Genomic DNA, 114,374 nt, shown 5'->3' with positions numbered 1-114,374 from the left:
AGGCCGCCCGTCTCCTTTCCGCGCTCCCGGTCGGCCGGGGCGAGGCCGTCCCGCGCCAGGGTGGTGTTGGTGGCGATCACCCCCGCCGCGCCCCGGGCCAGGCAGACCTCCAGCAGCTCGGCGATCGCCGGCTCGGCGAGGTCCGGGGCGATCTTCACCAGCACCGGCTTCTCCCCCACCAGCGCGGCGAGGAGGGCGTCCAGGTGCGCCCGGTCCTGCAACGCGCGCAGGCCGGGGGTGTTCGGCGAGGAGACGTTGACCGCGAAGTAGTCGCCGTGCCCGCGCAGCGCCCGGTAGGAGGCGAGGTAGTCCGCCACCGCCTCGTCCAGTGGGGCCACCTTGGACTTGCCCAGCGAGATGCCCAGCGGCACCCCGAGCGGGCGGGGCAGCGCCGCCAGCCGCGCCGCGAGGGCCTCGGCGCCGGCGTTGTTGAAGCCCATCCGGTTGACCACGGCCTCGCTGTCGGGCAGCCGGAACAGCCGGGGCCGCGGGTTGCCCGGCTGCGGGTGCGCGGTGACGGTGCCGACCTCGACGAAGCCGAAGCCCAGCGCCGGCCAGGCCGCCAGCGCCGCGCCGTCCTTGTCCATCCCGGCCGCGAGCCCCACCGGGTTGGGGAACTCGACGCCGAAGACCGTGCGCGGCGCCCGGACGGCGTACCGGGAGCGCAGGGCGGCCAGCGCCGCCGGCCGGCGGGAGAGCCCCGCCAGGCGGCGCAGCGTCCACTCGTGCGCCGCCTCCGCGTCCCCCGCCCCGATCCGGAACAGCCGCGGCCGGACCACCTTCTCGAAGATCACCGCGCGCTCCCCCGGGTCGCCGCCGGGTCACCGGCGCCCGCCGCGCGGGTGGCCGGTCCGGTGACGCCGGGGGTCACTCGGCGGCCCGCAGGGCGGCGTGCAGCTCCTGGAGCGGGCGCACCTGCATGTCACCGCGGATGCGTGCCTCGATGCCCATCACCGCCGCCGCCGCGCCCGGCACCGTGGTGATGCACGGGATGTCCGCCGTGACGGCGGCGCTGCGGATCTCGTAGCCGTCCGAGCGGGCGCTGGCGCCCGAGCCCTGCGGGGTGTTGACGACCAGGGCGACGTCGCCGCCGAGGATCAGCGACACCGCGTCCTCGCCCGCGCCGGACTCGTAGTGCTTGCGGATCTGCTCGCAGGCGATGCCGTGCCGGCGCAGCACCTCGGCGGTGCCGGTGGTGGCGACGATCTCGAAGCCGAGGTCGGCCAGGCGCTTGATCGGGAAGATCATGCCGCGCTTGTCGCGGTTGGCGACCGAGACGAAGATCTTCCCGGCGGTCGGCAGGGAACCGTACGCGGCCGACTGCGACTTGGCGAAGGCGTGCCCGAAGGCGGTGTCGATGCCCATCACCTCGCCGGTGGACTTCATCTCCGGCCCGAGCAGCGAGTCCACGCCCTTGCCCGTCGGGGTGCGGAACCGCTTGAACGGCAGCACCGCCTCCTTGACCGCGATGGGGGCGCCGGCCGGCAGCGAGCCGCCGTCCCCGGTGGCCGGGAGCAGCCCCTCGGCGCGCAGCTCGGCGATGGTGGCGCCGAGCGCGATCCGGGCCGCCGCCTTCGCCAGCGGCACCGCCGTGGCCTTGGAGACGAACGGGACCGTCCGGGACGCGCGGGGGTTCGCCTCCAGCACGTAGAGCACGTCGTCCTTCAGCGCGTACTGCACGTTGAGCAGGCCGCGCACGCCGATGCCGCGGGCGATCGCCTCGGTGTAGCGGCGGACCTGGGCCACGTGCGAGCCGGCCAGGGTGATCGGCGGCAGCGAGCAGGACGAGTCGCCGGAGTGGATGCCGGCCTCCTCGATGTGCTCCATGACCCCGCCGAGGTAGACCTCGCCGTCGGCGTCGCAGAGCGCGTCCACGTCGATCTCGATGGCGTCGTCGAGGAACCGGTCCACCAGCACCGGGTGGTCCGGGGAGATGTCGGTGGCCCGGCCGATGTAGTCGCGCAGCGTCGCGTCGTCGTAGACGATCTCCATGCCGCGCCCGCCCAGCACGTACGACGGGCGGACCAGCACCGGGTAGCCGATCTCGTCGGCGATCGCCTTGGCCTCGTCGTACGAGGTGGCCATGCCGTGCGCCGGGGCGCGCAGCCCGGCCCGGGCCAGCACCGCCCCGAACGCGCCCCGCTCCTCGGCCAGGTGGATCGACTCCGGGGAGGTGCCGACGACGGGCACGCCCGCGTCCTTGAGCCGCTGCGCCAGGCCCAGCGGTGTCTGCCCGCCGAGCTGCACGATCACCCCGACCACGCCCGGCCCGCCGGCCGCCTTGCCGGAGGTGTCCTCGGCGTGCCAGACCTCCAGCACGTCCTCGAAGGTGAGCGGCTCGAAGTAGAGCCGGTCGGCCGTGTCGTAGTCGGTGGAGACCGTCTCCGGGTTGCAGTTGACCATCACGGTCTCGTAGCCGGTGCCCGCCGCGCCGCCCGTGGGCGCGCCGCGCAGCGCCTGGACCGCGTGCACGCAGGAGTAGTCGAACTCGATGCCCTGCCCGATCCGGTTCGGCCCGGAGCCGAGGATCAGCACCTTCGGCCGGTCCGACCCGACGACCTCCGTCTCGGAGTCGTAGGAGGAGTAGTGGTACGGCGTGGTCGCCTCGAACTCGGCGGCGCAGGTGTCCACGGTCTTGTAGACCGGGCGGATGTCCAGGCGGTGCCGCAGCGTGCGGACGCCGTCCTCGGCGGCCAGCTCCGGACGCAGCGCGGCCAGCTGCCGGTCGGACAGGCCGGCCCGCTTGGCCCGGCGCAGCAGGTCGCCGTCGAGCACCGGGGCGTCCACGATCTCCGCGCGCAGCTCGACCAGGGCGGCGATCTGGTCCAGGAACCACGGGTCGATCCCGCCGGACGCGGCGGTCACCTCGGCGATCGAGGCGCCGAGGCGCAGCGCCCGCTCGACGGTGTAGAGCCGGCCGTCGTGCGGCATCCGCAGCGCGGCGAGGGTGTTCTCCTTCGTCGCGCCGGCCGGGTCGGGCAGCGTCCAGAAGCCGCCCGCCTTGGTCTCCAGCGAGCGCATCGCCTTGTTCAGCGCCTCGGTGAAGTTGCGACCCAGGCTCATCGCCTCGCCGACGGACTTCATCGTGGTGGTCAGCTCCGGGTCCGCGCCGGGGAACTTCTCGAACGCGAACCGCGGGATCTTCACCACGACGTAGTCCAGGGTCGGCTCGAACGCCGCCGGGGTCTTCAGGGTGATGTCGTTGGGGATCTCGTCCAGGGTGTAGCCGATGGCCAGCTTCGCGGCGATCTTCGCGATCGGGAAGCCGGTGGCCTTGGAGGCCAGCGCCGACGACCGGGACACCCGGGGGTTCATCTCGATCACGACGATCCGGCCGTCGGCCGGGTTGACCGCGAACTGGATGTTGCAGCCGCCGGTGTCCACGCCGACCTCGCGCAGCACCGCGATGCCCAGGTCGCGCAGCCGCTGGTACTCCCGGTCGGTGAGCGTCATGGCCGGGGCGACGGTGACGCTGTCGCCGGTGTGCACGCCCATCGGGTCGAGGTTCTCGATGGAGCAGACCACCACCACGTTGTCGTGCCGGTCGCGCATGAGTTCGAGCTCGTACTCCTTCCAGCCGAGCACGCTCTCCTCGATGAGCACCTCGTGCACCGGGCTGGCGGCCAGCCCGTCGCCGGCGATGCGGGCCAGGTCCTCCGGGGTGTGCGCCATGCCGGAGCCGAGGCCGCCCATCGTGAACGACGGCCGGATCACCACCGGCAGGCCCAGTTCGGCGACCGTCGCCTCGACCTCCTCCATCGAGTGGCAGACCCGGGAGCGGGGCACCAGGCCCGACGGGTCGGCCAGGCCCAGGCGTACGCCGGCCTTGGCGACGATGTCCTTGAACAGCTGCCGGTCCTCGCCCCGGTTGATCGCCTCGATGTTGGCGCCGATCAGCTCCACGCCGTACTTCTCCAGCACGCCCGCCTCGTGCAGGGCGACGGCGGTGTTCAGCGCCGTCTGCCCGCCCAGGGTGGGCAGGATCGCGTCGGGGCGCTCCTTGGCGATGACCAGCTCGACGAACTCCGGGGTGATCGGCTCGACGTAGGTGGCGTCGGCGAACTCCGGGTCCGTCATGATCGTCGCCGGGTTCGAGTTGACCAGGCTGACCCGGATCCCCTCGCTGCGCAGCACCCGGCAGGCCTGGGTGCCGGAGTAGTCGAACTCGCAGGCCTGCCCGATCACGATCGGCCCGGAGCCGATCACCAGGACGTGCTTGAGATCGGTCCGCTTAGGCATTCTCGCGCCCCTCGCTGTGGTTGCGACCCTCGATGAGCTCCGCGAAGCGGTCGAAGAGGTAGTCCGCGTCGTGCGGACCGGCCGCCGCCTCCGGGTGGTACTGGACGGTGAAGGCGGGCACGTCCTTGGCCCGCAGCCCCTCGACCACGTTGTCATTGAGGCAGACGTGCGACACCTGGACGCCGCCGAACTCGGTGTCGATCACCTGGTCGGGTACGACCGCGCCGGGCTCCGCGCCCGGGAACCGCACGGCGAAGCCGTGGTTGTGGCTGGTCACCTCCACCTTGCCGGTGGCCCGGTCGAGCACCGGCTGGTTGATGCCGCGGTGGCCGTAGCCCAGCTTGTAGGTGCCGAAGCCGAGCGCCCGGCCGAGGATCTGGCTGCCGAAGCAGATGCCGAACAGCGGCACCTTGCGGCGCAGCACCTCGCGGGCCAGCGCCACCGGCGCGTCGGCGGTGGCCGGGTCGCCCGGGCCGGGCGAGAGGAAGACCGCGTCCGCGCCGGTGGCGAGCAGGTCGTCGATGGTGGACGTGGCGGGCAGCACGTGGGTGGTCACGCCGCGGGCGGCCAGCCGGCGCGGCACGTTGCGCTTGATGCCCAGGTCCAGCGCGGCCACCGTGAAGCGGTGCTCGCCCTCGGCCGCCACCACGTACGGCTCGGCGGTGGTCACCTCGGCGGAGAGGTCCGCGCCGACCATCTCCGGGGACTGCCGCACCCGCGCCAGCAGCGCCCGGGGGTCCATCTCGACGCTGGAGATGCCGACCCGCATCGCGCCGCGCTCGCGCAGGTGCCGGGTCAGCGCCCGGGTGTCCACGGCGCTGATGCCGACCACGCCCTCGGCGGCCAGCCGGTCCTCCAGCCCGCCGGTGGCCCGCCAGTTCGAGCCGATCCGGGCCGGGTCGCGCACCACGTAGCCGGCCACCCAGATCCGGGACGACTCGTCGTCCTCGCCGTTGACGCCGGTGTTGCCGATGTGCGGGGCGGTCTGCACCACCACCTGCCGGTGGTAGGAGGGGTCGGTCAGGGTCTCCTGGTAGCCGGTCATGCCGGTGTTGAAGACCGCCTCGCCGAAGGTCTCCCCGACGCTGCCGTACGCCTCGCCGTGGAACGTCCGCCCGTCCTCCAGGACGAGGATCGCGCTTCTGCGCTTGGTCACGCTGCGTCTCCTTCGATCCGGACTGCGGGGCTCCGCTCCGCTGCACTCCTCGCTCGGATCAGGGCTTCCCCTTCGATCCGGACTGCGGGGCTCCGCTCCGCTGCACTCCTCGCTCGGATCACTTGACTGCCTTTCCGTCCAGGACCGTCGGCTCGCCGCGCAGGAAGGTCGCCACGATGCGACCCGGCAGCGCCATGCGGGCGTACGGGGTGTTGCGACTGCGACTGGCCAGCTCCGCCGGCTCGATGGTGCGGCGGGCGGCCGGGTCGACCAGGGTCAGGTTGGCGGGCACGCCGGGCGCCGGGTCGAGGCCGTGCCCCTCCAGGCCCGCGATCCGGGCCGGGGCGCGCGACATCCGCTCGGCGATCAGGTCCCACTCGGGGCCGAGCACGTCGAGGGCGATGGAGAGCGCCGTCTCCAGGCCGAGCATGCCCGGCCGGGCGTACGCCCACTCGCACTCCTTGTCCTCCACGGCGTGCGGGGCATGGTCGGTGGCGACGATGTCGATCACGCCCTCGACCAGCGCGGCCCGCAGCGCGGCGATGTCGGTCGCGGTGCGCAGCGGCGGGTTCACCTTGTAGACCGGGTCGTAGGTCTCCGCCCGCTCGTCGGTGAGCAGCAGGTGGTGCGGGGTCACCTCGGCGGTGACCCGGACGCCCCGGGCCTTGGCCTGGCGCAGCACCTCGACGCTGCCGGCGGTGGAGACGTGGCAGACGTGCAGCCGGCTGCCGACGTGCTCGGCCAGCAGCACGTCCCGGGCGATGATCGCCTCCTCGGCGACCGCCGGCCAGCCGGTCAGGCCGAGCCGGGTGGAGACCTCGCCCTCGTGCATCTGCGCGCCCTCGGTCAGCCGGGGCTCCTCGGCGTGCTGGGCGATGATCCCGTCGAACGCCTTCACGTACTCCAGGGCCCGGCGCATCAGCTTCGGGTCGGCGACGCAGTGCCCGTCGTCGGAGAAGATCCGCACCCGGGCCGCCGAGTCGGCCATCGCGCCCAGCTCGGCGAGGTGCTGGCCGGCCAGGCCGACGGTGACCGCGCCGATCGGCTGCACGTCGACCAGCCCGGCCTCCCGACCGAGCCGCCAGACCTGCTCGACCACGCCGGCGGTGTCGGCGACCGGTGAGGTGTTGGCCATCGCGCAGACGGCGGTGTAGCCGCCGAGCGCCGCCGCGCGGGACCCGGACTCGACGGTCTCGGCGTCCTCCCGGCCGGGCTCGCGCAGGTGGGTGTGCAGGTCGACCAGGCCGGGCAGCGCGACCAGCCCGGTGCCGTCGATCACGGTGGCGTCCGGCGCGTCCAGCCCGGCGCCGACGGCCGCGACGACGCCGTCGCGGAGCAGCAGGTCGGTCGGCGCGGCGCCGACGACGCTCACGTTGGAGATCAGGTACGAGGTCACCGGTTGTTCCCTCCGAGCAGCAGGTAGAGGACGGCCATCCGCACGGAGACCCCGTTGGCGACCTGTTCGACGATGGTGGAGCGGGGCGAGTCGGCGACCTCGGGCGTGATCTCCATGCCCCGGTTCATGGGGCCGGGGTGCATGACGATCGCGTGCTCGGGCAGCCGGCGCATGCGCGGGCCGTCCAGGCCGTAGCGGCGGGCGTACTCGCGGGCGGAGGGGAAGTAGGAGTCGTTCATCCGCTCGCGCTGCACCCGCAGCATCATCACCACGTCCGACTGCGGCAGCACCGCGTCGAGGTCGTAGGAGACGTCGGTGCCGGGCGCCAGCGCCTGCGCGATGTGGACGGGGATCAGCGTGGGCGGCCCGACCAGGGTCACCTTGGCGCCGAGGGTGGACAGCAGCAGCACGTTGGAGCGGGCGACCCGGCTGTGCAGCACGTCCCCGACCACCGCGACCGACAGGCCGGCCAGCCGTCCCAGCCGCGAGCGCATCGTGTACGCGTCGAGCAGCGCCTGGGTCGGATGCTCGTGGGTGCCGTCGCCGGCGTTGACCACCGAGCCGTCGACCCAGTCGGCGAGCCGGTGCGGGGCGCCGGAGGCGGGGTGCCGGACGACCACCGCGTCGGCCCCCATCGCCTGGAGGGTCAGCGCGGTGTCCTTCAGGCTCTCGCCCTTGGCCACGCTGGAGCCCTTGGCCGAAAAGTTGATCACGTCCGCGCTGAGCCGCTTCGCCGCCGCCTCGAACGAGATGCGGGTCCGGGTGGAGTCCTCGTAGAAGAGGTTGACCACGGTGCGCCCGCGCAGCGCGGGGAGCTTCTTGACCTCCCGGCCGGCGACGGTGGCCATCTCGGCGGCCGTGTCCAGGATCTGGGTGGCGGTGGCGGCGTCCAGGTCGGCGCCGGAGAGCAGGTGCCGGATCACTGTGCCTGCCTTTCGTTCGCGACTGCGGGGCTCCGCCGCGCTGCACTCCTCGCGCTCACCGGGGGGTCTCCCCGTACAGCTTGACCTCGTCGGCGCCGTCGGTCTCCGCGAGGGTGACCTTCACGCTCTCCGCGAGGGAGGTCGGGATGTTCTTGCCGACGTAGTCGGCGCGGATCGGCAGCTCGCGGTGCCCGCGGTCGACCAGGACGGCGAGTTGGACCGACGCCGGTCGCCCGACGTCGTTGAGCGCGTCGAGCGCGGCCCGCACCGTGCGGCCGGAGAAGAGCACGTCGTCGACGAGGATGACCCGCTTGCCGTCGATGCCGCCGGGCGGCACCTGGGTCGGCCCGACCGCGCGGGTGGCGTGCCGGCGCAGGTCGTCGCGGTAGAGGGTGATGTCCAGCACGCCGACCGGGACGGTCACGTCCTCGAAGGTGCTGATCCGGGCGGCGAGCCGCCTCGCGAGCGGGGCGCCCCGGGTGGGGATGCCGAGCAGGACGGTGTTCGCGGCGCCCTGGGTCTTCTCCAGGATCTGGTGGGCGATGCGGTCGACCACGCGCTGGACGTCGGCGCTGGCGAGGATCACCTTCACCGAGGGTTGCCGCGTGGGCGGCGACTGGGCAGCCGGTGGGTAGGCCACGGCGGACCTCCTTCCCCGCCTCACGGGACGGGTCGTTAAAGGACGTCGGATGCCGGCGCCGGACCGCGAGCGGCCCGGACCGGGGCTTCACGCCACGTTACCAGTGGTCACCGCGCGAACCGCCGCCGGCCACTGACCCCCTGGTCAGCCCGGCGAAACCGGACAACTTGCCCGACGGTCCCCAACGGTAAGGTCACGACCACTTGACCACGTGTCGCAATCCCCGTACCGTCACGCTCCGTAGCGATCGCTGGGAGAACCCCGAGCAGCACTGGGAGTGTCCGAATGCCCTCTGAATACGCCAAGTCTCTGGGCGCCCGTCTGCGCTCCATCCGCCAGCAGCAGGGCCTGTCCCTGCAGGGCGTGGAGGAGAAGTCGAACGGGCGGTGGAAGGCGGTGGTGGTCGGTTCGTACGAGCGCGGCGACCGCGCCGTCACCGTGTCGCGCCTGGCCGAGCTGGCCGACTTCTACCGCGTTCCCGTCTCGGAGCTGCTGCCCGACGGCAGCGGGGTGCGCCACGAGCCCACCAGCAAGATCGTCCTGGACCTGGAGCGCCTGTACGACGAGGCCTCGGAGGACCTGGCCTACGTCGCCCGCTACGCCCGGGCGATCCAGCAGCAGCGCGGCGACTACAACGGGCGCGTGCTCTCCATCCGCGCCGACGACCTGCGCGCGCTCGCCATCGTCTACGACGCCTCGCCGTCCGGCCTGATCGAGCGGCTCACCGAGCACGGTGTGCTGGTCGCCGACCCGCGGGCGTTCTTCGCCTCCTGACCCCCGACCACGAGAAGGGCCCGTGCCGTCCGGCACGGGCCCTTCTTGTCGTTCCTGTCACACGCTCAGCCGCCGGTGACCCGCGCCACCGTCAGCGGGTGGCGTACTCGGCGATGCGGCCGAGGATGCCGTTGAGGAAGCGCGGCGAGTCGTCGGTCGACATCTGCCGGGCCAGCTCGACGGCCTCGCTGATCGCCACCGCGTCGTCGATCTCGTCGACGTAGAGCAGCTCGTAGACCGCGATGCGGGCCAGGTTGCGGTCGACCGCGGGCATCCGGTCGAGCGTCCAGCCCTCGGCGTAGCTCGCGATCACCTCGTCGATCCGGTCGAGATGGGCCGCCACCCCCTCGACCAGGCTCACCGCGTATCCCAGGTGCTCGGGCCGGGGCTTCTCGATCCGCTCGATGTAGCCGGCGAGCACCTCGACCGGCGGGCGGTCCCGCAGGTCGGCCTCGAAGAGCACGTCCAGCGCCCGCTTGCGCGCCTTGCGGCGCGCCGGCATCTGCTGCTTGGGACCCTCGGCCATCAGGCGCGGCCGAGGTAACGGCCGTCGCGGGTGTCGACCTTGATCTTCTCGCCGGTGGTGATGAAGAGCGGGACCTGCACGGTCGCGCCGGTCTCGACGGTGGCCGGCTTGTTGCCGCCGGTCGACCGGTCGCCCTGCAGGCCGGGCTCGGTGTAGGTGACCTCCAGCACGACGCTGGTCGGCAGCTCGATGTAGAGCGGAACGCCCTCGTGGGTGGCCACGGTCGCCTCGGCCTCGGGCAGCAGGTAGTTCGCCGCCTCACCGACGGTGCCGCCGGGGACGGTGATCTGGTCGAACGTCTCCAGATCCATGAAGACGTAGTCCTCGCCGTCGGCGTAGAGGTACTGCATCGTGCGCTTGTCGACGGTCGCGGTCTCGACCTTGGTGCCCGCGTTGAAGGTCTTGTCGACCACCTTGCCGGACAGCACGTTCTTCAGCGTGGTACGCACGAACGCACCACCCTTACCGGGCTTGACGTGCTGGAACTCGACGACGGCCCAGAGCTCTCCGTCGAGGTTGAGTACCAGGCCGTTCTTCAGGTCGTTGGTGGTGGCCATTTCCTGCCTTGATCATCAAGTGGCGGACAGACCTGGCAAGTCTACTAGTTGTGCGGAGCGCCGCTGCCCGCCGCTGCCCCCGCCACCGCCGCCCGCCGTTTCCCACCCGCGCCGAGGCGCCCGGCACGCCCGTCACTCTGCGCACCCGCCGGTTCGAGCGTCGGTGGTCGGGGAGAGGCGGGAGGGCGGGACGCCCGGAGCCGTCAGCCGCTTCGGGCGGCCAGGTGGTGCAGGGCCAGGCGGTAGCCGTCGACACCGAGCCCGCAGATCACGCCGGTCGCCACGGCGGAGACCACCGAGTGGTGCCGGAACTCCTCCCGGGCGTGGATGTTGGAGATGTGCACCTCGACGAGCGGCCCGCGCAGCATCGCGCAGGCGTCCCGGACCGCGTACGAGTAGTGCGACCAGGCGGCGGGGTTGAGCACCACGGCGGCGCCCTCGTCGGCGGCGGCGTGCAGCCAGGCCAACAGCTCGTGCTCGGCGTCGGTCTGCCGGACCGTCACGTCCAGGCCGAGCTGCCGCCCGGTCGTTTCGCAGAGCGCGACCAGGTCCGCGTAGCTGGTCGCCCCGTAGACGTCCGGCTGCCGGGTGCCCAGCCGGCCGAGGTTCGGGCCGTTCAGCACGTGGACCCTCATGCCGCCACCTCGCGGTAGGCCGCCTCCAGCAGCGCGTCCTCCGGGCCCTCCAGGATCGCCGGGCGGGCCAGCCCGTCCAGCACCACGAAGCGCAGCCGGCTGCCCCGGGCCTTCTTGTCCACCCGCATGGTGGCCAGCAGCTGCGGCCAGGCGTCGGCCGGATAGCTGGTGGGCAGGCCCAGCGCCGCCAGCACCGTGCGGTGCCGCTCGGCCGTGGCGGCGTCCAGCCGGCCGGCGAGCCGGGCCAGCTCACCCGCGTAGACCATGCCGACGGCCACCGCGTGCCCGTGCCGCCAGCGGTAGCCCTCCACCTTCTCGATGGCGTGGGCGAGGGTGTGGCCGTAGTTGAGCACCTCGCGCACGCCGGACTCGCGCAGGTCGCCGGAGACCACGTCCGCCTTGACCCGGATCGCCCGCTCGATCAGCTCCCGGGTCACCGCGCCGGTCGGGTCGGTGGCCGCCGCCGGGTCCCGCTCCACCAGGTCGAGGATCGCCGGGTCGGCGATGAACCCGCACTTGACCACCTCGGCCAGGCCGGCGGCGAGGTCGGCCGGGGGCAGGCTGTCCAGGGTCGCCAGGTCGGCGAGGACCCCGACCGGCGGGTGGAACGCGCCCACCAGGTTCTTGCCGGCCGCGGTGTTGATCCCGGTCTTGCCGCCCACCGCGGCGTCGACCATGCCCAGCAGGGAGGTCGCCACCGGCACCCACCGCACGCCGCGCAGCCAGGAGGCCGCCACGAAGCCGGCCAGGTCGGTGACCGCGCCGCCACCGACCCCGACCACCGCGTCGGTACGGGTGAAGCCGGCCTCACCCAGCCGGTCCCAGCAGGCCGCGGCGACGTCGATGTGCTTGCCCGCCTCCGCGTCCGGCACCTCGATCGGCAACGGGGCGGCGCCGGCCGCCCGCAGCCGATCGCCGGTCGCGTCGGCCAGCCCCTTGAGCGGGGGTGTGTGCAGCACCGCCACCCGGGTCGCGTCCGGCAACAGCTCGGGCAGCGCGTCGAGCAGGTCGCGTCCCACCAGCACGTCGTACGGGCGCTCGCCGCCGACCGGGATCCGGGTCACCTCGTCCATCGCCGGCAGCCTAGTCCAGCCACCCGGTCCCTGACCGGGACTGTCCACGTGGTGGCCACCCGTCGCGCGTGGCCGGGCGGTCGCACCGGCGGCGTCGGGTCACCCGGGCGTCCGCCCGGCCCAGCCGGCCAGCCGACGGGCGTGCTCCGCCACCGCGGCGCGCAGCGCGTCCGGGCTGAGCACCGTGAACGGCCAGCCCAGCCCGGCGAGGAGCTGGGCCATGCCGTCCAGGTTCTCCGCGCGGGCGCGCAACAGCACCCCGCCGGAGCTTTCGGTCAGCCCGGCCACGCTCGGCGGGACCCGGCGTCGGGCGCTGGCCAGGTCGGTCTCCAGCAGCACCTCGACGTCGTGGGCGTACGGCACGCCGGCCAGCGAGCGGGTCACCTGGGCCACCGGGTCGAACCCGTCGGGCACGGCGAAGGTCTCCTCCCCCGTCTCGACCCCGCCGATCCGGTCCAGCCGGAACGTGCGTACCTCCCCGCGCAGGTGGTCGTGCCCGGTGACGTACCACCGGCCGGCGTGGAACACCAGCCCGTACGGGTCGAGCTGCCGCCGGGTGGCCGCGCCGGACCACGACTTGTAGTCGAGCCGGACCCGGCGCCGGTGCCGTGCGGCCGCCCCGAGCGTGAGCAGCGTCCCGGACGCCGGGCGGGCCTCGGCCGCCGAGCGGCGCAGCGTGAAGCCGAGGTGCTCCTGCACGGCGGCGAGCCGGTCGCCCAGCGCGGGCGGGAGCACCCGGCGGATCTTGGCCAGCGCGGTGGCGGTCGCCGGCTCCTCGGTGCCCAGCCCGAGCCGCTCGGCCGCGACCAGCCCGAGCAGCACGGCCACCGCCTCGTCGTCGGTGAGCATCAACGGCGGCAGCTTGTAGCCGGGGCGCAGCCGGTAGCCGCCGTGGCGGCCCCGCTCGGCGGCTACGGGGATGCCCAGGTCGGCCAGGGTCGCGGCGTAGCGGCGCACGGTGCGCTCGTCGACCCCCAGGCGCCGGGCCAGTTCCGCCCCGGTCAGCCGGTGGTGGCCCTGGAGCAGTTCGAGCATCCCGAGCACCCGGGCGGCGGGATGTGACACGGGCCACTCCTGAATACCGGGCGGAAAGCGTCCGGATTTCATCGTACGGTATCCCCGGAAGACGACAGAGGGAGATCGAAAATGGCGACGTTCGTGCTGGTTCCCGGGTTCTGGCTGGGTGGTTGGGCGTGGCGGGAGGTGACCGCGGCACTGCGCGAGCAGGGCCACGAGGTCTACCCGGTGACGCTGACCGGGGTGGCCGAGCGCGCCCACCTGGCCGGCCCGGAGGTGGGCCTGGAGACGCACACCACCGACATCGTCCGGCTGATCGAGGTGGAGGACCTGACCGACGTGGTGCTGGTGGGGCACTCCGGGGGGGGCCTGCCGGTGACCCAGGCAGCGGACCGCGTCCCGGACCGGATCGCCCGGGTGGTCTACGTGGAGAGCGGGCCGATGCCGGACGGGATGTCGCAGTTCGACAGCAACCCGCCGGAGGAGCAGGAGCGGCTGCGCGCCCAGATCGGCGACGGGCACCTGCTGCCCCCGCCCGCCTGGGACCCGGCCGAGGACCCGGAGAACCTGGCCGGCCTGGATGCCGCCGCGCTCGCGCTGCTGCGGCGGCGCGCCACGCCCCACCCGCTGCGCGCCGCCACCGACCCGGTGCGCCGCACCGGCGGTCGCGCGGTGCCGACCGCGCTGGTGGCCAGCACCTTCCCCCTCGAGGTGGTGGAGGGCATGATCGCGCAGGGACACCCGTTCTTCGCCGGGCTCGCCGGCGGCCAGTTGCACGCGCTGCCCACCGGGCACTGGCCGATGCTCAGCGAGCCGAAGGGCCTGGCCGACGTCCTCGACCGCATCGCGGGCAGCTGACCGGCGCGGTCGGCCAGCCGCTCGGGGCGGCGCACGAGCTGACCGGCGACGCCGCTGCCCGCCCGGCGGGCAGCGGCGCGGTCTGCCGCGCGGCCCGCGCGGCGACGTCGGAACCGGCCCGCGCTCAGCGCTTCAGCAGCGCGGCGACCTCGGCGGCGATCTCCTCCGGGGCCCGTCCGTCGGTGAGCACCGTCGCGGTGGCCACCTCGGCGTAGAGCGGGCGGCGCTGGTCCAGCAGGTGCTTCAGGGTGGCCCGTGGGTTGATCGCCAGCAGCGGCCGGCCCGCGCCCAGCCCGACCCGCTTCACGGCGTCCGGCAGTTCCACGGACAGGTGCACCACGGGATGTCCGACCAGAGCGGCGCGGTTCTCCTCGGCGAGGACCGCGCCGCCGCCGAGGGCGAGCACCCCCTCACAGGAGGCCAGCCCCGCCGCCACCGCGGCCCGTTCGAGGGTACGGAAGTGCGCCTCGCCCTCGTCGATGAAGATCTCCGGGATCGGCTTGCCGGCCAGCCGTGCGATGTCCACGTCGGTGTCGCGGAACTCCACCCCGAGCAGCCCCGCGAGCGTCTGCCCGACCGTGGTCTTGCCGGAGCCCGGCGCCCCGACCAGTACGCAGACCGGCGCCATCAGCGGCACCGCCCGCCGCCCGCGCGACCGGCCGACCGGCCGGCGCTCACCGGATCACCAGCGCGTCGAGGTAGCCGGCCAGGTTGCGGCGGATCTCGGCGACCGAGTCGCCGCCGAACTTCTCGGTGGCCGCCTCCGCCAGCACCAGCGCGACCATGGCCTCGGCGACGACCGCCGCGGCGGGCACCGCGCAGACGTCGGAGCGCTGGTTGATCGCGGTGGCCGGCTCGCCGGTGGTCACGTCCACCGTCGCGAGGGCCCGGTTCAGCGACGAGATCGGCTTCATCGCGGCCTTCACCCGCAGCGGCTCGCCGGTGGTGATGCCGCCCTCCAGCCCGCCGGCCCGGTCGGTGACCCGGCGCACGCCGGTGGCGGTGGGCATGATCTCGTCGTGCGCCTCGGAGCCCCGCGAGCGCGCCTGCTGCCAGCCGTCCCCGATCTCGACGCCTTTGATCGCCTGGATCGACATCAGCGCGGTGGCGAGCCGGGCGTCGAGCTTGCGGTCCCACTGCACGTGGCTGCCCAGGCCCGGCGGCACCCCGTACGCCAGCACCTCGACCACGCCGCCCAGGGTGTCGGCGGCCTTCTTCGCGGCGTCGACCTCGGCGACCATCCGGGCGCTGGCCTCGGGGTCGAGGCAGCGCAGCGGGTCGGCGTCGATGCGGGCGGCGTCGGCGGGCGTCGGGCGCAGCCCGGGCTTGACGGCCACCGGGCCCAGCTCGACCACGTGGGAGACGATCTCGATGCCCAGCGCCTGCCGGACGAGCGCCTTGGCGACCGTGCCAACGGCGACGCGGGCGGCGGTTTCGCGGGCGCTGGCCCGCTCCAGGATCGGCCGGGCGTCGGTGTGGCCGTACTTCTGCATGCCGGCCAGGTCGGCGTGGCCCGGCCGGGGCCGGGTGAGCGGCGCGTTGCGGGCCTGCCCGGCCAGTTCGTCGGGGTCGACCGGGTCGGCGGCCATCACGGTGCGCCACTTCGGCCACTCGGAGTTGCCGACCCGGATCGCGACCGGGCTGCCGAGGGTCACCCCGTGCCGGAGCCCGCCGATGATCTCGACCTCGTCCTGCTCGAACGCCATCCGGGCGCCCCGGCCGTAGCCGAGCCGGCGACGGGCCAGCTCGGCCGCGATCTCCCCGGTGGTCACCTCGACGCCGGCGGGCACGCCCTCCAGCATCGCGACGAGGGCGGGACCGTGCGATTCCCCTGCAGTCAACCAGCGCAACACAGCGGTCAGTCTGTCACGCCCGGTGGCCGCCGCCGTGCGGTGCCCGCCGCGTCCCGCCCTGCGGACGCCGCCGTCCGCCGACCGGCCGGCACGCCGGACCCGGCAAGGCGCGCCGGGGCTGGACCCTGCCGTTCGTGTCGTCGCACGGCACCTCGTTCGCGGCGGCACGCCGGACCCGGCACGCTCAGATGCCCCGGCCGCGCCTGTGCAGGGTGCGCAGCACCGCGTCGGCGCGGACCACCCGCCCGGCCACCGCGAGGGCGAGGTAGGCCCTCGGCTCGCGCGGGTTGCGCCGGATGGTGTGCCGCGCCCAGCGCATCGCGCCCCGCCGGTCGCCGGAGGCGGCCCGGGCGAAGGCGATCTGCCCGGTGACCCGGGCCTCGCCGGCCGGCTGGGTGCCGAACTCGGGGTAGCGCTCCAGCAGCCACTGCAGCGCCTCGGAGATGGTGTCCCAGCGCTGCGCGAAGTAGGACCGCTTGTGCCAGCGCACCAGCACGTACGGGGTGCGCAGGTTGACCAGCGGCGCGCTGCGGGCGGCCCGGAGCAGGAACTCGTAGTCCTCCGCGTAGCTGCCGGGGATCTCCTCGTCGACCAGCCCGAACCCGTCGCGCAGCGCGGCGGCGCGGATCAGGAACGTCGATGGGTGCAGCTCGGTCATCCGGTCGCGCAGCAGGTCGGCCAGGGTGACCGAGTCCTTCGGCAGCACCCGGTCGACGGTGTGCCCGTCGTAGCTCACCCGGATGCCGCAGCAGACGAACTCCGCGTCGGGCGCGGCGGCGATCGCCTCGACCTGGGCGCGCAGCTTGCCGGGCAGCCACTCGTCGTCGTCGTCGCAGAACGCGACCAGCTCTCCGGTGGCCGCCAGGATGCCCGAGTTGCGGGCCCCGGCCAGGCCGGGGGTGCGGGTGTTGCGGATGACCCGCACCGGCCGGTCCGGGCGGGACAGCTCGGCCAGCGAGTCGTCCGGCTCGGACCGGTCGTGGACGACCACCACCTCGACCGGGCCGGGGTGCTCCTGGTCGAGGACGGCCCGCACGGCGGCCCGGAGCAGCTCCGGACGGTCCCGGGTCGGCACCACCACGCTGACGCTCGGGTGCTCGCTCATCGCCGCTCTCCGTTCCGGCCCGACCGCGCCCACGGCCGCCACCTCGTCCGCTGCCGCCGCCCGGTCGACGCGGCCACCAGTTCCTCCACGATCCGTCCCACCTGCTCCACCGCGACCCGGCGCGCGTCGGAGGCCCGCTGGTCGGCCGCGACGGCGAACCGGGACGGGTCGGCCAGCCCCGCGTCGAGCGCCGCGAACAGCTCCTCCCGGGTCTCGGCCAGCGCCACCATGCCCGCCGCGCCCAGCCGGCGGGCGAAGAGCTGCTGGTGGTCGTCGACGTGCTCGCCCCGGGCCGGGTCGCGGGGCACCACGATCGGCAGGCGACCGTGCCGGCGGGCCTCCAGGATGGTGGCCGGCCCCCCGTGGCAGACCACCAGGTCGGCCTCGGCCATCGCGGCCTGGAGCTGGTCGTGGCCGAGGAACGCCACCGCCCCGGGCACGCCGGGCGCCGGGGTGTGCCCGTGCTGGAGGGTCAGGCCGACCTCGTCGGCGACGCCGGAATGCCACTCCCCCAGCCAGCCGATCAGCCGGCCGAACGGGTGCTTGTCGGTGCCGACGGCGACCAGCAGGCGGGCCCGGTCGGCCTCGCCGGGGTCGCGGGGCCGGGGCACCCGGTTGGCCGGCGACGGCCGGGGACGGCCGGGAACGACCGGGTGCGCGGGGGCGGTTCCGGTGCTCTCGGCGGTCACAGCAGGGTCCCCACGACGGTGGCCTCCGGGTACTGGCGGCGCTGTTCCTCCCACTGCACGAGCATCGCGGACAGGAACGGGCGGCAGAGTCGGGCGGTCAGGGTCGGGGTGTCGATGCGGTCGTACACCTCGATGTAGACGGTGGGGATGCGCCGCAGCCGGGCCAGCACCACGAACGGCACGGCGACCCCCGCGCCGGTGGTCACCACCGCGGCGACCCGCCGCGACCGCAGCACCCGCCAGGCGAGGACGGCGTTGCGCAGCAGGTTCGGCACGTTGCGGGTGGTCGGGTGGTGCGCCGGGACCAGGTCCTCGCCGGCGAGCAGCGACACCGCCTCGGGCGTGTCGAAGGTGACCCAGCAGCGGCGCCAGCGTTCGTACCACGGCCGCAGGGCGAGCAGTTGGGCCAGGTGGCCGCCGCTGGACCCCACCAGGAGCAGGACTCCGGGATCGCCCGCGTCCTCGGTTGTCGTTTCCACGCGACTCCCCACAAGTGCGCTTGGGTCTTCGGTCGGCGCCACCCGACAGCAGATCACAGGTCCGGCGGGCGTCGATATAGGACGACCGGGCCGAGAGCCGACCTCCGCGGGTGGCGGAACGGGTGCGCCGCGCCGCCGTCGGCCATCGACGGTCGCCACGACCAGGAGTTTCGCGTCACCGTCCGCAACGGACGGTGGGGCTCGATCACGCCGGATCGGGTGGATCAGCCGCTATGTCGTTTCTCGACGACGTCCAACAGGGCGGGATGCAGCGCGGCGTTCCAGCCCGCGCCGGCCGCGGCGAGCCGCCACGTGCGCAGCCACATCTCCAGCAGGTAGCCGTCGGCCACCAGCCGCCGCGCCGCCGGATCGAGCCCCAGCCCGGCGCCGTGCCGGCCGAGGTGGGCGTCGACGGCCCGGGCCGCCGCGGCGGCCGGCTCGCCCCGCAGCACCAGGGCGCGCTGGAACGCGTCGTGCGCCAGGTCGAAGCCGAGCGGCACGTCCGGCCCGCTGTGCTCCCAGTCCCAGGCGACCAGCCGACCGGCGTGCACGCCGAGGTTCCACGGCACCCAGTCGCCGTGCCAGTGCCCGAACTCGACGGTCGTGTCGCCGTGGCGGCGGGCCAGCGTGGCCACGGCGGAGACGGCCCGGGCCCCGTCGGGCGTGGCGGCGGCGGCCCGCTCGGCCTCGGCGGAGAGCCGGGCCAGGAAGGCCGAACCGGCCAGCGGTCGCGGCGGCGCCGACGCGCGGCCCCGGCGGGCCACCGCGAGCAGCGCCGCCAGTCGCGGCGGGTCGTCGGCGGGCACTCCCCGCACGGCCGGCGGCAGCGGCTCGACCAGGGCGATCACCTGCCCGGCGGCGGTCACCTCGGCCAGCAGCCGGGGCGCCGCCGGGTGGTCGGGGGTGTCGATGACCCCGGGCAGGTCGCGCAGGGCCGCCGCCTCGGTGCTCACCAGGGCTCGGGTGGCGTCGTTCCAGCCGATCTTGGCGTAGCCGAGGGGCCGGCCGGCCGGGTCGAACAGTTGCAGGGTGGGCTTGTGGTTCGGGTCCGGCGGGCGGACCCCGCAGGCCGCGTACACCGACGGTCCGCCAAGCGCGCCGGCCAGCCGCCGCGCCAGCAGCACCTCGTCGGCGGCGAGCCCGTCGGGCAGCGACACGGTGAGCCGCGGGAACGGGACCAGGTCGACGGCGCCGAGCCGGGCGAGCGCGCCGAGCCCGGCCCGCACCGCCCGGACCCTGGGCGGGCGCAGCGCGTTGTACGCCAGCAGCGAGGCGGCCGTGGCCCGGGGCGCGCCGAGCGGCAGCAGGAACCGGGCCCGGGCGACCGACGGGACGACCGCGTAGCGGGCGACGGCGCGGTGGCCGGGCGGCGGGGGGCCGCCCACGGTGAGGGCGATGCGCTCGTCGCCGAACACCGCCCGGGTGACCCAGCCCAGCCCGTCCGCACGCGACCGGGGATCGGCCGGCGCGGCGACCCGCGCCGTCACGCGGCCCGGTCCGGCCAGTCGAGGTCCAGCCCCAGCCGCTGCCGCAACGCGTCGTTGTACGGGCGGTAGTACTCGGTCAGCTCGGCGCGCACGGCCGGCTCCAGCGGCGCCGAGCGGCGGTCGTTGTAGACCCTGAAGTCGGGCAGGTCGTGCGGGGGCAGACCGAGGAAGTCCAGCGTCCGACGGTAGGTGGACCGGGCGTCGCGGTAGAGGTCCTCGCTGGGCAGGAAGAGGATCTGCTCCCGGTCGAACCGCGCCAGCCACGGCTCCAGGTGCTCCAGGTAGCGGCCCCGGGCGCGGTAGGTGTACCAGTCGTAGGGCTCGCTGAAGTACTCCGGCTCCGCGACCAGCCGTTCCCGCTCCCCGGCCGTGCGCTCCTCCTCGGCGGCGAGCGCGGCGGCGAAGTCGAGCGGCTCGATGCCGTGCGTGCGCCGCTCCTTCCAGTGCGAGTACGCCCGCTCCACCGGGTCGCGCAGCAGCACGATCAGCCGCACCGACGGCATGAGCGCGGCGACCCGCTGCGCGGCGAGGGGGTGGAACATGTACAGCGGCGCCGCCTCGCCGGCCCGGACCGGCCCGCCGTGCCGCCGCTGGAGCGCCTCGCGCTGCCGCTGGGTCGGGAAGTGCGACCGGTACCAGGCCTCGCCGCGCCGCCAGTGCTCCTCGAAGTAGTGCGCGGACTTGGTGTTCCACGCCGGGAAGAGCCGGGGCACCAGCGGGTGCTGGATGAGGTAGTTCCACAGCGACGTCGTGCCGCCCCGCTTGGTGCCGATGATGAGGAAGTCCGGCAGGGGCCGCCGGTCGCTGGTGCGCACCCCGTAGTCGACGAGGGACTCCTTCACCCGGTTCGTCACCTGGGTCGGGACGAGCTGCTTCACCCGGTCACGGATGGACGGCACGACGGCCTCACCTGCCCTTCGACTCGGCCGGGGCGGGCCCGGCGGCGGCCGGGGCCACCTCCCGCCGCCCACGGATCTGCACCATGGTCACCCGGATGCCGTGCCGCACCCGGGGCAACGTCAACAAGCCGACGCAGCCGGCGGTCAGCACGCCCACCGCCACCACCAGCCCGCCGATCCCCCGCCCGCCGGCCAGCACCCCGACCGCCGCCGCGACCCCGACCCCGATGACGGTGGCCGCCCCGGCCCGCAGCATCGTCGCGTCGACCAGCGGCTGGCCGACCACGACGCGGGCGCAGCCGGCCGCGGCGAGGTTCTCGGTGGCGATGCCGAACGCCCACGCCAGGGCCGCCCCGGTCGCGCCGTGTTGCGGGATCAGCCACAGGCCGAGGGAGACGGTGACCAGCAGCCCGGCCAGCGTGGCGGCCAGGTGCAGGCCGCTGCGGCCACCCATGAGCAGCAGGCTCTGCACGTTGCCGACCCCGGTGTTGACCAGCATGGCCAGCGCGAGCACGGTCATCGCGGTGGCGCCGGCGGTGAACTCCGGCCCGAAGAGCTGGAGGAAGGCCGGGCCGAAGACGGCGAGCAGCAGGTAGACCGGCCAGGACAGCACCAGCCCCCAGGTGGTCAGCTGCCGGTGCACGGCGGCCGCCGCACCCCGTTCGCCCCGCCCGAGCAGCCGCGACAGCTGCGGCGACACCGCCACCCGCAGCCCCTGCATGGCCAGTTGGCCGGCGAGGACGTAGCGGCCGACGGCGCCGAAGACGCCCGCGTCGGCCGGCCCGGCCAGCACCGAGGTGAGCAGCACGCCCACCCACATGTTGCCGGCGTCGATCGCCGCGGAGGCGGCCCGGGGCAGGGCGAAGCGCCAGAAGGCCGACCAGTCGGCCCGTTCCGGCCGCAGCGCCGCGCCCCGGCCGACGCCGAGCGGGCCCACGACCAGCGTCAGGCAGGCGAGCAGGGCGAGCGCCGCCGGGACCAGCCAGCCGGTCATGCCGGCGAGCAGACCCCCGCCGGCGAGCACGGCGGCGCCGACCAGCGCCGGCCGCGCCACCGGCAGCAGGAGGAACTGCACCCCGACGTACGCCCGGATGGGTCGTACGCAGCGCAGCGCCGCGAGCAGCAGCGTCATCGCCACCACCACCGGCACCGCGGCGAAGCTGGCCGTCAGCAGGGCCGCGCCGCCGGCGCCGGAGTCGTCGAGCAGGCGCGGGGCGAGCGCGTCCGCGGCGAGCACCCCGGCCACGGCGACGACGACCGCGGCCAGCAGCGGCGGCAGCAGGGCCACCGGCAGCACCCGGGCGGCGTCGCCCCCGGCTCCGCGGCGGCGGCGGGGCAGCGCCCACATCAGACCGGTCTCGGCGCCGAGGGTGCAGACCGCGGTGGCGACGGTGACCACCCCGACCGCGGCGAAGAAAGCGCCGGAGCCGACCGTGCCGTAGCCGCGGGTGATGACGACCGCGAGCAGGAACCCGAAGAGGCCGCTGGTGGCCGCGCCGATCAGTCCGGCGACCCCGCTGCGGGCGCTGCGCCGGGTCTCGGCCGCGCCGTCGACCGGTCCGTCGCCGTCCCCGGCCGGGTCGGCGACGCCGGTCGGGGGGCGGGTGGCGGCGGTCACGCCGGCGCCGCTTCCGGGACGACCGGGCGGGGGCGGCGGAAGCGGACCGCCGCCTCCCGTTCGGTGAGCGCCATCGCGAAGGCGACCGCGAAGAAGGCGACCGCGAGGTTCTGGTTCGCCATGCCGTAGAAGGGGATCTGCACCAGGCAGACCACCGGCACCACCGACAGCCACTGCCCGGCGGCCGAGGTGGCCCGGGCGCAGATCAGCGCGGCGGCGACGAACCAGGCGAGGAAGCACAGCAGGGCGGGGACGCCGTGGCTGAACAGCACCATCCACAGCTGCCCCTGGGTGCCGATGGGTGCCTGGGCCGTGACCGTGTCCACGTTGACGGGCGCGCCGTAGCCGAGCCAGGGCGACTCCTTCACCCGGCGGATCACCTCGACGTAGAGGGAGAGCCGGTCGGTGTTCGTGTCGCTGGCCTCGACGCGGTTGCCGATCAGCTCGGCGATCGGGATGAACAGGGTGGCGATTCCGCCGATGACCACCACGCCGACGATCGACGCGGCCACCCGGACGTTGCCGCGCAGGGCGGCCCGGACGCCGAGCACCGCGAGCCCGGCGCCGATGCTGAGGAACATCGCCCGGTTCAGCGTGAGGAAGGCCGGGACCAGCGACAGCGGCAGCGACGCCAGCAGCGCCCAGCGCAGCGCGCCGCGCCGGCGCAGCATGGTGAAGGCCACCACGCAGGGCAGGGTCATCGCGTACGCGCTGCCGTAGTTGTTCGTGTACGCGAACGGCGCGGCCGGCCGGTAGATCGGGTTGAGCGACCGCTCGCTGTACTCGGCGGTGCTCAGGTGGACCATGTCGTGGATGAACGGGGTGCGGGCCACCCCGCCCGGGAGCAGCACCTCCACCGGGGTGGTCAGCGCGAACCGGGGCGCCAGGACGCCCAGCCAGCCCAGCGCGACCAGCGCGAACCAGAACGCGCAGAGCGGCACGAGGACCACGACCAGATCGGCGCGTTCGCGGGCGACCGCGTAGACGTAGACGCCGACCACGAGCGCGGTGACGTAGAAGGCGAGCCGCAGGGCGAAGGTCAGCACCGAGGCCGGCGACTGGAGTTGGGTGGCGCTGACCACCACGACGGCCAGGAACAGCAGCCAGATCCCGGCGGCCGGGGGCAGCGGCACCCGCCCCCGGATGACCAGCAGCGCGAACAGCAGCGCGCCGAGCAACGGCCAGCCGAGGTAGAACGCCCCGGTCAGCCACCACACGGGCACCAGGCCGAACATCGCGGCCAGCGGCCAGAGCGGCAGCCGGGGCGGTGTCGGCGGCCGTGGCAGCGGGGCGGCGGTGTTCGGGCGCCCGGCGGGCTCACTCGTGGCCGGCGCGCGCGTGACCGGCACCGCTCAGCCCCGGCCGCTGCGGGTCAGCACGAAGCCGAGCGGGTTGACCCCGGCGGCGCGCAGCCGCTCCACGAGCCGGCGCAGGTCGTTCTGCCGGGTGCGGTCGCGCTCGACCACCACGACGGCGGTGCCCTGCCGGGCGACGGCGACGCCGCGCTCGTCGGACTCGGCCGGCGGGGCGTTGAACAGCACGAGGCTGTGGTCCGCGCCCTGCCGCCAGGTGCCGAAGCGGACGCTGCCCACGCCCACCTTCACCGGGTCCGCGCCCGTCACCCGGCCCTTGTCGCCGGTCGCCACGTTGGAGACCCGGGGCAGGGTGAGTGTGGCGTCCGGGTCGGTGGACGGGCGCGCGCCGGGCGGGTGCGGCGACGGTCGGCGGGCCGCCGGCTGCGGCGGGCCGCCGACGGCCTCGTCCGCCGAGCCGGCCGGGCGGGGCTTCGGGACGGCCGGGCGGGACGGGTCGGCCGCGGCCGGCAGCCGCTCCCGGTCGGCGAGCACCGTGGCCCGCAGCCGCTCGGCGCGGCCGCTGTCGTCGGCGACGAAGACCTCCCGGCCGACGGCCGCCAGGGCGACGGCCAGCCCGGCGGTGATGGCCGTCGGGTCCTCCTCGCGGGCGGTCAGCAGCGACACCCGGGCGGGTTGGCGCACCCGCTCGGCGATGGCCATCGCGACGTACCGGATGTCGGCGTCGACGGCCTCCTTGCGGCCGCGCCACCCGCGGCTGCGGACCGTGCCGAGCAGCGGCAGGCCGGTGGCGTCGCGGCCGTCGTCGACCGACCGGATCCGCCGGTCGACGGACTCCCAGGCGTACGCCAGCACCACGCCGAGCAGCGCCCCGCCGAGCAGGCCGGCGAGCAGGTAGAGCGGGCCGTTGCCGGCGGAGGAGGCCAGGGCCCGCTCGGCGGTCTGGGTGACCCAGCCGGGGTTGACGTCCACCGCGGCGATCTCGGTGCGCGCGGCGTTGAGCTGGGTGAGTTGGTTGTTGATGCCGGCGAGCTCGGTCACCGCGGCGTCGACGGCGCCCTCCCGGGCGTTGTTGACGCGCTTCTGCAGGGCGGCCTGCTGCGCGGCGACCTTGCTGATGCTCTCGTCGTACGAGCGCAGCATCTCCTCCCGCTGCTTCTCGTACATCGCCCGGCGCACGTCCAGGTAGGCCCGGGCGGCCAGGTTGACGCCCTCGACCGCCTGCTCGGCGGTGGGCGCCTGGTAGACGAAGCGCAGGATCTGCCCGCCGGTGGGCACCTCCACCTCCAGGGCGTCGCGCACCTCGCGCGGATCCAGCCCGCCCGCCTGTGCCAGCCGCTGCACCACCTCGGTGCCGGTGGCGATGCCGCTCTCCACGTTCATGTTCACGGCCCGGTCGGCGTTGGCCCCGCTGGGCGTGAACGCGTCGGTGACCACGGGGCGCACCGCCACGACGGCGCTGGCGGTCACCGCGGCGGGAACGAGGAACACGTAGCCGAGGGCGGCGAGCAGGCCGACGGCGGCGACGGCCGCCACCAGCCGGATGCGGTGCAGGGGGACGCGGAGCAGGTCGGTCAGCGTGACGGTGCGGCCCGCCCCGCCACCGTTGGCGGGAACGTCGGTGGACCAGGAGTGCGGAGGAGCGTCAGTCATGGAACTTCTTCACCGTCTGTTGTGGATTTCCGGCGACCACGACCCGTGGCGGCACATCCGTGCGGACCACCGTGGCGGCGCCCACGACACTGTCGCGGCCGATCCGCACGCCCTTCATCACCAGGGCGTGCGCGCCGATCCACACGTTGTCCTCGATCGTGATCGGGGCGCGGGTGGCGGGGACGGGCGGGTCGTGGCGCTGCTCGGGTGGCAGGTTGTGGAAGTCGTTGTCCAGCAGCTCGCAGTCCGAGAGCAGGCACCGGTCGCCGATCGTGACCGACGTCCAGGTGCCGATCCAGGTGGCGTTCAGCAGGCAGTCGGTGCCGACCCGCACCTCGCCGGGACCGGCGAAGCGGACCAGCTTGTTGAGCCGGGTGCGGTCGCCGATGCTCACCCGTACGCCTCGGCGCAGCCGGATCCGGCCGCGGATCTCCACGCCCCGACCCAGCGTCAGCCCGGGGTAGCGCAGCCGGTACCAGCCGCGCTTGACCGCGAAGACGGCCCGCACCACGAGGCCCCGGCGGATCCCACCCACGCCGACCAACGACCCCTCCCTACGTCGGCGGGCCGGCGACGGCTGATCCGTCGCCGGCCCAACGTGAACAATCTACCGATATCCGTTACGAACGGTTGACCGTCACTGCACGGAGAAGAACGTCGACGGGGTGGACCAGCTCACACCGGCCGCCGCCGGGGCGACGACCGTCGCCGCCGCCCCGTCGACCGCCGGGGCGGCCGTCGGGTCGAACGGGACGCTGCGCAGCGCCCCGTCGGTGGCGCCGTAGACGATCTTCCCGGCGACCCAGGCCATGCCGCGCACGGTCGACCAGGCGACCCCGGTGGTGGGCAGGGTGAACTCGGTGGCGCCGAGGTAGTTGCCGTCGATCTCGAAGTAGCGGTAGTAGAGGCCGCTGGCGCCCGTCCGGGTGTAGTAGAGGCGGCCGTCGAGGTAGAACGCGCCGGTCATCGCGGCCGGGTTGAACCAGTCGTTGTAGCCGGACGCCTCCCACGGCGCGCCGATCGCGCCGCCGTTGAACATCGAGATGTCGATCCGGCTGCCGGTGGGGGTGCCGGCGACCGTGTGCGACCAGTAGATCCGGTCGGCCACCCGCCAGGTCGCGCCGGCCGCGGTGTAGTTGGGCTGGCTGACGGTGGTGGGGGCGCCGGTGCCGGTGCCGTCGAACGGAACCTTGGCCAGCTGGCCGGGGCCGGTGCCGACGTAGAGGTTGCCGGCGGTCGCGGTCGGCGCGTTCTTCGGGGTGATGGTGCGCCCGCCGGTCAGCGGGAACATCCCGAGCCGGCCGTGGTACTCGTTGCCCATCCCGTCGGAGTTGTGGCCGAAGTAGAGGCCGTCGCTGCCGCGCCAGAGCACCGGCACCGACGAGCCCCAGTTGCTGGTGCCGGCCGGCATGGACGCGCTGCCGCTGCGGCGCGGGTTCCAGTTGACCGGCATGCCGGTGGCCGGCGTGACCGCGGCGATGCCCAGCCGGTCGATCGCGCCGGCGCCGGCCTGGTCGCTGGCGTTCGGGTTGTTCAGCCAGCGGAAGTGCCCGCCGAGGTAGATGACGTTGTCGGCGACCTCGACGGAGGTGATGGTGTCGTTGCCGGTGTAGTCGACCCAGGTGCCGAGCTGCCCGGCGCCCCGGGCCGCGGTCTCGAACCGCACCAGCGCGTCGCAGTACGCGGCCGGCCAGCCGGCGCCGCCGTTGGTGCCGACGACGAACCAGCTGCCGTCGCCGCCGAACTTGACGTCCTGCACGTAGTGCACGAAGGTCGCCGGCGCCGCGCACGGCGGGACGAACTTCTCGGTGCTCCAGTCCAGCACGGTCGGCGTGCCCGACAGGTCGACCAGCGCCATCTGGTTGCGCGGCAGGTCGTTGACGTACAGGAAGTTGCCGCCGACGGCCAGGGTGCCGCCGTCCGGCGAGACGTCGATGGTCCACACGTACGAGGTGGTGCTGTGGCGTCCGACGGTGGCGTTGACGTTGAAGGTCGGGTCGATCGCGCCCGTGGTGGCGTTGAGCCGGCCCAGGCCGGCGTGCGCCGCGCCGTTGAGCCAGTTGAACGCGCCGGCCACGTAGAGCCAGTTGCCGTGCAGCGCCACGTCCCGGACGGTGCCGCCGTCGGAGCGGCCGACCCAGCTGTCGACGATCGCGCCGGTGGTCGGGTTCAGCGCCACCAGGTTCTTGCGGGAGACGCCGTTGACGGTCTTGAAGGCGCCGCCCACGATCAGCGTGCCGCCCGGCCCGGCGACGAGGGTGTTGACGGCCCCGTCGAGCACCGGCAGGAAGGTGGTGGAGATCGTCCCGGTGGCCCGGTCGTACGCGAAGAGGTAGCGCTGGGTGGTCCACGCCGCGCTGGCGGTCTGCCGGATCTGGGTGAAGCTGCCGCCGACGTACACCGTGGAACCGACCTGCGCGAAGGCGCGCGTCTCGCCGTCCCTGGCGTGGGGTGTGGCGTCGGCCGGGTTCGCCGAGACCAGGGTCGCCGGTTCGGGAGCCGGCACCACGGCGGCGGAGGTCCCGGTGGGGACGGCCAGCACGGCGGCGAGGGTCACCAGCGTGACCACCGCCGCCCGGGCGCGGAATCCGGCGAATCGCCGAGAGAGCGGGATTTCGGGCACGCTACGCCTCCAACGTGGAAGAGAACCCGCGTAGCGTGCCCTGCCGACCCCGGATGGCGATATCCGCCGATTGGGCGGTCACCGCATCGGCATGACGACAGCGCGCGTGACGAGTCGGATGTCCGACTCATCGCGACAGCACTGAGTCATCACCCGGTCACATCAGGTCAGCGACTCCCCCCGGTGGGCTGTCGCAGGTAGCTGTCGCGCCCGGCGCGGGCGAACCCGGCCACGGCCGACGCGTCGTGGTTCATCGTCATGTCGCAGGTGCTCGACTTGCGGGTCATCCCGGCCGAGTTGAAGTAGATCGCGGCCTTGATCTTCGGGTGCGCCTTCAGGGCCGCCGGGAACTCCTCGAACCACCGCCGCTTGGCGTCCGGATCGGCCGCGTCGAAGTTGGTGCCGAACTCGGCGAGCATCCGCGGCTTGCCGACGCCGAGACGGTGCTCGTCCAGCCACCGGTAGAAGCCGCCGATGGTGGTGGCCGGGCTCTTCCACACCCTGCTGCCGTTGCAGACGTGGAAGTTGTACGGGTCGTAGCCCACCCAGTCGACGTACCGGTCACCCGGGTAGAGGGCGGCGTACCGGTCGTAGTGGCCGGACCAGCCCATCATCGTCCACACCCAGACGGCGTTGTGGGCGCCCGCCGCGGCGAACCGGTCGTGCACGTGCCGCCAGGCGCGGACGAAGTCGGCGTCACTGCCCTTCGCCGGCTCGTCCTCCGGCTCGTGGTCGAAGCCCATGAAGACCGGCACGCCGGTGTCCCGGATCCGGCCGGCGACCGCGTCGATGGTGGCGTCGTACCGGCCGCTGTAGACGTCCTGCCAGGTGAGCACGGTGCCGGAGGAGAAGATCCGCGACTCCCAGGCGAAGAACATCAGCCGGCCCTCGCGCATCTGCTGCCGCTGGTAGGAGTCCGGGAACGCGCCGTTGCTGCCGGCGTTGGAGAAGTCGTGGTAGCGGTGCACGACGTCGAACTTCCGCCCGACCTGCGCCTCCACCTCGGCGACCGCGGCGCCGTGGTTCCACCCGTCGTCGGCCCCGGCCGGGGAGTACATCCCCCACCAGGCGCCGCAGGAGGGCACGAGCCTGCTCGACACCTCGCCGCACCGCCCCGTGCCGCCCGTCGTGCTCGCGGACGGGCTCGGCGTCGGCCGGGTCGGGCTGGCGCTGGGGGTCGGCCGCGGCGCGGGCGTCGGCGCCACCGTCCGGCTCGGCGAGGGCGCGGCGCTGGTCACCGCCGGCGTGGGCGGGGTGCCGACGTCGTAGCGGATCTCCAGGCGCGGACGCAGGTCGGGGTTGCGGTGCTCCGTCGACGCCCAGTAGATCCGCGTCTCCGGGCCGGCCTGCGCCAGCGAGACCGTCCAGGTGCCGTTCCCCCTGACCAGTGCCGACACGTCCCACTCGTTGAACCCCGCCGTCACCCCGGAGACGGTGTCCAGGGTCGCGCCCGCCGCTGTCGGCGCCGGGCGCGCCGCGCCGGCGTCGACCGTGGACGCGTGCGCGGTCACCGTGGCGGGGAACCCCTGCCAGGCGTGCACCCGCAGCGTGGCCCGGACGTTGACGGCGGAGGCCGGCAGCGTGGTCACGGCGAACCGGACGACCGCCTCCCGGGCGCCGCGCGGGTTGCCGTCGCAGCGGGCCGGGCAGGTGGCGAGCGTGGTCTTGGCACCGTTGTCGCCGTCCTGCGGCACCGTCGTCGCCGTGGTGTCCGCCACCGCCCCGATCGACAGGTCGTCGGCGGCCAGCAGCGGCATCGTGGTGGCCACGATGCCGGCGACGACGGTGGTGCCGACCACGCCGAGCACCACGGCCTTGCGCCGTGGGCCCCGGCGCCGGGTGAGGCGGTGCAGTCCGTGCCTGCTCAAGGAACACTCCCTGTGTCTGGGACGGTGACGGTCAGCAGCGTATCCACGACCGTGACGCGACGTGCGCAGGACAGCCGGACGTAAGCGCGTCTTAACCGTCGCCTAAGGATGCCCCGGACGACCACAGGGGACACTCCCGTCCCGCGAGGACGGTCAGCCGGCGCGCGCGGCGGCCAACGCGGCGGCCATCGCGGCCCGGGGCGCGGCGACGCCCGTGAAGTGCTCGAACTGGCCCACCGCCTGGGCCAGGAGCAGGTCGAGTCCGGAGACGATCCGGCAGCCGGCGGCCCGGGCCGAGGCGGCCAGCGGCGTCGGCCACGGGTCGTAGAGCGCGTCGAAGAGCACCGTCTCGGCCCGCCAGGCGACCGCGCCGGCGAGCGGGTCGGCGACACCCTTCGGCACGGTGGAGACCACCACGTCGGCGCGGCACCGGTCGGCCGCGTCGGCCCAGGGCGCGCCGGCCAGCTGCACGCCGACCGCGCGCGCCACCGGGCGCAACTCCTCGACCGCCTCCGGGCGGCGGGCCACCACGCTCACGGCGTGGGCGGCGAGCCGCCCGGCCGCCGCCACCGCCGCCCGGGCGGTGCCGCCCGCGCCGAGCACCGTCACGGTCGCGCCGGGGCGCACCCCGGCGTCCGTGAGCACCTCGACCATGCCGACGACGTCGGTGTTGTCGGCGTACCAGGAGCCGTCCGGTCGGCGTACCAGCGTGTTGGCGGCGCCGACGGCGGCGGCGACCGGCGAGACCTCGGCGGCCACCGCGAGCGCCGCCTCCTTGCCCGGCATCGTCACCGACAGCCCGGCCCACTCCGGGCCCAGGCCGGCGACCACGTCCGGCAGTTCCGCCGCCGCGCACTCGATCCGGGTGTACGACCACCCGGTCAGCCCCGCCGCCGCGTAGCCGGCGTGGTGGATCACCGGGGAGAGGGAGTGCGCGATCGGCTTGCCGAGCACCCCCGCCCGCCGTGTCGCCGCCATCAGATGATCCCGGCCTCCTTGGCCTTGGCCATGTTCTTCTCGTGCTCCGCGAAGGTCTCGGCGAAGGCCGAGTGCCCCGCCTTGTCGATCGCCACGAAGAAGAGCCACTTGCCGGGCGGCGGATCCATCGCGCCCTCCATGGCCTGCTTGCCCGGGTTGTTGATCGGCGTGGGCACGAGGCCGCGCAGCTTGCGGTTGTACGGGTTCTTCGGGTCGTCGAGTTCGGCAGTGGTCATGTCGCCGGAGCGCTTGGTCGGCTTACCGATCGACTCCAGGTAGTAGTTGACTGTCACGTCCATCTCGAGGCAGTTACACGGGAACTCGCCGAACACCCGGTTGTAGGCGACCCGGGCCACCTTGCCCAGGTCGTCCTTGTTGCCCGCCTCCGCCTGCGCCAGCGAGGCGACGATCAGCGCCTCGTAGGGGCTGATGCCGCCGCGCTCCTTCTGCACCCGGTCGGCGAACTTCATCTCGCCGGTCACGCTGAGGAAGTTCTCCACCATCAGCTTGAGGATGGTCTCGGCGGTCGCCTTCGGCGGGATCTCGTAGGTGTCCGGGTAGAGGAAGCCCTCGATCGACGGCTTGACCTTCTTGCCGTCGGTGCGCTTGAACCACCAGTCCGGCACGCCGAGCGCGATCGGGTCCTTCGCCGCCGCCTCGAACTCCTTGACCGGGATCTTGGTCTCCGCGGAGAGCAGCTTGTAGACGTTCTTCGCCGTCCGGCCCTCCGGGATGGTCACCCCATTGACGATCTTGTTCTTCAGGTCGAGCATCGCGGCGACCGCGCTCTCGCCGCTCATCTGCTTGCGCAGCTTGTAGGTGCCCGGCTGGATGTTCTTGCTGCGCGAGTTCGCCTCGGCGGCCTCGACGAACGCCTTGGCGCTCTTGACCACCCCGGCGGCGACGAGCGCGTCGGCCATGTCGGCGATCAGCGCACCCTGCTTGATCTCGACCGTCACCTCGCCGGTGCCGCTGCCGTCGTAGTCGGGGGTGACGAAGTAGTTCTGGACCCGGTCGAAGCCGTAGAAGGCCCCGCCCCCGATCCCGCCCAGCAGGACCAGGGCGAGCAGCAGGGCCAGGACGGTCCTGCCCCGGCCGCCGCCGGAGCCACCGTTGCGCTTACGCATCGCGCTGCGCCGGTGCTTTCCCTTCTCCCCCCGCTCCTGCTCGTCGAACCCGAGGTCCAGATCGTCGATCATCGCGTCCGCCTCCGCTGCGCGTCCAGCCAGCTCTGCAGAATCTCCACCGCGGCAGCCTGGTCGACCACCGCCCGTTGCCGTTTCCCCCGGACACCACGCTCGGCAAGCCTACGAGACGCCACGACCGTGGACATCCTCTCGTCGGTGAGCGCCACCGGAACGGGCGCTATTACATCGGCCAGTCGGTCAGCGTACGCCTTCACGTGGACGGCCGCCGGACCGTGCTTGCCGGCGAGATTGACCGGGAGGCCGACGACGACCTCGACCGCCTCGTGCTCGGCCACCAGCGCGGCGAGCTCGGCGATGTCGCTCGGCACCGCGTCCGGGCCGGCGGTGAGGTCGCGGGCGAGGGTGACCAGCGGGGTGGCCAGCACGCCGTGCGGGTCGGAGCGGGACACCCCGACCCGGACCTGCCCGACGTCCACCCCGAGCCGGACACCGCGGGACAACTCGCTCACCGTCGGTTACTCCCCCCGAAACGGCGAACCAGGGCGGACCACCCGGGTCCGCCCTGGTCGCTGCGGTCTCGCCTCACGCCTCGGCGATCGCCTTCTCGACCGTGAGCAGCAGGTTCGGCGCCTCGGCCGCCGGCAGGCCGCCACCCTGGGCCAGGTCGGGGCTGCCGCCGCCGCGCCCGGAGAAGGCCGCCTTGACCAGATCGGAGGCGGCCAGGCCCCGGCCGCGGGCAGCCGGGTTCACCGCGACCACCAGGGAAACCTTGCCTCCTGCCCGGGCCGCCACCGCGACGACCGCCGGCCGGGCCGGGTCGATCTTGCCCCGGATCTCCTGGGCCAGCGTCCGCACGTCGTTACCGGCCGCGCCCTCCGGCGCCTCGGTGCCCACGTACGCCACGCCCCGCACGTCCTTCGCCTGCGCGGCGAGCGCCGCCGCGCCGCCGAGCACCAGCTGGGCCCGGAGCTTCTCCAGCTCCTTCTCGGCGTCGCGAAGCTGCGTCACGGTCTGCTCGACCCGGTCGGCGACCTGGTCGTTGGGCACCCGGTACAGCTCCGCGAGGCGGGACACCAGCAGGTGCTCGCGAGCCAGGAAGTTGAACGCGTCCATGCCGACCAGCGCCTCGACCCGGCGGACGCCCGAACCGATCGACGACTCGGAGAGGATCTTGACCAGGCCGAGCTGGCCGGAGCGGGCGACGTGGGTGCCGCCGCACAGCTCCCGGGCGTAGTCGCCGACCTCGACGACCCGCACCTCCTCGCCGTACTTCTCGCCGAACAGCGCCATCGCGCCGATGCGCCGCGCCTCCTCCAGGGAGGTGATGAACGCGTGCACCTCCAGGTCGGCGAGGAGCACCTCGTTGACCTGCTGCTCCACGTCGCGCAGCACGCTCGGCGCCACCCCGGTCGGGGTGTTGAAGTCGAACCGCAGCCGGCCCGGGGCGTTCAGCGACCCGGCCTGGGTCGCGGACTCGCCGAGGAAGTTGCGCATGGTCTGGTGCACCAGGTGGGTCGCGGTGTGCGACCGGGAGATGGCCCGCCGGCGGGTGGTGTCGATCTCCGCGTAGCCGGTCTCCCCCGCCCGCACCTCGCCCCGGACCACCCGGGCGCGGTGCACGATCAGGCCGGGCACCGGCTGCTGCACGTCGAGCACCTCGACCTGGCCGCCGCCGACCGTGATCATGCCCAGGTCGGGCTGCTGCCCGCCGCCCTCGGCGTAGAACGGGGTGGCGTCGAGCACCAGCTCGACCGTGTCCCCCTCGACCGCCGCCTGGCGGGGGCCGTCGACGCCGAGCACCGCCCGGACCGTCGACTCGCGGGACACCTCGCTGTAGCCGGTGAAACGCACCGGGCCGCCCGAGTCGAGTACCGACCGGTACGCCGACAGGTCGGTGTGCCCGGTCTTGCGCGCCTGCGCGTCGGCCTTGGCGCGGGCCCGCTGGTCGGCCATCAGCCGGCGGAAGCCCTCCGCGTCGACCGCCAGCCCCTGCTCGGCCGCGATCTCCAGGGTCAGGTCGATCGGGAAGCCGTACGTGTCGTGCAGCTGGAACGCCTTCTCGCCCGACAGGCTGGACTTCCCCGCCGTCCGGGTCTCGGCGATCGCCGTGTCCAGGATCGTCGTGCCGGCGCGCAGGGTGGACAGGAACGCGTCCTCCTCCGCGTACGCGTAGTCCGCGATCCGGTCGAAGTCGGCGGCCAGCTCCGGGTACGACGGGGACATGCAGTCCCGGGCCACCGGCAGCAGCTCGGGCAGCGCCCGCTCCTGCCAGCCGAGCAGCCGCACCGCCCGGATCGCCCGGCGCATGATGCGCCGCAGCACGTAGCCGCGCCCCTCGTTGCTCGGGGTGACCCCGTCACCGATCAGCATCAGCGCCGTACGCACGTGGTCGGCGATCACCCGCAGCCGGACGTCGTCCGGGTGCGACTCGCTGGCGACGTGGCCGGATTGGGCGCCGTAGCGCTTGCCGGTCAGCTCGGCGGCCTTGTCGAGGATCGGCCGGACCTCGTCGATCTCGTAGAGGTTGTCGACGCCCTGGAGGATGGAGGCCATCCGCTCCAGGCCCATGCCGGTGTCGATGTTCTTCGCCGGCAGGTCCCCGAGGATCGGGTAGTCCTCCTTGCCGGTGCCCGGACCCCGCTCGAACTGCATGAAGACGAGGTTCCAGAACTCCATGTAGCGGTCCTCATCGACCGCCGGGCCGCCCTCGCGGCCGTACTCGGAGCCGCGGTCGTAGAACAGCTCGGAGCAGGGGCCACACGGGCCGGGAATGCCCATCGACCAGAAGTTGTCCGCCTTGCCCCGGCGCACGATCCGCTGGGCGGGCACGCCGACGGAGCGCCAGATGTCGAACGCCTCGTCGTCGTCGAGGTAGACGGTGGGCCAGATCCGCTCCGGGTCGAGACCGAACCCGCCCTGCTCCTGCGACTTGGTGACCAGGTCCCAGGCGAGCGGGATCGCCCCGTCCTTGAAGTAGTCACCGAAGGAGAAGTTGCCGTTCATCTGGAAGAACGTGCCGTGCCGGCTGGTCTTGCCGACCTCGTCGATGTCCGGCGTACGGATGCACTTCTGCACGCTGACCGCCCGCCGGTACGGCGGGGTCTGCTGCCCCAGGAAGTAGGGGACGAACTGCACCATGCCGGCGTTGACGAACAGCAGGTTCGGGTCGCTGATGGCGGGCAGCGGAGCGGACGGCACCACGGCGTGGCCGTTCGCCTCGAAATGGGCGAGGTACCGCCGCTTGATCTCCGCCGTCTTCATCGCTGGTGTTCCTCCGGAAAGATCTCTCGGTCGCCGACGCGCGGGTCCTCCCGCAACTCGGCGAACTGGTCGTCGAACGCCTCACCCTGGGCGAACGCCTCGTGGATCTCCTGCTCGCGCTCGGCCATCGCGATGCGGACGTCCTCCACGAAGCTACGCAGCGACTCCGCCAGCCCGCCAGCGGATTCGGACAACGTGCTGGCGATGCCGGCGGGGGTGTACGCCTGCGCGGTGCGGGTCGCCTTGCGGACCACGACCACGCCGACGGCCAGCCCGATGCCGAGCCAGAACAACCGCCTCATTCTCGTGCTCCTCCTGGTCGTGGCCGTCAGCGGTTGCCGCGCTTGGCGGCCCGCCGCTGCTGCTTGATGGTGTCGCGCACCTCGCGCTCGGTCTCGGCGTGCCGGCGGGCGGCGGCGGCCTTGCGGACGCCGTAGCCGAAGGCGGCCACCTTGACCAGCGGGTTCGCGGCGGCGGCGGAGACGACGGTGGCCAGGTTCGCGACGTTGGCGGTGACGTTCTGCGCGTGGCTGGTCATGGTGTCGACCTTGGCGAGCTGCAGGTTCACCCCGTCCAGGGAGGTCTGCACCTGCTCCAGGGCGGTGTTCACGTTCCTGACCGTGGTGTTGACGTCGCCCAGCAGCGGCGCGGTGCGGTCGTTGAGGTCGTTGATCATCCGGGTGGTGGCGTCCACGGTGTGCCGCAGCCGCAGGATGGGCAGCGTCAGGATCAACACCAGCATCGCGAACGCGATCGCCGCGATCAGCGCCGCGACCTCTCCAAAGTCCACGCCTGTCCTCCTCAAGCAGGGTCCCGGGGACCGGACGTCCCCGGAACGCGCGACCGTCTTGCCCACACCGCCGCTCGGCGACCCAGGGGGTCAGCGGGAGCAGGCGGATCCGCCAGCCCCAGACCCTACCGTCCGTGATGGAAACCGGCTCAGGACGGTGAGGGTGTCAGTTCGCCGAGCGGATCCTCGCTGAGCGTCGGGAAGGGGTCCTCTCCGGTCAGCGACGGGTCGGTGCTCGGCTGTGGCCGGGTCCGCTCGTCGTCGATCGCGTTGCGGACCTTCACCGAGACCAACGATCCGGCGCACTGCTCCGCAGCGGCCGAGGGGTCGGGCGACGGCACCACGGCCGGCTCCCCGTCCACCGGCGGCGGCACGCAGGTCCGCTCGCGCACCCAGAGGTCGAGGGTCAGCTCGTCGCGACGCCAGCAGGTGTAGCTGCCCTTCTCCTGCTGCTCGGGGCAGCGGGTCACCCGCCACGGCCGCCAGCCGTCCTCGGTCAGCGCCCGCTCGTAGACCCGCGCGGTCTCCTCCGGTGGCCGCTCGGAGGTGATGGTGCGCTCGCGCAGCCGGCAGTCGAGCAGGCACCACCTGCTGCCGCTGACGTCGTCGACCGTCTTCACCGCCGCCCAACCCGGCACGTTCAGCTCGTCGAGGGTGTCGAAGACCGGGTCGCGGCTGAGGGTGCGGATGCCGAAGAAGAGCGGGATCGCCCCGAGGAGCACCACGCTGACCAGGGCCAGGACGCCCATCCGCAGCCGCCGCCGCTCGCGCATCTGCCGCCGCAGCTCCGACCGGGCGCCGCGCAGCCCGCCGGGGGCGGACGCGTCGTCGTCGGGCGACTCCGACTCCGCGGCCCGCCGCAGCGCCGGCCCGTCCACCGGCCCCGGCCGCGTGGCGGCCGGATCGACGGACGGTACGGCCGCGGCGGCACGGGCCACCGCCGGCTCGCCGGCTCCCGGCGGTGGCACCGGCGGGACGCCCGACGGCTCCGGTCGCCCGGACTCGCGCTGCGGCGGGAGGGCGCGGCCGGCGGCCCGGTCCTCCGGTCCGGGGCGCGGCGCCGGGGCGGCGGCCCGGGCCACCCCGGGCTGGCCGGCCGGGCCGGGCCGGGGACCCGCGCCGGACGTCGGCTCGGGTCGGTCCCGCCCGTCGGCGGGCGGCCGGGCGGGGCCCGCCGCGGCCGCGGCGGGCCGGGCCGGAACCGGCGCGGGCGTGCCCGTCCGGGCGGGGCCGGGCGGCGTGGCCCCCGGCCGGCGCGGGCCGGCCGGCCCGGCGGCGCCCGGCGCAGTCGTGGTGGCCGGCGTCTCGCCGGCGTGGGCGGCCCCGGCCGGCGGGACGGCGGCGCTGGCGGCGCCGGCCGGCGTCCCGCCCGCGTGGGCGGCCCCGGGCGGGGGCACGGCGGCTCGGCCCTGGCCGGGCGTGGCGTCCGGTCGCGCGCCGCCCCGGACCGGTCGGCCCTGGGTTGTGTCCGGACGGGCCCGGCCGCCGGGGCGGGCCTCGCCCGCAGCCGGTCCGGCCGGCGCGGGCGGTGGCCCGGCCGGCGCCGGTCGTGCGGCGCCCCGGGCGGGCGGCGGACCGGAGTGTGCGCCGTCGGCCGGCCGGGGCGGTTCACCGCCGGGCCGGGCCCGACCCGTCACCTGTCCGGTGTCGTCGCCGGGGCGCGGCGGCTGCGCGGCGGGCCGCGCCCGGCCCGTGGGAGCGCGGCCGCTCCCGGCGACGTGCCGCTCCGGCGCGGATGCCACCGGCGGCCCCCCGGCAACGGGTGGCGCCGCCGGCCGCGTGACGGTCGGCAGGGCGGGGTCGGTGTGGTGGGTGCGGCCGGCCTGCCGGAGCCAGTCGGCCGGGCGTTCCGGTCGGCCGTCCCGGGGTTCCGCGGGGCTGGCCCGCCGCCGGCCCGACTCCCCGTCGCCGGGTGCCGCGCGGCGACCCGGCACCGGATCCTCTCCCTCGCCCGGGGTTGCCCGGTGCCCCCCGGTCGGTCCGGTCACCCCGTCCGGCCGGCGGGCGGGCGCCGGTGCGGCGCCGCCGTCCGCGGCCCGACGCGCCCGGGCGGAGGGGCCGGCGTCCTCGGTCACGGGCCGGCCCCGGCTCGGCGTATCCGCCTCCTCGGGCGCGGGCCGCCGACCACGTGGAGCGGGGCCGCCCTGCGGAGGCACCGACCCGACGGCGGGCGCGGACGGCGCGCCGGGCACCGGCGGGGCGTTGCCGGAGCGGGGCACGGACGGCTCGTCCGGCTCGGTGGCGCGGCGGCGGCCGGCGGTGGGGCGGCGGCGGTCGGTGGCGCCGCCCACCGGCGCACCGCCGGGGCCGGCCGCCGGGGTGGCCGACGCCGCGTGCCCGGTTCCCTCCGCCGGCGCGGGGCCGCCCGCATCGACCGGTCCGCGCCGCATCCGGCCGGACCGGGGGTCGCGCTCGTCGGCCGGGGTGGCACGCGGCTCGCCGGTCGGCGGGCCGAGGGGCGGGACGGCGCCGGGCGGCGGAACGCCGACCCGGGCGGCGCCCACGGAGCCGCCCGGACGACCCGAGGCACCCGCCGCCGGCACGCCGCCCGGCGCGGGGGCCCGCCCGGGACGCCGGCCCGGTGGTGGTTCCACCGGCGCTGCCGTGTGCGGTGCGCCCGGGGGACCCACCGGCGGGCCGGCGGAGGGCCCGGACCGGGGGGCCGCGGCGGGACCCGGGTGCGGATGGACCGGTGGGCCGGCCGGCGGACGGGCGGCCGGGACACCGGTCGGCGGGCCCGCCGGCGCGCCGGCGGACCGGCCGCCCGGTGCGCCGCTCGTCGGGCCGGCGGACGGGCGCGGGCCGGCCGACACGCCGCCCTGCGGGCCGGACGGAGGGCCGGTCGGTGGGCCCGAGACGGGCCGCGGGCGCCGGTCGGCGCCGTCGGGCCCGGGCTGCGGGCGACCCGCCGGGGCGTGGCGCGCGGGCGGCGCGGGGGCGGCCCCGGACGCGGGAGCCGCCGGGCCGACCGGCCGGGGCTCCGTGGCGCCGGGCCAGGGCCCGTCCGTCGGCCGGGCGCGCGGGGGTTCCGCCCCGCCGCGACGGACCGGAGGCGCCGCGGCCGGACCGGGGGCGCGGTGGGGCGGCTCGGCCGGGCCGGGAGGCGTCGGCGCGCCCGCGGGCGGGCCGGGCTCCACCCCGCCCGGCCCCAGCTCGGTCCGCTGCTGCTTGGCCGAGCGCAGGTCGTCGATCCAGCCGAACTCCTCGCCGCTGATCGGCTCCTCGGGCTCGGCCTCGGCCTTGCCCCGCCCCCAGCGGCGACCCTTGGCGCGGGAGTCGCGCCGCTCGTCCGGGCCGTCCTCCGGTCGCTCCGAACCACGCGATCTCACTGCTGACCCTCCTCGGCGGCGTCACTGCCGCCCTCTCGCGCCGCGCCGGCGCCGCCCGGGTCCGCCGGGCGGCGGCCGTTTCCCGCCGGTCCGCTCGCCACCGCCACCGGCGCCTGCGGCGGCGCGACCGGGGCCGGCAGCCCGCGGACGATGCGGCGCAGCAGCGGCAGCCGGGTGGCCACCGCCCGCTCCGCGCCGTGCTGGCTGGGCCGGTAGTAGTCGGTGCCGACGAGGTCGTCGGGAGCGTACTGCTGGGTGACCACGCCGCGCTGGTCGTCGTGGGGGTAGCGGTAACCGGTGCCGTGGCCCAGCCCCTTGGCGCCGGAGTAGTGCGCGTCGCGCAGCCCGCGCGGCACCGGCCCGCCCCGGCCCGCCCGCACGTCGGCGATCGCCGCGCCGATCGCGGCGGTGGCCGAGTTCGACTTCGGGGCGGTGGCCAGGTGGATCACCGCCTGGGCGAGGTTGAGCTGCGCCTCGGGCAGCCCGACGAACTCGACGGCGTGGGCGGCGGCGGTGGCGACGCCGAGCGCGGTGGGGTCGGCCATGCCGACGTCCTCGCTGGCGAAGATGACCAGGCGGCGGGCGATGAACCGGGCGTCCTCGCCGGCGACCAGCATCCGGGCCAGCCAGTGCAGCGCCGCGTCCACGTCCGAGCCGCGCATGCTCTTGATGAAGGCGCTCGTCACGTCGTAGTGGGCGTCGCCGGCGCGGTCGTAGCGCACGGCCGCCACGTCGACCGCCTGCTCGGCGGTGGCCAGGTCGATCCGCCCGGCGCCGAGCGCCGTCGCCGAGGCCGCCGCCGCCTCCAGCGCCGTGAGCGCCTTGCGCACGTCACCGGCCGCGAGGCGGACGAGATGGTCCTCGGCCTCGGACTCCAGGCTCAGCGCGCCGCCGAGCCCCCGCTCGTCGGTGACCGCGCGGCGCAGCAGGCCGCGCACCGCCGCGTCGTCCAGCGGCTGGAGGGTGAGCAGCACGCACCGCGACAGCAGGGGTGAGATGACCGAGAAGTACGGGTTCTCGGTGGTCGCCGCCAGCAGCGTGACGGTGCGGTCCTCGACGGCGGCGAGCAGGGAATCCTGCTGGGTCTTGCTGAACCGGTGCACCTCGTCGATGAAGAGCACGGTCTGCGGGCCGCCGGAGCGGCGCTGCCGGCGGGCCGTCTCGATCACCGCGCGCACGTCCTTGACCCCGGCGGTGAGCGCCGACATGGCGACGAAGCGGCGGTCGGTGGCGCGGGCCACCAGGTGCGCGATGGTCGTCTTGCCGCTGCCCGGCGGTCCCCACAGGATGACCGACATCGGCGCGCTGGCGGAGACGAGCTGGCGCAGCGGGGCGCCCGGCGCGAGCAGGTGGTCCTGCCCGACCAGCTCGTCGATGCTGCGCGGGCGCATCCGGACCGGCAGGGGCGAATCCTCCCCCACCGCCGTGAAGCCGTCCACACCTACGGAACCCGCGGGCGCGGGGGGCGCTCCGGCGGGCTCACCGAGGGAGAAGAGGGCGTCGGACTCCATCACGAGAACAGTACCGGTCCCGCCCCAGCGCGCCGGAAGCGCGCCGCGGGGCGGGACCGCTGATGATCGTTTACGGTCAGCCCCGGCCCGGACGCCGGCCCCGGTACCAGCGGCCGCCGCCCCCGCCGCGCGGGGCGCTGCCGACGCCGGCCAGGTAGAGCGAGAGCAGCAGCAGGCCCAGCATCAGCAGGGTGGACGGGTTCAGCAGGTCCGGCGCACCGAGGTTGGTGTCGAAGAGGTCGAGGAGCAGGGCGAAGCCGAAAACGATCGCCGCGAGAATGGCGAGCATGTCGTTCCTCCGGTGGGGGTTCCCGATGGGTCGGCGCGGGATGTACCCGATCGGTCCGCTCGCCAATCTCCACCGTGGACCGGCCCGGCCCCGCAAGGTCGTCCGGGGTCCGCCGACGGGGGTCCGACGGGCGTTCTAGGCTGGCAACATGATCATCGCCGACCAGGTCCTGGAGGGGCGGGACGCCATCCTGGCGGCCGCCGGCCACCACCCGTACGCCCGGCACTCGCTCTGGCTCGGGGAGCAGCCGCGCGGCTGGCGGCGCGACGACGCGGTCGGCTGGCTGCTCCCGGCGGACCACGGCCCGGCCGGCGGCGCGGTCGGCGCCCCCGGCCCGGCGGTCGACGTCTTCGCCGACCTCGTCGCGCGGGGCGTGCTGCGCCCCGGCCAGTGGCTGCACCTGCCGCGACTCGACCCGGCGGCGCTGGCCGGCCGGCTGGCCGTGGCGCGGCACGACGAGTGGGACTTCCTCTGGGCCGCGACCGCGCCGCCACGCCAGGCCGCGGAGGAGCGGGTGGTCCGGCTCACCGAGGCCGACCACCCGGCGCTGGCCGCGCTGATCGACGAGTCGTTCCCGACCACCACCTCCCGCCCGGGCGACCCCCGGGTCGTCGACTGGTACGGCATCCGCGACGGCGACCGGATCGTCGCCTGCGGGGCGGACCGCAGCCGGGGCGACGTCGGATTCCTCGCCGGCCTGACCGTCGCCCCCGAGATGCGGGGCCGAGGGCTGGGCGCGGCGCTGACCGCCGGGATGACCCGGGCGTTGTTCGCCCGCCACGACACCGTGGCGCTCGGCGTCTACACCGCCAACGTCGGGGCGATCCGGCTCTACCGGCGGCTCGGCTTCACCGGCACCCTGGCCCGCAGCTCGGTGCACCTGGCCTGAACGGTCGGGGGGGGGCCCCCCCGCGGGGGGCCCCCCCCCCGGGGGGGCGGCGCCGCCCCCCCGGGGGGGGGCCCCCCCCGGGGGGGGGCCGGGCGCCCCGGCCCGGCCCCCCCCCGCGCCGGGGGCGCGGGCCCCCCGGGTCCCGCGGCGGGGGGCCCCCCCCGCCCCCGGCCCCCGCCGGGGGGGCCCCGGGGCGGGGGGGGGGGGCGGGCCCCCCGGGGGGGGGCCCCCCCCGACCGTGCTGCCGGACGCCGACATCGCGGATGGCGCCCGAGCCGTGTGGAACGCGGCGAGCAGGGACCGTCAGCCGCCGGGCGCGGGCGCGGCGTCCGCCTCCGGCCGTCCACCCACCGACTGGCGGCAGTCGTCCCCCGCCCCCGGCGGGCCCGACCCGGTCTCCGGCGCGGAGCCGGTCGCGGGGACGGCACCGGACGCGGGGCCGGTGTTCGCAGCGGGGGCGGGGTGACGGCCGGCGCGCCAGGCGGGCAGGTAGAGCGGGGCGGCGACGGCCAGCACCACCGCGCCGACGAGCATGGCGGTGCTGACGCTGACGGCGTCGGCGAGCGCCGTGAGCACGATGGCGCCGAGGGCGAAGCCGGGCTGGCCCATCATCGAGTTGAGCGAGATCACGCTGGTGCGGTACGGGCCGTCGACCTGCCGGTGCAGCAGACCCATGTGCAGGGGGTTGGACGCCCCGTGCACGGTGTAGCAGGCGAGGTAGGCGACCAGCACCCCGGCCGGGCCGGCGAGCAGGCCCATCCCGACCACCGTCACCCCTTGCAGGATCCGCAGCAGGGCGGCGCTCGGCGCGGCGCCCAGCCAGCGCAGCAGCAGCGGGGTGAGCGCGGCGCCGGCCGCCCCGGCCAGCCAGGCCGCCGAGTTGGCCGGCCCCAGCAGGGCCGCCGCCCGGTCCGGGTCGCCGACCACCTCGGCGAGCCGGACCGGGAGCAGCGACTCGAACGTGACCATGCCGAAGCCCCAGAACAGCTCGACGGAGACCAGGGCGAGCAGGACCCGGGAGCGGCGCAGCAGCCCGAACGCCTGCCCGACCATCCGCGGCGCCTCGGCGACCGACGCCCGCAGCGCGCCGGCGCCCTTCGCCGGGCCGACCTCGCGCAGCAGCACCAGCAGCGCGACCAGGGCCACCACCTGGAGCGCGGCGGCGACGAGCACCGGGACGGTGAGGGCGCTGACCGGCCCGACCGGGCCGAGCGCGACCAGCCCGCCGCCGAGCAGCGCGCCGGCGCTGATGGCCACGCCGATGACGGTGCCGGCGTAGCCCAGGCCCGGCTCGTACTCGGCCTTCGGGTCCGCGGCCAGGGTGGCGTCGACGTACCAGGACTCCAGCGGGCCGCTGTCCAGCGCCCGGAAGACACCCTGCAACGCCCAGACCAGGAAGAACAGCGCGAACGAGTCGGCGACCGCGAAGAGCGCGAGCGCGGCGAGGTTTACCAGCCAGGCGGCGATCAGGACCGGGCGGCGCCCGAGTGCGTCGGCGAGCCCGCCGGTGGGCAGCTCCAGCGCCAGCACGACCAGCCCCTGGGCGACGGAGACCAGGCCGATCTGGGACAGCGTCAGGCCGCGCTCCTGCATGAGCAGGATCATCACCGGCACCATCAGGCCGGTGGGCAGCCAGCGCAGGCCGTGCAGCACGAGGAAGCGGCGGCGCACCTGGCGTACGGACAGCGCGCTCACCGCTTCCCCTCCACCCGGGGGAACGCGGCGAGGAAGACGTGCACGGACCGGGCGTCAGGCTCGTCGGGCGTCGCCTCGTCCCGATAGCGCATCAGCAGCTCCCACAGCTCGTCGTTGAGCGCGCGGAGCCGGGCCGGTCCCAGCGACAGCATCATGTCCCCCATGCCGGCGGCGTCCCGCCACTCCCGGGACCAGCCGGCCGCGGCGGCCATCCACCGCTCGGCCTGCTCGGCCAAGAGCCGCACCTGGTCGCCCTGGATCCACTCCACCGCCGCCCGGGCATCGGGGTCGTCGTCGAAGTCCGTCGGCTCGAAGTTGCTGATGTCGTGCGCCGCCCGCCACCACCGCTGGCGGGAGGTGCCCCGGTCGGGGTCCTCGGTCACCAGCCCCACCTCGGCGAGCTGCCGCAGGTGGTAGCTGGTCGCCCCGGTGTTGGTGTCCAGCTTCTCGGCGAGGGTGGTCGCTGTCGCCGGGCCGTCCACGCGCAGCGTGCCGAGCAGCCGCATCCGCAGCGGATGGGCCAGGACGCGGACCTGCCGGTTGTCGAGGTGGACGGCGCGCGGTGCGTCCGGGGGCGGGGATGCGTTCTCCATGGGACGCACACTATCTCTGCACAGTTTCTATGCACAAGAGTTGTGCATAGAAACTGTGCAGCTGTCGGCGACGTGGATCGTGGGCCGGCGAGCAGCCAGCCGGCGCGGTGGCCGGGCGGGTCAGGCGGCGAGCAGTTCGCGGATGCCGCGCAGGCGGGTCGGCAGCAGGGCGGCGGCGCGGGACGAGTCGAGGCGCACCTCGGCGGGGCGGACCAGGCCCGAGGAGGCGCTGGTGGTGGTCTTCAGCCCCGCCGGGTCGAGGCCGAACCGGGCGGCCACGAGCAGCCCCATCTCGGCCCGGCTCACCGCGTCCGGCCCGGCCACGTTGAGCGGGCCGGCGTACGTGTTGCCGGCCAGGTCGAGGACGGCGGCGGCCAGGTCGGCGACGTCGACCGGGCACCGGATCTCGTCGGTGAACAGGGCGGCCCGCCCGGCGAGGGCGTCGAGGCAGAGCCGGATCTGCTTGCTCCGCTCGTCGCCCACGATCAGCGAGGTGCGCACCAGCGCCGCGCCCGGATCGATCGCCCGCACGGCGGTCTCGGCCGCCGCCTTCGCCGCCCCGTACGGGAAGACCGGGCTGGGCGGCTCGTCGTCGGCGTACGGCTCGGGGCGGCCGGCGTGCAGCGCGTCGCTGGACAGGTGCACCAGCCGCGCCCCGACCTCGGCGACCGCGTACGCGACATGGGCCGCGCCGTCGGCGGTCACCGTCCACTCCGCGTACCGGTAGGGGGTGCTGACCACGGCGTCGGGGCGGACCCGGGCGACCAGGTCGCGCACCGCGGCCCGGTCCGTCACGTCCAGCCGGCGCGCGTCGACGCCCGGCACCTCCACCCCGCCCGAGTGGTACGTCCCGACCACCCGCTCCCCCGCCGCGACCGCCTGCCGGCAGACCTCACCGCCGAGGTGCCCGCTGGCCCCCACCACGAGCAGCGTCACGCCGCCCCCTCTCCTCGCGTCGGCGCCCCGGACCCGACTCGCCGCCCGGGCCGACTCCACGCCTCCGGGCCCGGGCCGGCGACGTCGCCCCGGCCCGCCGAGGCGACCGTCCCGCGCCGGGAGGCCCGCGTCAGGGCGCTTGGCGAATCATGACGCAAGCCTCCCGGTTCGGCGGGGAACCGGGCCGGAACCGGTCAGGTCGGGTCGGCGACCCGGGCGGCCGGGCCGGCCGTGCCGGTGTGCGGCGCGGCGGCCGGCTTCGGCTTGGCGTCGATGCCGGCCTCGGCGCGCTGCTGGGTGGTGATGGGCGTCGGCGCGCCCGTCAGCGGGTCGAAGCCGCCCCGGGTCTTCGGGAAGGCGATCACCTCGCGGATCGAGTCCGCGCCGGCGAGGAGCATGCAGACCCGGTCCCAGCCGAAGGCGATGCCGCCGTGCGGCGGGGCGCCGTACTTGAACGCCTCCAGCAGGAAGCCGAACTTGTCCTGCGCCTCCTCGGGGGTGATGCCGAGCAGGTCGAAGACCCGCTTCTGCACGTCACCCCGGTGGATACGGATCGAGCCGCCACCGATCTCGTTGCCGTTGCAGACGATGTCGTACGCGTAGGCCAGCGCGCGGTCCGGCGCCTCCTCGAACCGGTCGACCCACTCGGCGTTCGGCGAGGTGAACGGGTGGTGCACGGCGGTCCAGCCGCCCTCGTCGGTGCGCTCGAACATCGGCGCGTCGACCACCCAGCAGAACGCCCAGGCGTTCTCGTCGACCAGCCCGGCCCGCTTGGCGATCTCGATGCGGGCCGCGCCGAGCAGCTCCTGCGCCTCGCGGGTGTTCGTGCTGGCGGCGAAGAAGACCGCGTCGCCCGGCTTGGCGCCGACCGCGTCGGCGAGCCCGCCCAGGTGCTCGGCGGAGAGGTTCTTCGCCACCGGCCCGCGCGCCTCGCCGGTCTCGGCGTCGAGCACCACGTACGCCAGGCCGCGCGCGCCGCGCGCCTTCGCCCAGTCCTGCCAGCCGTCCAGTTCCTTGCGGCTCTGCGACGCGCCGCCCGGCATGACCACCGCGCCGACGTAGCCGCCGGCGTCGATCGCCCCGGCGAAGACCCGGAACTCGGTGCCGCGCAGGTAGTCGGTCAGCTCGGTCAGCTCGACGCCGTAGCGCAGGTCCGGCTTGTCGGAGCCGTACCGGGCCATGGCGTCGTGCCAGGTGATGCGCGGGATCGGCCGGGAGATCTCGTGGCCGGCCAGGTCCTTCCAGAGCGCCGCGACGATCGCCTCGCCGAGGTCGATCACGTCGTCCTCGGTGACGAAGGACATCTCGATGTCGAGCTGGGTGAACTCCGGCTGCCGGTCGGCGCGGAAGTCCTCGTCGCGGTAGCAGCGGGCGATCTGGTAGTACCGCTCCATGCCGCCGACCATCAGCAGCTGCTTGAACAGCTGCGGCGACTGCGGCAGCGCGTACCAGCTGCCGGGCTGCAGGCGCACCGGCACCAGGAAGTCGCGAGCACCCTCCGGGGTGGACCGGGTCAGGGTCGGGGTCTCGATCTCCAGGAAGTCCCGCTCGTGCAGCACCGCGCGGGCGAGCTGGTTGGCCCGCGAGCGCAGCCGCATCGCCTTCGCCGGGCCGCTGCGGCGCAGGTCGAGGTAGCGGTAGCGCAGCCGGATGTCGTCGCCGGCCTCGACCTGGTCGTCCACCGGCAGCGGCAGCGGCGCCGCCTCGGAGAGCACTTCCAGCTCGGCGGCGGTCACCTCGATCTCGCCGGTCGGCAGCTCCGGGTTCTCGTTGCCCTCGGGGCGGCGGGTCACCTCGCCGGTCACCCGGACGCAGAACTCGTTGCGCAGCGCGTGCGCGTCCTCCTCGCGGAACACCACCTGGACCACGCCGGAGCCGTCACGCAGGTCCACGAAGATCACGCCGCCGTGGTCACGCCGGCGGGCCACCCAGCCGGCGAGCGTCACCGTGGTGCCGGCGTCCGTCGCGCGCAGGCTGCCGGCGTCATGGGTACGGATCACGACTTGCGTCTCCTCATCTGCGGTCCACCGTTACCCCTGGCATTCTGTCAGCCTCCCCGGGCGGAGGTCCGCGCCACCCGTCGACGCGCTCGTGCTCCGTGCCGCGTCGACGGGCGGCTCGACGACGGCACGCCGGGCCCGGCGCCTCAGTCCTCCCGGATGTTCCAGGCGCTCGCCTTGACGACCACCGCCCGGTCGTTGCTGATCGAGACGACCTCGACCAGCACCGTCCGCCACTCGTCGCGACGCTCCCGGGCTTCCCTGAAGCTGGTACGGATGCAGAGCCAGGCGCCCTTGCGCAGCGGCACCTCCGCGTTCTCGGCGATGGGCGCGGCACGGATCGCCTCCGCGCACTCCTGCGGCCTCATCCCGGCGCGCGCCGCCTCACTGCCCTCCACCCCGGTGCCCAACAGCACGTACGGCGCCCCCGCCTGACAGCCGGGATGCAGCGTGAGTTCCGAGCCGTTGGAGCCGACGTTGGCGCGCGGCTCGTCGAGGTCGACGCGCATCTCGGTGAAGCACTCCGCCGGCTTGAGGGTAAGGCTCTGCGCCTCGTACCACGGCTCGTAGACGGTCTGTGCGTTGAGTTCGGGGGGCTCCCCCGGCGAGCGCGGCGCCTCCCCCGGCGCGCCCCCACCGTCGGGCGTGGGCGCCGATCCGGCCGGCTCCGCTGACGGCGACGCGCCGCCGCCGACGGGCGCAGCGGGGGGCGCGGCGACCGGCGAGCGGGCCGACGCGATGTCCCGGGCCGTGTTCGCCTGGTCGAGCGCCCGCCAGGAGAGGACGGCGGACCCGAGGGCGGCCAGCAGGGCCAGCGACGCGATGCCGATCACCAGTACGCCGAACCGGGTGACCCCGGAGCCGCCACGGTGCGGCCCGAACGGGGGTGCGGCAGGCGCCCCGGGCGGCACCGGCGGCTGCGGAGCCCCGGCGCCACCCTTCGGCGGCGCGGGAGGCGTCATTCCGTGCGGTTGACGGGTGGCAGGGGTGGGTGGGTGCGGGGACGATTCCCGCTGATTGTCGGGCTGGTTCACGCCTACTACCTCCTGCAATGGCAGAGGTCAATTCGGGAGGGCCGGGCCGGCAGTTCTCGGTGTTCCGGGTCGGCACGGTATCAGCAACCCGCCACGGCCCGGGCGGAGTATTCTTCGCCAACGCGGCGAGACGATGCCCGTCAACATCCGCGCCGCACTTCGCCACGGTGGAAGGACAACGCCGGACATGACGAGTTCCAGCCAGGCACCGACGCCGCCGTCGGACCGGGAGCCATCGGCGGGCCGGGGCGCACGGGTGGCCGCGGTGTTCACCGCGGTGGGGGTGCTGTTCGCGGCGCTCGCGCTCGCGCGGGACGTGTTCGACTGGCGAGTCGGGCCGGAGACCGCGGCCCCGTCCGCGGCGGCGACCGGCGTGTCGGTGGCGGGTTCGGCACAGTCCACCGCAGCCGGGCCGGCCACCAGCCCGCAGGCTTTTCCGCCGGCGACCGTCCCGTTGGACACGCTGCCGGTCGAGGCCGGCTCCGCCAATCTCGTCAAACTGCCACGACAACTGGCCGACCGTCCGGAATACGAACGGCCAATCGTCGTCGGTTGTCCGACAAATGCCGGTGCGGACAAGCAGCGGGACGTCGCCTTCCGGTTGCAGCGTCGTTTCCTCGACCTGAAGGCGACCGTCCGGCCGCACTTTCCGTCACCCGATGATCGCGAGGGCGTGGTGCTCGTCTATGCGCAAGTTGCAATACGCAAAGCCGACGGCACCGTCTCCCGGCTGACGCGGGGGCAGCAGTTCGACGCGCGCATGGCCACCCCTCGCGAGCTCGTCGCGGACGTCGAGGGCGCCGACGAGCTGATCCTGCGGGTCCAGTGTCAGTACCCGGGTGGATCGATCGTCTTCACCGGCGCCACCGTCAGCCGTATTTGACCGGCCTGGTCAGTCGCGCGGGTCGGCGGGGAGCAGGTGGTTCACCACGACGTCCCCGACGGTCAGCGCCCGGGCGCGCTCCTCCGCCCCACGGTCCGCGCCGGTGAGCCGGCCGCCGTGCTGGCGCAGGTGCTCCTCCCAGGACGGCACCTGGTAGACCTCGACGAAGCCGTGCTCCCGCTCCCCCGTGCGGAACAGCCCCCACCGCATCGCTCCGGTACGCCGGCGCGACCGGCCCACCAGCCGCATCGCCTCGACGAACTCGGCCTGCCGCTCGGGCGGCACCGTGTACGAGACGGTCACCAGCACCGGGCCGGTGCGCGGGTCCGCGGGCAGCGTCAGGTGCGGCTCGGGCCACCACACGGCCGGGTCGCGGTTGATGCCCCGGGTGTCGCGCAGCGGCCAGAACGGCACGGTCGCCGCGCCGGCCGCCATCAGCGCCGCCGCCACGGCGAGCGCGACCACGAGGCCGGTCATCTCGCCCAGGGTGCCCCAGGCCACCGCGCCGAGCGCCTGCCCACCGGCGAAGACCATCTGGTAGACCGAGAGCCCGCGGGCGCGTACCCAGCCGGGCAGGAAGAGCTGCATCGCGGCGTTGACGCTGGACAGCACGGTCATCCAGGCCATCCCGGCGGGCACCAGGGCCAGGGTGACCGGCACCGGCCCCGGCGCGAGGGCGAGCACCCCCAGGACGGCGGCGTAGACCAGCCCGGCCAGCAGGAGGAGCCGGCTGGTGGTGAGCGCCTGCCGGAGCCGCGGCAGCACGAGGGCGCCGACCACCGCGCCGACGCCGAGGGCGGCGAGCAGCACGCCGTACCCGCCGGCGCCCAGGTGCAGGCGGCGGCTGGCGACCAGGGGCAGCAGGGCCCACAGTGCGCTGCCGGGCACCACGAACAGCGCCGCGCGCAGCAGGATCCGGCGGACCACCGGCGAGTGCCGCACGTACCGGCCGCCGGCGCGCAACGCGGCGGTGAACCGCTCCGGCAGGTCGTCGCCCTGGGGCCGCTCCGGCCGCCAGCGCAGCAGGGCCAGCGCGAAGACGGCGAACGACACCGCGTTGACGGCGAAGACGGTCGCGACGCCGGCCCGGGCCACCAGCACGCCCGCCACGGCCGGCCCGACCGCGCGGGCCAGGTTCACGCTGATCGAGCCGAGCGCCGAGGCGGAGACGAGCTGTGACCGGGGCACCAGCTCGGGGATGACCGCCTGCCACGCCGGCAGGGTCAGCGCCTGACCGACGCCGAGGGCGAAGGTGAGGGTGAGCAGCAGCGCCGGCGGCATCCGGTCCGCGGCGGTGAGCCCGGTCAGCAGTACGCCGACGGCGGCCAGGAAGCACTGCACGCCGATCAGCAGCCGGCGGCGGTCCAGGGTGTCGGCCAGCGCGCCGGCGGGCAGGGCGAGCAGCAGCACGGGCAGCATGCTGGCGGTCTGCACCAGCGACACCAACGTCGAGGCGTTGGCCTCGTCGACGAGCAGCCACTGCGCGCCGACGGTCTGCATCCAGGTGCCCACGTTGCTGGCCAGCACCGCCAGCCAGAGGCTGCGGAACGCGGCGAGCCGCAGCGGGGCCCAGGCGGACGCGGCGGGTTCGGCGGGCGGGGTCACGGGGGCGCTCACCGACCGGAACGTACCCCGGCCGACCCGCTCCAGTCCGGCGAACCGGGCCCGGGCACGCGGGCGGGCCGCCGGAGGATCCGGCGGCCCGCTGGCGTGCGACCGGTCAGAAGATGCTGACGCCGTAGCGGCTCAGCGCCTCGGTGACCGGCTGGAAGTAGGTGGTGCCACCGGTCCGGCAGTTGCCGCTGCCGCCGGAGGTGAGGCCCAGGGCGGTGGAGCCGCTGAACAGCGAGCCGCCGCTGTCGCCCGGCTCCGCGCAGACGTTGGTGCGGATCAGGCCGGAGACCGAGCCCTCGGCGTAGTTCACCGTGGCGTTGAGCGCGGTCACCGAGCCGCCGCGCAGGCCGGTGGTGCTGCCGGAGCGCTGCACGGACTGGCCGACGTACGCGTTGCCGGCGGCGGTGATGTCGCGGTAGCTGCCGTTGTAGAGGTAGACGTCGCCGGCCGCGTTGGCGGAGTTGTTGTGCCGCACGATGCCGTAGTCGTTGCCCGGGAAGCTGCTGCCGGTGCGGGTGCCGAGCAGGTTCGTCTGGGCGGAGTTGCTGTACCAGCTGGAGGAGATGTTGGTGCAGTGCCCGGCGGTCAGGAAGTAGTAGGTGGTGCCGCTGCGGACGTTGAAGCCGAGGGAGCAGCGGCCGCCGCCACCGGCGTAGATGGCCTGGCCGCCGGAGATCCGGGTGCTCAGCACGCCGGCCTCGGCCTCGATGCGGATCGCGCCGTTCATCCGCGCGGCGGCGGCCTTGACGCGCTCCAGCTTGGCGCCGGTGACCGTGCTGTCGACGGAGACGACGACCTGGTTGGTGGCCGGGTCGGTCCACCAGGCGGTGCCGGGGATCTTCGCGGAGCGGTCCAGCTCCGCGGTGGCGCGGGCCAGCTCGTCGGCGCCGCGCTTGACGATCTTCGGGGTCGCGCCGGCGGCGCTGACCTGGCGGGCCGCGGCGGCGTCGGTCACGGTGACGACCATCTTGCCGCTGGCGTCGGCGTACGCACCGGCGGACCGGTCGCCGAGGCGCTCGGCGAGACCGGCGGCGGCGTCCGGCGAGGCGAACGCGGGTGCGGCCTGGGCGGGCGCGCCGATCAGCGAGCCGGCGACCAGGGCTCCGGCCGCGGCGATGGTGGCGGCACGACGGAGCGAGGACCTCGTGGGTCGCATGCAACAACCTCCAGGGAGGGGGTGACGGGCCCGCGTCGGGGGCGACGGGACCGGGGACCATGCCGGCCGATCTGGGGAAACCGGCCGAGCTGAGTGAAGTATTCACATACTTAAGATCGTAGGCAAGACCCGACTTTGTCCTTTTCGCCCCGGCTGCTTCCGTCGCCGGCCGGAAACATTGTGGACACAGACGCACGTCTATACGCTCTGTTCACCGCACCGCCACCCTCGGCACCCGCGATCCGGAGGCCACCGTGAAGCCCTTCCGACGACTGCTCGTCCCCCTCGCCGTAGCCACCGCCCTCGTCCTGCCGGCCGCCACCCCGGCCGCCGCCGACCCCGGCCCGCCACCGACCTCGATGGCCAGCCTCGGCGACTCGATCACGCGCGGCTTCAACGCCTGCGGCTGGTACGTCGACTGCACCTCCCGGTCGTTCAGCACCGGTGACAACTCCACGGTGAACAGTCACTACCTGCGCATCCGCGCGACCAATCCGGCCATCGACGGCCGCAACCACAACGACGCGCGCAGCGGCGCGAAGTCCGCCGACATGTACGGCCAGGCCGGCACCGCCGTCAGCCAGGGCGTCGGCTACGTCACGATGCTGATCGGCGCCAACGACGCCTGCACCGGCACGGAGGCGGGGATGACGCCGGTGGCCACCTACCGGGCCAACATCGACGCCGCGCTCAACCGCCTCAAGGCCGGACTACCCGACGCCCGGGTGCAGCTGATCAGCGTGCCGGACATCCACCGGCTCTGGTCGGTCGGCAAGGACAGCGGCAGCGCCCGCAGCGCCTGGTCCCTGTTCGACGTCTGCCAGTCGATGCTCGCCAACCCGACCTCCACGGCGCAGGCGGACGTGGACCGGCGCAACCGCGTACGCCAGCGGGTCGTCGACTACAACACGCAGCTCGCCCAGGCCTGCGCCGCGTACGGCCCGAACTGCGACTTCGACGACAACGCCGTGTTCGGCTACCCGTTCACCCTCAGCCAGCTCTCCACCTGGGACTACTTCCACCCGAACGCCAGCGGGCAGCGGGTCCTGGCGAGCGTCTCGTACGCCGCCGGATTCGGCTGGTGACAGGCCGGTCCTGACGCGCGGACGGCGACCACCGTCCGCGCGTCGCCGTGCCGGCCTCACCCGGCGCGGCGGCGCGCCCCGGGCCCCGGTCGCGGCACCACGTCGCGGGGCCGGGCCACCTCGTGCCCGCGCTCGCAGCGCAGCTCGACGCGCACCTGCGCGCCGCAGTCACGGTGCGCGACGGTCAACGGCGAGCCGTCCGGGTCGGCCAGGTAGCGGTCCCCCCAGCCGAGGACGGCCACCAGCACCGGCCAGAGGTCGAGCCCCATCTCGGTCAGCCGGTACTCGTGGCGCACCCGGCTGCCCGGCTCCCGGTAGGGCTCGCGCCGCAGCACCCCCCGCTCCACCAGCATCGCCAGCCGGTTGGTGAGCACCTGCCGGGGGATGCCGGTGCGCACGCGCATGTCGTCGAAGCGACGGACGCCGTTGAAGACCTCGCGCAGGACGACCAGGGTCCACCGCTCGCCGAGGACCTCCATCGCGCGGGCGATGGTGCAGTTCTCGACCGACCAGTCCAGTGCCGCGGGTCTCATACGCTCCAGGCTAGGTCTGATTGACAGACTCAGCAACGCGCTGCCAGGGTGGGTCCATGACACAGACGCAGGGCCCGGCGCGCAGCCGTACCTTCTCGTGGTCCGACCCGGGCATCAACGCCGCGCACCTCGGCCGGCGCGGCGGCCTGGAGCTGCTCCGCGCGATGATCGCCGGCGAGCTGGCGGCACCGCCGATCATGCACCTGGTCGACATATCCCGGATGGAGGCCGACGAGGGCCGGGTGGCCGTCGAGCTGGTCCCCCAGGAGTTCCACTACAACCCGCTCGGCACCGTGCACGGCGGGGTCATCTCCACCCTGCTGGACACGGCGGCGGCCTGCGCGGTGCACACCACGCTGCCGGCCGGGGTCGGCTACACCTCGCTGGACCTGAACGTGAAGTTCCTCCGCCCGGTCACCGTCGCGAGCGGCACGCTGCGCTGCGAGGGCACCGTCGTCCAACGGGGCCGCCGCACGGCCCTGGCCGAGGCGAAGCTGCTCGACGCCCAGTCCCGCCTGGTCGCCCACGCCACGTCCACCTGCCTCCTCTTCCCCCTCGACCAACCCGCCTGACCCCCACCCCCCACTCCGTCGGTCCCGCACCGTCGGCCCAAGGCCGTCCGTGCCGCACCGTCGGCCCACGGCCGTGCGTCCCGCATCGTCGGCTTGCGGCACGCGGAGTCGCGGCGCTCGCCCGGGCACAGCGTGCGGGAGCGCGGGCAGGGATCGGGGGTGGAGAGACGCTCCGGGCGTGGCCGTCGTCGAGAGAGCCAGCGACGGCCGCGCCCGGAGTCCCGGGGCCGGAAGGGTCGGCGGTCAGCGGGCGGCGAGGCGGGCGGCGCGGGCCGCGCGCTTCTCCTCGAAGCGGGACGCGGCGCGCTCCAGCTCGTCGAGGTGGGCCGCGATCTGGTCGCGGGCGGCCTCGCCGTCGGCGTCCAGGCCGGCCACGTTGAACACGTCCCACTGGCGCAGCACCGGAACGAGCACCTCGTCGCGGTGCTGGCGCAGGTCGTAGATGCCGGCGAGGGCGATGGCCACCGACTTGCGGGCGAAGCCGTCGATGCCGTTGCCCGGCATCTGGAAGTCGGCCACCACGTCGGCGACGGCCCGCATCGCCTGGCTCGGCGCCAGCTCGAAGGCCGCCGCCAGCAGGTTGCGGTAGAAGACCATGTGCAGGTTCTCGTCCGCCGCGACCCGGGCCAGCAGCGCCTCGCAGGCCGGGTCGCCGGTGACGCGGCCGGTGTTGCGGTGCGAGATCCGGGTCGCCAGTTCCTGGAACGAGACGTACGCCAGCGAGTGCAGCACCTCGTCGTCGTGCACGTTCTGGTAGCCGGCCGACATGTGCGTCATCCGCGCCCGCTCGAGGGCCACCGGGTCGACGGCCCGGGTGACGGTCAGGTAGTCGCGGATGGCGGTGCCGTGCCGCCCCTCCTCGGCGGTCCACCGGTGCACCCAGGTGCCCCAGGCGCCGTCCCGGCCGAACAGCGTCGCGATCTCGTGGTGGTACGAGGGCAGGTTGTCCTCGGTGAGCAGGTTGACGATGAGCGCGGTGCGGGCGATGTCGGGGATGGTCGAGTCGGTCTCCGCCCACGCCTCCCCGCCCAGCGGCCCGTCGAAGGTGCGCCCCTCACTCCAGGGCACGTACTCGTGCGGGAACCACTCCTTCGCCATGGACAGGTGCCGGTCGAGGTTCTTGGCGACGACGGGCTCGAGTTCGAGGAGCAGGGCGGTTTGGCTGAGTACGGTCACGACGATCTCCCTACGGTGGCGTAACTTACGCCACCGTAGGTCCGATCGGCCGTACGCGCCAGTAGCGTCTCAGCTGACCAGCGGTTTGAGGTCCGCCCGGGGCGGCGTCCACTCCCCCGCCGCCGCGGCGACCTGCTCGCCGGAGCGGATGTCCTTCACCTCGTCGGCGGCCCCGTCCGCGCCCGGGAACCAGACGTACGGGATGCCCCGCCGCTCGGCGTAGCGGATCTGCTTGCCGAACTTGGCCGCGCTCGGCGACACCTCGGTCGGTACGCCCCGCGAGCGCAGCGCCTCGGCCACCCGGTTGCTCGCCGGCCGCTGCTCCTCGCTGGTGACCGCGACCAGGACGCAGGTCGGCACGTCCCGCGACACCGACAGCGCGCCGGCGCCGAAGAGCAGCCCGAGCAGCCGGGTCACCCCGATGGAGATGCCCACCCCCGGGAAGCGGGCGGCGCCGGAGCTGGCCAGGTTGTCGTACCGGCCGCCGGAGCAGATCGAGCCGAACCGCTCGTAGCCGATCATCTGCGTCTCGTAGACGGTGCCGGTGTAGTAGTCCAGGCCACGGGCGATGCGCAGGTCGGCCACGCAGAGCCCCGGGGAGTGCGCGGCGGCGGTCTCCACCACCCGGACCAGCTCCTCGATCCCCTCGTCGAGCAGCGGGTCGGTGACGCCCAGGGCGCGTACGGCGTCGGCGAAGGACGCGTCCGGCGCGGAGATCTCCGCCAGCGCCAGGCACGCCTTGGCCTGCGCCTCGCTCGCCCCCGCCGTCTGCGCCAGCAGCTCGGCCACCTTCGCCGGACCGATCTTGTCGAGCTTGTCCACCGCGCGCAGGGCCGCCTCGGGATCGCTCAGGCCGATGCCCCGGTAGAAGCCCTCGCAGATCTTGCGGTTGTTGACCTGGATGCGCACCGGCGGGATCGGCAGCGAGCGCAGCGCGTCGCCGATGACCAGCGGCATCTCCGCCTCGTGGTGCGGCGCGAGCGTGTCGCGGTCGACGATGTCGATGTCGGCCTGGAGGAACTCGCGGTAGCGCCCCTCCTGCGGCCGCTCGCCCCGCCACACCTTCTGGATCTGGTAGCGACGGAACGGGAACTGGAGCTTGCCGGCGTTCTCCAGCACGTAGCGGGCGAACGGCACGGTCAGGTCGAAGTGCAGGCCGAGGGCGTCGTCGCCGGCCGGGCCGTCGGCGTCGGCCTGCAACCGCCGGATCAGGTAGACCTCCTTGGAGGTCTCCCCCTTGCGCAGCAGCTGGTCCAGCGGCTCCACCGCGCGGGTCTCCAGCGGGGCGAAGCCGTACAGCTCGAAGGTGTCGCGGATCCGGTCGAGGACGTACTGCTCGATCATCCGCTGGGCGGGCGTCCACTCCGGGAAGCCGGAGATGGGCGTGGGCTTGCTCATGATGCTCCGTTCGCAGACCCGCGCGGTCCGCGCGGGCGAAGGCTGGTGCGGCCGTCGGGGGCCGCGGGTGCGGGGCTCGGTGCGGCCGGGCTACAGGCCGCGGGCGGGGGCGGCCGGTCGCGCGCCGTCGCCACCCGCCACCTCGATGAGGTACGGGTTGGTCGCGCGCTCGCGGCCGATGGTGGTCGCGGGGCCGTGGCCGGGCAGCACGACGGTGTCGTCCGCCAGCGGGAGGATCTTGTCCCGCAGGCTGCTGAGCATCGTCGGCATGCTGCCGCCCGGCAGGTCGGTGCGGCCGATGGAGCCGGCGAACAGGACGTCGCCGGAGAGGCAGAGCTGCTCCGCCTCCCAGGGCGAGCCGGCGGCCGGCAGTCGGAAGAGCACCGACCCGCCGGTATGGCCAGGGGCGTGGTCGACGGTGATCTCCAGCCCGGCGAGGGCGAGCGTGGCGCCGTCGGCCAGCTCGGCGACGTCCTCCGGCTCCGTGTACGGCAGCCGCCCGCCGAAGAGCGAGGTGAGGTCCGCGGAGAGCCCCTTGGCCGGGTCGGCGAGCATCTCCCGGTCACCCGGATGCACGTACGCGGTGATCCCGCGGGCGCCGCAGACCGGCGCGACCGAGAAAGTGTGGTCGAGGTGGCCGTGGGTGAGCAGCACGGCGGCCGGGTGCAGCCGATGCTCGGCCAGCAGGGCGTCGAGCCGGTCGAGCACCCCGATGCCGGGGTCGACCACCACGCACTGCTCCCCCGGCGCGGCGGCCACCACGTAGCAGTTGGTGCCGAAGGCGTCCGCGGGAAAGCCGGCCACGAGCACGTCCGCTCCCCTTCCGTCGAGCTGTCGGTCCTGCCAGCAGCCTAACCGGCGGCGCGACCGGGTTCGGCGCATCCGTCCCGGCGGCCCCGTCGGCCACAGTGACGCGTTCCGATAGACCCAGCCCGGACCTCGTACACCACTTTCCCAGCCGGTAGCCGTACACTCTGGCGGGCGTGTGGCGTGGCGCACCTGCCGACGAGCGGGCGCGGGACGCCCGACCACCGGTGACGACCAGGGTAGAGGAAGGGGAGCACGGGTGGCTTCCAGCAGGGACCGGCAGCGCAAACTGGCGCGCGCCAAGCTCGACCGGCAGCTCGCCCGCCGGGCCGCCGCCGCCAAGCGCCGCCGGCAGATCCAGGCCGGTGTCGGCGTCGCCGTCGTCCTCGCGCTGATCGTGGCCGGCTCGGCCTGGGCGCTGGGCGCCTTCGACGACGACCCCAAGGAGAACACGGCCACCGAGGACGTCTGCCTCTGGACCCCGCAGGACGCCACGGCCAACACCAACCTCAAGGACGTCGGCACCCCGGCCACCAAGGGGCTGCCCACCTCCGGCGTACGCCCGATGACGGTCACCACCAACCAGGGCGCGCCGGTCACCGTCGAGCTCGACCTCGCCGGCGCCCCGTGCGCCGCGGCGAGCATCGCCCACCTGGCCAGCCGGTCGTTCTACGACAACACCAAGTGCCACGAGATCACCACCGAGGGCGCGGTGCGCTGCGGCGACCCGAGCGGCACCGGGCTGGGCGGCCCGGCCTACTCGTTCTACGACGAGAACGTCCCCACCGCCGCGCCGTCGCCGTCGGCGAGCCCCGCGCCCGGCCAGCCCGCGACCTACCCGAAGGGCACGGTCGCGATGATCGCCAACCCGCCGGGCGCCAACGGCAGCCAGTTCCTGATCTTCTTCAAGGACTTCACCACGGCCACCCCGAAGTACCCGGTGATCGGCCGGGTCACCGGCGGCATCGACGTGGTGGAGAAGATCGGTGCCAAGCCGACCGTGGACAATGGGACGGGGGCCAAGGTCAAGCCCAAGGACGACGACGTGGTCATCCAGAGCCTGACCGTCGGTGAGCCCGTGGCGCAGGTGACGTCCGCCCCGGCGCCGACGCCGTCCGCGTCGGGTGCCCCGGCGGCCAGCCCCAGCGCCGGCTGACCCGGCCGCCTCACCAACCTCAGCGGCACCGACCGCGCCCAGAGAAGCCCAGGAGGATCCAGGCGTGACGTCCACCAGAGAGCGGCAGCGCGCGGCGGCCCGCGCCCGGCTCGAGAAGGAGATGGCCGAGCGGGCGGCCAGGGCCCGCAAGCGCCGGCAGACCCAGGCGATCGTGGGGGCCGCGTCGGTGCTGGTGCTCGTCATCGCCGGCACGGTCTGGCTCGCCACCACGCTGGGCGGCGACGACGACAAGACCGACACCGCGGGGCCGGCGGCCGACCACGTGCAGTGCGCGTGGACCGAGCTTCCCGCCGACCAGCGCACCAAGCAGATCAAGGACGTCGGGCTGCCGCCGGCCCAGCAGGCCAACACCGGCACCCAGACGATGACGATCGACACCAACCTCGGCCCGATCACCGCCAAGGTCGACCGGTCGGCGGTGCCCTGCACCGCGGGCAGCTTCACGCACCTGGCCGAGAAGAACTTCTTCGACAACAGCAAGTGCCACCGGCTGGTGACCGAGGGCATCAAGGTGCTCCAGTGCGGTGACCCGAGCGCGACCGGCAAGGGCTGGCGGGAGACCGACGGCACCGGCGGTCCGAGCTACCGGCTCGCCGAGGAGAACCTGCCCACCGACAAGCGTCCGCCGTACCCGGAGGGCGTGATCGCGATGGCCAACTCCGGCCAGCCGGGCAGCACGGGCAGCCAGTTCTTCATCGTCTACGGCGACTCGCCGCTGGACCCGAACTACACCGTCCTGGGCACCATCACCGGTGGCATGGACATCGTCAAGCAGGTCGCGGCGGCGGGCGACGACAAGGCCTTCGCGCAGCAGGCCGGCGGTGGTCACCCGAAGAAGGAGATCACCATCAAGAAGCTCACCATGAGCGCCCCCCAGGGCTGACCGCCCACCCGTACGACGAAGCGCCCGCCGGCCCCGCCGGCGGGCGCTCTTCCGTCGCCCACTCCACTCCCCATCCCGGCCCAGCCCCAGCCCCAGCCCCAGCCCCAGCCCCAGCCCCAGCCCCAGCCCCAGCCCCAGCCCCAGCCCCAGCCCCAGCGATCTTGCACTATCTGCCCCGACAAAAGGGTGACCCACGCATACCAATGGCCGAAAGTGCATGATCGCCGCAGCTAGGGGCGGGGGTCGGGGCGCGGGGCGGTGAGGGGTGTGTGAGGTGTTGGGGGTGGGTCAGGCGCCGGAGGTGACGCGGTAGGCGTCGAAGACGCCGTCGACCTTGCGGACCGCGGCCAGCAGGTGGCCCAGGTGCTTCGGGTCGGCCATCTCGAAGCTGAACCGGCTCACCGCCACCCGGTCCCGGGTGGTGGTGACCGTCGCGGACAGGATGTTGACCCGCTCGTCGGAGAGCACCCGGGTGACGTCGGCCAGCAGCTTGTGCCGGTCCAGCGCCTCGACCTGGATGGCGACCAGGAACGTCGACGCGGAGGTGAGCTTCCAGCTCACCTCGACGACCCGCTCGTTCTGCGCCCGCAGGTCCTCGGCGTTGGCGCAGTCGTCGCGGTGCACACTCACCCCGCCGGAGCGGGTGACGAAGCCGAACACCGAATCCGGTGGGACCGGCGTGCAGCAGCGCGCCAGCTTGATCCACACGTCGCTGACCCCGCGCACCACCACGCCCGGGTCGGCGCTGCTCTGCCGGCTGCGCGGCGGCCGGGTCGCGACGGCGGTCTCGGCGATGTCCTCCGCCGCGCCCTCCTCGCCGCCGTACGCCGCCATCAGCTTCTGCACGACGGACTGGGCGGAGACCTGACTGTCGCCGACCGCCGCGTAGAGCGACGCGACGTCGGCCAGGTGCAGGTCGCGGGCGATCGCCATCAGCGCGTCGGAGGTGAGCATCCGCTGCAGGGGCATGCCCTGCTTGCGCATCGCCTTGACGATCGCGTCCTTGCCGGCCTCGATCGCCTCCTCGCGCCGCTCCTTGTTGAAGTACTGGCGGATCTTGGTGCGGGCGCGCGGGCTCTTGACGAAGCCCAGCCAGTCCTGCGTCGGGCCGGCCGTGTCGGACTTCGAGGTGAAGATCTCGATCACGTCGCCGTTGGACAGCGTCGACTCGAGCGGCACCAGCTTGCCGTTGACCCGCGCGCCGATGCACTTGTGCCCGACCTCGGTGTGCACCGCGTACGCGAAGTCCACCGGTGTCGACCCCGTCGGCAGCGGGATGACGTCACCCTTCGGGGTGAAGACATACACCTCCTGGCTGGACAGGTCGAAGCGCAGCGCGTCGAGGAACTCGCTCGGGTCGGCCGCCTCCCGCTGCCAGTCCAGCAGCTGCCGCAGCCACGTCATCTCGTCGATGTGCGCCGGCGGGCCGACGATCTGGGTGCCCTTGTGCTCCTTGTACTTCCAGTGCGCGGCGATGCCGAACTCCGCGGTGCGGTGCATCGCGTACGTGCGGATCTGCATCTCCACCGGCTTGCCGGTGGGCCCGATGACCGTCGTGTGCAGCGACTGGTACATGTTGAACTTGGGCATCGCGATGTAGTCCTTGAACCGGCCCGGCACCGGCTGCCAGTTGGCGTGGATCACACCCAGCGCCGCGTAGCAGTCCCGCACCGTGTCGACCAGGATCCGGACCCCGACCAGGTCGTAGATGTCGTTGAAGTCGCGACCCCGCACGATCATCTTCTGGTAGATCGAGTAGAGGTGCTTCGGCCGCCCGGTCGTCTCCGCCTTGATCTTGGCGGCCTTCAGGTCGGTCTGCACCTTCTGGGTCACCTGGCGCAGCAGCGCCTCGCGCTGCGGCTGGTGCTCCCCGATCAGCCGGTTGATCTCCTCGTAGCGCTTCGGGAAGAGCGTGCCGAAGGCGAGGTCCTCCAGCTCCCACTTGATGGTGTTCATGCCCAGCCGGTGGGCCAGCGGGGCCAGGATCTCCAGCGTCTCCTTCGCCTTCTGCTCCTGCTTCGGGCGGGGCAGGAAGGTGAGGGTACGCATGTTGTGCAGCCGGTCGGCCAGCTTGATCACCAGCACCCGCGGGTCCTTGGCCATCGCGACGACCATCTTGCGGATCGTCTCGGCCTTGGCCGCGTCGCCCAGCTTGACCTTGTCGAGCTTGGTGACCCCGTCGACGAGCAGCGCGACCTCGCCGCCGAAGTCGGCCCGCATCTGGTCGAGGGTGTATTCCGTGTCCTCGATGGTGTCGTGCAGCAGGGCGGCGACCAGCGTGGTGGTGTCCATCCCCAGGTTGGCCAGGATGGTGGCCACCGCGAGGGGGTGGGTGATGTAGGGGTCGCCGGACTTGCGGTACTGCCCGGAGTGCCAGCGGGCCGCCGTGTCGAAGGCGCGCTGGAGCAGCCGCGCGTCGGCCTTGGGGTGGGCGTCCCGGTGGGTCGAGATCAGCGGCTCGAGCACCTCGCTGACCTGCGAGGACTGCCACGGCGCGTTGAACCGCGCCAGCCTGGCCCGCACGCGGCGGCCGGTGGGCGCGCTGGACAGCGCGAAGCCGGCGCTGGGCACGGGATCGCCGGCGCCGTCTGCGGGGAACGGGAGCACGACCCCCTCGGTCGCCACGCCCGCGCCACCGGCCGGGCCGGGCGCCGCGCCGGAACGCGCGGCGTCGGCCGGACCGGCCGCGCCGGAACCGTTGCCGGAGCCCGCGCCCCGGGTCGGCGCGTCACCGTTCCGGGCAGTCACCGAGCCATCCGCGTCGCCTGTCGGTTGCACCGTGCCCTCCACCGGAGGGGCGACATCGTGGGACACCGGCCTCCTCACCGCTCGCCGGGAATACACCGACCGTGCCGGTCGGCCTGGTCTCGCGCCACCCGGACGGGCCTCCGCCCGGTCAGCAAAGGGCAATGCTACCCGCACGCACGGTGCCCCGCCGCTCCGCCGGACGGACCGCGCCGGGTCCGTCCGACGGCCGGGGCGCTCAAACGGTCAGCAGGGCATGGACCGGGCGCGGGGCCAGCCGCTCCCGCCCGCCGAGGAAGCCGAGTTCCAGCAGTACGGTGAAGCCGGCCACGGTGCCCCCGGCCCGCTCCACCAGGTCCAGCGTCGCCTCGGCGGTGCCGCCGGTGGCCAGCACGTCGTCGACCACCAGCACCCGGTGGCCGGCGGTGAAGGCGTCCTGGTGCACCTCCAGGGTGGCCTCGCCGTACTCCAGCGCGTAGGAGGCCGAGTACGCCGGGCGGGGCAGCTTCCCCGCCTTGCGTACCGGCACCACCCCGACGCCGGTCGCGTACGCGATGGCCGCCGCGACCACGAACCCGCGCGCCTCGATGCCGACGACGGCGTCGAACGAGTCCCGCCCGTGGTACGCGACGATCCCGTCGATCACCTGGCGGAACGCGTCACCGTCGGCGAACAGCGGCATCAGGTCCTTGAACATGACACCGGGCTTGGGGAAGTCGGGCACGTCGAGCACCCGGCTGGCCACCAGCTTCGCGGCCTCCGGGCCACTGTCTCCCCGTACCCCGGTGCTGTGGGTCTCCGTCACGGCAGTCCGCTCCCCTTCCACGACGACGGCGTCCTCCATGCTGCTCGCACAGCATGAAGGACGCCGTCGGTCCGATTCCTACCGGGTGTCCCCGGCCCGGGTCAGCGCCGCTTGCCGCCGCCCGGCCGGTTGCCACCGCCGCCGGCCGGCCGCCCGCCCCGGGCACCGGTCGGCCGCTTCGCGGCCGGCCGCGCGCCCACCTTCGGCGCGGCGCCGGCCAGGGCCGCCGACTCCGCGTCGACCGGCTCGTCCGCCGACTCCGCGGCGCGGGGGGCGCCCTTCGGGGTGACCTCGCCGCGGGCGACGGCGCCCCGGCGGGCCAGCACCCGCTTGTTGTGCGCCTGGATCCGCGGCTCGTAGTTCTTCAACAGCACCAGCAGCGGCGTCGCCAGCAGGATCGAGGTCAGGAACGCCACCGCCATACCGACGAAGAGCACCAGGCCGAGGTCCTTCAGGGTGCCCGCGCCGAGCAGGCCGGCACCGATGAAGAGCAGACCGCCGACCGGCAGCAGCGCCACCACCGACGTGTTCAGCGACCGCATGAGGCTCTGGTTGATGGCCAGGTTGGCCGCCTCGCCGTACGTCTGGTTGTTGTTCGCGGTGATGCCGCGCGTGTTCTCCTGCACCTTGTCGAAGACCACCACCACGTCGTAGAGCGCGAAGCCCAGGATCGTGAGGAAGCCGATGACCGTCGACGGGGTGACCTCGAAGCCGACCAGCGAGTAGACGCCGGCGGTGAGGATCAGGTTCATGATCAGCGAGGAGACGGCGGCGACCGCCATCCGCCACTCGAAGCGCAGGATCAGGTAGACCATCACCAGCGCGATGAAGATGACCAGACCGAGCAGCGCGCGCGAGGTGACCTGGCTGCCCCACGCCTCGCTGACCTGGTTGCCGCTGATCTGCTCCGCGCCGATGCCGAACTCGTCGGCCATCTCGACCTTGACGGCGTTGGCCTGCTCCGCGCTGAGCTGCGTGGTGCGTACCTCGTAGAAGTCGCCGCCGGTGCCGCCGACCTTCTGGGTGGTGACCACCTCGGCGCCGCCGCCCTGCGCGGCGAGGGCCGTCTCGACCCTCTCCTCGGTCTGCTCCAGCGTGCCGACGCTGGCCGGGATCTGGAACGAGTTGCCGCCGGCGAACTCGATGCCGAGGCTGAACCCGCGCAGCCCGAAGCTGAGGAGCGCGAGCAGGACCAGCGCGCCGGCGAGGGCGAACCAGAGCTTGCGCCGGCCGATGATGTCGAGGCCGGCCTCGCCCCGGTAGAGGCGGCTCGCGAGACCACTCTTGGCCATCTCAGGCCTCCTTGACGCGCGGGTTGCGGGGCTGGGCCGGCTCGGCCGTCCGGGGCGGGAGCGCCCGGCCGAGACCGCTGACCCGCGGGGACAGGAACGCGGAGGTACGGGCGAACATCGTCATGATCGGGTGCCGGAAGAGGAAGACGACGACCAGGTCCAGCACCGTGGCCAGGCCGAGGGCGAAGGCGAAGCCCTTCACCGCGCCGACCGAGACGACGTAGAGCACCACCGCCGACATCAGCGTGATGGCGTTGGCCGAGATGATCGTCCGGCGGGCCCGGATCCAGGCGCGCGGCACGGCGCTGCGCGGGCTGCGCCCCTCCCGGATCTCGTCCTTGAGCCGCTCGAAGTAGATGACGAACGAGTCCGCCGCCACACCGAGCGAGACGATCATGCCGGCGATGCCGGCGAGGGTGAGGGTGAAGCCGATCTGCCGGCCGAGCACCACCAGCGCGCCGAAGACCAGCAGCGCCGAGAGGATCAGGCTCAGGAAGATCACCGAGCCGAGCAGGCGGTAGTAGAAGAACGAGTAGATGATGACCAGCAGCATGCCGATGCCCGCCGCGAGGAGACCGGCCCGCAGGTGGCTGGCGCCCAGGGTGGCGGTGACGTTCTGCGACTCCTGCGCGTCGAAGGTCACCGGCAGCGCGCCGTAGCGGAGCTGGCCGGCGAGGGCGCTGGCGTCCTTCTGGGTGAAGTTGCCGGTGATCTGCGAGTTGCCGGTCAGCACGCCCTGGATCTCGGGCGAGGAGACGATCTCGTTGTCCAGCACGACGGCGACGCGGCACTTGCCGTCCTGGCCGAGCGCGGTGGCGTCGCAGGCCTGGCCCTCGTTGTTGAACGCCTCGCGGGTCAGGTTGGTCCACTTGTCCTGGCCGGCGCCGGTGAAGTCGAGGCTGACCACCCAGGAGCTGGTCTGGTCGAGCACCGCGTCGGCGTCGTCGACGTCGGTGCCGAGCACCTTCGCCTGGTCGAGCAGGTACTTCGCGGCGCCGTCCTCGCAGGCCACCACCTGCTGGTCGGGGGCGGAGATGGACGCCGGCGGGCGCTTGTCGAGCTGGGCGCAGCTGATCTGCGGCACGTTGAACTGCATCTGCGCCGGCAGCACCGCGACCTCGCGCGGGTCGAGGGTCGCGAACGGCTTGAGCTTCTCCGCCAGCGACGGGTCGGCGGCCAGGTCGGCCGGGGCCTTGAGGCCGCTCGCGGCGGCCCAGGCGGCGGCGCCGACCTTCTTCTCGACGGCCTTGCGCTGGTCCTCGACGCTCTGCGGCACCGGCTCGGCGCTGGGCGACGGAGCCGCGGCGCTCGGCGAGGCCGACGCGCTGGGCGAGGCCGACGCGCTCGGCGCCGGGGCCATGCCGCCCTGGCCGCCGCTCGGCGACGCGGTGGCCTTCGGCCCGGCGCTGCCCGACGGGGTGGCGCTGGCCGAGGGCTTCGCGCTGCCCGAGGGCGCCGGGGTGGCGCCGCCGGACGGGGCCGGGGTGGCGGTCGGCGCCGGGGCGGCGGCCGCGCCGCTGCCGTCGGCGGCCTTGAGCACCTTGCGGAAGCGCAGCTCGGCGGCGCTGCCCACCTCGGTGATGTCGCGGTTCTCACCGGGCAGGGAGATCACGATGTTGCGGTTGCCCTCGGTGACCACTTCCGCCTCGGCGACGCCGAAGGCGTTGACCCGGCTCTCGATGATCTGGCGGGCCTCCTCGAGGTTCTCCGCCGTCGGGGCCCGGCCGTCGACGCTGTTGGTCGCCTCCAGCGTCAGCCGGGTGCCACCGACGAGGTCCAGGCCGAGCTTGGGCTCCAGCCGGTCCTTCCAGCCGCCGCTGGCGCCGCCCGCGAAGAACACCAAAAGATAGAGGACGACGAAGATGAGCCCGAGCACGGCCAGTTGCCGTCCGGGGCGCATCTGTCCCTGAGGTGGTGCCACGGCTGTCCTGTCTCCCTGTACGGTCGCGCCGCTGGTGCGGCGGGTGTCGGCCGGTGCGGCCGGCGGTTCTGACGGGCCGGCGTCGGAGACCGGCACGCGGGCTCCGACGTCGCGGCGCTGGGGCGCCGGCCGGAGCGCGACGTGCGGGCTCCGCCGTCGGGCCCAACTATCCAGTTTTCACGTCGTCTCCGCTGCCCCGTCGGGCGGCGGCGGTCACCGGGAGCCGGCGCCCGCCGCCCCGGGGCGGGAGCGACGCCTCACTCCTTGACGACGTCCGCGTCCTCGGCGGCCGGCTCCTCGGCACGCTCGGCCTGGCTGACCACCCGGGCGATCGCCGGGCGGGCGTACCGGGTCTGCACGCCGGGCGCGACCTCGAGCAGGACGGTGTCGTCGTCGACTCCGGTGACCGTGCCGTAGAGCCCGCCGATGGTGACCACCTCGTCGCCGGGGGCGAGGGCGGACTGCATCGCCTCCGCCTCGCGGCGGCGCTTCTGCTGGGGGCGGATCATCATGAAGTACATGACGCCGAAGAGCAGAGCGATCATGAGGATCGGCGTCAGGCTGCCGGCACCCCCGCCGCCCTCTGCTGCGTAAAGCACGGTGAAAGACCTTCCCATTGGCCTCCGGGACCGGCACGTGCGTGCCGGAGCGGAGGCGGATTCTCACGTCCTGTACAGACCGGCGCGAGTCTAATCCCTGCACCTGGGAACGCCGAATGCGGCACAGATCACGTTCGCATCACGGCTGATCGACGTCCACCGAGAACAGATCGGGCGCGGGAGGGGCATCCGCGCCAAATGTACCATTCGGTGGTGTGCGTCCCAGGTGCCGCCAAGCGGCCTCGGTCGCGACCCGTCCGCGTGGCGTCCGCGCCAGCAGGCCGGCCCGCACCAGGAACGGCTCGCACACCTCCTCGACCGTGTCCGGCTGCTCCCCCACCGCCACGGCGAGGGTGGACAGGCCGACCGGCCCGCCCCGGAACGAGTCGACAAGCGCGGTCAGCACCGCCCGGTCCAGCCGGTCGAGGCCCAGCGCGTCGACGTCGTACACCTTCAGGGCCGCCCGGGCGGTCTCCAGGGTGACCACGCCGTCGGCGCGGACCTCGGCGAAGTCGCGCACCCGGCGCAGCAGGCGGTTGGCGATCCGGGGCGTGCCCCGGGAGCGGCCGGCCACCTCGGCGGCGCCGTCGTCGGTGATCGGCACGCCGAGGATCCGGGCCGAGCGGCGCAGCAGCACCTCGAGGTCGGCCGGGGAGTAGAAGTCCAGGTGCGCGACGAAGCCGAAGCGGTCCCGCATCGGCCCCGTCAGCAGGCCGGAGCGGGTGGTCGCGCCGACCAGGGTGAACGGCTCGACGTCCAGCGGGATGGCGGTCGCGCCCGGGCCCTTGCCGACCACCACGTCGACCCGGAAGTCCTCCATCGCGCTGTAGAGCAGTTCCTCGGCCGGCTTCGCGATCCGGTGGATCTCGTCGATGAAGAGCACGTCGCCCTCGGCGAGGCTGGTCAGGATGGCGGCCAGGTCGCCCGAGCGCTCGATCGCCGGGCCGCTGGTCACCCGGATGCCCGAGCCCAGCTCGGCCGCGACGATGTTGGCCAGGGTGGTCTTACCGAGGCCGGGCGGCCCCGAGAGGAGGATGTGGTCGGGCGGGGAGCCGCGCCGCATCGCGCCCTGGAGCAGCAGGTCGAGCTGGTCACGCACCCGGTGCTGGGCGATGAACTCCTCCAGCCGCTTCGGCCGGACGCTGGCCTCCGCGTCCAGGTCGGCGTCGTGCACGTAGGCGGAGACCAGCCCGCCGTCCGGGCCGGTCACCGGGTGCGGCCCAGCAGCCGGATGGCCTGCTTGAGCAGGACCGGCACGGGCGGCACGTCACCGTCGACGGTCTCCGCCACCGCGGCGACCGCCTGGTCGGCCTGCCCCGCCGTCCAGCCGAGCCCGACCAGCGCCTGCCGGACCTGCTCGGGCCACGCCCCGCCGGTCACCCCGGCCGCGCCGTCGGCGCCGACCGGGACCGGGCCGACACGGTCGCGCAGCTCCAGGACCAGGCGCTCGGCGCCCTTCTTGCCGATGCCGGGCACCCGCGTCAGCGCGGCGGTGTCGGCGTTGGCGATCGCCTTGCGCACCGCGTCGGGGGTGTGCACGGCGAGCACCGCCTGGGCCAGCCGGGGGCCGACCCCGCTGGCGGTCTGGAGCAGCTCGAAGAGCTGCTTGGCGTCGTCGTCGGCGAAGCCGTAGAGGGTGAGCGAATCCTCCCGGACGACCAGGCTGGTGGCCAGCCGGGCGGGCTGGCCGACCCGCAGCTCGGCGAGGGTGCCGGGGGCGCACTGCACCGCCAGGCCCACCCCGCCGACCTCGACCACGGCGTGGTCCGGACCGGTCGCGGTCACCACCCCGCGCACGCTGGCGATCATCTGGTTCCTCCTCGTCGTACCCGGTCGGCCGCGGCGGCCAGCTTGGAGCGCGTCCCGCCGCGCCACACGTGGCAGATGGCCAGGGCGAGGGCGTCGGCGGCGTCGGCCGGCTTCGGTGGCTCGGACAGTCGCAGCAGCCGGGTGACCATGGCGGTCATCTGCGCCTTGTCGGCCTGGCCGGAACCGGTCACGGCGGCCTTCACCTCGCTGGGCGTGTAGGTCTGCACGGGCAGCCCGGCGCGGGCGCCGGCGAGCACGGCGATCCCGCTGGCCTGGGCGGTGCCCATCACCGTGCGGACGTTGTGCTGGCTGAACACCCGTTCGACGGCGACGCTGTCCGGCCGGTGCTCGGCCACCAGGTCGGTGAGCGAGCGGTCCAGGTGCAGCAGGCGCAGCGGCAGCTCGTCGGCCGGGTCGGTGTAGACGACGTAGTAGGCGACCAGCGTGCAGGGCCGCCCCGGCACGCCCTCGACCACGCCGACCCCGCACCGGGTCAGCCCCGGGTCGACGCCCAGCACCCGCACGCCGCCTCCTCCCCCAGCCGTCAGCAGTACGTGTGTTCGACACCCTACCGAGCCGGGTGACACCCCGCCGCCGGGGACACGCCGACGCGTCGACACGCCGCCGACCCGACGCGCCGGCCACACACTCCGGCCGTCGAGTATGTGTCGCCGCCCCATGTGCGCCCGGACACACACCTCGTAACTTCATGCGCCATGACGGCAGAACCCGTGGCGGTCCCCCACGTCGTACACGTCGACCTCGCCGGTCGTACCGCCCTGGTGACCGGGGGCGGCAGCGGCATCGGCCGCGCCTGTGCCCTGCGGCTGGGCGCCGCCGGGGCGAAGGTGCTGGTGGTGGACCGCAACCTCGCGGCGGCGAAGGCGGTGGCGGCGGAGGCCGGCGGCCGGGCCGAGGGCGTGGACCTGGCGGACGCCGGGGCGGTGGAGCGGCTCGACGCCGACGTGGACATCGTCGTGAACAACGCCGGCCTGCAGCACGTGGCGCCGGTGCAGGAGTTCCCCGCGGAGCGCTTCGCCCACCTGCACCGGGTGATGGTCGAGGCGCCGTTCCTGATCGTCCGCCGGGCGCTGCCGCACATGTACGCCAGGGGCTGGGGGCGGATCGTCAACATCTCCTCGGTGCACGGGCTGCGCGCCTCGCCGTACAAGTCGGCGTACGTCTCGGCCAAGCACGCCCTGGAGGGGCTGTCGAAGGTGGTCGCGCTGGAGGCCGCGCCCCACGGCGTCACCGCCAACTGCATCAACCCGGCGTACGTGCGGACGGCGCTGGTGGAGAGCCAGATCGCCGACCAGGCCGCCAGCCACGGCATCCCCGAGGCCGAGGTGGTCGAGAAGATCATGCTGGCGCGGGCGGCGATCAAGCGGCTGATCGAGCCGGAGGAGGTGGCGGAGCTGGTGGCGTACCTCTGCTCCCCGCCGGCGGCGTTCATCACGGGCGCGTCCATCGCGCTCGACGGGGGCTGGACGGCGAACTAGTGGCGAGCCGCACAATGTCGGTCATGTCGTCACCGGTGGAGTTCCTGGAACTGCTCGCCCGCGAGGCCGCCGCGGTGGAGTTCGAGGGACCGCTCGTCGCCGCGCGCGCCGCCGGGCTGCCGCCGGAGCGGCTCGCCGAGCTGGAGCAGGCCAAGACGGTGGCGCTGCGGGTCCGCGCGCTGCTGGAGCGCCGCCGCCGGCGGGAGGTCGAACTCTCCGGCCTGTACGACACGGTCAGCGACCTGGCCGGCCTGCGCGACCTCGACGACGTGCTGCGGGCGATCGTGCACCGGGCGCGCAACCTGCTCGGCGCGGACGTCGCCTACATGACCCTCAACGACGAGGAGCGCGGCGACACCTACATGCGGGTCACCGACGGCTCGGTCTCGGCCCGGTTCCAGCGGCTGCGGCTGCCGATGGGCGCCGGCCTCGGTGGCCTGGTCGCCCAGTCCGGCGCCCCGTACGTCACCGCGAACTACTCCGAGGACGCGCGCTTCCACCACACGGGCGAGATCGACGCCGGGGTGGGCGAGGAGGGTCTGGTGGCGATCCTCGGGGTGCCGCTGCGGCTGGGCTCCACCTCGATCGGGGTGCTCTACGCGGCCAACCGCTCGGCCCGGCCGTTCGTCCGGGAGGAGGTCGCGCTGCTGGTGTCCCTCGCGGCGCACGCGGCGGTGGCGATCGACACCGCGCGGCTGCTGGCGGAGACCCGGGCGGCGCTGGAGGAGCTGTCGGCGGCGAACACCACCATCCGGGCGCACAGCAGCTCCGTGGAGCGGGCCGCGGCGGCGCACGACCGGATGACCGCGCTGGTGCTGCGCGGCGGCGGGGTGGAGGACGTCGCCGCCGCGGTCACCGACGTGCTCGGCGGGGCGCTGCTTGCACTGGACGCGGAGGGCCGCCTGCTGGCCCGGGTCGGCGAGATCGACGAGCCGGACCGGGCGGACATGGTCGAGGCGGTGGCCGCGTCGCGTACGGAGGGCCGCAGTGTGCGCCGGGGGCCGCTCTGGTACGCCGCGGTGGTGGCCGGCGCGGAGAACCTGGGCGCGCTGGTGCTGCGCCCCGACGACGAGCTGGTCGACGCCGACCAGCGGATCCTGGAGCGGGCGTCGCTGGTGACCGCGCTGCTGCTGCTGTTCCGGCGCACGGTGGCCGAGGCGGAGGGGCGGGTCCGGGGCGAGCTGCTCGACGACCTGATCGCCCGGCCGCTGCGGGACACGGACGCGCTGCGCAGCCGCGCCCGCCGGCTCGGGGTGGACCTCGACGCGCCGCACGTGCTGGTGGCCGTCGGCGACGACGCGATCGCCGCGACGGGTTCGGCCCGGCAGCGGGTGTTGTCCTGGGCCACCACGTACGCCTCCACCCGGGGTGGGCTGGCGGCGGCCCGCGACGGGCGGGTGGTGCTGATGCTGCCGGGACGGGACGCGGGCGGCAGCGCCCGGGCGGTGGCCCGGGACCTGTCGCGGGTGACCGGACGGCCGGTGACCGCCGGGGCGAGCGGGCCGTCGACGGGGCCGGCGTCGCTGGCCACCACGTTCGCCGAGGCGGACCGCTGCCTGACCGCGCTGGGCGCGCTGGGCCGCTCGGGGCAGGGGGCGAGCACCGCCGAGCTGGGCTTCGTCGGGCTGCTGCTGGGCGCGGTCGGCGACGGGGGCGACAAGGACGTGGACCGGTTCCTGACCGCCACCGTCGGGCCGGTGGTCGACTACGACGCCCGGCGGGGCACGGCGCTGGTCAAGACCCTGGAGGCGTACTTCGGGGTGGGCGGCAGCCTGGCCCGGGCGGCCGAGCTGCTGCACGTGCACGTCAACACGGTCACCCAGCGGCTGGAGCGGGTCGGGCAGCTGCTCGGCGCGGACTGGCAGAAGCCGGAGCGGGCGCTGGAGGTCCAGCTCGCCCTGCGCCTGCACCGCCTGCGTACGCCCGCCGCCTGACCCGGCCGGCCCCTGACCCGGCCGGCGGCGGCCGGGCACACGCCGGCGGCGTCGCTGGTCCCCGCCGGGCGGTCGCGGGTCAGCGGGCGCGGATGCCGTCCAGGAGACCGTCGACGATCTTCTCGGCCAGCGTCGCCTCGTCGAGGTCGGGGTGCCAGCGCATCATCCGCTGCACCAGCATCGGACCGCTCAGCATCGCCATGGTCACCTCGATGTCGAGGTCGGCCCGGAGCTCGCCGGAGCGCACCCCCCGTCGCAGCACCTCACGCATCCTCGCCCGCCGGGGCTCGATGATGTTCTGGTAGAGCTGATAGTGCTCGGGGCTGCGGTTGGCCTCGGGCACCAGGCAGGGCATGATCCGCTTCGCGCGCGGGTCGAGGTGGTCACCGATCACGCCCACCAGCAGGATCAGGTCGTCGCGGACGGAGTGGCCGGCAGGCTCCGGCGGGTCGCCCTTGAGCGTCCGCAGGGCGTCGCGCAGCAGCGCGTCCTTGCCCGGCCATCGGCGGTAGATGGTGGCCTTGCCCACGCCGGCCCGGGCGGCGATCGACTCGATCGAGATGGCCTCGATCGTGCTGCCCTCGGCGAGCAGGTCGAGGGTGGCCTCGAGGATCGCCTCGTCCGCGCGGACGCTCCGCGGTCGCCCGGGCGACCGCGGAGCATCTGCGGCGGAAGTCATGTCGGACATTGTCCCCGAACCTAGGCGGTCCCGGCCAACTCGGGTTCCGCCGCCGGCGCGGGCGCCGCCGCCGGGGCCGGGGAGCGGCCGGGCATCCAGCGCAGCACCACGAGGATGCCGACCGCGGCGACCACCGCGGCCAGGCCCGCCGCCCAGTGCATCGCGGCCACGAAGGCGTCGTTGGCCACCGCGATGAGCTGCGGCGCCGCCGGCCCGAGCTGACCCGCCGCGGCGTACGCGCCGGAGATCGACTCGCCGGCCGCGTCGCGCGCCCCGGCGGGCAGGTCCCGCAGCGCGGAGTCGACGTCGGCGCGGTAGACCGCGGAGAGCACCGACCCGAGCACCGCCACGCCGAGCGCGCCGGCCACCTGCCGGACGGTGTTGCTGACCGCCGAGCCCACGCCGGCCTTCTCCCGGGGCAGCGCCGACATGATCGACTCCATGGCCGGGGGCATGATGTTGGCCATCCCGGTGCCCTGGAGGAAGAAGACGACCAGCACCACCCAGATCGGCGTGCTCTCGCCGACGAAGGCGAACGCGCCGAGCGACACCGTGGTCAGCGCCAGCCCGACCAGGGCGACGGCCCTGCCGCCGTAGCGGCGGACCATCGCCGCGCTGCGCGGGGCGAAGACGAGTTGGGCCGCCGCGAAGGGCAGGAAGAGCAGGCCGGTCTCCAGCGGGCTGTAGTCGCGCACGAGTTGCAGGTAGAACGAGCTGAAGAACATGACGCCCATCGCGGCGAAGAAGACCAGCCCGACGATCGCCACCGGGGCCGCGAAGCGGGGGACCCGGAACAGCCGCACGTCCAGCGACGGGTGGTCGCTGCGCCGCTCGTACGCGACGAACCAGGCCAGCACCACCAGGCCGCCGATGATCGCGGCCCAGACGACCGGGCGGCCGAAGCCGTGCTCCCCACCGTCGATGATGCCGTACGTCAGGGCGACCAGGCCGACCACCGACAGCAGCACGCCGACGACGTCGACGCGCCCCGGACTCGGATCGCGCGACTCGGGGACCAGGATCGCCACCAGCACCACGCCGAGCGCGACCACCGGCACGTTGATCAGGAAGACCGAGCCCCACCAGTAGTGCTCCAGCAGCGCGCCGCCGAGGATCGGGCCGATCGCCACGGCCAGGCCGACCGCGCCGGCCCAGACGCCGATCGCCCGGCCCCGCTCCCGCGGGTCGAAGACGTTGGAGATGATCGAGAGCGTGACCGGCATGATGGCCGCGCCGCCCACCCCCATCAGCGCGCGGGCCGCGACGAGCTGGGCCGGGCTCTGCGCGTACGCCGACAGCAGCGACGCCAGCCCGAAGAGCACCAGACCGATCAGCAGGAAACGCTTGCGGCCGGCACGGTCACCGAGCACGCCGAAGGTGAACAGCAGGCCGGCGAAGACCAGCGTGTAGGAGTTGATCGACCACTCCAGCTCGCCCTGGCTGGCACCGAGGCCGTGCACCGGGTCGGCGAGCGTGCGCAGGGCGACGTTGAGGATCGTGTTGTCCAGGACGACCACGAGCAGGCTGATCACCAGCACCCCGAGGATCGCCCACCTCCTCGGGTGTCCCGTGTTCTCGTGCGGTTGCATCTCCGGTTCTCCCCCCGGGCCCGTTATCGATACGGGTCAGACTCGTAATTGAGGACAAGCGTAGGCGCTCAAGTTTCGATACGGAACCGGTTCGTATCTGATGTGTCGGCGGTCACCCGCCACTCGCGTCGAGGTGCGGTGCGCCGCGCGAGCTGACCCGCCCGTGGGGCGTGGCCCGCCGTGCCGGCTCCGGGCGGTCAGGTTTGATCCCGCGGAGTGAGGTCACGGGCCGGGTGTCCGGTTTCGGGGTGTGACCGGGGGCATCGTGGGTGCGGAATCGTGGCGGGGCCGGGGTCGTTACATCCTGTGTACGGCTGAGCAAGGGCACGCCCGCCCCGCCGGGTTGGTGTGCCGGGGCCCGGAATGATGGTGGGCCGCCGGTCGTTACACATGGTCCGGCCGACGTGCGGGCGTCCCCGCGCCCCGCGTGACTGGCCCGGTCTGAGTCTTCCCGGTGTGCCGCCGGATCCCCCCGATCTCTTGAGCGCCGGACGGTGCTTGCATCCCTCCGCCGATCCCCCCTTTGGCGGTGGTGGTGCCAACCCCCGAATGGAGCCACTGTGATGAACACGATCATGCGTAAGAGCGTTCTCGGTATCGCTGGTCTCGCCACCGCCGGTGCTCTCGCCGCCGGCCCGCTGAACCACAACGACACCACCGCCCCGATCGAGGCGGGCACCCCGATCACCGCCGTCGCCGTGCAGGCCGACAAGCCGGCCGTCGACAAGGCCAAGCTGATCCCGCACGGTGTGCAGGGCGCGCAGTCGCGCATCGACCTGTCCGATGAGCAGGTCGCCAACGTGAAGGCGATCATCGCCGCGACGAAGAAGGCCGGTATGGACGAGCGGGCCGCCGTGGTGGCGATCGCGACGGCGTTGCAGGAGTCGAAGCTGGAGAACCTGGGTCATCTGGGTGAGCGCAACGACCACGACTCGCAGGGCCTGTTCCAGCAGCGCCCGTCGAGTGGTTGGGGCACGGTGGAGCAGATCACCGACCCGCAGTACTCGACGATGGCGTTCCTGAAGGGTCTCAAGCAGGTCGACGGGTGGCAGGACATGCCCCTGACCGAGGCGGCGCAGACGGTGCAGGTGTCGGCGTACCCCGACCACTACGCGCAGTGGGAGCAGCAGGCCGCCGACCTCGTCGCCCAGCACTGGAACAACTGACACAGACATTCCACGCAAGGGGGACCGCCGGCCGGCACCTGTCACGGGTGCCGGCCGGCGGCACATCCACACGCGCCGGCCGGCACCCCGACACGGGGCGCCGGCCGGATGCGCCCCTCGCGGGACTACCGGCGACGGGATGCCAGCCAGCGGTGCGCCAGGGCGGCGGCGCTGCCCCAGATGCCGCGCCGGAACACGAGCACGACGAGGACGAAGATGCTCCCGGTGACCAGGCCGATCGCCTCGAACCCGGAGAACGACAGCCAGTCCTCCAGGCGGACCAGGATGCCCGCGCCGAGCACCCCGCCCCAGAGCGTGCCGATGCCGCCGAGCACCACCACGATGACTGCCTTGCCGGAGGTGGTCCAGTGCAGCACGTCGAGGGAGACGAAGCGGTGGCCGACGGCGAACAGCCCGCCGCCGAGCCCGGCGATGAAGCCCGACAGCACGAACGCGGTCAGCTTGTAGCGATGCACGGGGTAGCCGAGCGCGCGGGCGCGGGCCGGGTTGTCGCGGATGCCGACCAGCACCCGACCGAAGGGCGAGTGCACGATCCGCCACGCGCCGGCCAACCCGAGCAGCACGATCGGCAGGATCGCGTAGTAGAAGTAGTAGTCGTCGGTGAGATCCAGCCCGAACAGTTCCCGGGGCACACCCTGGAGGCCGTTCTCGCCCCGGGTGACCGAGCGCCACTCGTTGGCCACGTAGTAGACCATCTGCGCGAACGCCAGGGTGACCATGGCGAAGTAGATGCCGGTCCGCTTCACCGCCAGGTAGCCGATCGGCACCGCGAGCACGGCCGCGGCGAGCGCCCCGGCCAGCACGGCCACCGGGAACGGCAGACCGGCGTGGATGGCCACCAACCCGGTGACGTACGCGGAGGTGCCCCAGAAGGCCGCGTGTCCGAATGACATCAGCCCGGTGAAGCCGAGCAGCAGGTCCACGGCGACGGCGAACAGCGCCCAGCAGAGGATGTCCACCGCCACCGCCGGGTACAGCCCGTTGGGCAGCCAGAACGCCACCAGCAACCCGACGGCGAGCAGCGCGTACCGGACCCAGCCGGGCGCCCGGGTCACGGCGACCAGCCCGGACCTCGGCGCCGGTCGACCGGCGTCGGTCGCGGTGTCGACGGTGCTCGTCATGCCGGTGCCTCCTCACGGCCGAACAGCCCGGCCGGGCGCCAGAGCAGCACGACGGCCATCACGATGAAGACGATCGTCTGCGACACGATCGGGAAGTCGGACAGGTACGCCTCGCCCCACGCCTGGACCAGGCCGATGCCGAAGCCGGCGGCGACGGACCCGAAGATCGAGCCCAGCCCACCGATCACCACCACGGCGAACACCACGATGATGAGGTCGGCGCCCATCAGCGGGTTCACGGCCCGCATCGGCGCGGCCAGCACCCCGGCGAGCCCGGCCAGGCCGATGCCGAAGCCGAACACCGGGGTGACCCAGCGGCCGACGTCGATGCCGAACGCCCGGGTCAGTTCCGGCCGCTCGGTCGACGCCCGGACCACCATGCCGATCCGGGTGCGGGTCAGCACCCACCAGACGCCGACGCAGACGGCGACCGCGAAGCCGAGGATGAAGACCCGGTAGGTGGGGAAGTCGAAGAGCCCGAGGTCGACCGACCCGCTCAGCGCCGACGGGGTGGCGTACGGGCTGGACTGCACGCCGTACCGGAGCTTCACCAGATCCTGCAGGATCAGCGTCAGGCCGAAGGTGAGCAGGAAGTTGTAGAGCGGGTCGAGCCGGGTGAGCCGGTGGATGAAGGCCCGCTCCAGCGCCATGCCGAGCAGGGCCAACCCCACCGGCATGATCACCAGTGCCGCCCAGAACGGCACGCCCGCCTCGGTGAGCAGCACGTACGCGCCGAACGCGCCGAGCATGTAGAACGCGCCGTGGGCGAAGTTGACCACGCGCAGCATGCCGAAGATGACCGCGAGCCCGAGGGCGAGCAGGGCGTAGAACGCCCCGCTCACCAGCCCGTTGAACGTGTTCTGCAGGAAGCCGGTCACAGCTTGCAGTCCGGGGACGGGGCGGCGAACGCCTCCGCCGCCGGGATGGTCTTGAGCACCTTGACGTAGTCCCACGGCTCGGTGACCTCGGACTGCGGCTTCACCTGGGCCAGGTACGCGTCGTGGACGACCCGGTGGTCCTCCGCGCGGATCTTGCCGTTGCGCAGGAAGACGTCGTTGACCTCCTTGCCCTCCAGCCCCTTGACCACCGTGTCGGCGTCGTCGGTGCCGGCGGCCTGCACGGCCTCCAGGTACTGCGTCGCGGCGGAGTAGTTGGCCGCGTGCGCGAAGGACGGCCGGGTGCCGGTCTCGGACCGGAACCGGTCGGCGAACTCGCGGTTCTGCTGGTCGAAGTTCCAGTACCAGGCGTCGGTGTAGGTGGTGCCGGCGAGCGCGGCCGGCGTGAGCGAGTGGATGTCGGTGATGAACATCAGGCCGACCGCCAGGCCGACGCCCTTGTCCCGCAGCTTGAACTCGTTGTACTGCTTGACCACGTTGACCAGCTCCGCGCCGGCCTGCATGGTGCCGAGCACGTCCGGCTTCGGGTCCAGCGTCGGCGCCTTGAGCAGGAAGGTGGAGAAGTCGCCGCTGGTGTTCGGGAACGGCGCCCCGTCCTTGCCGACGACCTTCCCGCCGGCCGCGGCGATGGCGGCGGAGAAGCTCTTCTCCATGTCCTGACCGAACGCGTAGTTCGGGTAGAGGATGTACCAGTTCTTGCCCACCTGCTCGGTGGTGGTCTTGCCGGTGCCGTTGGCCAGCATGTACGTGTCGTACGCGTAGTGGAAGGTGTACTTGTTGCAGCTCTTGCCGGTCAGGTCGGTGGTCGCGGCGCCGATGTTGAAGTAAAGCTTCTTCTTCTCCTTCGCCACGTCGGCCACCTTCAGCGCCGCCGACGAGGTGGGCACGTCGAGGATGAGGTCGACGCCCTTGCGGTCGTACATCTCGGCGGCCTTGGTGTTGGCGATGTCCGGCTTGTTCTGGTGGTCGGCGGTCTCCACGGTGATGTCCTTCGTCACCGCCCGGTCGCCATGCTTCGCCTTGAAGTCGGCGATCGCCATCTCCACGGCCTTGACCGAGTTCTTGCCGGACAGCTCCGAGTACGCGCCGGACTGGTCGTTCAGCACGCCCAGCACGATCTTGTCCCCGGTCAGCTTCTGGTCCCCGCCCGACCGGGGACCACCGCCGCCGCAGCCGGCGACCAGCACCACCGCCGCCGCCGACGCGGCAGCCACACCCACCGTCCTACGCATGCTCATCCCTCCACCCCGCGCGCCGCGCGGGTCGTCGAATCGAGAATCAGATGCCGAGGTACGACAGCAGCTCGCGCTCCCGCGAGCGCACCTCGGAGTTGTCCATCGCCTCCGCGACGCGTCCCTCGGCCAGCAGGTAGTGCCGGTCGGCGACGCCGGTGGCGAAGTGCAGGTTCTGCTCGACCAGCAGCACGGTCACCCCGTGCCGCTTGGCCTCGCGCAGGAGGTCGCCGACCTGCTGCACGAGCAGCGGCGAGAGCCCCTCGGTCGGTTCGTCGCAGAGCAGCAGCCGGGCGCCCATCCGCAGCACCCGGGCCAGCGCGAGCATCTGCTGCTCGCCGCCGGAGAGCATGGTGGCGGCCGAGTCCCGCCGCTGGTAGAGGGCGGGGAACGCCTCGTACACCCGCTCCAGCGACCATGGGTCGGGGCCGACCGTCGGCGGCAGGGTGAGGTTCTCCGTCACGCTGAGCGTGGCGTAGCTGCCCCGGTCGTCGGGGACCCAGCCGAGCCCCAGCCGCGCCCGCCGGTACGCGGGCAGCCTCCCGATGTCGCGCCCGTCCAGCTCGACCGTGCCGCGCTGGCCGGTGTGCAGGCCCATCACGCAACGCAGCAAAGTGGACTTGCCGGCGCCGTTGCGCCCGACGAGCGTGACCACCTCGCCGGCGGAGACCTCCAGGCCGACGTCCCGCAGCACCTGCGCCTCGCCGTACCAGGCGGACAGGTTCTCAATGCGCAGCATCAGCGGCTCCCAGGTATGCGGTGATCACGCGTTCGTCGGCGCGGACCTGCTCGTACGGGCCCTCGACGAGGACCCTGCCGGCCTGCAGGACGGTGACGGTGTCGGCGAGCCGCCCGACCACGCTCATGTTGTGCTCGACCATCACGACCGTCCGGCCCTGCCGGACGCGCGCGATCAGCTCGACGGTGCGGTCGACGTCCTCCAGTCCCATGCCCGCGGTCGGCTCGTCGAGCAGCAGCACCTTCGGGTCCAGGGCGAGGGCGATGGCCAGTTCCAGCGCCCGCTTGCGCCCGTACGCCAGCGCCTCTGCGGGGGCCTCGGCCAGCTCGCCGAGCCCGACCATGTCGAGCAGCTCGGCGGCCCGGTCGGTGTAGCGGCGCATCAGCTTCGCCGAGCGCCAGAACCGCCAGCCCAGCCCGCTCGACGACTGGAGCGCCAGCTCGACGTGCTCGCGGGCGGACAGCTGCGGGAAGAGGCTGGTGATCTGGAACGACCGGGCCACGCCGAGCCGGGCGACCTGCTCGGGGGGCAGCCCGGTCACGTCGCGGCCGGCCAGCTCGATCCGGCCGCCGCTGGGCCGCAAGAATCCGGTGAGCAGGTTGAACAGGGTGGTCTTCCCGGCGCCGTTCGGGCCGACCAGCGCGTGCACGCTGTCGGCCGCGATGTCGAGGTCGACGCCGTCGACCGCCCGGAAGCCCCGGAAGTCGCGGGTCAGCCCGCGAGCCGACAGGAGCGCTTGCCCGGCCATCGCCTACTCCTTCGCAGGTGTCGCTACGGCCGGATCGGTGACCGTGGTCACATGGCCGTCGCGTCCTGGAAACGTACGGCTGCGCGGAGACGTCGATCTATGTAGACGGGGACCATATTTCGGACCGCCGGGCCGTGCGCCGGCCCCACCCGGCCGAGGACCTCCCCCAGCCGTGCGCATCGACGATGACGACTGCCGGGCCGGCCCGCACCACGGTCATGTGGGCGGGCCATAGCGTGCCCCGCCCGCCTTTCATGGACGACAGGGGCGACTTCGACAGCTTCCGTGGTCGCCGGCTCCCGACGGGCGCGCCCCGGTTCAGCCGGTAAGCGCGTCCAGGGCGAGGTCGACGTCGTCCTCGGTGGAGTAGACGTGGAAGGAGGCCCGGACCCGGCCGGCGCGGACCGCCGCGCGGACGCCGGCCCGCTCCAGCCGCTCCCGCGCCCCCGGGACCTCCACGGTGACGATGGCGCTGTCCCCCGGCGGCCGGCCCAGCCCCGCGAGGAACCGGTTGGCCAGCGCGACGTCGTGCGCGTGCACGGCCGGCACGCCGATGTCGACGAGCAGTTCCAGGGCGGGGGCGGTGCCGACCCAGCTGAACCAGGCGGGCGAGATGTCGAACCGGCGGGCGTCGGCGGCGAGGCGCAGCGGCGGGCCGTAGTAGGAGGCGTGCGGGTCCTGGCCCGCGTACCAGCCGGCCGCGTCGGGCCGCAGCCGCTCGCGCAGCGCCGGGGCCAGGTAGGCCAGCGCCGAGCCGCGCGGGGCCATCAGCCACTTGTACGCCCCGGCCACGACTACGTCCGCGAGGCTCGCGTCGAACGGCAGCCAGCCGCACGCCTGGGTGGCGTCCACCGCGACGAGCGCGCCGTGCGCCCGGGCCGCCGCGACGATGTCGTCGTACGGGGCGACGGCGCCGTCGGCGGACTGCACCAGGCTGAACGCGACGAGGTCGGTGCCGGCGTCGATCGCATCGACCAGCCCGGCCAGCGGCACGGTACGCACCTCGACGCCCCGCTCGGCCTGCACCAGCCAGGGGAAGAGGTTGGAGGTGAACTCGACCTCGGGCACCACGACGGTGGCGCCGGGTGGCAGCGCGGCGGCGACCGGCGCCAGCAGCTGCGAGACGGTGCTGCCGATCGCGACGTCGGCGACGGGCACTCCGACCAGCCGGGCGAAGGCGACGCGGGACCGGTGCGTCGACTCGCCCCAGCCCTCCCACGACGTCCGCCCGACCCGCCAGTCCGCCAGCGCCGCCTGCACCGCGTCCCACACCGGGTCGGGCGGCAGCCCGTAGCTGGCGGTGTTCAGCCAGCCCGGCTGCGGTTGCCACAGCTTCTGCGCCTGCGCGATCTCCACCCCACCGACGCTAGCCACGGTCGCCGGCGCCCGGCACGGCCAATCCCGTGATGCTGGCCCGGACCGTCGGGACGCCCGCCCCGGGCCGCCCGGGGACGCCGGGCCTCGGTCTCTCCCGGTCGGATCCGCCCGGCCTCAGGCCCCGGCGCGGAGCGCGCGCAGTGCCCGGTGGACCTCGCGCAGCCCCCGGTCGAGTGGCCAGCGCGCGATCTCGGCCAGGGGGTGCCGCGCCCGTAGCCGCCGGACGATCTCCCATCCGACCAGGTAGCCGCAGCGCTTCGGCAGGTCGGCGGCGTGCGGCGAGTCCCGCATCAGGAAGTACGCCGCGTGGTGCTCGACGTCAGTGGCGTCGAGGTCGGCGTCGATCCGGCCCAGGATCTCCGGCCACCTGGCGCGACACCCGTCGAGCCAGGCCCGGTGGCCCGGGCGGCCGAACCAGAGGTATTCCTCGTCCGGCAGGCCGGGCGCGGTCTCCGCCGAGACCTGGGTGGCGAGCCCCTCGCTGAGCAGCGAGTTGGCCACCCCGTGGCTGGGCCAGTCGCGGGTGGCGGCCAGCCGGTCGTGCACCACGTGCGCCGCCTCGTGCAGGACGAGCAGCCGGTCGTTGCCCGGCGGGCCGAGCTCCTCGACGGCGAGGAAGAGGCCGAACCGGCCGTCGAGGCGGTCCGCCCAGCCGTTGGCCCGGTGCAGCCCCACCAGCACCACGCAGTCGAGCGGGTCGCCGTCGCCGACCCAGCCCATCGCGTCGGCGACCGACGCCACACTCTCCGGCAGCAGCGCGCGTACCGCCGTGGAGCGGGCGGCGAGGTCGGCGCCGCAGTCGCGGAGCCGGGCCAGGACGGCGGCGAGGTCGTCGGGGCGCGACCACTCCCCCTCGCGGTCCAGCTCGGCGAAGACCTCCGGGTGGCGGCCCACGTAGCGTGCCCGCCAGAGGCCGGGCCAGTCCCGCGCCGGCACCTGCCCGCACTCGTCCAGCAGGGACAGGAAGTCGGGCACCAGATCGCGTACGCGAAGCTGGCTGATGCTGGTGGGCATGCCGTCATCCTGGCACCCGGAAGGCACACCGGCCGTCAGGGGATCACGATGACGACGGGCTGTCAGCTGACGTTGGCGGGGCCGAGGACGCTCTTCAGGTCGCCCATCAGCGCGGTGGTGGCCGCCACCCGGAACGGGCCTAGCCGCAGCGTGGTGACCTTGCTGCCGTTGAGCAGCTTTACGTGCACCTCGGTGTCGCCCGGGTGCAGCACCAGGGTCTCCTTGAGGCGCTCCACCAGCGGCGGCGTGCACCGCGTCACGGGGATGGTCAGGGTGATCGGCTTGCTCGCCGGGTTGCTGCTGACGTCCGGCATGGACATGTCCATCGCCATGATCCGTGGGGTGTCGTCGCGCCGGTCGACCCGCCCCTTGACCACCACGATGGCGTCCTCGGCGATGTACTGCCCGATCACCTCGTAGGTGTTGGGGAAGAAGAGCGTCTCCACGCCGCCGGCCAGGTCCTCCAGCGTGGCCGAGGCCCAGGCCCGGCCCTGCTTGGTGACCCGGCGCTGGACGCCGGAGAGGATGCCGGCGAGGGTGACCACGGCCCCGTCCGGGACGGTGCCCTCCTCCGACAGCGCGGCGATCGTGCAGTCCGCCGCCGCGCCGAGGACGTGCTCCAGGCCGAAGAGCGGGTGGTCGGAGACGTAGAGACCGAGCATCTCGCGTTCGAAGGCGAGCTTGTCGCGCTTGTCCCACTCCCCCTCGCCGATCACCGGCATCACCGTGGTGCTGCTGGTCTCGGTGTCGCCGAAGCCGGCGCCGAAGAGGTCGTACTGGCCGACGGCCTCCTTGCGCTTGACGTCGGCGTACGCGTCGATGGCCTCCGCGTGCACCGCGAGCAGCGCCTTGCGGGGGTGCTTGAGCGAGTCGAACGCCCCGGCCTTGATCAGCGATTCGATGGTCTTCTTGTTGCAGACCACCGCGTCGACCTTGGACAGGAAGTCGTAGAAGTCGGTGTAGTCGCCCTTCTCCTCGCGGCAGCGCATGATCGAGGCGACGACGTTCGCGCCGACGTTGCGCACCGCGCCGAGGCCGAAGCGGATCTCCTTGCCGACCGGCGTGAACGGCCCGGCGGAGGTGTTGACGTCCGGGGGCAGCACCTGGATGCGCATCCGGCGGCACTCCGAGAGGTAGAGCGCCATCTTGTCCTTGTCGTCGCCGACGGAGGTGAGCAGCGCCGCCATGTACTCGGCCGGGTAGTGCGCCTTCAGGTACGCCGTCCAGTACGACACCAGACCGTACGCCGCGGAGTGCGCCTTGTTGAAGGCGTACCCGGCGAACGGGACCAGCACGTCCCAGACCTTCTGGATCGCCTCGTCCGAGTAGCCCCGCTCCCGGCAACCGTCGCGGAACGGGATGAACTCCTTGTCGAGGATCTCCTTCTTCTTCTTGCCCATCGCCCGGCGCAGCAGGTCGGCCTGGCCGAGGGTGTAGCCGGCGAGGATCTGCGCGGCGCGCTGCACCTGCTCCTGGTAGACGATCAGGCCGTAGGTGGGGGCGAGGATCTCCCGCAGCGGCTCCTCCAGCTCCGGGTGGATCGGGGTGATCTCCTGGAGGCCGTTCTTGCGCAGCGCGTAGTTGGTGTGCGAGTCCACGCCCATCGGGCCGGGCCGGTACAGGGCGAGGACGGCGGAGATGTCCTCGAAGTTGTCCGGCTTCATCATCCGCAGCAGGGAGCGCATCGGCCCGCCGTCGAGCTGGAACACGCCCAGGGTGTCGCCCCGGGCCAGCAGCTCGTACGCGGCCCTGTCGTCCAGCGGCAACGCCAGCAGGTCCAGCTCCTTGCCGTGGTTGAGCTGGATGTTCTTCACCGCGTCGTCGATGATGGTCAGGTTGCGCAGGCCGAGGAAGTCCATCTTCAACAGCCCGAGCGACTCGCACGTCGGGTAGTCGAACTGGGTGATGATGACCCCGTCGGAGTCCCGGCGCATCAGCGGGATGTGGTCGATGATCGGCTCGGCGGACATGATGACACCGGCGGCGTGCACGCCGGTCTGTCGGATCAGCCCCTCGATGCCCCGGGCGGTGTCGATGACCTTCTTGACGTCCGGCTCGGCCTCGTACATGCCGCGGATCTCACCGGCCTCGGCGTACCGGGGGTGCTTGGGGTCGAAGATGCCCTCCAGGGGGATGTCCTTGCCCATCACCGCCGGGGGCATCGCCTTGGTGATCCGGTCGCCGACCGCGTACGGGTAGCCGAGCACCCGGGCCGAGTCCTTGATCGCGGCCTTCGCCTTGATGGTGCCGAAGGTGGCGATCTGGGCGACCTTGTCCTCACCCCACTTGTCGGTGACGTACTTGATCACCTCGCCGCGCCGACGCTCGTCGAAGTCGATGTCGACATCCGGCATCGAGACGCGCTCGGGGTTGAGGAAGCGCTCGAAGATCAGGCCGTGCGGGATCGGGTCGAGGTCGGTGATGCCCAGCGCGTACGCCACCAGCGAGCCGGCCGCCGAACCACGGCCCGGGCCCACCGCGATGCCCTGGCTCTTGGCCCACTGGATGAAGTCGGCGACCACGAGGAAGTACGACGGGAAGCCCATCTGGATGATGACGCCCAGCTCGTACTCGGCCTGCTTGACGTGGCCCTCGGGGATGCCGCCCGGGTAGCGCCGGGCCAGCCCGGCGAAGGTCTCCTTGCGGAACCAGGACTCCTCGGTCTCCCCCTCCGGGACCGGGAAGCGTGGCATCAGGTTGTGGAACTCGAACATCCCGGTGGGGTCGACCTTCTCGGCCACCACCAGCGTGTTGCGGCAGCCCTCCAGCCAGAGGTCGGAGTTGTCGACGCCGCGCATCTCGTCGGCGGACTTGATGTAGTAGCCGCTGCCGTCGAAGCGGAACCGGTTCGGGTCGGCCACGTTCGCCGCCGTCTGCACGCAGAGCAGCACGTCGTGCGCCTCGGCCTGGGACTCGTGCGTGTAGTGCGAGTCGTTGGTGACCACCGGCGGGATGTCCAGCTTGCGCGAGATGTCGTGCAGCTCCTGGCGGACCCGGCGTTCGATGCTGATGCCGTGGTCCATGATCTCCAGAAAGTAGTTCTCCTTGCCGAAGATCTCCTGGTACCGCGCCGCGGCCTTGAGCGCCTCGTCGTACTGGCCCAGGCGCAGCCGGGTCTGCACCTCACCGGAGGGGCAGCCGGTGGTGGCCATCAACCCCTCGGAGTTCTCGGCGAGCAGCTCCGCGTCCATCCGCGGCCACTTGACGAAGAAGCCCTCGGTGTACGACCGGCTGGTCAGCTTGAAGAGGTTGTGCAGCCCGGTCTTGTTCTTCGCCCAGATGGTCATGTGGGTGTAGCCGCCGCTGCCGGAGACGTCGTCGCTCTTCTGTTCCGGCCGGCCCCAGCGCACCCGCTGCTTGTGGAACCGCGACTCCGGCGCCACGTACGCCTCGATGCCGAGGATCGGGGTCACGCCGGCGGCCATCGCCTGCTTGTAGAAGTCGTTCGCGCCGTGCATGTTGCCGTGGTCGGTCATCGCCACCGCCGGCATGCCCTGCCGCTTGACCTCGGCGAAGAGGTCCTTCAGCCGGGCCGCCCCGTCGAGCATCGAGTACTCCGTGTGCACGTGCAGATGCGCGAACGAATCGCCCATGCGTGGCGCCCCCCCCGGGTCGGATCATGGGATGGTCGAGGTCGGTCGGCCTACCCTATCGCCGCCGGAAGAAGCCGCTCCAGACGCCGCGCGGGGCGGAGCGGGCGGGGTGGTGTGGATCTCGCCGGCTGCCGCCTGGGGACGGCCCGACAGTCGGTTGCCGGACTCGTGGCGACCCGTCCGGCGGCGCCGGCCGTACCCTGAGCGGACGGTATCCGGCGAGCATTGGACGACCTGATGCCCCTCGCGGACGGTGTCGAGGACCTGGCCGCGTCGGCGTCGCGCGGTGACCCGGCGGCGCTCGACGCGTTGCTGGCCGCGGTGCGCCCGGAGGTGCTGCGGCTGTGCGCCCGCCTGCTGCCGAACCGGGAGGACGCCGAGGAGGCGTGCCAGGACGCGCTGCTCGCGCTGGCCCGGGGCATCACCCGGTTCGAGGGCCGGTCGTCGTTCCACACCTGGCTCTACCGGCTGACGGCCAACCGGGCCCGCTCGACGTACCGGGTGCTGCGTCGGCGTTGGCTGGTGGAGGCCGGCGGCGTGCCGCTGCCGGAGGCGTCGGACCCCCGGCGGACCAGCGTGGTCGCCGGCACCCGGCTGGACCTGCTCGACGCGCTCGACTCGGTCCGTCCCGAGCTCGCCGAGGCGGTGACGCTGCGGGACGTCCTCGGGCTGGGCTACCGCGAGATCGCCGCCCTGCTCGACCTGCCGGAGGGCACCGTCAAGTCCCGGATCCACGAGGCCCGCCGGCAGGTCCGGCACCGGCTGTCCGGGGAGCCGGACCGCACCGGCGACGGGCGGCGGTGACGTGGCGGCCCGCCGGCTTCGGTGGCGGCTCGCCGCCGCCGGGCTGGTCGCGGTGACCGTGGCCGGGCCGCTCGCGGGGTGCGGCGGCAACGCGCCGGTCTCGCCGCTGCCCGTCCAGCCGCCGACGACCACCGTCGGCGCCGCCGGCCCGCCGACCTCCCCCACGCCGTCCGCCGCGCCGTCGCCGTCCAGCCCGCCGGCCCCGCCGGTCGTGGTTCCGACGTCCCGGCGTCCCCCGCCGGTCCCGCCCGCGACGACCACCACCCGGCGTACGCCGCCCGCGACGCGGTCGCCGAGCGGGCTGCCCGGCACCTGTCACGGCGCCGTGCGCTACGACCTGGTGCTGGCCGAGACCGAGCTGGCGCTGCTCACCTCGCTCTGCTTCGCCACCGGTGGAGTGCTGCGGATCATCGGCATCGGCCCGGGCGAGGTGACCGTGGACCGGGAGGACCTCGTCTCCCGCAGCTACGAGGCCGGGGTGGTGGACATCCGGTTCGTCCGCCCCGGCACCGTGGCGGTGCGGATCCCGCAGGACGGCACCACACACGAGATCACCGTGGTCGTCCGGTAGCGGGCTGCCGGCCACGAGCGTCCGCCACGCGGGGTCAGCGCACCCGTACGCCGGCCAGCAGGGCGTCGACGAAGTCGGTCCCGCTGCCGGCGGGCGGCGTGAGCTGCACGTAGATCAGGCCGCGCCCACCGGGGGCGAGCCCGGCGGCCTCGACCAGCACCGGCCGTCCCGCCGCGCAGGCGAACCGGGCCACCACCCAGTCGACGCCCCCCTGCCGGGTGTGACGCACCGGCGCGGCGGCGCACGACGCGTGCGGGCGCTCGGCGACGTACCCCGCCGGGGTGGTCCGGGCGGCGATGCTGGCCGACAGCCCGACGAAGGCGCCCGGCACGGTCGGGTCCACCGCCCACCGGTGCGGTTCCGGCGACATCACCAGGGCCGGTTCGAGCCGTCCGTCGGCACCGTAGTGACCGGCCCAGCCGGTGCCGGTGGCCCGCCACCCGGGCGGTAGCGCCACCGTCACCGGTCCGCTGCTCCAGGTGCCGGCGGGCCGCCCGGCGGTCGCGCCGTCGCCGGCCGTGGCGCCGACCGCGACGAGGGCCGCGACCCCCAGCCCCAGCACCCCGCGCCGCCGGCCGGCCCGCTGGGCCCGGCGTGACCGGTCCTCCGCCACGGGTACGGGTGACCGGGGAACGGGGGCGGCGCCGGCGCGGCGCAGGGCGGCGCGGAAGGCCGCGGCGTCGGGGTGGCGGTCGGCCGGGAGGGTGGCGGTGGCGCGGCGCAGCACCGCCGCCACCTCCGGCGCGACGCCCGCGCGCAACCGACTCGTCGCGCCCGGCGGCGCGGCTGCCGCGCCGAGGAGCCGGAGGCCGAGCCGGCCCAGCCCGTACACGTCGGCGCGGGTGTCGACGACCGCGAGCGGGTCGTCCTGCTCCGGCGCCATGTAGCCCGGGGTGCCCGCCCGGGCGGTGAGACCGGAGGCGGCGGCGAGCGCCTTGGCCAGCCCCAGGTCGGCGACGAGCACCCGCTCGCCGTCCGGGGAGGACCGGAAGAGGACGTTGCCCGGGGTCAGGTCGCGGTGCACCACGCCGTGGCGGTGCAGCACGGCGACGCCGGCGGCGATCTCGGCGAGCAGGTCCAGGGCGACCGGCACGGGGATCGGCCCGGCCGCGAGCCGGTCCCGCAGGCTGCCGCCGTCGGCCCAGGCCAGCACCGCGTACGGCCGGCCGTCGGGCAGCTCGCCGACCCCGTGGACCCGGACCAGCCGCTCGTCGTCGAGCCGCCGCAGCAGCCGGGCCTCGTCGAGGAAGCGCTCCCGCACCCGCAGGTCGTGGTGCCAGTTCTCGGCCAGCACCTTGATCGCCACCCGGGAGTCCAGCACCGGGTCGTGGCCGAGCCAGACCGTCGCGAACGACCCCGCGCCGAGCAGCCGCTCGATCCGGTAGGGCCCGATCCGCGCCGGACTGGTCACCGCACCACCCCCGCCACCGGCACCGCCGGCCGCCGCTCCGCCTCGACAGTAGACGGCGCGCCCGGTCGGCGGCAGCCCTCGGCGGAGGTCGCCGGCGCGTCCGGGGGGTGCGCCGCCACCGGCCGGCCGCTCCGCGTCACCGCCACTCCGGCTGCGGCGGGGCGGCTCGCCGTGGTCGACGCGACCAACCGACGCGACAGTCGGGAACCCGACGAACCGATCCGGCCGGCGGGGTGACCAACAGGACAGGACACCCGAACTCCGGAGGAGGAAATCACCGTGCACCGTCTCTCGTACACCGTCGTCACCGCCCTGCTGGCCGCGGCCGGGCTCGCACCGTTCACCGTGGCGGCCCCGGCCGCCGCCCGGCCGGAGGCCGCCGCCCGATCGGAGGTCGCCGCCGCCCCGCCGGAGGTCGCCCGACCGTGGGCCGCCGCCGCGACCGAGACCCGGACCGGCCGCCCCGGCGGGGGCGGCGCGCCGGCCGGCGTCCACCGGGTCGCCGGCGGGCAGGACCAGACGCAGGTCATCAGCGTCCGGGGCGCTGGACCGTTCCGGATCGGGGCCAGCCTGGCGCGCCTGTCGGCCGCCGGCCTCATCGACTGGGTGGCCCCCGGGTGCGGCGGGGTCGTCCACGCCGGCGTCACCGGGGCCTGGGCGGGCGTCATCCTGCTGGCCTTCCGCGACGGGCGGCTGGTGGAGGTCGGCACCGCCACCGCGCCGCCCCACTCCCCCGCCGGCGCGGCGGTGGGCATGACCTTCGCCGAGCTGGAGGAGATCTACGGCCGGCGGGGCGCGCTGATCCGCAACGACGCGGGCGACGCGTCGGCGTACCTGGTGCGGTTCGGCTCGCGGGTGGAGCTGTTCACCGGTCACCCGATCCGGCCGGGCGTCGGCTACCTCCAGGTCGGGCTGGCGTCCTTCGTCGAGCGCACCTTCCGGGAGGGCCGGACCTGCTGAGAGGCGACCGGGAAGGCGGGGCGTGAACGGTGCCCCGCCTTCCGCCCATCCCGGCCCCGACACAGTGATGGCGTAGCTCACGACGTTATGCCGCTAGACAATGGTGTGTGGCACACAGTATGGTGTGACGCATGGTGAGCGATGAGATCCTGCGGACGCACCTCCAGGAGCTGCGTCGGGGCACCGTGGTGGTGGCGAGCCTCGTCGCCCTGCGCCGCCCCGACTACGGCTACGCGCTGCTGCAACGCCTCTCCGACCACGGCTTCCCGGTCGACGCCAACACGCTCTACCCACTGCTGCGGCGGCTGGAGGAGCAGGGGCTGGTGACCAGCGAGTGGAACACCGAGGAGAGCCGGCCGCGCAAGTTCTACCGGACCAGCGAGGAGGGCGAGTCGGTGCTGGACCGGCTCCTCGCCGACCTGACCGCCGTGCACACCTCTCTGACCAGGCTGATCGAAGGAGCCGACCGATGACCCCCCTGACCGACCGCTATCTCGCCGCGACCCTGCGCTCGGTGCCGGTCGCCCGCCGCGAGGAAATCGCCACCGAGCTGCGCGCCTCCATCGAGGACATGGTCGAGGGCCGCACGGCGGGCGGGCAGGACGCCGCCACCGCCGAGCGCGAGGTGCTCACCGAGCTGGGCGACCCGGCGAAGCTCGCCGCCCGCTACGCCGACCGCCGGTTGCAGCTCATCGGCCCGGCCTACTACCTCGCCTGGGAGCGGCTGCTGAAACTGCTGCTCAGCTTCGTGCCGGCGACGGCCGGCGTGCTGGTGGGCCTGCTGGCGGCCACCGACGGCGACAACGCCGGCGGAGCCGTCGGTGAGGGCGTCGCCACCGCCCTCACGGTGGCCATCCAGATCACCTTCTGGGTCACCCTGGTCTTCGCGGTGCTGGAGCGCACCAGGACTCCCCTGCACCTGCCCGAGTGGAGCGTCGACCAGCTCCCGGAGAGCCCGGCCGAGCGGCAGATCACGCTGACCGACACCGCCGCTTCGATCGGCTTCCTGGCGCTCTTCATCGCCTACCTGCCGTTGCAGCACTTCCGGTCGTTCGTGCCCGCCGACGGCGACGAGAACCTGCCGGTCCTCGACCCCGCGCTGTGGAGCTTCTGGCTGCCGTTCCTGATCGTCGTCCTGGTCGCCACCGTGGGTCTGGAGATCGCCAAGTACCGCAGCGGCCGCTGGACCTGGCCGCTGGTCGCCGCGAACGCGGTGCTCGACCTGGCGTTCGCGGTGCCGGTGGTCTGGCTGGCGTCGACCGATCGGCTGCTCAACCCCGACCTCGTGGCCCGCTTCGAGTGGCTCGGCGAGGGCGACAACCTGAACACCGTCGCCACCGTCGTGGTCGCCGGCACGGCGCTGGTCGTGCTCTGGGACGTCGTCGAGAGCGTCCTCAAGGCGCTCCGCGCCCGCCGCTGACCCGACCACGCCGCACGGCCCGGCACGCCCCCGGCGTGCCGGGCCGTCAGCCGTGCCGGGCGGGTCGGAGGGCGCCGGTGGTGGCCGCGGCCAGGAAGCCGGTCCAGGCCGTGGGGCCGAAGGCCAGCACCGGCCCGGCCGGGTCCTTGCTGTCGCGTACGCCGACCACGCCGGCCAGGTTCGTCGCCACCTCGACGCAGGTGGACCCGCCGTTGCTGCTCCGGGTGGACTTCCGCCAGATCGCGCCGGTCAGGTCCACGACCGCGCCACCTCCTGAATCAGCTTCCGGGATGCCCTGCGGGGGAGCGCCTCGCCCCGCACCCGCTCCCATGCTCGTTGAAGGCTATCAACGTCCTCTGACCGATCTGTGACGTGCGCTCGCAACTGGTTGTCGAGATGGGCCACCTCGGCGCCGTCCGTCGTGCGGGCCAGGATGAACGGCCCGGCAAGCCCAGGATGCATGCCCACCTCGGCGGGCACCACATGAATATCGACGTGGGGAAGCTCCCCCACGTTCAGCAGGTGCCCGAACTGCTCCGCCATCACGGCCACGTCGCCGATCTGGCGGCGCAGCACCGACTCGTCCACGACGAAGACGACCTCCGGCGGGGCCTCCCGGCTCAACACCGCCTGGCGGGCCAGCCGGGAGGCCACCCGCTGCTCGATCTCGGCCTCGCGGAGCATGCCGCCGCCGGTGAGCACCGCGCGGGCGTACGCCTCGGTCTGGAGCAGGCCGGGGATCAGGGACGGCTCGAACCAGCGGATCAGCGTCGCCTCCGCCTCCACCTGGATCCACTCCCGCAGCCACGGCGGGGCGGCGTCCGCCCGGACGAGGGCGAGCAGCCGCTCGAAGAAGCCGCCCGACTCCAGCGCGGCGTCGAGTCGGCCGACGAAGTCCTGCGACGGGGTCCGGTGCCCGATCTCCACCATGCCCACCAGCGAGGACGAGTAGTTGATCCGCTGGGCCAGCTCCTCCTGGCTCAGCCCCCGGTCGCGCCGCGCGCGGCGCAGCTCACCGCCGAGGAACTCCAGCGTGGACAGTTGGCCGCCACCCATCACACCTCCACCACAGCCCCACCGGTCACCGCCAGCGCCCGCCACCGGGGGCCACCCGGCCGGCACCCCCGAGTGGTGACCCGTCGACGCCTTCCGACCGTAGTCGGCCGGGCGGCAGAGTGTGAGCAGGCGCGACGGAGGAGGTCGACATGGACAGGCGCGCGGATCGCGTACCGCCGGCCGGGCGGCGTGGGCACGTCGCCGCCCGACCGGCGTGGCGGTGCCGGGTCTGCGCCGCGCCCTGGCCCTGCCAGCCGGCGAAGCTGGCGCTGCGCGTGGAGTACGCCCACGACCCCGTCGGCCTGTCCGTCTACCTCTGCGTGCTGCTGCACGAGGCGGTCGGTGACTGGCTGCGGCTGCGTCCCCGGCCGCCGGACCCGGCCGAGTTGTTCGCCCGGTTCGTCGGCTGGACCCGGCCGGTCGGGGCGGCGGCCGAGCGGGGCCGGCTGGACCAGCTCCTCGCCCGGACCGCCACCGGACCCCCGAGGGGTGGACGCGGCCGGGGTGGCCCGGGCCGCCCCGGCCGGGTTCCTGATCGGCGCCGACCACCGGGGTGAGATCCTCACCAGCGTGAACACCGTGACCGACGACTGGCGGCGGCCGGGCCCGACCCCGGAACAGCGCCGGCTCGACGTCTACGCCGGGCTGGCGACGGCCGCCCTGGCGCTGGTCAGCCTCACCCTCGCCCGCAGCGCCGGGGCGTTCATGCTGGGGCCGCCGCCGTCCGTGCCCGAGCAGGTCTTCTGGACCGTCGCGGTGACCCTGCCGGTGATCTGGCGACGCCGCTTCCCCGCCGCCACCACCCTGGTCGTCTCGGTCGCGTTCATCGCCGCGCAGGCGCGTTCGGCCCCGGAGACGCAACTCGCGCAGTGGGCGCTGTTCGCCGCCATCTACTCGTTGGGCGCGTGGGGGCCGGACCGCCGGCTGGCCCGCCGGCTGCGGATCGGCGTGATCGCCACCATGTTCGTCTGGCTGGGCGTCGCATACGCGCTCGCCATCGACGACATCCCGCCCGACGCGTTCGACCGCGCGGTCGGGCCGGTGCCCCCGCTGCTCGCCTCGATCGTCGGCGGGGTGCTGGTCAACGGCATCTTCTTCGGGTTCGCGTACCTCTTCGGCGAGACGGCGTGGCTGGCCGCCCGCCGGCAGCACGAGGTGCAGGAGCAGGCCGAGGAGCTGCGCCGCTCGCAGGCCGAGGTCCGTGAGCACGCGGTGGTGGGCGAGCGGGTCCGCATCGCCCGGGAGCTGCACGACGTGGTCGCCCACCACGTGTCGGTGATGGGTGTGCAGGCGTCCGCCGCCCGCCGGGTGCTCGACAAGGACCCGGCGAAGGCCCGCACGGCACTGGGCGCGATCGAGGAGACGGCCCGCACCGCGGTCGACGAGCTGCGCCGGATGCTCGGCGTGCTCCGCGCCCGCGACGACGGCGCCGACCGCGCGGACCAGCCGGGGCCGGCCGCGATCGACCGGGTCACGGCCGTGGTCGACCGGGCGCGCGAGGCCGGGCTGCGGGCCACCCTGGGGGTGTACGGGGACCGGGCGCCGCTGCCGGAGTCGGTCTCCCAGTCCGCGTACCGGGTCGTCCAGGAGGCCGTGACGAACACGCTCAAGCACGCCGCCGGGGCGACCGCGCTCGACGTGCGGATCCGTTACCTTGCGCACGAGGTGGAGGTCGACGTGACCGATGACGGACGGGCCACCCGCCCCGCGAACGCCGACGGGCTCGGCCTGGTCGGGATGCGGGAGCGGGTCGCCACCCACGGCGGCGCGCTGGAGGTCGGCCCGCGCGCCGGCGGCGGCTGGCGGGTGCGGGCCCGGTTCCCGCTCCCGGTGGCGGCGGGGCGTCCGGCGTGAGCGCCGGCCACGGAACGCCCGGCGTGGACGCGGGCCACGGGATGCCCGGCGTCCACGCCGACCACGGGATGCCCGGCGCTGACACCGACCGGCCGGTGCGGGTGCTGCTCGCCGACGACCAGCATCTGGTCCGCACCGGCTTCCGGGTCATCCTCGAGGTGGAGGACGACATCGAGGTGGTCGGGGAGGCCGCCGACGGCGGGCGTGCCGTCAGCATGACCCGGGCGCTGCGCCCGGACGTGGTGCTGATGGACGTGGAGATGCCCGGCGTCGACGGGCTGGAGGCCACCCGGCGGATCACCGCCGAGCAGGACGAGCCGGGCGGGCCGGCCGTGCTGATCCTCACCACCTTCGACCGGGACGACTACCTGTTCGCCGCGCTGCGCGCCGGCGCCAGCGGCTTCCTGCTCAAGAACGGCACCCCGGAGGCGCTGGTCGAGGCGATCCGGGTGCTCGCCCGGGGCGACGGCCTGCTCGCCCCGGAACTCACCCGGCGGGTGATCGCCACCTTCGCCCGCCCCGGCGAGTCCGCCGGACCGGTCGGCGTGCCGGTCCGGCCCGAGGCGGCGCTGCGGGACCTCACGCCCCGCGAGCGGGAGGTCCTGGTGCTGGTCGCCGGGGGCGCCAGCAACGCCGAGATCGCCGCCGAGCTGCACCTGGGCGAGGCGACGGTGAAGACGCACGTCAGCCGGGTGCTGGCCAAGCTCGGCCTGCGCGACCGGGTGCAGGCGGTGGTCTTCGCGTACGAGCACGGGGTGGTGCGCCCCGGCGGGTGACCGGTCTCCACCGCGCGGGGGACCTGCCGACTCAACCTGCGGGCGGACGGCGGCGGGCGGTTGTCGATCTAGCGTGGGCGCGTGACGAATGTGCTCCGTCTCGACGGCGTCGACCGCAGCTTCGGCGACCGTCGGGTGCTCCAGAACGTGTCCTTCGACGTGGCGGCCGGCCGGATGACCGGCTTCGTCGGCGGCAACGGCGCCGGCAAGACCACCTCCATGCGGATCATCCTCGGGGTGCTCGCCCCGGACGCCGGCGAGGTGAGCTGGCGGGGCGCGCCGCTGACCCGGGAGGTCCGCCGGCGCTTCGGCTACATGCCGGAGGAACGCGGCCTCTACCCGAAGATGAGCGTCCGGGAGCAGGTGACCTACCTGGGCCGGCTGCACGGCATGACGGCTGCCGCCGCGCGGCGCAGCGCGGACGCCCTGCTGGAGCGGGTCGGCCTCGCCGAGCGCGGCGGCGACCTGCTGGAGACGCTGTCGCTGGGCAACCAGCAGCGCGCGCAGATCGCCGCCGCGCTGGTGCACGACCCCGAGGTGCTGGTGCTCGACGAGCCGTTCTCCGGCCTCGACCCACTGGCCGTGGACACGGTCGTGGCGGTCCTGCGGGAGCGGGCCGCCACGGGCGTGCCGGTGCTCTTCTCCAGCCACCAGTTGGACGTCGTCGAGCGGCTCTGCGACGACCTGGTGATCATCGCGGGCGGCGTGATCCGCGCCGCCGGCAGCCGGGAGCGGCTGCGCGCGACGTACACGGTGCCCCGGTTCGAGCTGGTGGTGGAGACCGACGCCGGCTGGCTGCGGGACCAGCCCGGGGTGACCTTGGTCGACCTGGACGGCGCCCGCGCCGTGTTCGACCTGGCGCCCGGCGCGGACGAGCAGCCGGTGCTGCACGCGGCGCTGGCCCGCGGCCCGGTCCGCGCGTTCCGTCCGGTCAGCCCGTCCCTCACCGAGATCTTCCGAGAGGTCGCCCAGTGAACACCACGCAGGCCACCCGCCTGGTCGCCGCCCGGGAGATCCGGGTCAAGTTGCGCGACCGCACGTTCCTGTTCAGCACCCTGTTCTTCCTGCTGATCGCCGCCGCGGCGACCATCCTCCCGCCGCTGCTGGCCGGCGGCGCGTCGAGCGTGGCGGTGACCGAGGCGGCGGCCGGCCCGCTGCGCGAGGCGGGCCTGGAGGTGCGGACGGTGCCCGACGACCGCGCCGCGGAGCAGGCCGTACGCGACGGCGACGTGGACGCCGCCGTCGTCTCCGGGCCGGCGGTGCTGGCCATGGACGAGGCCCCCGACGACGTGGTGGCGGCGCTGAGCACGCAGCCGCCGGTCCGGCTGCTGGACCCGGACGCGGTGGATCCGGTGGTGGCCTTCCTGGTGCCGTTCGCCTTCGCGTTCGTCTTCTTCATCACCTCGCAGACCTTCGGCCTCCAGATCTCGCAGTCGGTGGTGGAGGAGAAGCAGACCCGGATCGTGGAGATCCTGGTCGCCGCCGTGCCGGTCCGGGCCCTGCTGGCCGGCAAGCTGGTGGCCGGCACGGTGCTGGCGCTCGGGCAGATCGGGCTGATCGCCCTGGTCACGGTGGCCGGCGTGCAGTTGGGCGGCAGCGGCGGGCTGCTGTCGCTGCTGGCTCCGGCGATCGGCTGGTTCGTGCCGTTCTTCCTGCTCGGCTTCCTGCTGGTGGCGGCGATGTGGGCGGCGGCCGGGGCGCTGGTCAACCGCCAGGAGGACATCGCCGGCGTGTCGACGCCGGTGCAGTTCGCGGTCATGTTGCCGTTCTTCGCGGTGATCTTCCTGAACGACAACGCGACCGCCATGCGGGTGCTGTCCTACCTGCCGTTCTCCGCGCCGACGGCGATGCCGCTGCGGCTGTTCACCGGGGACGCGGCCGGCTGGGAGCCGCTGGTGTCGCTGGCCCTGCTGCTGGTCGCCGCCGCCGCGTTCGTCGCGGCCGGTGCCCGGGTGTACGAGGGTTCGCTGCTGCGCACCAACGGCCGCACGTCGGTGCGCGCCGCGTGGCGGACGCGGGAGACCGTGGGCTGAGCGGCCGTGTCGCGGGGCGCCGCCGACGCGTGTCGCGCCCGACGCGGCCGACGTGGTGGTCTGCCGGTCGCCCCGGTGGCGGAGAAGGCCGGCGGAACGGCCCGGCACGCTCACCGCGTGCCGGGCCGCCGCGCCCGGCCGGTCCCCGCCCCGCAGGGATCGGGCGGGGACGGGCCGACGACGTGCGCCGCCGCCCGCGCGCCGACTGACGGAACGGCCAGGGGTGCCAGGCGGTGGCGCGTGGTCGGGGTCAGTCGGCGGCGTTGCGGAAGACCGGGTAGTAGCCGCCGGACTGGCCGGCCGCGGTCGGGTGGTAGGAGACGCCGAGGTTGACGTAGTTGAGGGCGTGCAGCCACTTCTCGCCGTAGCTGCACAGCTGGTGCCCGACGAACGCCGAACGCACGTCGGCGAAGGTGAAGCCGGCCGAGGTGGCCGCGCTGCGGGTGATGTCGTCCACCAGGTTGATGCCCTCGTTGATCTTGGCGCGCGAGGTGGCGCTCAGCCCGACGCAGACGGTGCCGAGCTGGTAGAAGACCGGGTATCCGACGACCACCACCCGGGCGTTCGGTGCCCGCGTCTTGATTCCGTTGTAGACGTTGCGCAGCAGGCCGGGGAGCTGCGCGCGGGCCTTGTCCTCGGCGGCCTGCACCGCGGCGACGCACTCGGTGGTGCCCTTGAGCACGCAGGTGGTCATGATGTTGGCGAAGCCGACGTCGTTGCCGCCGACCGTGACGCTGACCAGGCTCGTGGTAGAGCTGAGCGCGGAGAGCTGGGTGTTGATGACGCTGGTCGTGGTGGCGCCGGAGCAGGCTACCGAGCGGTACGAGGCGGGCTTGACGTTGGCGGCGTACAACGCGGGGTAGGCGTTGGTGCTGCGCTGGCAGGAGCCGCTCTCGCTGGTGTAGCTGCCGGCGCCCACGCCCGAGGCGTAGGAGTCGCCGAGGGCGACGTATCGGTCGGTCGGGGCTGCCTGGGCGGGGCCGGCCAGGGCGAAACTGGCGCCGAGAGCCGTGGCCAGGCTCAGGGCGAGGGTCACGAAGCGGGTTCTCCGCACGTCGCACTCCGGGGGTGAGAGGGATCGAGTGCGAGATTGATATCACTAAATATTTCCCGGCGAAAGATCCTTGCGATGATCTTAGGGGTACCGGCAACGGTTTCCGAGGTCGGGCACCCACGCGGGCGCGTCCGCCCAGCCCCGGCATCCGGGTCGGGAGGGCCCCGGGCGGGGTCGCGTCCCCTGCGGCACCGGCGCGCGGGGACCGTGGACGGTCGCGGACCCGCGGGGCCGGTGGGGATCGTGGACGGTCGCCGACCCGGCGGGGCGCGCACCCCCGGACCGCGATAGCGTCTGCGCGGCCCCGACCGACGGGCGGCTCGGCGCGGGGCACGACCCGGAGGGGGCGGCATGGCGGAGATCGGCGGCGCCACCCGGGTGTACGCGCTGCTCGGCGACCCGATCGCGCAGGTGCGCGCCCCCGGCCTGCTCAACCCGGTGCTGGCCCGGCGCGGCACCGACGCGGTGCTCGTCCCGGTCCACGTCGCACCGGCCGACCTCACCCGGGTCGTACGCGGCCTGCAACGCGTGGCCAACCTGCACGGGATGCTGGTCACCGTGCCGCACAAGGCCACCGCGCTGGCCCTCGCGGACCGGGCCAGCCACCGCGCCCGCCTGGCCGGCAGCGCCAACGCCATGCGGCGCGAGCCCGACGGGACCTGGACCGCGGACACCTTCGACGGCGACGGGTTCGTGCGGGGGCTGGCGGGCGCCGGTCACCACCCCGGGGGCCGCCGGGTGTGCGTGGTGGGCGCGGGCGGGGCGGGCAGCGCGATCGCCGTCTCCCTGCTCGACGCCGGCGTGGCCGAACTACGACTGGCCGACACCGACCCGGGCCGGTTGGAGACGCTGCGGCGGCGGCTGTGCGCCGCGTACCCGGGCCGGGTCACCGCCGCGGCGCGACCGCGACTGGCCGACGCCGACCTCGCGGTCAACGCGACGCCTCTCGGGCTGCGCCCCGACGACCCGCTGCCGTTCCCGGTCGCCGACCTGCCGGCGGACGCCGTGGTCGCCGACATCATCATGACCCCGGCGGAGACGGCGTTGCTGGCCGAGGCCCGCCGGCGCGGCCTGCGGGCGCATCCCGGCGAGCCGATGCTCGCCCACCAGATCGACTCCTACCTCGAATTCTTCGGGCTCTGACGGGAGCCACCGCGGCAGCGCGGCGAGGCGCGTGTCCGCACGGCGGTGCGTCACTCCTGCGATCGCCAGGCGTTGCCGTCGGTGCGCGGCCGGCCGGTCGGCATCGCGCGACCACCTCCGCCGGGCGGCCGCCACTTCGTCCCGTGGGGTGACGAACGGACAGCGGGCCGTCGCCGCAACCGCGCCCGTCGCCGCGACGACTGGCAGGATGACCGGTGTGGACCTCGACTCCGGCGCCGGGCTGCTGCACCGGCTGACGTCGTACGTGCCGAACCGCGAGTGGGACGTGCCCGTGGACGACCCGCGGATCCGCCGCGACCTCGTCCCGAACGACCCCGCGACGCTGCCCCCGCAGATCAAGGGCTACCCGGACGGCCTGCCCGTGCTCGCCCTGCCGCGCGACCTGCCCGCTGCGGGGGTTCCCGCCACCGCCGTGCTCGCGGGCGTCGCGGGCGCGGCACAGCCCCTCGACGCGGCGCAGCTCGGCCGGGTGCTCTTCCTCGGCGCGGGCGTCGTCCGCACCGCCGAGCGCCACGGGCGGCCTTTCCTCTACCGCGCCGCCGGGTCGGCCGGGGCGCGGTTCCCGCTGGAGGTCTACGCGAGCACCCGCGGCGTCGCGGGCGTCCCGGACGGGGTGCACTGGTACGACCCGGCGCGGCACGCGCTCGTCCGGGTCGCCCCCGCCGCTGCCGGAGCGGCGACGACGCTCGTGGTCACGGGCGTGCCGTGGCGGACGGGCTGGCGGTACGCCGAGCGCGGCTGGCGGCACCTCTACTGGGACGCCGGGACGCTGCTGTCCCAGCTGGCGGCGGCGGCCGCGAGCGCCGGCCTCGCGCCCCGGCTGCGCACGTTGTTCCCGGACGCCGCGGTGCGCGACCTCGTCGGCGCGGACGGGGTGCACGAATACCCGCTCGCCCTGCTCTCCCTCGGCGACGGCGAGCCGGCGATCGGTCCCACCGGGCCGGCGACCCCGGGCGAGCTGCCGCCGGTCGAGCTGCCACTGTGCACCGCCGCGCAGCGCGCGGGCGAGCGGGACACGCTCGGCGAGCCCTGGCCGGAGGCGCCGGCGCTGGCGGAGTTCCCGCCGTCCGACCCGCTCGACGAGGTGGTGCGCCGTCGCGGTTCGCAGCGCCGCATGGACCGGTCCCGGACGCTGCCGCGCGCCCTGCTGGAGTGGCCCCTGGCCGCCGCCCTGCGCGGGGTGCGGGTGCCGCACTGGGTGGCCGTCCACGGCGTCGACGACGTGGCGCCCGGTCTCTACCGGTGGCCCGACCTGTCGGGCCCGCTGCGGGCGGCGGACCTGCGCGGCGAGCTGCTGCGGGTCTGCCTGGACCAGTCCCTCGCCGGCGACGCGGCGTACGTGGTCGTCGCGGCCGCGCCGCTGTCGACGCTCGACGACCGTGGCTACCGCGACGCCCAGCTCGCCGCCGGGCTGGTCGAGGGCCGGCTGCACCTGGCGGCGTACGCCCTGGGCGCCGGGGCCTCCGGGATGACCTTCCTCGACTCCGAGGTCCCGGGCCTGCTCGGCGAGCCGGACGACCTCGCGGCGCTGCTCTTCACCTGCGTGGGCGTCCCGGAGTACGCGTCGCGTGCCGGCGGCCGGCCGGGCAGCCCGGTGGCGGTCCGCCCGGTCGTGCCCCGCCTCGGTGGGTCCTGACGGGACGCGGGCACCGGCCGGGTCAGCGGGCCGGGGGGACGGTGTCCCAGCCGGCGGGCAGGCCCGGCACCGGCCAGGCCGGATCCGGCCGCCAGGACGCCCACGACTCGTCCCACCAACGCTCCCCCGCGTCGAGCAGGGCCGCGATCCGGTCGCCCTCGGCGCGGATCGCGTCGGCCATCCCCGGATAACGCCCCTCTTCGAGGCGCTGGGCGAGCATCTCCACGTCCTTCCAGACGTAGCGGTCCGCGCCGGCCGGCCACCACAGGTCCAGCTCGTGGTCCAGCGTGTCCACCCCGATCGGGGTACGCCGGAACGGCTCCTGGAGGTTGAAGTACCACCCGGCGAAGGCGCGCTCCGGGCCGGTCCAGAAGACGTCGACGGAGTGCGCCTCGCCCGGGCGGTGCAGCATCAGCTTGCCGTGCCCGGTCCACGCCCGGTGCCCGGCGACCTGCCACGGGTGCCGGCCGCACGGAAACCGCCCGGCCTCCGGGAAGCCGAACTCCGCGCCCGGCGGCAGGTAGAGCACCAGCAGGTCGGGCGAGTCCTCGACGCAGACGGTCGGGCAGCCGAACCACACCTCGCCGTGCAGGACCTCGCGCCGGACGATTACGTCGCCGGGGCTGAAGCGGCGCCCCTCCCCGACCCGTCCACCGTCCTGCTCCACCCGACCCGGACGATCCACTCCGCCAACCTATCGGCCGCCGGCGTCGCCGCCCGGGATTGCGGCGCCCGTGTGTCCGCACGTTCGGCTCGGCCGCCCTCGCCACGTCTGCGCCGGCGGCCCGGGACGTCAGTGGGAGGCCGCCGTACGCGCCGCGGGCCGGCGCCCCGCGACGGCGGGTCCGGGGGCGGCGAAGGGGTTCGGCGACGCCTCCGTCCACCGCTGGAGGACGGCGGTGCCGGTCTGTCGCCGCTGACCGTCCACCGTGGTCGTCCCGCTGGTGACCACGTAGAACCGCCCGTCGCCGAGCGCCTCCAGACCGAAGCTGCCCGGCCCCTCCCAGCCGCGGATCCCGGTGTCCTGATGGGTCAGCCCGGCCGGGGCCAACGGGACGATCCGCCCGGTCGCGCCGTCCGGCTGGCCGGTGAGCACACCGGTCTGCGGCGTGACCGTGCCGTCGATCGCGTAGAGCGTCCAGTTCGGGAACTCCGGCTTGCTGCCCCGGTAGACCGCCATCAGCCACCGGCGGGTGTGCCGGTCGTACTCCAGGTTCTGCACGCCGAAGGTGGTGTTGCCGGTCCGGACGAAGACCTTGGCGTACGGCTGCCCGGGGCCGCTGCGGTGCGGCGCGGTCTGGTTGAGCGGGCGGGCGAGGAGGCTCCACCGCCGCACGTCGTAGGCGAGCAGCACCTGGTGGTCGTTGTCGGTACGCGTGGTGTTCGGGTAGATGCCGTAGGCGACCATCAGCACGTTGCGCCCGCCGGAGCTGCCCAGCGCCGGCCCGAACGAGATCCCGTCGATGCCGCTGGCGCCGTACCGGTGGTCGGCGGTCTGCGCGGTGTCGCCGTCGAAGACGCCGTCGCCGTCCAGGTCCGCCGTGAAGTCCTCGACGACCTCGTTCAGGTAGACGGTGGTCATCACCCCGTCCTTCTCGGCATCCATCCCGGTCCGGGTGATCCGGGTGACGTCGAAGATGGCGATGTAGAAGGCCCGCTCCGCCTTGTACTCCAGCGAGCCGTAGACGCGCCCGTCCTCCGGGTTGAGGTCCAGGTCGCCGAGATGGCCGGTCAGGCCGGTCACCGTGCCGATCACCTTGCCGTCGAGGTCCGTCTTGACCAGGAGGTTCGTGAAGGACCAGTAGACGTGGCCACGGCTCCAGTCGACCGCCACTCCCTGCACGTGGCCGGAGGGCCACGCGCCGCCGTACACCGTTTCCGGCATGTTCGGTGGCGCCACTGCCGGACGCGACGTCCCGAAGGCCGGGCCCCGGCCCGGGGTGGCCATCGCGCCCGCCGTCGCGGCGGGCGAAACGACCGCGCCGGCCAGGACGGGAATAGCCAGGGCGACAGCCGCGGCGGTGAGGGTCCTGCGCATGTCTCTCCGTTGCTCAAGAAGATCAAACAGCGGAGGATCCTATGTGAACTTACCGAACGGCGGGAGTCCGGGCGATCAACCATAAAACACGCGGGACCGAACGAGAGTCCGGAAGGCAGGTCCGGACGGACGAACACCCCGACGTCAGCGCGGTGGCCACGCGCGGGACAGCGGACCCCGGCCGCGTGCCGGACCTCGCCAGGTCGCTACCCGGCGAGGTCGGCGGCGGCACCAGGCGTCAGCCGACGGCCTCCATCACTTCGTCGCTGACGTCGAAGTTCGCGTAGACGTTCTGCACGTCGTCGCAGTCCTCCAGGACGTCGATCAGCTTGAAGACCTTGCGCGCGCCCTCCTCGTCGAGGGGGACGTTGACGCTCGGGATCAGCGACGACTCGGCCGACTCGTACTCGATGCCGGCGTCCTGCAGCGCGGTGCGCACCGCAATCAGGTCGGTCGGCTCGGAGACCACCTCGAACGCCTCACCGAGGTCGTTGACCTCCTCGGCGCCGGCGTCGAGGACCGCCATCATCACGTCGTCCTCGGTGGTCCCGGCCTTGGGGACGATCACCACGCCCTTGCGGGAGAACATGTACGACACCGAGCCGGCGTCGGCGAACGACCCGCCGTTGCGGGTCAGCGCCGTGCGCACCTCGGTCGCCGCGCGGTTGCGGTTGTCGGTCAGGCACTCGATGAGCAGCGCGACGCCGTTCGGGCCGTAGCCCTCATACATGATCGTCTGGTAGTCGGCGCCGCCGGCCTCCAGGCCCGAGCCGCGCTTGACCGCGCGGTCGATGTTGTCGTTGGGGACCGAGTTCTTCTTGGCCTTCTGGATGGCGTCGTAGAGGGTCGGGTTTCCGGCGGGGTCACCGCCGCCGGTCCGGGCCGCGACCTCGACGTTCTTGATCAGCTTGGCGAACATCTTGCCGCGCTTGGCGTCGATGACCGCCTTCTTGTGCTTGGTCGTCGCCCACTTTGAGTGGCCGGACATCTGTTACCTCCGTTGCTACCCGCCGTCTGCTTCGACCGCACCGCGCACGCCCCGCTCCCGCCGGCGCACGCGGTGGTGCCGGTCAGCCCTGGTGGAAGCCGTGACGGGCAGATGGCCCTGCCGAATCTCGGCAATCCTACCGACGTCCGGTCCGCGACTGTCACGCGCGGCGCGTCGCCGCCCCGCGCCGCCCGCCCGGACCAGGGGCAGACGGGCACCCGCGGTCGGTGGCCGGCTGCGCAGACGGGCCCTCCGGTCGGAGAACCCGTCGCCGCCGCTCAGCGGGACGCCCGGACCATCGCCACGAAGTACGCGTGCACCCGCGTGTCGCCCGTCAGCTCGGGGTGGAACGAGGTGGCCAGCAGGTTGCCCTGCCGGACCGCCACGATCCGCCCGGCGGTCGGGCCCTCGGTCACCGTGCCGAGCACCTCGACCCCGGCGCCGACCCGCTCCACCCACGGCGCCCGGATGAACACCGCGTGAAACGCACCGCCCTCGACGCCGGTGAGCCCCACCGGCGCCTCGAACGAGTCGACCTGCCGGCCGAACGCGTTGCGCCGCACGGTCATCTCGATGCCGGCGAAGCCGCGCTGGTCGGGCCGGCCGTCGAGGACCTCGGCGGCCAGCATGATCATGCCGGCGCAGGAGCCGTAGACCGGCATCCCGCCGGCGATCCGCTTGTCGATCGGCTCGCGCATCTCGAAGATGTCGGCGAGCTTGCTGATCGTGGTGGACTCGCCGCCGGGAACGACCAACCCGTCGACCGCGTCCAGTTCCTGCGGACGGCGCACCGGGCGGGCGTCCGCGCCCGCCGCGGCGAGGGCGGCGACGTGCTCGCGCACGTCGCCCTGGAGGGCGAGCACGCCGATCACGGGTGCGTCGCTCATCTGCCGCTCCTCTCCTGGTGGGGAAGGGCCCGTCCGCCGCCTCCGGCGTCCGGAACGGGCCCTTCCCCGCACGTCACCAGCCGCGCTCGGCCAGGCGGTGCGGCTGCGGGATGTCGTCGACGTTGATGCCGACCATCGCCTCGCCCAGGCCCCGGGAGACCTTGGCCAGCACGTCCGGGTCGTCGTGGAAGGTGGTGGCCTTGACGATGGCCGCGGCCCGCTGCGCCGGATTGCCGGACTTGAAGATGCCGGAGCCGACGAAGACGCCCTCGGCGCCGAGCTGCATCATCATGGCGGCGTCGGCCGGGGTGGCGATACCACCGGCGGTGAACAGCACCACCGGCAGCCTGCCGCTCTCGGCGACCTCCTTGACCAGCTCGTACGGCGCCTGGAGCTCCTTGGCGGCCACGTACAGCTCGTCCTCGGGCAGCGAGCCCAACCGGCGGATCTCCTGGCGGATCCGGCGCATGTGGGTGGTGGCGTTGGAGACGTCACCGGTGCCGGCCTCACCCTTGGAGCGGATCATGGCCGCGCCCTCGGTGATCCGGCGCAGGGCCTCGCCGAGGTTGGTCGCCCCGCACACGAAGGGGACGGTGAAGGCCCACTTGTCGATGTGGTTGGCGTAGTCGGCCGGGGTCAGCACCTCGGACTCGTCGACGTAGTCGACGCCGAGCGACTGGAGGATCTGGGCCTCCACGAAGTGACCGATCCGGGCCTTGGCCATCACCGGGATGGAGACGGCGTTGATGATGCCGTCGATCATGTCGGGGTCGCTCATCCGGGACACCCCGCCCTGGGCGCGGATGTCGGCGGGCACCCGCTCGAGCGCCATCACCGCGACGGCGCCGGCGTCCTCGGCGATCTTGGCCTGCTCGGCGTTGACCACGTCCATGATCACGCCGCCCTTGAGCATCTCGGCCATGCCGCGCTTCACGCGGGCGGTGCCGGTGACGGGGCTGGCGGTGGCGTTCTGGGCAGTGGTTTCGGGCACGGGCTATCGCTCCTCAACGTGCTCGGGGGGTGGCTGCGGAAATGCTACGACGGCCCCCAACGCCCGACCGACAGCCAATCAGACCCACGGTGGCCTGCCCTGTGGCAGCCATCACCACCCCGCCGCCGCGGGGCGCACCGGCCGCGCGCCACGTCCCGATCGGGCGCTCCGTCCGGTTCCGTGCCGTCAGCCGGCGGGGACGTCGGCCGGGACGGTGAGGGTGGGGTCGTCGATGTCGAAGTAGCGCGGCCACGGCCGGCGGCGTCCCATCCGCAACAGCCGCACCAGCGGACGCCCACGCGCCGCGCGGGCGTCGCGGACCAGGTCGGTGTGCACCTGGCGGGCCAGGGCGAGCCGCCGGCTGGCGGCGATCACGGCCTCGCAGTCCGGGTCGGCCGGGTCCAGCTCCACGGCACGCAACTGGCGGGTGAGGTCGTTCTCGGCGGCCTCCCGCTCGTCCGGCCCGGCGTCCAGCGCGATGCGCGCCGCCGCGTACAGCTCGACGCCGTAGCGCCGCTCGGCCAGGACCGCGGCGGCCGCCGCCCGACGCAGCAGGTGGGCGTCCAGCGCCCGGGCGGCCAGCTCCGCCCGGGCGTGCAGCCGGTCGACCCGGCCGGCGGTCCAGACGAGGTACGCCGCGACCAGCCCGACGACCAGGGCCGCGACCACCACCCACCACATGCCCGACATCGTCAGTCCAGCCCCACCCATTCGGTGTCCATGACCCGCCCGTCGGTGGCCTCGATGGCCGCCGCGTACACCTCGAGGACCCGGCGGGCGACCACCGGCCAGTCGAAGGTCGCCACCACCTGGTCGCCGCAGGCGGTCAGCGCGGCCCGGCCGGCGGGGTCGTCGAGCAGGTCGGCCAGGGCGGTACGCAGCGCGGCCGGGTCCCCGGTCGGGAAGAGCCGGCCGGCCCGGCCCCCGTCGAGCACGCGGCGGAACGCGTCGAGGTCGCTGGCCACGACGGTGGTGCCCGCCGCGAGCGCCTCGGTGAGGATCATGCCGAAGGACTCGCCGCCGGTGTTCGGCGCGACGTACAGGTGCACGCTGCGCAGCATCCGCGCCTTGTCCTCCTCGCTGACCAGCCCGAGGAAGGTCACCTGGTCGCGCAGCTCGACCGGGAACCGGCCGTACAGGTCGTCCGGGTCACCCGGGCCGGCCACCAGCAGCCGTAGGCCGGGACGCTGCCGGGCCAGCTCGACGAAGGCGTCGCGCAGGATGGGGAAGCCCTTGCGGGCCTCGGTGAAGCGACCCAGGAAGCCGATCGCCCCGCCCCGCCCGGGCAGGCACTCCCCCGGCCAGCCGGGCAGCGGCGCCGCGTGGCTGAACTTCGCGACGGCCACCCCGTTGGGGATCTCCACCGCGCCGCCGTCCATGTGCTCGACCTGCACCTTGCGCGCCAGCGCGCTGACCGCGATCCGGGCGGTGATCCGCTCCAGCACGATCTGGAGCACGCCCTGCGCGGCGGCCAGCGCCCGCGACCGGGTCATCGCCGTGTGGAAGGTGGCCACCACCGGGCCCCGGGCGGAGAGCACCGCCAGCAGCGACAGGCTCAGGGTCAGCGGCTCGTGCACGTGCAGCACGTCGAACTCGCCCCGGATGATCCACCGCCGCACCCGGGCGGTGGAGACCGGGCCGAAGGCGATCCGGGCCACCGAGCCGTTGTACGGCAGCGGCACCGCCCGTCCCGCCGGCACCACGTACGGCGGCAGCGGGGAGTCCTCGTCGGCCGGGGCGAGCACGCTCACCTCGTGCCCGAGGCCGATCAGCGCCTCGGCGAGGTCCATGACGTGGTTCTGCACGCCGCCGGGCACGTCGAAGGAGTACGGGCACACGATGCCGATGCGCACGCCGCAACGCCTCCCTTACGCCTCGTCGGCGGCCGGGGAGGGCACGGTGGCGCCGTCACCCGTGCCGCGCTGGTCCAGCCACATCCGCTGCAACATGTGCCAGTCTTCCGGATGCCGGGCGATGCCCGCCGCCAGACCGTCGGCGACCCGCTGGGTCAACGACCGGACCCGCCGGTCGAGCGGGCCCTCCTCGGGGCCGGGCAGCGGCAGCGGGCCCTCGATCGAGGCGCGGGCCCTGTCCGCCTCGTACCACATCGAGGCGACGTAGAGGGGCGCCCCGGTGCGCAGCGCGAGCAGGGCGGGCCCGGGCGGCATCCGGGTCCGGCCGCCGAAGAAGTCGACCTCCACCCCCCGGGCCGAGAGGTCCCGGTCGGCCAGCAGGGGCACCACCGTGCCGGCCCGGACCCGGTCGACCAGCACGTCGAACGCGGGCCGGTCGCCGCCGTGGGTGGGCAGGATCTCCATGCCCAGGCTCCGCCGGAAGGCCAGGAACCGCTGGTAGACGCCCTCGGGCTTGAGCCGCTCGGCAACTGTGGTGATCGGCCAGCCGGTCGCCGCGACCCAGGCGCCGGCGGCGTCCCAGTTGCCGGCGTGCGGCAGCGCCACCACCGCGCCCCGGCCGGCGGCCACGTCGGCCGCGAGCAGCTCCTCGCCGTCGAGCCGGAAGCCGGCCAGGATCTCCGCCCGGCTGAGCGAGGGCAGCCGGAACGCCTCCATCCAGTACCGGGCGTACGAGCGCAGGCCGCGGCGGACCAGCTCGTCGAGTTCGGCCTCCGGCAGGTCGGGGCCGACCACCCGGCGCAGGTTCGCGCGCAGTCGGGCCGTACCCCCGCCGCCGCGGCGGTGGGCGCGGTCGGCGCCCGCGCGGAACGCCGCGGCCACGACGGGCCGGGGCAACGCGCGGATCACGCGCCACCCGGCGACGTAGCCGAGTTCGGTGAGGTTCACCGGCGCCGGCCCTCCGGCCGCGGCCGACCGGCGCGTGTCGCGCTCACCCCTGTCCACCCGGGGTGTGCACCCGCTGGGCCTGGCGGTACACGTGCGCCATCCGCTGGCCGACGGTGAAGATCGACACGGCGGCGAGCAGCCAGAGCGCGATCTCCAGCGCGGGCCGGACGCCGGCGCCGGTGAGCAGCCCGCCGACGCCGACGATGAGCAGCCGCTCGGTGCGCTCGGCGATGCCCACGTTGCAGGTCATGCCGAGCCCCTCCGCGCGGGCCTTGACGTAGGAGACCAGTCCGCCGGCGGCCAGGCAGAGCAGCGCGGCGGCGACACCCGAGCGGTCGTGCTCGGTGGCGAGCCAGTACGCCACCGCGCCGAAGACCGCGCTGTCGGCGATCCGGTCCATGCTCGAATCGAGGAACGCGCCGAACCGGGTGGAGCCGCCGCTCATCCGGGCCATCGTCCCGTCGAGCAGGTCGGTGAGCGCGAACACGGTCACGATCAGGGCCCCGGCGACCAGATGACCGCGGGCACCGAAGCCGAGCGCACCGACGAGCACCCCGAGGGTGCCCGCCACGGTGACCGCGTTGGGGGTTACGCCCGCTCGGAGCAGGCCGCGTGCGACCGGCTCGACGACGCGGGTCATCCCCGCGCGGGCCGTCACTTGGAAGATCTTCGCCATGGCGGTCCCACGATAACGGTCCGCCCGCCACCGCCGGTACGGCCGGTCAGGCGACGCGCGCAGGGCGGAGTCTTGTGCCGGCCCCGCAACGGGTGTGTGATCGAGCCGGGAGGGTGAGCCAGCTCACCCACCCGCCCGTTGATTACCCGCAACCCAGCGAAGCACCGGAGGATATCGCCGCGGAACCCGCTCGGGCCGCTTCCCCGTCGCGCGCGGCGGTCGCCACCAACCACCGGCTGAGGGAGGTGCGCCCCATGGCGCAGAAAAGTCAGGAGAAGGGGGTCGCCGGCGGCGCGCCGGTGGTGACCGAGCCCGGCAGGATCCGCAACGTGGTGCTCGTCGGGCACTCCGGAGCGGGCAAGACGACCCTGGTCGAGGCGCTGCTCGCGGCGACCGGCACGATCGGCCGGGCCGGCACCGTCACCGACGGCACCACCGTCTGCGACCACGACCCGGCAGCCGTACGCCAGCAGCGCTCGGTGAGCCTGGCCTGCGCGCCGCTGCTGCACGACGGGATCAAGGTCAACCTGCTCGACACGCCCGGCTACGCCGACTTCGTGGGCGAGTTGCGGGCGGGGCTGCGGGCGGCCGACGCGGCGCTGTTCGTGGTCTCCGCCGTCGACGGGATGGACGCCGCCACCGCCGCCCTGTGGGAGGAGTGCGCGGCGGTCGACATGCCCCGGGCCGTCGCCGTCTCCCGGCTGGACCACCCGCGCGCCGACTTCGACGAGGCCGTGGCGCTGTGCCAGCGGGTCTTCGGCGACAACGTGCTCCCGCTCTATCTGCCGATGCTCGGCGACGACGGGGTCTCCACCGTCGGCCTGCTCGGCCTGATCACCCGCCGGGTCTTCGACTACACCGCCGGCCTGCCCGCCGACGTGCGCGAGCCGGACCCGGAGCACCTGCCCGCCATCGTCGAGTCCCGCAACGAGCTGATCGAGGGCATCATCGCCGAGAGCGAGGACGAGTCCCTGATGGACCGCTACCTCGCCGGCGAGGAGATCGGCACCGACGTGCTCGTCGACGACCTGGAGAAGGCGGTCGCCCGCGGCCACTTCTACCCGGTGGTGCCGGTCTGCGCCGAGACCGGCGTCGGGCTGGACGCGCTGCTGGAGGTGCTCACCGCCGGCTTCCCGTCGCCGCTGGAGCACGAGCTGCCGGCGGTCGCCGGGGTGGACGGCTCCCCCCGCCCGCCCCTGGACTGCGACCCGGACGGCCCGCTGGTCGCCGAGGTGGTCAAGACGACCGTCGACCGGCACGTCGGGCGCGTCTCGCTGGTCCGGGTCTTCTCCGGCACCCTGCGCCCCGAGCAGACCGTGCACGTCTCCGGGCACGGCATGGCCGAGCGCGGCCACCCCGACCACGACGCCGACGAGCGGGTGGGGCACATCTACTCCCCGCTGGGCGCGAGCCTGCGCGAGGTGGGCGCCTGCGTGGCCGGCGACATCTGCGCGCTCACCAAGTCGGGCAGCGCGGAGACCGGCGACACCATCTCGGCCAAGGACGACCCGCTGCTGGTCGCCCCCTGGGAGATGCCCGAGCCGCTGCTGCCGGTCGCCGTGGTGGCCCGCAGTCGCGCCGACGAGGACGCCCTCGCCCGCAACCTGGCACGCCTCGTCGCTGGCGACCCGACCATGCGGTTGGAGCGCAACCCGGAGACCCACCAGCTGGTGCTCTGGTGCATGGGCGAGGCGCACGCCGACGTGGTGTTGGAGCGGCTGCGCGCGGGCGGGGTGGAACTGGACACCGAACCGGTCCGGGTCGCGCTGCGCGAGACGCTGACCGTCGCGGCCAAGGGGCACGGCCGGCACGTGAAGCAGTCCGGCGGCCACGGCCAGTACGCGGTCTGCGACATCGAGGTCGAGCCCCTGCCGCCCGGCGGCGGTTTCGAGTTCGTCGACCGGGTGGTCGGCGGGGCGGTGCCGCACAACTACATCCCCTCGGTGGAGAAGGGCGTCCGCGCCCAGATGGAGCGCGGCCTGGTCGCCGGTCACCCGGTGGTGGACCTGCGGGTGACGCTCTTCGACGGCAAGGCGCACAGCGTCGACTCCTCCGACGCGGCCTTCCAGACCGCCGGCGCGCTGGCGCTGCGCGACGCCGCGGAGAAGGGCCAGCCGGCGCTGCTGGAGCCCGTGGACGAGGTGGTGATCCGGGTGCCCGACTCGGCCGTCGGCGCGGTGATGGGCGACCTGTCCGGGCGGCGCGGCCGGGTGCTCGGTACCGAGCCGGACACCGACGCCGAGGGGCGCACCCTGGTCCGCGCCGAGGTGCCCGCCACGGAACTGCTCCGCTACGCGGTCGAGCTGCGCTCCATGACGTCGGGCACGGGCACGTTCCGCCGCCGCTTCGTCCGCTACGACCCCATGCCCGCCCACCTGGCCGAGCAGATCCGCAAGGAACACACTCCCCACCCCTGACCCGCGCCTCCACGCGAGGCCGCGCCCGTTCCCGGCGGTGCGGTCGCGGACCGGGTCGGGGCCGCGCCCCCGCCCGGTGTCCGGCCCCTCGACCGTAGGAGCTGGCGGACGCCGGGCGGCGGGGTCACGGGTGGATGGCCGGGAGTGTGGGGCTGGGCCAGTAGGGGCGGTCGGCCGACCGCAGCGCCGCCGCGCGGAGGGCGGCGAGCTGGCGTTCCACCTCGGCGAACTGGTCCGGCGGCAGCGGACCCCAGCGCAGGGCGGCGGCGTTCTCCTCGACCTGGGCGACGGTGCGGCAGCCGGGGATCGGGACGGTACGGCCGCTGCGCGTCCAGATCCAGCCCAACGCGCCCTGGGCCAGGGTGCGCCCGTCCGCGGTCAGCGCCGCGCGCACGGCGGCGACCCGGCGCAGCCACTCCGGGGCCGGCCGCCCGCCGCGGAACCACTCCAGCCAGCCCGGCGCGGCCCCGCGCAGGTCGTCGCGGGGCAACGTGGAGGAGGCCGTGTACTTGCCGGTGAGCAGGCCCATCCCGAGCGGGCCCCGGACGACGCTGGCCAGGTCGTGCTTGTCGCAGACGGCGAGCATCTCGGGGGCGTCCCGGAGCACCGACAGGGCGTGCTGCACGGCGGTGGCGTGCGGGGCGCCCTGACCGAACGCGGCGGCCCGGTCGGGGCGGTCGGTGCTCCAGCCGTACGCCCGGACCAGGCCGTCGCCGACCAGCTCTTCGAGCGTGCCGACCAGCGCCTCGGCCCGGGGCACCGGCAGGTCGGCGAGGTGTAGCTGGTAGAGGTCGATCCGGTCGGTGCCCAGCCGGCGCAGCGAGTCCTGCACCGCCCGCCGCAGGTGCGCCGGGGAGGCGTCCTCGCCGGTGGCCTGTCGGGTCGCCTCGTCGAAGGTGTAGCCCCACTTGGTGGCGATCACCGCCTCGTCCCGCCGGCCGGCGAGCGCCCGGCCCAGGATCCGCTCGGAGTGCCCCGCCCCGTACGTGTCGGCGGTGTCGAAGAGGGTGACGCCGAGGTCCAGCGCGCGCCGGACCGCCCGGACCGATTCCTCGTCGTCGACGGCGCCCCAGCCCAGCGGCTGGGTGCCCGCGGACCACGGGCCGCCGATCGCCCAACATCCCATGCCGAGGGCGCTGACCTCGACGCCGCTGCGGCCCAACGTCCGCGTGGTGACTGCCATCGACGCATCGTGCCACCTCCGGCACGCGCGGGGGGCCGAAGCCCGCGCCGCCGGCGGGCGGCGGGTCCGTCGGCCGGTGCCCGGCGGGTCCGTCGGCCGGTGCCGGGCAGCCCACGCCGCACGGATCGCGCCGAGGGCCCGGAGGGCTCGGAGCGCAGAGGCCCGGCGGCCAGGCGGACACCGGCCGGGCGGGCCGGACGGTCAGGCGGGCCAGGCGCGGGCGAGCAGCTCCCGGGTGTCGCCGAGCAGCTGCGGCAGCACCTTGGTGCGGCCGACGACCGGCATGAAGTTGGCGTCCCCGCCCCAGCGGGGCACGACGTGCTGGTGCAGGTGGGCGGCGATGCCCGCCCCGGCCACCCCGCCCTGGTTCATGCCGAGGTTGAACCCGTGGGCGTTGCTGACCTTGCGGATCACCCGCATCGCGGTCTGGGTGAACGACGCCAGCTCGGCGGTCTCCGGCCCGTCGAGGTCGGTGTAGTCGGCGACGTGCCGGTAGGGGCAGACCAGCAGGTGGCCCGGGTTGTAGGGGTAGAGGTTGAGCACGACGAAGACGTGCGCGCCGCGCGCGACGACCAGGCTCTCCGCCGCCGGCAGTCCCGGCGCCAGGCAGAACGGGCAGCCGCTCTCGCGGCCGTCCTTCGGGCGGTCGCCGCCCGAGATGTAGGTCATCCGGTGCGGCGTCCAGAGCCGCTCCAGGCCGTCGGCCATGCCGCTGTCCGTGTGCCGTTCCGCCCCTGTCACACGCCGATCCTACGGACCCGCCCGTCGACCGGCGAGGCCCGCCGCCGGGAACCCGTGGCCGGAGGTTGTTGACGGAATGAACGCCAACACTGAAACTTCCATCCATCGAATTACTTCCATACACCGATGGAGGCCCCCGTGATCCGACGGTTCGGCAGAATTCTCGCGGCGCTCGCGCTGACCGCCGCCACGACCGTGGTCGGCGTCACCCTCACCGCCGGCGCGGCCCACGCCGACGGCTGCTACACCTGGGGACGCACCCTGTCCCAGGGGATGTCCGGCGAGGACGTCCGGCAACTCCAGATCCGGGTCTCCGGCTACCCCGACTACGGCACGGTGCTCGGCCTCGACGGGGTGTTCGGCCCCGCCACCCGGTCCGCCGTCATCCGCTTCCAGCAGGCGTACGGGCTGGGCGCCGACGGTGTCGCCGGCCCGCTGACCTTCAACAAGATCTACGCGCTCCAGGACGACGACTGCACCCCGGTCAACTTCAGCTACGCCGAATGGAACAGGTGCAACAGCGACTGGTCCGGCGGCGCGGTGGCGGCCACCACCGCCCGCTTCAACGCGCGGGTGTCGATGTGGAAGCTCCAGGCCATGCGGCACGCCATGGGCGACCAGTTGCTCCAGATCAGCAGCGGATTCCGCAGCTACGCCTGCAACAACGCGGTCGGCGGGGCCGCCAACAGCCGGCACCTCTACGGCGACGGGGTCGACCTCGTCGGGTCGCACTCGCTGTGCCGGCTCGCCCAGCAGGCCCGTTACCACGGCTTCAGCAACATCCTCGGCCCCGGCTACCCGGGGCACAACGACCACACCCACCTGGGCAACACGCCGAGCCGGTCCTGGTCCGCCCCGACCTGCGGGATCTGACCACACCGGCCGACCGGGCCCCCGCCCCCCCCCGGGCCGGGGGGGGGGGGGGGCCCGCGCCGGGGGGGGGGGGCCCGGGGGGGGGGGGGGGGCCCCCCCCCCCCCCGCCGGGGGCCCCCCCCGGGGGGGGGGCGCCCGGGGGG

At 74.2% G+C, this 114,374-nt stretch carries 102 protein-coding genes (1 of these 102 cut by a window edge); 25 read left to right on the top strand and 77 right to left on the bottom strand.

Features of this window, described 5'->3' with window-relative positions:
* From ACGF7U_RS23295 to pyrR, 6 genes are all read right to left on the bottom strand, one after another.
* Positions 1-794, bottom strand: partial view of a quinone-dependent dihydroorotate dehydrogenase gene (locus ACGF7U_RS23295; RefSeq protein WP_393109873.1) — the 5' portion only. Its footprint begins 244 nt before the window's first position; 794 of the gene's 1,038 nt are visible here — the first part of the coding sequence; its start codon is at positions 792-794; the stop codon falls past the left edge of the window.
* A gap of 73 nt (positions 795-867) precedes the next feature.
* Positions 868-4,239, bottom strand: a complete 3,372-nt coding sequence (carB, locus tag ACGF7U_RS23290; RefSeq protein ID WP_393109871.1) for a carbamoyl-phosphate synthase large subunit — start codon at positions 4,237-4,239, stop codon at positions 868-870.
* The gene (carA, locus tag ACGF7U_RS23285; RefSeq protein ID WP_393109869.1) at positions 4,232-5,395 is read right to left on the bottom strand and encodes a glutamine-hydrolyzing carbamoyl-phosphate synthase small subunit; all 1,164 of its coding nucleotides are present in this window, start codon (positions 5,393-5,395) and stop codon (positions 4,232-4,234) included. The genes carB and carA overlap by 8 nt, the downstream gene beginning before the upstream one ends.
* A 118-nt stretch (positions 5,396-5,513) precedes the next feature.
* On the bottom strand, positions 5,514-6,791 hold the full coding sequence (locus tag ACGF7U_RS23280; protein WP_393109867.1) for a dihydroorotase: 1,278 nt from the start codon (positions 6,789-6,791) through the stop codon (positions 5,514-5,516).
* The gene (locus ACGF7U_RS23275) at positions 6,788-7,714 is read right to left on the bottom strand and encodes an aspartate carbamoyltransferase catalytic subunit (RefSeq protein WP_091095578.1); all 927 of its coding nucleotides are present in this window, start codon (positions 7,712-7,714) and stop codon (positions 6,788-6,790) included. The genes ACGF7U_RS23280 and ACGF7U_RS23275 overlap by 4 nt, the downstream gene beginning before the upstream one ends.
* Positions 7,715-7,769: 55 nt before the next feature.
* Positions 7,770-8,354, bottom strand: coding sequence for a bifunctional pyr operon transcriptional regulator/uracil phosphoribosyltransferase PyrR (gene pyrR, locus ACGF7U_RS23270; RefSeq protein ID WP_393109865.1), 585 nt, complete (start codon positions 8,352-8,354; stop codon positions 7,770-7,772).
* Positions 8,355-8,639: 285 nt separating this feature from the next.
* Here pyrR and ACGF7U_RS23265 point away from each other — a divergent pair, with 285 nt between their 5' ends.
* On the top strand, positions 8,640-9,128 hold the full coding sequence (locus ACGF7U_RS23265) for a transcriptional regulator (RefSeq protein WP_013285505.1): 489 nt from the start codon (positions 8,640-8,642) through the stop codon (positions 9,126-9,128).
* A gap of 91 nt (positions 9,129-9,219) precedes the next feature.
* Here ACGF7U_RS23265 and nusB read toward each other — a convergent pair whose 3' ends face one another.
* The 5 genes from nusB to ACGF7U_RS23240 all read right to left on the bottom strand — a co-directional run bounded on the left by nusB (position 9,220) and on the right by ACGF7U_RS23240 (position 12,984).
* Complete coding sequence (gene nusB / locus ACGF7U_RS23260; RefSeq protein WP_172896683.1) at positions 9,220-9,630, bottom strand: transcription antitermination factor NusB; 411 nt, start codon at positions 9,628-9,630, stop codon at positions 9,220-9,222.
* 23 nt (positions 9,631-9,653) lie between these two features.
* Entirely contained in the window at positions 9,654-10,211 is a 558-nt protein-coding gene (gene efp, locus ACGF7U_RS23255; protein ID WP_091095583.1) for an elongation factor P, read from the bottom strand.
* Between the two features lie 203 nt (positions 10,212-10,414).
* On the bottom strand, positions 10,415-10,846 hold the full coding sequence (aroQ, locus tag ACGF7U_RS23250) for a type II 3-dehydroquinate dehydratase (protein ID WP_393109863.1): 432 nt from the start codon (positions 10,844-10,846) through the stop codon (positions 10,415-10,417).
* The gene (gene aroB, locus ACGF7U_RS23245) at positions 10,843-11,919 is read right to left on the bottom strand and encodes a 3-dehydroquinate synthase (RefSeq protein WP_393109861.1); all 1,077 of its coding nucleotides are present in this window, start codon (positions 11,917-11,919) and stop codon (positions 10,843-10,845) included. Before aroB ends, aroQ begins: the two co-directional genes overlap by 4 nt.
* A 99-nt stretch (positions 11,920-12,018) precedes the next feature.
* Positions 12,019-12,984, bottom strand: a complete 966-nt coding sequence (locus tag ACGF7U_RS23240) for a helix-turn-helix transcriptional regulator (RefSeq protein WP_393109859.1) — start codon at positions 12,982-12,984, stop codon at positions 12,019-12,021.
* Positions 12,985-13,065: 81 nt separating this feature from the next.
* Here ACGF7U_RS23240 and ACGF7U_RS23235 point away from each other — a divergent pair, with 81 nt between their 5' ends.
* Positions 13,066-13,794 (top strand): alpha/beta fold hydrolase, encoded by a 729-nt coding sequence (locus ACGF7U_RS23235; RefSeq protein WP_393109857.1) that lies wholly within the window; start codon positions 13,066-13,068, stop codon positions 13,792-13,794.
* 124 nt (positions 13,795-13,918) lie between these two features.
* Here ACGF7U_RS23235 and ACGF7U_RS23230 read toward each other — a convergent pair whose 3' ends face one another.
* The 22 genes from ACGF7U_RS23230 to ACGF7U_RS23125 all read right to left on the bottom strand — a co-directional run bounded on the left by ACGF7U_RS23230 (position 13,919) and on the right by ACGF7U_RS23125 (position 40,687).
* Positions 13,919-14,422 (bottom strand): shikimate kinase, encoded by a 504-nt coding sequence (locus ACGF7U_RS23230; protein WP_393109855.1) that lies wholly within the window; start codon positions 14,420-14,422, stop codon positions 13,919-13,921.
* A 46-nt stretch (positions 14,423-14,468) separates the two neighbouring features.
* Positions 14,469-15,647, bottom strand: a complete 1,179-nt coding sequence (gene aroC / locus ACGF7U_RS23225; RefSeq protein ID WP_393109853.1) for a chorismate synthase — start codon at positions 15,645-15,647, stop codon at positions 14,469-14,471.
* Positions 15,648-15,831: 184 nt separating this feature from the next.
* Complete coding sequence (locus ACGF7U_RS23220) at positions 15,832-16,752, bottom strand: glycosyltransferase family 2 protein (RefSeq protein ID WP_393109851.1); 921 nt, start codon at positions 16,750-16,752, stop codon at positions 15,832-15,834.
* Positions 16,749-17,363 carry a glycosyltransferase gene (locus ACGF7U_RS23215; protein WP_393109983.1) on the bottom strand — a complete coding sequence of 205 codons (615 nt, stop codon included), beginning with the start codon at positions 17,361-17,363 and terminating at the stop codon, positions 16,749-16,751. Before ACGF7U_RS23215 ends, ACGF7U_RS23220 begins: the two co-directional genes overlap by 4 nt.
* 74 nt (positions 17,364-17,437) lie before the next feature.
* Entirely contained in the window at positions 17,438-17,920 is a 483-nt protein-coding gene (locus ACGF7U_RS23210; RefSeq protein ID WP_393109849.1) for a UDP-N-acetylglucosamine--LPS N-acetylglucosamine transferase, read from the bottom strand.
* 224 nt (positions 17,921-18,144) lie between these two features.
* On the bottom strand, positions 18,145-19,407 hold the full coding sequence (locus ACGF7U_RS23205) for a hypothetical protein (protein WP_393109847.1): 1,263 nt from the start codon (positions 19,405-19,407) through the stop codon (positions 18,145-18,147).
* Positions 19,404-20,306 (bottom strand): sulfotransferase domain-containing protein, encoded by a 903-nt coding sequence (locus tag ACGF7U_RS23200; RefSeq protein WP_393109845.1) that lies wholly within the window; start codon positions 20,304-20,306, stop codon positions 19,404-19,406. The genes ACGF7U_RS23205 and ACGF7U_RS23200 overlap by 4 nt, the downstream gene beginning before the upstream one ends.
* A gap of 7 nt (positions 20,307-20,313) precedes the next feature.
* Positions 20,314-21,924: a lipopolysaccharide biosynthesis protein gene (locus tag ACGF7U_RS23195; RefSeq protein WP_393109843.1), complete on the bottom strand. Its 1,611-nt coding sequence runs from the start codon at positions 21,922-21,924 to the stop codon at positions 20,314-20,316.
* Positions 21,921-23,273 carry an O-antigen ligase family protein gene (locus tag ACGF7U_RS23190; RefSeq protein WP_393109841.1) on the bottom strand — a complete coding sequence of 451 codons (1,353 nt, stop codon included), beginning with the start codon at positions 23,271-23,273 and terminating at the stop codon, positions 21,921-21,923. The genes ACGF7U_RS23195 and ACGF7U_RS23190 overlap by 4 nt, the downstream gene beginning before the upstream one ends.
* A 3-nt stretch (positions 23,274-23,276) precedes the next feature.
* Positions 23,277-24,890, bottom strand: a complete 1,614-nt coding sequence (locus tag ACGF7U_RS23185; RefSeq protein WP_393109839.1) for a lipopolysaccharide biosynthesis protein — start codon at positions 24,888-24,890, stop codon at positions 23,277-23,279.
* Complete coding sequence (locus ACGF7U_RS23180) at positions 24,883-25,425, bottom strand: acyltransferase (RefSeq protein WP_393109981.1); 543 nt, start codon at positions 25,423-25,425, stop codon at positions 24,883-24,885. The genes ACGF7U_RS23185 and ACGF7U_RS23180 overlap by 8 nt, the downstream gene beginning before the upstream one ends.
* Positions 25,426-25,527: 102 nt before the next feature.
* Entirely contained in the window at positions 25,528-27,459 is a 1,932-nt protein-coding gene (locus ACGF7U_RS23175) for a hypothetical protein (protein WP_393109979.1), read from the bottom strand.
* A 221-nt stretch (positions 27,460-27,680) separates the two neighbouring features.
* A complete protein-coding gene (locus tag ACGF7U_RS23170; RefSeq protein ID WP_393109837.1) occupies positions 27,681-29,381 on the bottom strand; it encodes a glycosyl hydrolase in 1,701 nt (566 codons plus the stop codon).
* A gap of 153 nt (positions 29,382-29,534) precedes the next feature.
* Complete coding sequence (locus tag ACGF7U_RS23165) at positions 29,535-30,359, bottom strand: shikimate dehydrogenase (RefSeq protein WP_393109835.1); 825 nt, start codon at positions 30,357-30,359, stop codon at positions 29,535-29,537.
* Positions 30,359-31,558: an endolytic transglycosylase MltG gene (mltG, locus tag ACGF7U_RS23160; protein ID WP_393109833.1), complete on the bottom strand. Its 1,200-nt coding sequence runs from the start codon at positions 31,556-31,558 to the stop codon at positions 30,359-30,361. Before mltG ends, ACGF7U_RS23165 begins: the two co-directional genes overlap by 1 nt.
* Positions 31,555-32,016: a Holliday junction resolvase RuvX gene (gene ruvX, locus ACGF7U_RS23155; protein ID WP_393109831.1), complete on the bottom strand. Its 462-nt coding sequence runs from the start codon at positions 32,014-32,016 to the stop codon at positions 31,555-31,557. The genes mltG and ruvX overlap by 4 nt, the downstream gene beginning before the upstream one ends.
* 73 nt (positions 32,017-32,089) lie before the next feature.
* A complete protein-coding gene (gene alaS, locus ACGF7U_RS23150) occupies positions 32,090-34,768 on the bottom strand; it encodes an alanine--tRNA ligase (RefSeq protein WP_393109829.1) in 2,679 nt (892 codons plus the stop codon).
* Positions 34,765-35,070, bottom strand: coding sequence for a hypothetical protein (locus ACGF7U_RS23145; RefSeq protein WP_393109827.1), 306 nt, complete (start codon positions 35,068-35,070; stop codon positions 34,765-34,767). The genes alaS and ACGF7U_RS23145 overlap by 4 nt, the downstream gene beginning before the upstream one ends.
* 26 nt (positions 35,071-35,096) lie before the next feature.
* Complete coding sequence (locus tag ACGF7U_RS23140; protein WP_393109825.1) at positions 35,097-35,558, bottom strand: DUF948 domain-containing protein; 462 nt, start codon at positions 35,556-35,558, stop codon at positions 35,097-35,099.
* 149 nt (positions 35,559-35,707) lie between these two features.
* Positions 35,708-36,331 (bottom strand): hypothetical protein, encoded by a 624-nt coding sequence (locus ACGF7U_RS23135; protein ID WP_393109977.1) that lies wholly within the window; start codon positions 36,329-36,331, stop codon positions 35,708-35,710.
* Between the two features lie 2,552 nt (positions 36,332-38,883).
* Positions 38,884-40,398: a replication-associated recombination protein A gene (locus ACGF7U_RS23130; protein WP_393109823.1), complete on the bottom strand. Its 1,515-nt coding sequence runs from the start codon at positions 40,396-40,398 to the stop codon at positions 38,884-38,886.
* A gap of 76 nt (positions 40,399-40,474) precedes the next feature.
* A complete protein-coding gene (locus ACGF7U_RS23125) occupies positions 40,475-40,687 on the bottom strand; it encodes a hypothetical protein (protein WP_350708997.1) in 213 nt (70 codons plus the stop codon).
* Positions 40,688-40,835: 148 nt separating this feature from the next.
* Between ACGF7U_RS23125 and ACGF7U_RS23120 the strand changes: the two genes are divergently transcribed.
* Positions 40,836-41,576 carry a GNAT family N-acetyltransferase gene (locus ACGF7U_RS23120; protein ID WP_393109821.1) on the top strand — a complete coding sequence of 247 codons (741 nt, stop codon included), beginning with the start codon at positions 40,836-40,838 and terminating at the stop codon, positions 41,574-41,576.
* Positions 41,577-41,879: 303 nt separating this feature from the next.
* On the opposite strand, the gene ACGF7U_RS23115 is transcribed toward ACGF7U_RS23120, so the two are convergent.
* From ACGF7U_RS23115 to ACGF7U_RS23095, 5 genes are all read right to left on the bottom strand, one after another.
* On the bottom strand, positions 41,880-43,271 hold the full coding sequence (locus ACGF7U_RS23115) for an MFS transporter (RefSeq protein ID WP_393109819.1): 1,392 nt from the start codon (positions 43,269-43,271) through the stop codon (positions 41,880-41,882).
* Entirely contained in the window at positions 43,268-43,864 is a 597-nt protein-coding gene (locus tag ACGF7U_RS23110; RefSeq protein ID WP_393109818.1) for an ArsR/SmtB family transcription factor, read from the bottom strand. The genes ACGF7U_RS23115 and ACGF7U_RS23110 overlap by 4 nt, the downstream gene beginning before the upstream one ends.
* 120 nt (positions 43,865-43,984) lie before the next feature.
* Positions 43,985-44,800: an SDR family oxidoreductase gene (locus ACGF7U_RS23105; RefSeq protein WP_393109816.1), complete on the bottom strand. Its 816-nt coding sequence runs from the start codon at positions 44,798-44,800 to the stop codon at positions 43,985-43,987.
* A 194-nt stretch (positions 44,801-44,994) separates the two neighbouring features.
* Positions 44,995-46,800: an aspartate--tRNA ligase gene (gene aspS / locus ACGF7U_RS23100; RefSeq protein WP_393109814.1), complete on the bottom strand. Its 1,806-nt coding sequence runs from the start codon at positions 46,798-46,800 to the stop codon at positions 44,995-44,997.
* A 146-nt stretch (positions 46,801-46,946) separates the two neighbouring features.
* On the bottom strand, positions 46,947-47,633 hold the full coding sequence (locus tag ACGF7U_RS23095; RefSeq protein WP_393109812.1) for a hypothetical protein: 687 nt from the start codon (positions 47,631-47,633) through the stop codon (positions 46,947-46,949).
* Between the two features lie 388 nt (positions 47,634-48,021).
* Here ACGF7U_RS23095 and ACGF7U_RS23090 point away from each other — a divergent pair, with 388 nt between their 5' ends.
* On the top strand, positions 48,022-48,717 hold the full coding sequence (locus tag ACGF7U_RS23090) for a hypothetical protein (RefSeq protein ID WP_393109810.1): 696 nt from the start codon (positions 48,022-48,024) through the stop codon (positions 48,715-48,717).
* Positions 48,718-48,726: 9 nt separating this feature from the next.
* On the opposite strand, the gene ACGF7U_RS23085 is transcribed toward ACGF7U_RS23090, so the two are convergent.
* Both ACGF7U_RS23085 and ACGF7U_RS23080 read right to left on the bottom strand, forming a co-directional pair.
* A complete protein-coding gene (locus tag ACGF7U_RS23085; RefSeq protein WP_393109808.1) occupies positions 48,727-50,334 on the bottom strand; it encodes an MFS transporter in 1,608 nt (535 codons plus the stop codon).
* Positions 50,335-50,437: 103 nt separating this feature from the next.
* On the bottom strand, positions 50,438-51,487 hold the full coding sequence (locus tag ACGF7U_RS23080; protein ID WP_393109806.1) for a S1 family peptidase: 1,050 nt from the start codon (positions 51,485-51,487) through the stop codon (positions 50,438-50,440).
* A gap of 254 nt (positions 51,488-51,741) precedes the next feature.
* Here ACGF7U_RS23080 and ACGF7U_RS23075 point away from each other — a divergent pair, with 254 nt between their 5' ends.
* Positions 51,742-52,572, top strand: coding sequence for a GDSL-type esterase/lipase family protein (locus ACGF7U_RS23075; protein WP_393109804.1), 831 nt, complete (start codon positions 51,742-51,744; stop codon positions 52,570-52,572).
* Positions 52,573-52,628: 56 nt separating this feature from the next.
* Here ACGF7U_RS23075 and ACGF7U_RS23070 read toward each other — a convergent pair whose 3' ends face one another.
* On the bottom strand, positions 52,629-53,105 hold the full coding sequence (locus tag ACGF7U_RS23070; protein ID WP_393109802.1) for a winged helix-turn-helix transcriptional regulator: 477 nt from the start codon (positions 53,103-53,105) through the stop codon (positions 52,629-52,631).
* Between the two features lie 56 nt (positions 53,106-53,161).
* On the opposite strand from ACGF7U_RS23070, the gene ACGF7U_RS23065 reads away from it, so the two are divergent.
* Entirely contained in the window at positions 53,162-53,677 is a 516-nt protein-coding gene (locus ACGF7U_RS23065) for a PaaI family thioesterase (protein ID WP_393109800.1), read from the top strand.
* Positions 53,678-53,920: 243 nt separating this feature from the next.
* Here the strand turns inward: ACGF7U_RS23065 and ACGF7U_RS23060 are convergent, their stop codons facing one another.
* The 3 genes from ACGF7U_RS23060 to ACGF7U_RS23050 all read right to left on the bottom strand — a co-directional run bounded on the left by ACGF7U_RS23060 (position 53,921) and on the right by ACGF7U_RS23050 (position 57,061).
* Positions 53,921-54,853 (bottom strand): acyl-ACP desaturase, encoded by a 933-nt coding sequence (locus ACGF7U_RS23060; protein WP_393109798.1) that lies wholly within the window; start codon positions 54,851-54,853, stop codon positions 53,921-53,923.
* 69 nt (positions 54,854-54,922) lie between these two features.
* Positions 54,923-56,251, bottom strand: a complete 1,329-nt coding sequence (gene hisS, locus ACGF7U_RS23055) for a histidine--tRNA ligase (protein ID WP_393109796.1) — start codon at positions 56,249-56,251, stop codon at positions 54,923-54,925.
* A gap of 90 nt (positions 56,252-56,341) precedes the next feature.
* The gene (locus ACGF7U_RS23050; RefSeq protein WP_393109794.1) at positions 56,342-57,061 is read right to left on the bottom strand and encodes an MBL fold metallo-hydrolase; all 720 of its coding nucleotides are present in this window, start codon (positions 57,059-57,061) and stop codon (positions 56,342-56,344) included.
* A 256-nt stretch (positions 57,062-57,317) separates the two neighbouring features.
* Between ACGF7U_RS23050 and ACGF7U_RS23045 the strand changes: the two genes are divergently transcribed.
* Positions 57,318-58,214, top strand: a complete 897-nt coding sequence (locus ACGF7U_RS23045) for a peptidylprolyl isomerase (RefSeq protein ID WP_393109792.1) — start codon at positions 57,318-57,320, stop codon at positions 58,212-58,214.
* A 64-nt stretch (positions 58,215-58,278) separates the two neighbouring features.
* Positions 58,279-59,118: a peptidylprolyl isomerase gene (locus ACGF7U_RS23040; protein ID WP_393109790.1), complete on the top strand. Its 840-nt coding sequence runs from the start codon at positions 58,279-58,281 to the stop codon at positions 59,116-59,118.
* Positions 59,119-59,406: 288 nt separating this feature from the next.
* Here ACGF7U_RS23040 and ACGF7U_RS23035 read toward each other — a convergent pair whose 3' ends face one another.
* From ACGF7U_RS23035 to ruvC, 8 genes are all read right to left on the bottom strand, one after another.
* Complete coding sequence (locus ACGF7U_RS23035; protein ID WP_393109788.1) at positions 59,407-61,932, bottom strand: RelA/SpoT family protein; 2,526 nt, start codon at positions 61,930-61,932, stop codon at positions 59,407-59,409.
* A 169-nt stretch (positions 61,933-62,101) separates the two neighbouring features.
* Positions 62,102-62,668, bottom strand: coding sequence for an adenine phosphoribosyltransferase (locus ACGF7U_RS23030; protein ID WP_393109786.1), 567 nt, complete (start codon positions 62,666-62,668; stop codon positions 62,102-62,104).
* A 101-nt stretch (positions 62,669-62,769) separates the two neighbouring features.
* Positions 62,770-63,960 (bottom strand): protein translocase subunit SecF, encoded by a 1,191-nt coding sequence (gene secF / locus ACGF7U_RS23025; RefSeq protein ID WP_393109784.1) that lies wholly within the window; start codon positions 63,958-63,960, stop codon positions 62,770-62,772.
* Position 63,961: 1 nt separating this feature from the next.
* Entirely contained in the window at positions 63,962-65,881 is a 1,920-nt protein-coding gene (secD, locus tag ACGF7U_RS23020) for a protein translocase subunit SecD (protein WP_393109782.1), read from the bottom strand.
* A gap of 257 nt (positions 65,882-66,138) precedes the next feature.
* Positions 66,139-66,480, bottom strand: a complete 342-nt coding sequence (gene yajC, locus ACGF7U_RS23015) for a preprotein translocase subunit YajC (RefSeq protein ID WP_393109780.1) — start codon at positions 66,478-66,480, stop codon at positions 66,139-66,141.
* Between the two features lie 139 nt (positions 66,481-66,619).
* Complete coding sequence (gene ruvB / locus ACGF7U_RS23010) at positions 66,620-67,690, bottom strand: Holliday junction branch migration DNA helicase RuvB (protein WP_393109778.1); 1,071 nt, start codon at positions 67,688-67,690, stop codon at positions 66,620-66,622.
* Positions 67,687-68,289, bottom strand: coding sequence for a Holliday junction branch migration protein RuvA (gene ruvA, locus ACGF7U_RS23005; protein ID WP_350709043.1), 603 nt, complete (start codon positions 68,287-68,289; stop codon positions 67,687-67,689). The genes ruvB and ruvA overlap by 4 nt, the downstream gene beginning before the upstream one ends.
* Positions 68,286-68,813, bottom strand: a complete 528-nt coding sequence (gene ruvC / locus ACGF7U_RS23000; protein ID WP_393109776.1) for a crossover junction endodeoxyribonuclease RuvC — start codon at positions 68,811-68,813, stop codon at positions 68,286-68,288. The genes ruvA and ruvC overlap by 4 nt, the downstream gene beginning before the upstream one ends.
* A gap of 192 nt (positions 68,814-69,005) precedes the next feature.
* Between ruvC and ACGF7U_RS22995 the strand changes: the two genes are divergently transcribed.
* Together ACGF7U_RS22995 and ACGF7U_RS22990 are read left to right on the top strand one after the other, a co-directional pair.
* The gene (locus ACGF7U_RS22995) at positions 69,006-69,788 is read left to right on the top strand and encodes a 3-hydroxybutyrate dehydrogenase (RefSeq protein WP_393109774.1); all 783 of its coding nucleotides are present in this window, start codon (positions 69,006-69,008) and stop codon (positions 69,786-69,788) included.
* 14 nt (positions 69,789-69,802) lie between these two features.
* Positions 69,803-71,722: a helix-turn-helix domain-containing protein gene (locus ACGF7U_RS22990; RefSeq protein ID WP_393109772.1), complete on the top strand. Its 1,920-nt coding sequence runs from the start codon at positions 69,803-69,805 to the stop codon at positions 71,720-71,722.
* Between the two features lie 79 nt (positions 71,723-71,801).
* Here ACGF7U_RS22990 and ACGF7U_RS22985 read toward each other — a convergent pair whose 3' ends face one another.
* Both ACGF7U_RS22985 and ACGF7U_RS22980 read right to left on the bottom strand, forming a co-directional pair.
* Positions 71,802-72,410, bottom strand: coding sequence for a TetR/AcrR family transcriptional regulator (locus tag ACGF7U_RS22985; protein WP_393109770.1), 609 nt, complete (start codon positions 72,408-72,410; stop codon positions 71,802-71,804).
* Between the two features lie 11 nt (positions 72,411-72,421).
* Positions 72,422-73,990, bottom strand: a complete 1,569-nt coding sequence (locus ACGF7U_RS22980; protein WP_393109768.1) for an MFS transporter — start codon at positions 73,988-73,990, stop codon at positions 72,422-72,424.
* A gap of 563 nt (positions 73,991-74,553) precedes the next feature.
* Here ACGF7U_RS22980 and ACGF7U_RS22975 point away from each other — a divergent pair.
* A complete protein-coding gene (locus ACGF7U_RS22975; protein WP_393107145.1) occupies positions 74,554-75,156 on the top strand; it encodes a hypothetical protein in 603 nt (200 codons plus the stop codon).
* Positions 75,157-75,281: 125 nt separating this feature from the next.
* On the opposite strand, the gene ACGF7U_RS22970 is transcribed toward ACGF7U_RS22975, so the two are convergent.
* The 8 genes from ACGF7U_RS22970 to dnaE form a co-directional block, all read right to left on the bottom strand.
* Positions 75,282-76,298: a branched-chain amino acid ABC transporter permease gene (locus ACGF7U_RS22970; RefSeq protein WP_393109766.1), complete on the bottom strand. Its 1,017-nt coding sequence runs from the start codon at positions 76,296-76,298 to the stop codon at positions 75,282-75,284.
* The gene (locus ACGF7U_RS22965; protein ID WP_393109764.1) at positions 76,295-77,176 is read right to left on the bottom strand and encodes a branched-chain amino acid ABC transporter permease; all 882 of its coding nucleotides are present in this window, start codon (positions 77,174-77,176) and stop codon (positions 76,295-76,297) included. The genes ACGF7U_RS22970 and ACGF7U_RS22965 overlap by 4 nt, the downstream gene beginning before the upstream one ends.
* Positions 77,173-78,432: an ABC transporter substrate-binding protein gene (locus ACGF7U_RS22960; RefSeq protein WP_393109762.1), complete on the bottom strand. Its 1,260-nt coding sequence runs from the start codon at positions 78,430-78,432 to the stop codon at positions 77,173-77,175. Before ACGF7U_RS22960 ends, ACGF7U_RS22965 begins: the two co-directional genes overlap by 4 nt.
* A 40-nt stretch (positions 78,433-78,472) precedes the next feature.
* Positions 78,473-79,165 carry an ABC transporter ATP-binding protein gene (locus ACGF7U_RS22955; RefSeq protein ID WP_393109760.1) on the bottom strand — a complete coding sequence of 231 codons (693 nt, stop codon included), beginning with the start codon at positions 79,163-79,165 and terminating at the stop codon, positions 78,473-78,475.
* Positions 79,152-79,913 carry an ABC transporter ATP-binding protein gene (locus ACGF7U_RS22950; RefSeq protein ID WP_393109758.1) on the bottom strand — a complete coding sequence of 254 codons (762 nt, stop codon included), beginning with the start codon at positions 79,911-79,913 and terminating at the stop codon, positions 79,152-79,154. The genes ACGF7U_RS22955 and ACGF7U_RS22950 overlap by 14 nt, the downstream gene beginning before the upstream one ends.
* A gap of 318 nt (positions 79,914-80,231) precedes the next feature.
* A complete protein-coding gene (locus tag ACGF7U_RS22945; protein ID WP_393109756.1) occupies positions 80,232-81,269 on the bottom strand; it encodes an aminotransferase class V-fold PLP-dependent enzyme in 1,038 nt (345 codons plus the stop codon).
* A gap of 135 nt (positions 81,270-81,404) precedes the next feature.
* Positions 81,405-82,304, bottom strand: coding sequence for a hypothetical protein (locus ACGF7U_RS22940; RefSeq protein ID WP_393109754.1), 900 nt, complete (start codon positions 82,302-82,304; stop codon positions 81,405-81,407).
* Positions 82,305-82,366: 62 nt separating this feature from the next.
* The gene (dnaE, locus tag ACGF7U_RS22935) at positions 82,367-85,897 is read right to left on the bottom strand and encodes a DNA polymerase III subunit alpha (protein WP_393109752.1); all 3,531 of its coding nucleotides are present in this window, start codon (positions 85,895-85,897) and stop codon (positions 82,367-82,369) included.
* 237 nt (positions 85,898-86,134) lie between these two features.
* Here dnaE and ACGF7U_RS22930 point away from each other — a divergent pair, with 237 nt between their 5' ends.
* Both ACGF7U_RS22930 and ACGF7U_RS22925 read left to right on the top strand, forming a co-directional pair.
* The gene (locus ACGF7U_RS22930; protein ID WP_393109750.1) at positions 86,135-86,701 is read left to right on the top strand and encodes an RNA polymerase sigma factor; all 567 of its coding nucleotides are present in this window, start codon (positions 86,135-86,137) and stop codon (positions 86,699-86,701) included.
* A 1-nt stretch (position 86,702) separates the two neighbouring features.
* Positions 86,703-87,272, top strand: coding sequence for a hypothetical protein (locus tag ACGF7U_RS22925; protein ID WP_393109748.1), 570 nt, complete (start codon positions 86,703-86,705; stop codon positions 87,270-87,272).
* Between the two features lie 34 nt (positions 87,273-87,306).
* On the opposite strand, the gene ACGF7U_RS22920 is transcribed toward ACGF7U_RS22925, so the two are convergent.
* Positions 87,307-88,683, bottom strand: coding sequence for a serine/threonine-protein kinase (locus ACGF7U_RS22920; protein WP_393109746.1), 1,377 nt, complete (start codon positions 88,681-88,683; stop codon positions 87,307-87,309).
* Between the two features lie 279 nt (positions 88,684-88,962).
* On the opposite strand from ACGF7U_RS22920, the gene ACGF7U_RS22915 reads away from it, so the two are divergent.
* The 3 genes from ACGF7U_RS22915 (at position 88,963) to ACGF7U_RS22905 (ending at position 91,063) form a co-directional block, all read left to right on the top strand.
* Positions 88,963-89,643, top strand: a complete 681-nt coding sequence (locus tag ACGF7U_RS22915; RefSeq protein ID WP_393109744.1) for a hypothetical protein — start codon at positions 88,963-88,965, stop codon at positions 89,641-89,643.
* Positions 89,644-89,774: 131 nt separating this feature from the next.
* Positions 89,775-90,116: a PadR family transcriptional regulator gene (locus ACGF7U_RS22910; RefSeq protein ID WP_393109742.1), complete on the top strand. Its 342-nt coding sequence runs from the start codon at positions 89,775-89,777 to the stop codon at positions 90,114-90,116.
* A complete protein-coding gene (locus ACGF7U_RS22905) occupies positions 90,113-91,063 on the top strand; it encodes a permease prefix domain 1-containing protein (RefSeq protein WP_393109740.1) in 951 nt (316 codons plus the stop codon). The genes ACGF7U_RS22910 and ACGF7U_RS22905 overlap by 4 nt, the downstream gene beginning before the upstream one ends.
* A gap of 46 nt (positions 91,064-91,109) precedes the next feature.
* Here the strand turns inward: ACGF7U_RS22905 and ACGF7U_RS22900 are convergent, their stop codons facing one another.
* Positions 91,110-91,322, bottom strand: coding sequence for a DUF397 domain-containing protein (locus ACGF7U_RS22900; protein ID WP_393109738.1), 213 nt, complete (start codon positions 91,320-91,322; stop codon positions 91,110-91,112).
* Positions 91,313-92,119 carry a Scr1 family TA system antitoxin-like transcriptional regulator gene (locus ACGF7U_RS22895; protein ID WP_393109736.1) on the bottom strand — a complete coding sequence of 269 codons (807 nt, stop codon included), beginning with the start codon at positions 92,117-92,119 and terminating at the stop codon, positions 91,313-91,315. The genes ACGF7U_RS22900 and ACGF7U_RS22895 overlap by 10 nt, the downstream gene beginning before the upstream one ends.
* Before the next feature lie 149 nt (positions 92,120-92,268).
* Here ACGF7U_RS22895 and ACGF7U_RS22890 point away from each other — a divergent pair, with 149 nt between their 5' ends.
* The 5 genes from ACGF7U_RS22890 to ACGF7U_RS22870 all read left to right on the top strand — a co-directional run bounded on the left by ACGF7U_RS22890 (position 92,269) and on the right by ACGF7U_RS22870 (position 96,782).
* Positions 92,269-92,676, top strand: coding sequence for a hypothetical protein (locus ACGF7U_RS22890; RefSeq protein WP_393109734.1), 408 nt, complete (start codon positions 92,269-92,271; stop codon positions 92,674-92,676).
* 13 nt (positions 92,677-92,689) lie between these two features.
* The gene (locus ACGF7U_RS22885; RefSeq protein ID WP_393109732.1) at positions 92,690-93,973 is read left to right on the top strand and encodes a sensor histidine kinase; all 1,284 of its coding nucleotides are present in this window, start codon (positions 92,690-92,692) and stop codon (positions 93,971-93,973) included.
* 68 nt (positions 93,974-94,041) lie between these two features.
* Positions 94,042-94,749, top strand: coding sequence for a response regulator (locus ACGF7U_RS22880; protein ID WP_393109975.1), 708 nt, complete (start codon positions 94,042-94,044; stop codon positions 94,747-94,749).
* Between the two features lie 81 nt (positions 94,750-94,830).
* Positions 94,831-95,724: an ABC transporter ATP-binding protein gene (locus ACGF7U_RS22875; protein ID WP_393109730.1), complete on the top strand. Its 894-nt coding sequence runs from the start codon at positions 94,831-94,833 to the stop codon at positions 95,722-95,724.
* Positions 95,721-96,782, top strand: coding sequence for an ABC transporter permease (locus ACGF7U_RS22870; RefSeq protein ID WP_393109728.1), 1,062 nt, complete (start codon positions 95,721-95,723; stop codon positions 96,780-96,782). The genes ACGF7U_RS22875 and ACGF7U_RS22870 overlap by 4 nt, the downstream gene beginning before the upstream one ends.
* Before the next feature lie 250 nt (positions 96,783-97,032).
* On the opposite strand, the gene ACGF7U_RS22865 is transcribed toward ACGF7U_RS22870, so the two are convergent.
* Positions 97,033-97,836 carry an SGNH/GDSL hydrolase family protein gene (locus ACGF7U_RS22865; protein WP_393109726.1) on the bottom strand — a complete coding sequence of 268 codons (804 nt, stop codon included), beginning with the start codon at positions 97,834-97,836 and terminating at the stop codon, positions 97,033-97,035.
* 351 nt (positions 97,837-98,187) lie between these two features.
* On the opposite strand from ACGF7U_RS22865, the gene ACGF7U_RS22860 reads away from it, so the two are divergent.
* Positions 98,188-98,979, top strand: a complete 792-nt coding sequence (locus tag ACGF7U_RS22860; RefSeq protein ID WP_393109724.1) for a shikimate dehydrogenase family protein — start codon at positions 98,188-98,190, stop codon at positions 98,977-98,979.
* A gap of 208 nt (positions 98,980-99,187) precedes the next feature.
* Positions 99,188-100,636 carry a nitroreductase family protein gene (locus ACGF7U_RS22855; RefSeq protein ID WP_393109722.1) on the top strand — a complete coding sequence of 483 codons (1,449 nt, stop codon included), beginning with the start codon at positions 99,188-99,190 and terminating at the stop codon, positions 100,634-100,636.
* 22 nt (positions 100,637-100,658) lie between these two features.
* Here ACGF7U_RS22855 and ACGF7U_RS22850 read toward each other — a convergent pair whose 3' ends face one another.
* The 9 genes from ACGF7U_RS22850 to pgsA all read right to left on the bottom strand — a co-directional run bounded on the left by ACGF7U_RS22850 (position 100,659) and on the right by pgsA (position 109,017).
* Positions 100,659-101,321 carry a DUF402 domain-containing protein gene (locus tag ACGF7U_RS22850; protein ID WP_393109720.1) on the bottom strand — a complete coding sequence of 221 codons (663 nt, stop codon included), beginning with the start codon at positions 101,319-101,321 and terminating at the stop codon, positions 100,659-100,661.
* A gap of 108 nt (positions 101,322-101,429) precedes the next feature.
* Positions 101,430-102,674, bottom strand: coding sequence for a hypothetical protein (locus ACGF7U_RS22845; RefSeq protein WP_393109717.1), 1,245 nt, complete (start codon positions 102,672-102,674; stop codon positions 101,430-101,432).
* A gap of 238 nt (positions 102,675-102,912) precedes the next feature.
* Complete coding sequence (locus ACGF7U_RS22840; protein ID WP_393109715.1) at positions 102,913-103,662, bottom strand: YebC/PmpR family DNA-binding transcriptional regulator; 750 nt, start codon at positions 103,660-103,662, stop codon at positions 102,913-102,915.
* A 278-nt stretch (positions 103,663-103,940) separates the two neighbouring features.
* A complete protein-coding gene (pdxT, locus tag ACGF7U_RS22835; protein WP_393109713.1) occupies positions 103,941-104,549 on the bottom strand; it encodes a pyridoxal 5'-phosphate synthase glutaminase subunit PdxT in 609 nt (202 codons plus the stop codon).
* A 73-nt stretch (positions 104,550-104,622) separates the two neighbouring features.
* Positions 104,623-105,540, bottom strand: coding sequence for a pyridoxal 5'-phosphate synthase lyase subunit PdxS (pdxS, locus tag ACGF7U_RS22830; RefSeq protein ID WP_393109711.1), 918 nt, complete (start codon positions 105,538-105,540; stop codon positions 104,623-104,625).
* 186 nt (positions 105,541-105,726) lie between these two features.
* Complete coding sequence (locus tag ACGF7U_RS22825; protein ID WP_393109973.1) at positions 105,727-106,230, bottom strand: hypothetical protein; 504 nt, start codon at positions 106,228-106,230, stop codon at positions 105,727-105,729.
* Between the two features lie 2 nt (positions 106,231-106,232).
* Positions 106,233-107,393 carry a glycosyltransferase family 4 protein gene (locus tag ACGF7U_RS22820; RefSeq protein ID WP_393109709.1) on the bottom strand — a complete coding sequence of 387 codons (1,161 nt, stop codon included), beginning with the start codon at positions 107,391-107,393 and terminating at the stop codon, positions 106,233-106,235.
* Positions 107,394-107,408: 15 nt separating this feature from the next.
* A complete protein-coding gene (locus tag ACGF7U_RS22815) occupies positions 107,409-108,341 on the bottom strand; it encodes a phosphatidylinositol mannoside acyltransferase (protein ID WP_393109707.1) in 933 nt (310 codons plus the stop codon).
* Between the two features lie 43 nt (positions 108,342-108,384).
* Positions 108,385-109,017 (bottom strand): phosphatidylinositol phosphate synthase, encoded by a 633-nt coding sequence (gene pgsA, locus ACGF7U_RS22810; protein ID WP_393109705.1) that lies wholly within the window; start codon positions 109,015-109,017, stop codon positions 108,385-108,387.
* A 254-nt stretch (positions 109,018-109,271) separates the two neighbouring features.
* Between pgsA and ACGF7U_RS22805 the strand changes: the two genes are divergently transcribed.
* Positions 109,272-111,434 (top strand): elongation factor G-like protein EF-G2, encoded by a 2,163-nt coding sequence (locus ACGF7U_RS22805; RefSeq protein WP_393109703.1) that lies wholly within the window; start codon positions 109,272-109,274, stop codon positions 111,432-111,434.
* A gap of 124 nt (positions 111,435-111,558) precedes the next feature.
* Here ACGF7U_RS22805 and ACGF7U_RS22800 read toward each other — a convergent pair whose 3' ends face one another.
* Entirely contained in the window at positions 111,559-112,617 is a 1,059-nt protein-coding gene (locus ACGF7U_RS22800; protein ID WP_393109701.1) for an aldo/keto reductase, read from the bottom strand.
* Between the two features lie 201 nt (positions 112,618-112,818).
* Positions 112,819-113,325, bottom strand: a complete 507-nt coding sequence (locus tag ACGF7U_RS22795; RefSeq protein ID WP_393109971.1) for an HIT family protein — start codon at positions 113,323-113,325, stop codon at positions 112,819-112,821.
* Positions 113,326-113,496: 171 nt separating this feature from the next.
* On the opposite strand from ACGF7U_RS22795, the gene ACGF7U_RS22790 reads away from it, so the two are divergent.
* Positions 113,497-114,231: a D-Ala-D-Ala carboxypeptidase family metallohydrolase gene (locus tag ACGF7U_RS22790; RefSeq protein WP_393109699.1), complete on the top strand. Its 735-nt coding sequence runs from the start codon at positions 113,497-113,499 to the stop codon at positions 114,229-114,231.
* The last annotated feature ends 143 nt before the right edge of the window (positions 114,232-114,374 follow it).

Source organism: Micromonospora sp. NPDC047670 (assembly GCF_043204915.1).
Classification (GTDB): domain Bacteria; phylum Actinomycetota; class Actinomycetes; order Mycobacteriales; family Micromonosporaceae; genus Micromonospora.
The sequence above is the reverse complement of the archived record's forward strand: the minus strand, read 5'-3'. Positions and strand labels throughout refer to the sequence as shown.

Excerpts from the sequence above, each read along its gene's own strand:
- carB (WP_393109871.1), bottom strand. The coding sequence starts at position 4,239 with ATGCCTAAGCGGACCGATCTCAAGCACGTCCTGGTGATCGGCTCCGGG.
- ACGF7U_RS23265 (WP_013285505.1), top strand. The coding sequence starts at position 8,640 with ATGCCCTCTGAATACGCCAAGTCTCTGGGCGCCCGTCTGCGCTCCATC.
- nusB (WP_172896683.1), bottom strand. The coding sequence starts at position 9,630 with ATGCCGGCGCGCCGCAAGGCGCGCAAGCGGGCGCTGGACGTGCTCTTC.
- efp (WP_091095583.1), bottom strand. The coding sequence starts at position 10,211 with ATGGCCACCACCAACGACCTGAAGAACGGCCTGGTACTCAACCTCGAC.
- aroQ (WP_393109863.1), bottom strand. The coding sequence starts at position 10,846 with ATGAGGGTCCACGTGCTGAACGGCCCGAACCTCGGCCGGCTGGGCACC.
- aroB (WP_393109861.1), bottom strand. The coding sequence starts at position 11,919 with ATGGACGAGGTGACCCGGATCCCGGTCGGCGGCGAGCGCCCGTACGAC.
- ACGF7U_RS23235 (WP_393109857.1), top strand. The coding sequence starts at position 13,066 with ATGGCGACGTTCGTGCTGGTTCCCGGGTTCTGGCTGGGTGGTTGGGCG.
- ACGF7U_RS23230 (WP_393109855.1), bottom strand. The coding sequence starts at position 14,422 with ATGGCGCCGGTCTGCGTACTGGTCGGGGCGCCGGGCTCCGGCAAGACC.
- ACGF7U_RS23220 (WP_393109851.1), bottom strand. The coding sequence starts at position 16,752 with ATGAGCGAGCACCCGAGCGTCAGCGTGGTGGTGCCGACCCGGGACCGT.
- ACGF7U_RS23185 (WP_393109839.1), bottom strand. The coding sequence starts at position 24,890 with ATGACTGACGCTCCTCCGCACTCCTGGTCCACCGACGTTCCCGCCAAC.
- ACGF7U_RS23165 (WP_393109835.1), bottom strand. The coding sequence starts at position 30,359 with ATGGCGGCGACACGGCGGGCGGGGGTGCTCGGCAAGCCGATCGCGCAC.
- mltG (WP_393109833.1), bottom strand. The coding sequence starts at position 31,558 with ATGATCGACGATCTGGACCTCGGGTTCGACGAGCAGGAGCGGGGGGAG.
- alaS (WP_393109829.1), bottom strand. The coding sequence starts at position 34,768 with ATGAAGACGGCGGAGATCAAGCGGCGGTACCTCGCCCATTTCGAGGCG.
- ACGF7U_RS23145 (WP_393109827.1), bottom strand. The coding sequence starts at position 35,070 with ATGAGGCGGTTGTTCTGGCTCGGCATCGGGCTGGCCGTCGGCGTGGTC.
- ACGF7U_RS23135 (WP_393109977.1), bottom strand. The coding sequence starts at position 36,331 with ATGCGCGAGCGGCGGCGGCTGCGGATGGGCGTCCTGGCCCTGGTCAGC.
- ACGF7U_RS23130 (WP_393109823.1), bottom strand. The coding sequence starts at position 40,398 with ATGGAGTCCGACGCCCTCTTCTCCCTCGGTGAGCCCGCCGGAGCGCCC.
- ACGF7U_RS23125 (WP_350708997.1), bottom strand. The coding sequence starts at position 40,687 with ATGCTCGCCATTCTCGCGGCGATCGTTTTCGGCTTCGCCCTGCTCCTC.
- ACGF7U_RS23120 (WP_393109821.1), top strand. The coding sequence starts at position 40,836 with ATGATCATCGCCGACCAGGTCCTGGAGGGGCGGGACGCCATCCTGGCG.
- ACGF7U_RS23110 (WP_393109818.1), bottom strand. The coding sequence starts at position 43,864 with ATGGAGAACGCATCCCCGCCCCCGGACGCACCGCGCGCCGTCCACCTC.
- ACGF7U_RS23090 (WP_393109810.1), top strand. The coding sequence starts at position 48,022 with ATGACGAGTTCCAGCCAGGCACCGACGCCGCCGTCGGACCGGGAGCCA.
- ACGF7U_RS23080 (WP_393109806.1), bottom strand. The coding sequence starts at position 51,487 with ATGCGACCCACGAGGTCCTCGCTCCGTCGTGCCGCCACCATCGCCGCG.
- ACGF7U_RS23070 (WP_393109802.1), bottom strand. The coding sequence starts at position 53,105 with ATGAGACCCGCGGCACTGGACTGGTCGGTCGAGAACTGCACCATCGCC.
- ACGF7U_RS23065 (WP_393109800.1), top strand. The coding sequence starts at position 53,162 with ATGACACAGACGCAGGGCCCGGCGCGCAGCCGTACCTTCTCGTGGTCC.
- hisS (WP_393109796.1), bottom strand. The coding sequence starts at position 56,251 with ATGAGCAAGCCCACGCCCATCTCCGGCTTCCCGGAGTGGACGCCCGCC.
- secF (WP_393109784.1), bottom strand. The coding sequence starts at position 63,960 with ATGGCCAAGAGTGGTCTCGCGAGCCGCCTCTACCGGGGCGAGGCCGGC.
- ruvA (WP_350709043.1), bottom strand. The coding sequence starts at position 68,289 with ATGATCGCCAGCGTGCGCGGGGTGGTGACCGCGACCGGTCCGGACCAC.
- ACGF7U_RS22995 (WP_393109774.1), top strand. The coding sequence starts at position 69,006 with ATGACGGCAGAACCCGTGGCGGTCCCCCACGTCGTACACGTCGACCTC.
- ACGF7U_RS22990 (WP_393109772.1), top strand. The coding sequence starts at position 69,803 with ATGTCGGTCATGTCGTCACCGGTGGAGTTCCTGGAACTGCTCGCCCGC.
- ACGF7U_RS22985 (WP_393109770.1), bottom strand. The coding sequence starts at position 72,410 with ATGTCCGACATGACTTCCGCCGCAGATGCTCCGCGGTCGCCCGGGCGA.
- ACGF7U_RS22980 (WP_393109768.1), bottom strand. The coding sequence starts at position 73,990 with ATGCAACCGCACGAGAACACGGGACACCCGAGGAGGTGGGCGATCCTC.
- ACGF7U_RS22975 (WP_393107145.1), top strand. The coding sequence starts at position 74,554 with ATGAACACGATCATGCGTAAGAGCGTTCTCGGTATCGCTGGTCTCGCC.
- ACGF7U_RS22970 (WP_393109766.1), bottom strand. The coding sequence starts at position 76,298 with ATGACGAGCACCGTCGACACCGCGACCGACGCCGGTCGACCGGCGCCG.
- ACGF7U_RS22960 (WP_393109762.1), bottom strand. The coding sequence starts at position 78,432 with ATGAGCATGCGTAGGACGGTGGGTGTGGCTGCCGCGTCGGCGGCGGCG.
- ACGF7U_RS22955 (WP_393109760.1), bottom strand. The coding sequence starts at position 79,165 with ATGCTGCGCATTGAGAACCTGTCCGCCTGGTACGGCGAGGCGCAGGTG.
- ACGF7U_RS22950 (WP_393109758.1), bottom strand. The coding sequence starts at position 79,913 with ATGGCCGGGCAAGCGCTCCTGTCGGCTCGCGGGCTGACCCGCGACTTC.
- ACGF7U_RS22940 (WP_393109754.1), bottom strand. The coding sequence starts at position 82,304 with ATGCCCACCAGCATCAGCCAGCTTCGCGTACGCGATCTGGTGCCCGAC.
- dnaE (WP_393109752.1), bottom strand. The coding sequence starts at position 85,897 with ATGGGCGATTCGTTCGCGCATCTGCACGTGCACACGGAGTACTCGATG.
- ACGF7U_RS22930 (WP_393109750.1), top strand. The coding sequence starts at position 86,135 with ATGCCCCTCGCGGACGGTGTCGAGGACCTGGCCGCGTCGGCGTCGCGC.
- ACGF7U_RS22910 (WP_393109742.1), top strand. The coding sequence starts at position 89,775 with ATGGTGAGCGATGAGATCCTGCGGACGCACCTCCAGGAGCTGCGTCGG.
- ACGF7U_RS22905 (WP_393109740.1), top strand. The coding sequence starts at position 90,113 with ATGACCCCCCTGACCGACCGCTATCTCGCCGCGACCCTGCGCTCGGTG.
- ACGF7U_RS22895 (WP_393109736.1), bottom strand. The coding sequence starts at position 92,119 with ATGGGTGGCGGCCAACTGTCCACGCTGGAGTTCCTCGGCGGTGAGCTG.
- ACGF7U_RS22890 (WP_393109734.1), top strand. The coding sequence starts at position 92,269 with ATGGACAGGCGCGCGGATCGCGTACCGCCGGCCGGGCGGCGTGGGCAC.
- ACGF7U_RS22880 (WP_393109975.1), top strand. The coding sequence starts at position 94,042 with ATGCCCGGCGCTGACACCGACCGGCCGGTGCGGGTGCTGCTCGCCGAC.
- ACGF7U_RS22860 (WP_393109724.1), top strand. The coding sequence starts at position 98,188 with ATGGCGGAGATCGGCGGCGCCACCCGGGTGTACGCGCTGCTCGGCGAC.
- ACGF7U_RS22855 (WP_393109722.1), top strand. The coding sequence starts at position 99,188 with ATGACCGGTGTGGACCTCGACTCCGGCGCCGGGCTGCTGCACCGGCTG.
- ACGF7U_RS22845 (WP_393109717.1), bottom strand. The coding sequence starts at position 102,674 with ATGCGCAGGACCCTCACCGCCGCGGCTGTCGCCCTGGCTATTCCCGTC.
- ACGF7U_RS22840 (WP_393109715.1), bottom strand. The coding sequence starts at position 103,662 with ATGTCCGGCCACTCAAAGTGGGCGACGACCAAGCACAAGAAGGCGGTC.
- pdxT (WP_393109713.1), bottom strand. The coding sequence starts at position 104,549 with ATGAGCGACGCACCCGTGATCGGCGTGCTCGCCCTCCAGGGCGACGTG.
- ACGF7U_RS22825 (WP_393109973.1), bottom strand. The coding sequence starts at position 106,230 with ATGTCGGGCATGTGGTGGGTGGTGGTCGCGGCCCTGGTCGTCGGGCTG.
- pgsA (WP_393109705.1), bottom strand. The coding sequence starts at position 109,017 with ATGGCGAAGATCTTCCAAGTGACGGCCCGCGCGGGGATGACCCGCGTC.
- ACGF7U_RS22805 (WP_393109703.1), top strand. The coding sequence starts at position 109,272 with ATGGCGCAGAAAAGTCAGGAGAAGGGGGTCGCCGGCGGCGCGCCGGTG.
- ACGF7U_RS22800 (WP_393109701.1), bottom strand. The coding sequence starts at position 112,617 with ATGGCAGTCACCACGCGGACGTTGGGCCGCAGCGGCGTCGAGGTCAGC.
- ACGF7U_RS22795 (WP_393109971.1), bottom strand. The coding sequence starts at position 113,325 with ATGGCCGACGGCCTGGAGCGGCTCTGGACGCCGCACCGGATGACCTAC.